Genomic DNA, 112,185 nt, shown 5'->3' on the forward strand with positions numbered 1-112,185 from the left:
TCTCGTCCTCGAGTCCCGGCTGGCTGGCTGGCTGGCCGGCGAGCAGGCGGATTTCCGCTTCTGGCTCGACTCCCCACCACGGGTTCGTGGCGAGCGGATCGCCGAGCGCGAAGGGAAAGACCCCAAGCGAGCGACCGAGGAGACGCAGGCCCGCGAAGCCAGCGAGGCGAAACGCTATCAGGAGTACTACGGAATCGATATTCAGGATCTGACGATCTACGATCTCTCGGTGAATACAGCTCGCTGGGAGCCCGATGCCGTCCTCGATATGCTCGTGACCGCCGTTGGAGAGTACGGCGCAGATGGTGACGAAGGACAGACCAACGTTCCGATCACATACGAGTTCTGACTCCGATGGCTAACCACTCTCGTCTCCGTGGTCCACCCGACGAACGGACGCCCGCCGAACTGCTTACCTTCGGTGTCGTCAACCTCGATAAGCCACCTGGCCCATCCTCGCATCAGGTTAGTGGCTGGCTGCGAGATGCCGTTGTCGACACGCTCTCCGAGCGCGGCGCTGACGTCTCGATCGATCAGGCAGCCCACGCAGGCACACTCGATCCGAAGGTCACCGGCTGTCTCCCCGTGATGCTCGGCGAGGCGACCCGGCTCGCGCAGGTCTTTCTCGAGGGTCCCAAAGAGTACGTGGCGGTCCTCGAGTGTCACGCACCGGTTCCGGTCGATGCCGAATCCGTCATCGCCGAGTTCGAAGGGCCGATTTACCAGAAGCCGCCGCGAAAAAGTGCAGTCTCGCGTCGTCTACGCGTGCGTGAGATGTACGACCTCGAGGTTCTCGAAACTGACGACCGACAGATCCTGCTGCGGATTCGGTGTGAGAGTGGCACCTACGTCCGCAAACTCTGCCACGACCTGGGGCTCGCACTCGGCACCGGCGGCCATATGGGACATCTCCGACGGACGGCGACCACGCCGTTCGACGACACTGATCTCCACAGCGCCTCCGAGTTCCTCGACGCGCTCGCGTTCTGGCTCGAGGACGACGACCCCGAACCACTCTACGAGGTCGTCGATCCGGCCGAACGGATCCTCGAGGACATCCCACGCGTTACGATCGCCGAGAACGCCGCCCGCGAGGTCGCAAACGGAGCCCCAGTGTACGCGCCGGGCGTCCTCGGGATCGACGACGGCGTCGCCACTGGCGACCTGCTCGCCTGTCATACGCCGAACGGGGCTGCGGTCTGTCTCGGAACGCTGGTCGGTGATCCGAAGGCCGACCAGGGGACTGTGGTCTCACTCGAGCGCGTTTTGGTCTGAGACGGTCTGCTCTGTCACTGTCCTTTCGCCTGCAGGACGGTCGCCGACACACCGGCACTGACGGATTGGAGCCCGTCTGAATCGAGCAACGGGATCGCATTCGATACGCGATATCGTCACGCACTCACTGTGAAACGACACGCTTAAACAGCAGACAGCCGTCGGATGAAACACGGGACCGTGGGGTAGTGGTATCCTCTGCGGATGGGGTCCGTAGGACCCGAGTTCAATTCTCGGCGGTCCCATATTTTGCGTCGCAAAGTTGGGAGTACGAGGTGCCGCGAAGCGGTACCTCGGCAGTCCCACTCAATATTATCTAGATGTTCAACTCCTGGGGTTTCAACCCTCTGAGCCTGCCGAAAATCCAATTCTCGCTTTCGGCATAATTCAACCTTCTCAACAGGTTCTCCAGGGGTGGTCTGCGTGACGATCTCGCTCCGATCGTCGACCGCTGACTCGAGCTGTCGGCACGGTGGTGTCGACGGCGATGCGCTCGAGGCCGAGGCCAAGTTCGGTACAAGCATCACTGTATTGGTTACTCACGAAACAGTCCCCAGCCACGAACCTCTCTGAACGAAACCGGTGCCGGGTTGAACAGTACCGACACAGCGACAGTGGGAGCACCGGCCTCCACCGATCGGCGGTTTTAGGTTCCAGCCACGCCGACCACCGAGCAATGACGGTCGTTCTCGCTGGTGTCGGTGCCGACAGCACGAACCTCGGGGCACTTGCCCCACTGTACGATGATGGGCGCTTCGAGTACGTGCCGATCCCTGAGAAGGCACACGCAACAGACGAAACCGCAACCCTCGGCTCGTGGGACCTGCGTGCAAGCGAGGGTACCGCAGCGTCGCTCACAAACCGAATCACACCCCAGCCGATCGGCGATGCCGACAGAACTGTCGCCGGTGACGAACTCGAGTCCTGGCCACTCCATCGCGATCCGAACTTTGAGGCCCTGACCTACGGCGAACACCGAACCAGCGGCTACGTCTCGAGGCTTCGGGCGCTCGAGCCGGGCGATGTCGTCGGCTTCTATGCTGGCCTGCGCCGTCCCGATGGCGACCGCGCCCATCGCTATCTGATCGGCTACATGACCGTCGATCGCGTCGACGTCGTCACACCCGAGATGCCCCAAGCCGAGCGCGAAGCGATCCTCGAGGCCCACCCCGAGAACGCCCACACGAAACGTGCCAGCGATGGCGAGTGCTATCTGGGCAAACCGGTCGTGCTCATCGACGGCCGCGAGCCCGGCGGGCTGTTCGATCGGTATCCGATCCAACTCTCGGAGTACTACGTCAAGTCGGGCAACGAACGCGCACAGTACTATCTGCGCGAGGAGATCGCAAACGCGTGGGACGTTCGTGCCGGCGGTGAGAACATGATGTACAAACCGGCCTATCGCTGTGCAGTCTCGAGCGATGCCTTTCGACAGCAGGTCGGACGCTGTCGAGAGCGGACGGCAGATGACGCAGTGATCGAGTCGGCATAGACTGGCTGTCAGAGAGTCGTGTGTGAAGATGTCTGCCCTCGACTCGTGCTCTCGCGCGTTGACATGGTCGGTTTCATGTAGTGATAGGTCGTATTCCTCGACAGTGACTGACGAGAACACATCCCGTCACGACCGCATTCGCCGGCATCCGACACCAGGGCCGGGCAACTCGTTGTCCGGGTGGCCGACCGCTCGTAGTCCCGCTCGAGTCGCGATTTCGTATCTCGTCATCTGGCTTGTCCGGATCTCGCCGAGTCTCCGGCTCAAGCGCTGGCTGTTGCGTCAGCTGGGCGTCACTGTTGGACCTGGGGTTTCGTGGGGACTCGAGGCCACGCCGGACGTCTTCTGGCCGGAACTGATCACGATCGAAGCGGAGGCGCTGGTCGGCTACGACGCGACGATTCTCTGTCACGAGTTTCTGCAAGACGAGTATCGGACGGGCGAGGTTCGGATCGGAGAGCGGGCGATGATCGGTGCCGGGGCGATCGTTCTGCCGGGCGTCGAAATCGGTGCCGATGCACGCGTCGCGGCGAACTCACTCGTGACACGTGACGTCCCGCCGAATACGACTGTTGCGGGTGTCCCAGCCGAGCCGATGGGGACAGACGACACTGACGAGGAGCCGCAATCGGAGTCATAAGCGCACGACGAGCGCCAGCCCGGAGAAAGCGAGCGCTCGGCATGAGCAGTTAGAAAAGCAAGATAGAAACGATGCTTCTCGAGAAGACGCGTCGAAAACGCGTTCTGCTCGAGCAATCGGAGCTGGTGGGGACGTCGCGAAACTACAGCGACGGCCAGGACTTGCGGGCTTCGTTCCAGGACGTGATGTCTGCGATCCAGCGGGCGGCGATCGCCTTTTTGAGGTTCTTCGCAGCGAAGCCACCGAAGGTATCGACGGGCAACATATCGACGTCGTGGGCGATTGCCTTGTCACCGACGGAGACGACGGTCCCTTTGTCGTCGTGTTCCCAGGTCTTGAGCGGGCGGTTTTCGATGGCTCGAGAGATGTTCTCGCCAGCGACTTCTGCGGCCTGCCAGGCGGCCTGTGCGGTCGGCGGCGCAGGCTGGTCGCCCTGGTCGATGATTGCCGAGTCGCCGATTGCGAAGACGCGTTCGTTGGAGGTCTGGAAGTTGGCCTTCGTGTTGACGCGGTTGTGTTCTTTCTCGAGGTCGACATCGTCGAACGCATCACGACCCGTAATTCCGCCGGTCCAGACGAGCACGTCGTGTTCGAGCGGTTCGCCCTCGTCGAACTCGATGACGTCCTCGGTGGCTTCGGTGATCGGATCGTCCGTATGGATCCGGACGCCAGCGTCCTCGAGCAGATCGCGCAGGGCCTGCTGGCACTCTGGGTCGTTCCCGGGGAAGATCTCGTCAAGTGCTTCGACGAGGTGGATTTCGATCGGTGCACGGTGGTTGTCGCGGAACTCCGCGATCTCACCGGCAGTCTGGATACCCGAGAGCCCAGCGCCGCCGATGACGACCTGCGCGGGCTCGCCGCGGGTGGCGTCCTGGCTGGCCTGCTTGACGGCGTCGTGAATCTCGAGCGCGTCGTCGAGACTTTTGAGCGTCAGCGAGTGTTCCTCGAGGCCGGGGATACCGTAGTAGGCGGTCTGGCTGCCGAGGCCGACGAGGACGTAATCGTACTCGACGTCATCGGAGTCGGCCAGTTCGACAACCTGTTCGTCGACGTCGAGACCGGTGACCTCGTCCTGAATAAAGCGAGTCGATGGGTCCGCGATCTGATCGATCGGGAACGTGATATCAGAGCGGACGCTTGGGTCACGGATCACGCGGTGTGATTCGTGAAGAACCAGGTGATAATCGACGTCCGCAATCCATGTGAGTCGTACGCTGCCTCCAAGCTCCGACTGGAGTTTATTGATCGCACCGGCACCAGCATAGCCAGCTCCGAGCACGACGACGTTCTCAGTCATACCTAGCAAATAGATACACTACGATACAAAGGTGTTGGAACACGAACCAATGAGTGGTATGTTCACAGTTAACATACTTCTAGCGGGTCTGTTCCGTGACGAGCAAGTGAGTCGGGTTACAGAATCCGCTTTCCGAACGTGCTTGCCGCGAGTTCGGCCGCGAGCGTCGCTGTCTCGTTACCCTCATCGAGGATCGGGTTCACTTCGACGACATCCATCGACCGGAGAATACCGCCACTCTCATGTCGCCGAGAGACGGTCTCGAGGGCGGCGTGAGCTTCCCGGTAGGTGACACCGCCGCGAACTGGTGTCCCAACACCGGGTGCTGTTTTGGGGTCGAGCCAGTCGAGGTCGAGACTTACGTGAACGCCGTCGGTGTCGGTGGTCGCAACATCCAACGCAGTCTCGACGACCGACGTCATTCCCTGTTCGTCGATATCGGCCATCGTGAAAGCAGTCATCTCACTGTCCCGGAGGAGTTTGCGTTCGCGATCGTCGATACTCCGAAGGCCGACGTATGCGATCGATCCTTCCCGGACACGCGGTGCGGTGGCCCACGCTTGGTCCTCGAACGTCCCACGGCCAAGCGTCGCCGCAAGCGGCATCCCGTGGACGTTTCCGCTAGGTGAGGTTTCTGGTGTATTGAGATCTGCGTGGGCATCGAACCAGATCGCGCCGAGATCGGCGTCTCTGGACGAGCCCTGCATCGAGCCGATCGCAACCGAGTGATCACCACCCAGAACGAGCGGAAACTCGCCGTCTGCAAGGGTCTGTTCGACGCGGTCGGCCAGCCGTGTACAGACGTCTTCGACCTCCCGGAGAAATTTTGCGTTCCCCCGGCTCGGCTGCTTGGCATCCGGATCGCGCTCCTCTGCCCGTGGGATCGAAAGATCACCCGAATCGGTTGGATCAACACCTGCACGCGACAAGCCATCGGCAAGTCCTGCATATCGGATCGCCGACGGTCCCATATCGACGCCTCGACGATCAGCGCCGTAGTCCATCGGTGCACCGATAATTCTGATACTCTGTCCCATGCGTGTGCTATGACGCGACATGGTTTGATCGTGGCGATCGAGCGAGCGACAGATTTAGGCTTAGATAGGACTAAAAATCCGATACGATGATGCTGAGCGACGTGATGGAAGATTATCTCAAGGCGATCTACCAGCTCCAGCGTGAGACCGACGAACGGATCAAAACGTCGGCCATCGCAGAAGAGCTAGACGTCACGTCGCCGACTGTCACCAGTATGCTCGATAAACTCGAGGACCGTGGACTTGTCGACCGCGAAAAGTACCGCGGCGTCACGTTGACCGACGAGGGTGAAACGGTCGCCCTCGAGGTGATCCGACATCACCGACTGCTCGAGGCCTATCTGACGGAACATCTCGACTACGACTGGGCGGAAGTCCACGAGGAAGCGGACCGACTCGAACACCACATCAGCGAGAACTTCGAGGCCCGCGTGGCGGACGCGCTCGACCAGCCGACGGTCGACCCCCACGGCTCGCCGATCCCCAGCGCCGACCTCGAGCCACCGGAACGGCCAGACGGAGCCTCCGTCACCGAGTTTGCAGAGGGAGATATCGTGGTCGTCGAGGAAGTCGCTGATCACGATGCCGAGGTGCTCTCGTATCTCGCAGAGCACGGCGTCGAGCCGGGGGTCGAACTCGAGATCGTGGAGGTCGCTCCCTTCGGGATGGTTACCGCCCGCTCGAGCGGCCACGACGACACCGTTTCGTTGCCCGAATCTGTCGCACATCATGTTCGTGTGGCTGCGCCGGCAGAAGTCGAACAATAACGGTAGTTCGGACAGATCTGTTCAGGAAATCCGTGAGCTGCTGCGTTTAGAGTCAGTCTAACTGCCGACCATTGGAAAAGCTATAAGTTTAGATGGCTCTAATCATTTGTCAATGATGACTCGATATTTCGGTACTGGTACGGAGGAGCCCTCATGACAGCACGATCGATCAACGATCTCCCGCGATGGGTGCTGGCTGTTGGCCCAGTGGTAGTTCTCGCAGTCGTGTTCGGACTCCTGTATTTCACGTCGCCGTTCAGCGGCCTCGGTTCAGCTGACGAGGCGAGCACCGCCGAAATTGTCTGGATGGTGACGGTCATCGGTGCGATTGCAGGCATCATTCCAGTTGCGATCGGGATGCTCTGGTTTCCCTTTATCCGGAATCTCGAGCCGAAGTATCTCCATGCGTTTATGGCGCTTGCGGCCGGTGTGCTTGCGTTTATTGCCGTCGAGATGACCGAAGAGATCATTGAGTACGGCGCCGAGGTCGACGGCGCGCTCACTGCAGGAACAGTCGCTGTCGTCGGTGTCGGGGGGACGTTTGCTGTGATGTATGCCGCCAGCAAGTGGCGACAGCACAAAATGTCGAGCCAGGACAAAAGTGGGCTCCACATTGCCTACCTCGTCGCGCTCGCGTTGGGACTGCATAGCATTGGTGAGGGGCTCGGGATCGGTGTCGCCTACGTCCAAGGGGATGCGACGCTCGTGATGTTGCTCGTGTTGGCGTTCGTCATGCACAACGTGATGGAAGGGCCGACTGTCGTCGCGGCAGTCGCCCGCGATAGGGACCAGCCACCACTTCGACATTTCGCTGCGATGGGCATTATCGCTGGCGGACCCGTTATCCTCGGCGGCTGGATCGGCAGCTTCGCAAACTCGCCACTGCTTGCCGTTCTCTTCTATGCGATCGCTGTCGGTGCGATTATCCAGGTGCTCATCGAGGTCGCCGAACTCATCCGTTTTGATGCCGAAGCCGTCCTGAGTCGGACGAACACGGCAACGTTCGTCGGCGGCTTCGTTCTCATGTTCTTCCTCGAGGACGTCCTCACCGACCTCGTCCTCGAGGGCTGGCTCGTTCCAGTCTGAGGCTGCCGAGATGGTGACAGCAGTTCTCACACGTCTATCGATCACCGTGTGGTAACAGACGGTATCAGCAAACAGTCTCCTAGAGCGACGCAAACAGACACCAACTCACAGACCGCTCCCGAAGCAAAACGCCTTACTATAGGCGGCTCAAAGATCAAAATCCTAGCGAAACAACCTGACTCACCCGTCGGGTTTAAGGAAATCAACTACGAATATCCCAGTATGTCATCCATCGAACTCACCCCCAGCCAGAAGAAAATCCTCCGGGCACTAACGAATCTTCACAAGGAATCGGAATCCGCGATCAAAGGTGAGGATATCGCCGAACAGGTCGACCGGAACCCCGGCACGATCCGAAACCAGATGCAGAGTCTCAAGGCCCTGCAGTTGGTCGAAGGCGTACCAGGCCCGAAAGGAGGATATAAACCAACCGCAGCAGCGTACGAGGCGCTCGAAATCCAGCAGATGGATGATCCAGCCTCCGTCCCACTCGAGCACGAAGGCCAGCCTGTAGACGACGTCATCGTCGAGGAAATCGACCTCTCGAGTGTTCACCACCCCGAACTCTGCCGTGCTGAGATCCACATCCAGGGAGCGATGGGTGAGATCCACGAGGATGACTCGGTCATCGTCGGACCGACACCACTCTCGAAACTCGTTATCGAAGGGCGTGTCGACGGGAAAGACGACACGAACAATATTCTGATCCTTCGGATCGAGGACATGGTCGCGCCTGCCGAAGAACCAGCACACTGAACGCGCGTTCGGCGCTGGCAGTTCGTCTCGTCTCCGTTCTTATCGACAACTGCTCCTATTGGACAGCCCGGCGTGGAGTCGGTCACACACTCGAGGTCATCGTCCACCGGACACATTTGCAGCCAACTTCGTACTGACTGTGAGTCACGTCCGCCAGCGGTCTGGCGACACCGTTCACCCCACCGCCAACACATCTGGTATCGACTCTCGAGTCAGTTCGAGCTCGCGCACGATCCGATCCCTCTGCTGGTGTCGACTGCGACGCGAAAAAAGGAACGCGGCGCCGTGGTCAGTTCTCGTCGGTGTCGACCGTCGTGACAGCCGGAATCTCGTCGACGCTTGCGACCGCGTCGCCTGCCTCGACATCCATGACGATCACGCCCATCGTATTTCGTCCGACCGTCGAGATGTCGTCGACGCGCGTGCGGACGATCTGGCCGCGCTCGCTCATCATCACGAGTTCGTCGTCGTCGGCAACAGCTTTGACAGCCGTCACCGGCCCGTTTCGGTCGCCCGTTTTGATGTCGATCAGGCCCTTACCGTAGCGTGATTGGGTGCGATACGCCGAGAGGCGAGTGCGTTTGCCGTAGCCGTTTTGAGTGACGGTCAACAGCGCCCGCTCGTCGTCTTCGTCGGTCGCAACCAGTCCGGCGACCGCGTCGCCGTCCTCGAGTTTGATCCCGTTGACACCGCGGGCGTTGCGCCCCATCGAGCGAACTTCACTCTCGTCGAAGCGGATCGTCATCCCGCCTTCGGTTGCGATAACCAGATCCTGCGAGCCGTCGGTGACTTCGACGTCGACGAGTTCGTCACCGTCCTCGAGGTCGGCCGCGATGATCCCGGTCGAACGGATGTTGTCGAACTCCGAACCGGCGGTTCGTTTGACGTAGCCGTTCCGGGTGGCCATCGTCACGAACTCGCCGTCGCCGAAGGCGTCAGTGTCGACGATGGCCGTAATATCCTCGTCGGTGTCGAGGTCGAGGATATTGACTGCCGATTTCCCGCGTGCCGTCCGGCCCATCTCGGGAATCTCGTAGGTCTTGAGCTGGTAGACTTTGCCCTGATTGGTAAAGCACAGCAGGTAGTCATGGGTGTTCGCGCGGAACACCGTCGTGACGCGGTCGCCGTCTTTGACGTCCGCGCCGATGATTCCCTTGCCGCCCCGACCCTGCGGGCTGAACTGGTCGATCGGCATCCGCTTGACGTAGTCGTCTTCGGTCATGACGACGAACACCTCTTCTTCCGGAATGAGGTCCTCGTGAGTGACCGTCCCCTGGTCCTCGATGATCGAGGTCCGGCGGTCGTCGCCGTACTCGGCTTTGATCTCACGGAGTTCGTCTTTGATGACCGCGAGCAGCTCCTGCTCGCTTTCGAGAATCGATGTCAGGCGCTCGATCTCGGCCTGGACGTCCTCGTACTCGTCTTCGATCTCGGCCGTCTCCATCGACGTGAGACTGCCCAGTTGCATCCGGACGATGTGCTCTGCCTGGGCTTGGGAGAACGAATACGCCTCCTGCAGGGCGGCTTTCGCGGCCGACCGATCCTCGCTGTTGCGGATCAGTTCGACGACGTCGTCGGCGTTCTCGACGGCCGTCAGTCGACCCTCGAGGATGTGGGCTCTGTCTTCTGCTTCCTCGAGGTCGTACTCACTGCGTCGGCGGACGACTTCACGGCGGTGGGTGACGTACTCCTCTAAGGTTTCTCGCAGCGAGAGCACCTGCGGCTGGCCGTCGACCAGCGCGAGGTTGATCACGCCGAACGTCTTCTCGAGATGGTTCTCGAGCAGTTTGTTTTTGACGACCTCGACGTTCGCACCGCGTTTGCACTCGACGACGATGCGGACGCCGTCGCGGTCGGACTCGTCACGCAGGTCCGAGATCCCCTCGATCTCGCCGTCGTTGACGTTTTCGGCGATCCGCTCGACCATCCGGGCCTTGTTGGCCTGGTAGGGGAGTTCGGTGATGACGATTCGCTCGCGGCCGTTTTTCCACTCCTCGACTTCGAACTCGGCACGCACGCGGATGCGCCCGCGACCGGTCTTGTACGCCGAGTAGATGGCGTCGCGACCGACGATGTTCGCGCCCGTCGGGAAGTCGGGGCCTTTGACGTGCTCCATCAGATCCTCGACCGTCGCGTCAGGGTTGTCGATGAGTTCGATCGTCGCGTCGATCACCTCACAGAGGTTGTGCGGCGGGATGTTCGTGCTCATCCCGACGGCGATTCCCGAGGAGCCGTTCACGAGGAGATTCGGAAACGCCGCCGGCAGGACGTCGGGTTCCTGTAGGCGGTCGTCGTAGTTCGCCGAGAAGTCGACCGTGTCCTTGGCGATGTCCTCGAGCAGTTCCTCGGAGACGGCGGCCATCCGTGCCTCAGTGTATCGGGGCGCGGCGGCCGGGTCACCGTCCATCGAGCCGAAGTTCCCCTGCCCGTCGACGAGCGGATAGCGCATCGAGAAATCCTGAGCCATCCGGACGAGCGTGTCATAGATTGCGCTGTCGCCGTGAGGGTGGTAGTCACCCATCGTCTCCCCGACGATCGAGGAGGACTTGCGGTGGCTGCTACCGGAAGAGACGCCCATCTCGTGCATCGCATACAGGATACGCCGGTGGACGGGTTTGAGGCCGTCCCGGACGTCCGGAAGGGCACGCCCCGCGATGACGGACATCGCGTAGTCGATATACGACTGCTCCATCTCATCTTCGATGCGGACGTTTTCGATCGCCCGTGCCTCTACGTCAGTCGGTTCGGGTACGTCTGAACTCATATATTACCTCACCACAGTTAGATGTCGATCCATTCGGCTTCGGGCGCGTGTTCTTTGATGAACTGCTTGCGTGGCTCGACGGCGTCGCCCATCAGCACGGAGAACATCTTGTCCGCCGCGGCGGCGTCCTCGATCGTGATCTGTTTGAGAATACGGTTTTCCGGGTTCATCGTCGTCTCCCAGAGCTGTTCGGGGTTCATCTCCCCGAGCCCCTTGAAGCGCTGGACCTGCGTCGGATTGCCGTCGCATTTCTCTTCGACGATCTCGTCGCGTTCAGCGTCGGTCATCGCATCGTACGTCTCGCCCCGGTAGCGGATGCGGTACAGCGGCGGCTGGGTTGCATAAACGTAGCCACCCTCCAGCAGCGGGCGCATATGCCGGTAGAAGAACGTCAGCATGAGCGTCCGGATGTGTGCGCCGTCGACGTCGGCGTCCGTCGCCATGATGATCTTCTTATACCGGACGTCGTCGACATCGAACTCGTCGCCGATTCCCGCACCGATCGCGGTGATCATGTTCCGGATCTCGTCGTTCTCGAGAATCCGATCGAGTCGGTGTTTCTCGACGTTCAAGATCTTCCCTTTGATCGGAAGCACGGCCTGGAACTCGGGGTTTCGGGCCTGTTTTGCGCTGCCGCCTGCGGAGTCACCCTCCGCGATGAACAGTTCGGCCTTCTCGGGGTCTTTGGTCTGACAGTCGGCGAGTTTGCCGGGCAACGAGGTCGAATCGAGAGCGGATTTACGGCGGGTTAGCTCTTCGGCTTTCTGGGCGGCCTTGCGCGCTTTGGCAGCCTCGACAGCCTTCGTGATGATCGCTTCTGCGGTGTCGGGATGCTCTTCGAAGTAGGTGCCGAGTCCTTCGTGCATCGCGCTTTCGACGATCCCTCGAACCTCGGAGTTGCCGAGTTTCGTCTTCGTCTGCCCTTCGAACTGCGGGTCGGGGTGTTTGATCGAGATGACTGCAGTGAGTCCCTCGCGAATGTCTTCGCCTTTGAGGTTCTCGTCGAGATCGTTCAGTAGATCGTTCTCGCCGGCGTAATCGTTGACACAGCGTGTGAGCGCGGTTTTGAAGCCGGTGAGGTGGGTGCCACCCTCGCGCGTGTTGATGTTGTTTGCGAAGGCATGAATCGAGCCCTGTAGCTCCTCGGTGGCCTGCATCGCCACCTCGACTTCGATGTTCTGGTCGTCGTCCTCGAAGTAGATAATGTCCTCGTGCATCGCCGAGCGCGTCTCGTTGAGATACTCGACGAACTCGCGGATGCCGCCCTGGTACTCGTAGGTTTCCTTGGCCGGGCCGTCCTCGTCGCGTTCATCACGCAACGTGATGCGAACGCCCGAGTTGAGGAAGGCAAGTTCGCGAAGCCGATTCGAGAGCGTCGAGAAGGCGAAGTCGTCGCCCTCGAAGATGTCGGTGTCGGGCCAGAACCGAATCGCCGTGCCTGTCCCCTCATCCGGGTCCATATCGCGGACCCGTTCCATATCGCCGACGGGTTCGCCCGCCTCGAAAGCGTGTTCGAAGACGCCGCCGTCGCGTTTGACCTCGACCTCGAGTCGACTCGAGAGGGCGTTGACGACCGAGACGCCGACGCCGTGGAGGCCACCGGAGACCTGGTAGGACTTGTTGTCGAACTTCCCGCCAGCGTGGAGAACAGTGAGAATCACCTCGAGGGCCGGCCGATCGTACTCGTCGTGTGTATCGACGGGGATACCACGGCCGTCGTCTGCGACGCTCACAGAGCCGTCGTCGTGGATGGAGACGGTAATGTCGTCACAGTGACCTGCCAGTGCCTCGTCAATCGAGTTGTCCACCACTTCATAGACGAGATGGTGGAGCCCTCGAGAATCGGTAGAGCCGATGTACATTGCCGGTCGCTTTCGCACAGCCTCCAGGCCTTCTAAGACCTGAATCTGTCCGGCGCCGTACTCGCTTTCCTGGGACATGTAAAACCTGCTTTCGGGTAGTGGTCCCCACCTAATAAAAGTCACGTGTACGCGCTCGCGCGCGAAGCCACCGTAGCCGTTGCTCGGCTGGCTCTCAGGATGGGATATCTGGTCGTGAAGGGGTGTTCAAGCTCCTCATACCCCAGGTGTTTCTGGTGGTTACGTGGTTTCACGACGCTTGATCGCCTCGAGTCACACACCCTGCTGGAGTCCCGTGATCGCTCTCAAAAAGCCGTGTCAGTGCCCGGGGTGTCGTTGACGGTCTTCGCTCCTGTATGGGAGATGAAATACAACCGCTGTATCTGGCCGTCGGGATCGTTGTGCTCGTCGCCGTGGTCGTCGACATTCTCTGGACGACACTCTGGGTCGACGGCGGGGCTGGTCCGCTTTCCGGACGGCTGACGACCTGGATCTGGCGTGGCCTGCGGACGGCAAGCAACGACCACCCGCGCGCGCTGAGTCTCGCCGGGCCGCTGATCCTCGCGTTCACGCTTGCGATGTGGATCGCACTGTTGTGGCTCGGCTGGACGATGGTTTTCGCTGGCGACGAGACGGCCCTCGTCAGCGCCCATACCGGCGCGCAGGCCGACTGGTCCGGACGATTCTACTACGTCGCCTACACGATGTTCACGAACGGAAACGGCGATTACACGCCGACGACGAGTGGCTGGGAGATCGCCAGTTCGTTCACGACCGCGACTGGAATGGCCTTCGTCACGCTGGGCGTCTCCTACGTCCTCGGCGCAGTGTCGGAAAAGCGCTCATTTGCCAGCGACGTCACCGGTCTGGGCGAACGCAGTGAAGCATTCGTCCGTACGGGCTGGACCACTGAAGACGAGTTTCGCGGCCTCGAGCACCCACTCGAGTCACTCGCTACGCAACTGTCCATGCTCGCAGACCAGCACAAGGCCTATCCGATTCTTCACTACTACCACAGCGAACAGGCCGCTCGAGCGTCGGCGATGGCCGTTCCCGTCTTCGACGAGGCACTGACGGTCGTTCGCCACGGCGTCTCGGACGATGCACAGCTAAATCCAACACTGGTCGAAGATGCCCGTTCGAGTGTCGAAGCTATCTCGACACGCTCGGGACGGCGTTTATCGATCCTGCCGACGAACTCCCACCTCGGCCGGAACTCGATCGACTCCGGAGCGAGGAGATTCCGACCGTCCAGAACGACGCGTTCACTGACGACGTCACGGCACTGTCCGACCGTCGCCGGAAGCTACTGGGTATCGCACGTGCCGATGCGAGGGAGTGGCCGCCGCTCGAGGAGTGAGAACGTCGGTTTGAGTCTGTTCCGGTGCGACCACGATGGCCGGTCAGATTACCGGCAAACCGTTGTAACCGGCAGTGTGTGGCTCGTTTACAGCCGCCTCAAACCGCCGGTTCACTTTCACTCCGGTAACACACACCTTTTAGCCCCGCCGCTAGTATGGGGGGACAATGACGTCGTTTCAGTCGACACTCGAGGACGAGGTGGGGATCGCCGAGGAGCTGGCCGAGAGCCAGCAGGCGATTTCGATCGCCGAGTTCTTCGAGAAGAACAAGCATATGCTCGGCTTCGACAGCGGCGCTCGAGGCCTCGTCACGGCTGTCAAAGAAGCCGTCGACAACGCCCTAGACGCCGCCGAAGAAGCAGGCATTGCCCCGGATATCTACGTCGAGATCGAGGAAGCCGGCGACTACTACCGGCTGATCGTCGAGGACAACGGCCCGGGTCTGACGAAAGACTCCCTCCCCAAAGTCTTCGGAAAACTGCTCTACGGTTCGCGGTTCCACGCGCGCGAACAGTCTCGTGGTCAGCAGGGGATCGGGATCTCCGCTGCTGTTCTGTATGCCCAGCTAACGAGCGGGAAACCCGCGAAGATCACCAGTCGAACCCAGGGTGCAAGCGAAGCCCAGTACTTCGAACTCATCGTCGACACTGACGCGAACGAACCCGAAATCAGCGTCGAGGAAACGACTTCGTGGGACCGCCCCCACGGCACGCGCATCGAACTCGAGATGGAGGCAAACATGCGCGCCCGCGGGCAGCTTCACGACTACATCAAACACACCGCGGTCGTCAACCCCCACGCCCGCCTCGAGTTGCGCGAGCCCAAGAACCACTTCAAGTTCGAACGCGCGACGGACCAGCTGCCCGAAGAGACCGAAGAGATCCGCCCACATCCCCACGGCGTCGAACTCGGCACCGTGATGAAGATGCTGTCGGCGACGGATTCACAGACGGTCTCGGGGTTCCTCCAGGAGGAGTTCACCCGCGTCGGCAAGAAGACCGCCGAGTCGATCATCGACGAGTTCCGCGACCGCTACTACGGGCGCGAGATGCGCTGGCGGCCACCCACGGCACGCGATGACGTCGACATTGGCGCTGCAGTGTCGGCTGCCACCGCGAACAAGGGAGCCGATGCGACGGCCGCCTTCGCCGACGCCATCGCCGACTCGGTCGCCGACCACGACCGAATCGCTCACCACGAACTCGTTGCTGCCGTCGACGCGGCTGCCGACGACGTCGAAGCCGACCACGGAACGACGTTCGGCGACACCGTCCGCGAAAACGCCGTCGAGGCCGTCTGGCTCGAGGTCATCGATGCTGCGGACGGCGCGGAAACAGACAGCGAGTCAGATGGGACGGCAGCGTCACGCCTCGTCGCCGATCTGTACACCCTCGCCGACGAGGCGACGAGCACCCGAAAGGACGACGAGATCATCCACGCCTTCGCCGAGCGCCTCGCAGCCACGTTCGACGACGAATTCGAGGCCGACAACGTCCGCCATCGACTCACCCGGACGCAACTCCGCGAGTTCGTCAATCGGGCCGCAGCGCTAACTGAGGAGTACGACGACGTCTCCTTCGGAGAGACAGCACGCGAGAACGTCACCGACGCCGTCTGGGACGTTATGGCGACGGTTCCCGACGACCCACCGCTGGTTCGCGAACTCGACAGCGACCGGGATGCCGCCAGCAACCTCGTCGACGGCATGCGTGCGGCCGACATCATGGCCCCACCGACGCGATGTCTCTCGCCGATCACGGAGGAGTTGATCACGGCCGGCCTCAAAAAGGAGTTCGACGCCGATTTCTACGCTTCTGCGACTCGAGACGCCGACGTTCACGGCGGCGATCCGTTCATCGTCGAGGCCGGCATCGCCTACGGCGGCGAGATTCGAGCCGAGGGCAGTGCCGACGTCATGCGGTTTGCAAATCGGGTGCCGCTGGTCTACCAGCGCGGCGCGTGTGCGACGACCGACGTGGTCAAATCGATCGGCTGGCGCAACTACGGGCTCGACCAGCCTGGCGGGTCCGGCCTCCCGAACGGTCCGGCCGTGATCATGATCCACGTCGCCTCCACGAACGTCCCGTTTACGAGCGAGTCCAAAGACGCCGTCGCAAACGTGCCGGCGATCGAAGACGAGATCGAACTTGCGATCCGTGAGGCCGCCCGCGAACTCAAAAGCTATCTCAACAAGCGCCGCTCGATGCAACAGCGCCGGAAGAAACAGAACGTCCTTGGGAAGATCCTCCCCGAGATGGCCGCCAAAGTCGCCGAGGTGACCGACCGCGAGGAGCCCGATATCAACGACGCCGTCGCACGCATCATGAACAACGTGCTCGTCGAACGCAGCGTCAAAGAAAACGGCGACGGCCAGGCAGTCTCAGTCACCGTCGAGAACAACTCGGGTACGGCCGAATCGCTCGAGATCACCGACATCGTCACCGCCGAACCGACGAACCTCTCCGAGGAGGCCACCGTCGTCGAGATGGACGGCGAGTGGTTCGTCAAGTGGGATGTCGACGTCTCGAGCGACGACGAGGCCGCCCTCGAGTACGTGGTGCCCAACGATGCGGCGTTCGATCTGGACGTCAAGGGTGTCGAAAGCGAGAAACTCACGGTGTCAGCATGAGCGTGCGACCGGGTGCTCGGACGGAACGAAGTGAACTTACGGTGAAACAATGAGCGCAGACAACGACCAGCAGGCACGAGAACAGTTGATCGACCTCGCGGCACAGTTTTACGACCAGTTCGAACTGGGCGAGATCCCCCACATGTCCGTGCCGACGCGGACGAAAAACAACATCGAGTACGACGAAGACAAAGACGTCTGGGTGTACGGCGACCGAGAGTCGACACGCTCTGCGAACTCCGTCCGCGGTGCGCGAAAGCTGCTGAAGGCCGTCTACACGATCGAGTTCCTCGCGAACCAACTCGAGGAAGACCGCTCCTCGACCCTGCGTGAGTTGTACTACCTTTCGGAAAGCTGGGACAACAACGAGGCACAGTTTTCGGATCAGGACGAATCCAACGGCCTGATCGAGGATCTGGAGATCGTTTCGGGTGTGACCCGCGAGGACTTCCACATGCGCCCGGAGGAGTCGGGCGCAACCATCATGGGGCCGCTGCACCTGCGCGAACAGACCCGTCGCGGCGAACGCGATATCCACTGTCAGGAAGACGTCGGCGAAGGTGGCTACCAGATTCCGAACAACCCTGACACGATCGAGTTTCTCGACTGCGATGCCGACTTCATCCTCGCCGTCGAGACCGGTGGGATGCGGGACCGACTCGTCGAGAACGGCTTCGATGACGAGTACAACGCCTTGATCGTCCACCTCAAGGGCCAGCCCGCACGGGCGACTCGACGGATCATCAAGCGACTCCACGACGAACTCGACCTCCCGGTGACGGTCTTCGCCGACGGCGACCCGTGGTCGTACCGAATCTACGGCTCGGTCGCTTACGGCTCGATCAAGTCGGCCCACCTCTCGGAGTATCTCGCGACGCCAGCTGCCCAGTATATCGGCATCCAGCCGGCCGACATCGTCGAGTACGATCTGCCGACCGACCCGCTCAGCGACTCGGACATCAACGCCTTAGAGAGCGAACTCGAGGACCCGCGCTTCCAGACCGACTACTGGGAAGAACAGATCGAACTCCAACTCGAGATCGGCAAGAAGTCCGAACAGCAGTCGCTTGCAGCCCGTGGATTGGATTTCGTGACGGAGACGTATCTCCCCGAGCGTCTCAGCGAGATGGGCGTCATCTAGACGCACCTCGAGCCGAGGGTCGGGGAGAGTGATCGAGCGTCTCAGCGAGATGGGCGTCATCTAGACGCACCTCGAGCCGCGTTCGACCAGCACCAACGCTGTTACAGACTGTTTGTAGCACTGGCTGATCGTAGAGACGATAGAAATCGGATGGCTCGGGGTCGTGTTATCCGATGAAGCCGAGTCGAAGTGCAGCCCCCATCGCACCGAAGATGAGGACGAACACGAGGCTGACGACGTAGTAGGCGTGCCAGGCTCGAGACGGGCGGAACGGCTCGGGAAGGTGTTTCTCGACGACGTACCAGTTGGCTGGGTAGAAGAAAATCTCCGTGACCGCGAGGATGGCGGCGACGTAGAGCAACAGCGTCACGGGGACGTTCCCGAGCGCGAGCACCATCGCGCTGCTGACGACGACGACGCCGGCGACGACGAGCTTTCGGATGCGCTCGCTGTCGATACTCTCGTCCTCGAGCGCCATCGGGAGGATGTCACCGGTTGCACGGGCAGCCCCGTCGAGAAGCGTGATAACGGTCGAGTAGAGGGCTGCGAACGCGCCGATCAGCATGGCGTAGTACGACCATTCGCCGAAGGAATCGCTCAGGATGTTGCCGATCGCGAACGCGAGGTTGGCGTCCGTCGGCGGGTCCGGGTAGAGGACGTTCGTCGCCAGAATGACCATTGCGGCAATCAGAACGAAACTGAACACGTAGCCGACGTTGAAGTCCCGGCGGCCGGTTTTGATCCACGCACGGATGTAGTCGTGGTGGGCCGGGTTGTTCGGATCGAGCCCCTTCTGTCGCAGCTCACCAGCCCCTTCGCCTTTGGCCATACTCCAGCTGCCGATCAGAATACTCGTACTGAAGCCGGTCGGTGCGAACCCGGCGGCCGCGGCAAACAGCGCGACGAAGGCGGGTCCGGTGAGGTCGGGGATCGCGAACGTCGTTTCGGCGATCCGTTCGGGCGATGGCGGCCCAACGAGAGCGCCGAGCATGACGAGCACACCGACGGCGACGGTGAAACCGATCAACGCCTTCTCGAGGACGGAGTAGCGAGACGTGATCACGAGCGCGCCGGCGGCGCCGACGAAGAGGACGTACGCCCACGCTGCGGTGAGCCAGCCAGGAGTCAACGCGGCGATGAACGCGGCCGTGCTCATGCCGACGCTAGCCGTAATGAACGTGTACATGACGGTGAAGACGAGGATCGTCACCCAGAGCGCCCAGTTTTTCGGCCCGGGGAGATCACCGTAGGCTTCGATCGGGTTTGCCCCGACGCCGTAGTTATAGCGAATGCCCAGTTCCCAGGCACCGTACTTGGCGACGTAGATGAGGCCGAACATCCAGATTGCGACGAGTCCGAACGTTCCACCGAGCGTCGGTGCGAGAACGATATGACTTCCACCGATGCTGATCAGCGCCCAGAGCATCGACGGTCCGAAGTGGTTCTTGAAGAACCCCTTCCAGCCGGCCGACGGATAGGTAAGCTCGGGCTGGGACGTCTCGAGCCCGTCTTCGGTCTTACTCGCCACGGTGCTCACCGGTGTATGGAGCCATGACGATGGGTTTCAGGCAGGTATCCACTCGAACCCACCAAGAACGTGTATGCGTGCCAACAGTATACATAGGAAGTATGAGTGACTAGGCGATCCGTGACTTATGTCCACGGATTCGTCACCGGGCGCTACTGCTCGTCGAGCACCACTGGAACCGCGCGGTTCGCGACGTCGACGACGAACGCATCAGCGTCGGTCTCGAGCGCCTCGAACGTGTCGTAGTGGATCGGCAACACGAGCTCGGGGCGAATTCGTTCCGCGAGCGCGGCGGCCTCGTGGCGATCCATCGTAAACGCGCCGCCGATCGGGGGGAGAAACAGGTCGATACCCAGTTCGTCGTGGAGCGGGAGGACATCGGTGTCGCCGGGCCAGAACGCCGAGACGCCGTCGACTGTGACGGCAAAGCCACAGCCTTCGCCCTCGGGATGATACGGGTCGCCGTGCTCGTCGACATGTGGGCCCGCGGGGTCGTTGTACGCGGGCGTGGTGAACAGGTCCAGCGGGCCGAGGACAAACGATTCATCCGCACGGACACGCTCGACCTCGTAGGGCAGGTCTTCGGGCTGTTCATCGACCCGGTCGATCTCGCTGGCGTCGATCGATTCGTGAACGACGACGATCGCGTCCTCGTGAGCCACCCGGCGAATGCCGTCGGGATCGTAGTGGTGGGCGTGTGTCACCAGTACGAGGTCGCCATCGCGCGCATCGTATCCATCGAGCACCCCGTACCGACCGGGATCCATGTAGATGACAGCCCCCGTCTCGCCCTCGAGGCGAACGGTCGCGTAGCCGAGCCAGTCGATGGTCACTGCACCGAAACGAACGGTCATACTCGCCCGTACGCTCGAGCAGGTCGAAAAAGGTTCGCCTCGCAGTTACTTCGACTCCGGTCTACGGCCGTCGGATCGAGTGTGCGAGTGTGCCGACGCCCTCGATTTCGATCTCGACCTCGTCGCCATCGGACAGTGGACCGACGCCTTCCGGCGTCCCGGTCGCGATCACGTCACCTGGCTCTAAGGTCATGTAGGCCGTGATCTCGGCGATCAGTTCTGGAATGGGGAACATGAGTTGTTCGCGCGAGCCGTCCTGTTTCAGCTCGCCGTTGACGCGGGACTGAACAGATGCGTCGGCCGGCACTTCATCGGGCGTTGCGAGCAGTGGCCCAAGGGGCGCAGCGCCGTCGAACGCCTTCCCGCGGATCCAGTTCTGTTCTTTCTCCTGGTCGTCGCGGTTCGAGATATCGTTGACGCACGTAAAGCCCTCGACGACGTCCATCGCCTCGGAGACGGGGACGTGACGGCATTGCTCGCCGATAACGACGCCCAGTTCGGCCTCGTAGTCGATGCGCTCTTTCCCGGCCGGTGCGGTGACGGTGTCGCCGTGGCTTGCAATCGTGTTCGGCGGCTTCAGGAAGATCAGCGGGCGGTCCGGAACGTCAGAGCCCATCTCGTCTGCGTGGTCGGCGTAGTTACGGCCGATACAGACGATCTTCGACGGCTCACACGGTGGGAGGACGTCGATCTCGTCGGACTCGAGTGCGTAGCTCTCGTTCCCGAAGTGGACGTGGCCGTTCTCGAACTCGCCGCGGCGGACAGCACCGGCAGGGTCGCGGAATCGGACGTATTTCATGCGCGATGGGTTGTGGTGTATATTCAAAAGCGTTGAGATGCCGGCGGCACTCGCCCACCAAAGCGCGTAGCCAACCGCTCGAGTAGTGACGAACCGACAGCACCTGGCCGTACCTCGGCGTCGATCTGGGGTCGAAATGACAGCGTCCTAACTACGTTAGTAGCTGCCATTACGGACGCAGAACGGAACGCTTTTTACTAGGCCCCCGCAATCGACTAATGCGTTCGAGGCACGCTGGGTTGGATCGCCAACCGAGGCGAGACGCAGTGTGAGAACGCAATGATCGCTCCGTTGGTGTAGTCCGGCCAATCATTTCGGCCTTTCGAGCCGATGACCAGGGTTCAAATCCCTGACGGAGCATTCTTCCGCGAAACAACGTACCGAAGACAGAGCGTGTTCGCTGGCGTTTGACGCATTCTCCCGACGATCATGTTCCTGAGCCGTGTGTCTGAGTCACAGATCGGCACCGGCTCGAAACCACATGCCAGTCGTTGTGGCCCCGAGCAGGGGCTCGTGTGCCGGTTTGAGTGAACTCGAGAGCAGCCAGTTTGCCTCGAGAGCTGTCAGTGATCGATCCCGGGTCGCTGAAACGTGGTCTCGGCTGCCGTCGACTCCGCGAGTGCTGACTCGAGTTCCGGTGCCGAAAGAACGTCGTTGCGATCGGGTTCGTCCGGCCGTCTGAAATAGTACGTGTCGGCACAGCCGGCGACCATCTCGGTAAGCGACTGTTCTTCGTCGTGGACGACCGAGACGAGATCTCCCGTAACTGCGATCAACACTGCATCGGCTGGCTTCCGCAAGGCCGTTCGAAGCTCGTCAGCGGTACAGTCGTTGGGCAACTCGAGGTATACGCCGTCGACAGTCGCCCATCGTGTCTCCATACACCTCCGTTGGGGGCGTCCACTCTATACAGTTGGGCTCGCAGCTTCAGGCCACATTCTACTCGAGGGCGGTGGCCACACACTGTTGCTTGCAGTTTGGCCACCCGTTGATATGCGCATCGGGTTGCTTTCTGCAGTGTTGACATCGCCAGCCGCATCGAACGTCGGTCCAAAACCGAATAGATCGGATCACCCCACTGCTGTCAGCTGGTGCCGATGGAATTACCCGCTGGCTCGCCCAACACTGCCTATGGACGATCACACGCGTGATCCCACCGTCTCGCCACCAGCTGGATCCGAGACGCCGACGGGCTGGCTCGTTGCCGACGACCGCTGGGAACACGGGACGCTTCGGCGGGCGGTGGTTCACGGCGTTCGTCTCTACAACTCCGGCGCGTTCCACGAATCGCATGACTGCTTCGAGTTAGAATGGTACAATTACGGGCGTGGAACCACCGAAAGCGCGTTCGCCCACGGAATGGTCCAAGTCGCAGCGGGCGCGTACAAGCACGTTGATTTCGAGAACGACGACGGAATGCGGAGCCTCTTCGAGACGGCACTCCAGTATCTTCACGGCGTTCCGCGGGATTACTACGGCGTTGATCTGCTCGAGGTCCGAACCACGCTGACGAACGCCATCGATGATCCAGACCTGATCGACGACTGGCAGATCCCACTCGATGGCGAGCGACCGACTGCTCGAGCAGTCGATTTCGAGTATGTTGAGACACTCGAGGAGTGACCGTTCGGCCTCGGTCGACGTGCTGGCGAGCGGGGCAGTGTCAGACGGGATCATGGTCTGTGCTATCATGGCTATTTTCCGAACCCTCTGTATTGGTGAGAGACCGAATCGCCTTTGGAGTCAGAGCCCATCTATCCGGTGATGAGAGTTGCACAGCTCGGGTCGGGAACGCCGGAACTCGCAGTCGTTGCAGGCATCCATGGCGATGAACCCTGTGGCGTCCGGGCCGTCGAGCGATTGCTCGACGAACGCCCGACCGTCGAACGGCCCGTCAAGCTCATTGTCGCCAACGAGGCGGCCCTCGAGCGACGCGTGCGGTTCGTCGACGAGGACCTGAATCGAACGTTCCCCGGCCATCCGAACGCGAAAACGCATGAAGCTCAGCTCGCCCATCGACTCGTCGAAGAACTCGAGGGCTGTCTCACGTTCTCGATGCATTCGACACAGAGTCATGCAGACCCCTTTGCGATCGTCAACGGCGTGAGCGAGACCGCAAAAGAGCTGGTGCCACAGCTGCCGGTGGCAGCGATGGTCGAAACCAGTCAGTTCGCAGAGGGGCGGCTCTTCTCGAAGATCAACACGATCGAAGTCGAGTGTGGGCTGCAAGGGTCGGAGACAGCCGCCCAGAACGCTGACCGGCTGACGCGAACGTTCCTGACGGCCGTTGGAGCGTTGCCCGGCGATACGGTGTGTCGCGAGCTGCCTGTCTACCAGTTGACCGATGTTATCAACAAACAGCAGGCAGACACCTACGAGGTCTTCGTCGATAACTTCACTCGAGTCGACGCTGGTGACCCGTTTGCAGCTGCCGACGGCGATACACAGGTCGCCAATGAGCCGTTCTATCCGGTTCTCATGTCCCCGAACGGCTACCGCGACGTCTTTGGCTATGCGGCTGACAAACTCGATATCTTGACGACGCCGCCAGCCGCGGACTGAGACTGGCAGCCGAGGGGTGTTCGGCTGTCATAGATGGGCACAATTTTCCCCGCGTGGGGAGCTTTGATACGCTGCCGTCCCCTTCCGCTGCGTATGACTGCAACGTTTCTTGTCGCTATGCTGGCAGAACTGTTCCCAAACGGGATCAGTCACTACGCCATCGGTGGCCTGTTCGTCGGTCTCGGGGTTGCCGTAATCTATCTCGGGACCGGCATCACCGCCGGCGCGAGCACGTTCCTCGAGTCGACACTCTCGTACGCCTCGACTCTCTCGCGATTCCAGCAGTATCGTCCCTCGCGTGACTGGCGTGTCGTGTTCACACTGGGAATCGTCGCCGGTGCAGCAGTCTACGCGCTCGCCTTTCAGGACGGGATCTGGACGACTGACGTCCAGTGGTGGCGGCTCCTGCTCGGTGGCATCCTCGTCGGAATCGGAACTCGTGTCGGGAAAGGCTGTACCTCGGGTCACGGCGTCTGTGGCGTCGGCTCAGTCTCGGGGACGTCGTTCGTCGGCGTCGCGACGTTCCTGCTCGTCGCGATCGGTGTGGCACAGCTGGTACAGGCTGCGGGGGTGAGCCCATGAGCGCCGACCACGAACAACATCCGTTGTTCATGCCACTAATCTTCGTCGGCGGCCTGCTCTTTGGCTTCGGCCTTGGCTTTAGCCACATGGCCCAGCCCGAGGTCGTCCTGAGCTTCCTGCAGTTCGAGGACTTCGGGCTGCTATTCGTGATGTTCGGGGCCGCGATCGTGACCGGAATCACCTTTTTCGGCATCAAGCAGCTACGCACGACGGCTCCACTGACGGGAGATACATACACCCGACGGCTGAAGAGCCTCGACAAGAACGTCGTCATCGGCGGCGGCATCTTCGGCGTTGGCTGGGGGCTCTCGGGGATCTGTCCCGGCGCTGCCTACGCCAGCCTCGGAATCGGCAACTACGCCATCCTCTGGGGATCCTCGGGATGTTCATCGGCGCGTACGTCCAGGGTTTCTGGCGCTCGACACGCGCCGAACAGCAATCTCCCGCTGCAACTGCGGACTGACCGCCGAACGGTCTCGAGCACGCCGAAGCACACTCCTGTTGTCGTCCCGTTCAATCAGCTATGGGCTCTCCGACACGGCGACACATCCTCGCGGCGGCCGGCAGTTCGATCGCCCTCGCTGGCTGTTTGACAGGCTCCGGCGCAGACGTCCAGGAGCTTACAACACCCGAGGCGACCCCCGACGACGACTGGACTGAACCCGAGTGGCGACCAGCTGACGGCACACCATCCGAAGATGACGTGACCGCGACGACAGTAGTCGCCGGCCTCGAGGTCCCCTGGGATCTCGTCTTCGCCGCGGACGATGCGTTCCTCACCGAGCGCACTGGCGGTGTCCGTCGATTCGATGCGACCGCACTGGCGACGGACGCCGACCTGTCTCCCGACGACGGCGAACTGCTCCTCGAGGCTGACGCCTTGCCGGATCGGGCGGCCCCTGGCGAGGGTGGCACGCTTGGTGTTGCGATCCATCCGGAGTACCCGGACCGGGCCGAACTGTTCGTCTACTACACGGTCGATGACGGCGCGGTCGGGAACCGGGTCGTCAGCTACGACCTCGAGTCAGAGACACTCGAGACAGTCCTCGATGGAATCCCAGGAGCGACGACACACAACGGTGGTCGGATCACGTTCGGCCCCGAGGAATATCTCTGGGTGCTGACCGGCGACGCCGAGGAGCCCGCGCTCACGCAGGATCCCGGCGCCCGTGCGGGTGCAGTGCTCCGTCTCACGCCGGATGGTGAGCCAGCCCCTGAGAACCCAGACTGGGGTGCAGACGGCGACCAACGAACCTACACGCTGGGCCATCGCAACCCACAGGGGATCGCCTTCACTCCACAGGGAACACCCATGGTGGCCGAACACGGTCCAGCGGCTCGAGACGAGGTGTCGATCCTCCGGCCGGGCGGCAACTACGGCTGGGATCTCGTCCGCGGCGGCCCGGACGACCCGGAGTACGGTAGCTACGACGAGTACGACGATGCCACGCCACCAGTCGTCAACACCGGCCCCGAGACGACGTGGGCACCCTCCGGAATGGCCTTCTATGATGGTGAGTCGATCACGCCGTGGGAAAATCGCATGTTCGTCTGCGGGCTCGCGTCAAACGCGCTGTATGCCGTGTCACTCCACCCCGAAAACGGGGGGCTCGAGGATGGGGCAGAGTCGGAAGACGGGACTGGCGTTCAAAACGACGCGACGTGGCTCGACGATCGATTCACCGCAACGATTCACACGCTGTTCGAGGGCGAATACGGCCGCCTCCGGCATATCGAACGCGGTCCCGACGGCTCGCTGTATCTGCTCACCTCGAACCGAGACGGTCGGGCAAGCGGCGCGTTTCCAGCGGCAGACGACGACCGAATCGTGAGACTCGATCCCGCGTAGTTCTGTGCCACGGATCGATTCGGGATCTCAATCTCTGAACGGTAGGATCTGGCAGTGGCGGTGAGACACTACAAAACGGTTCTAGAGGCGTCATCGCCCGAAAAGCGCCTCATCAGAAACTGAATGACGTAAGGCCTATCCCCCTTCGCCGACATATGATGGATATGGACTTCCCACCGAACCAGGGTCTCGATCAGGACGAAGTCAACGAACAGGTCGAGGAACTACTCGAGGAAAACGAGATCGTCCTCTTCATGAAGGGGACCGAGCTGATGCCCCAGTGTGGGTACTCTCGCAAGGCGATCGGGCTCATCAGCCAGTATCGTGACGACTATGAGTGTGTCGACGTCCTCGACTCACTCGGCGAGTACCGCAACGCACTCGAGTCCCACAGCGGCTGGGAGACGATTCCACAGACGTTCGTCAACGGCGAGTTTGTCGGTGGCTCGGACATCCTCGAGGAGCTAGACGAACGCGACGAGCTGGCCGAGACGCTCAACGCTGAGTAAGCCGCCCGCTCGAGGAGATATTCATCCGATTGAATTCCCCTCGTATTCAATAGCAGGTCATATAAGTCACGCGCTCGTACTAGGAACCCAGCGACTGTCGCCGCACACCTTCCCACTATGTCAACAGAGGAATCCAGACACGTATATCGGCTGCACTCAACCCTTGAACTGCCCCTCGAAGACCTTCGCACGCACATCGACGAGGCGACGTTTCCGGATGGCGTCACCGACGTAGAGATAACGCGGCGAAACAACACACTCATCCTCAAAGCCGTCGCCGAGGACGAGACGGTCAGCAAGTACACGCCGACGGCCCAACTCAAAGCCAGCATCACCGAAAACCGGGTCTACGAGGAAGACCCCGACGAGCGACGGAGTTCGTTCCGCTGGGACGAAGACGAAGAAGACGAGATCGAATCCGAACTCGTCGAGTTCGCGGCGTTTAAAGGCGACCGCGAAACCGTCCTCCAGAACTCGTTGCTCCAGTACCAGATGTTCCTCGTACTCTGTGGCATCGCCGAAGCCGCCGAAAAAGGAACGTTGACCGCAATCTCGGAACGCGACGGCGACCTCGAGGCAACCCGGATCGTCGAAGGCGAGCCGCGACCGGCTGATATCGAAGTCGTCGAAGGGCCTCGAGACCGCAACTCCGGCCAGGGTGGTGTTAACTGGCGGGACAACAAGTTCATTAGCGACTGACGGAACCACCGATTTTCACACCGAGTTGCCACAAAGAGAGTGGCAACTCACACGATCTCCCCGATTGGCGCCATAGATCGCCCGTCACCGACAGTGGGCTCGTGACGGCCGGTATTCTGCAGTTTTGCTCGCTTGAGGAGAACGGAACGAGAACGGAGCGTCGCTCGCCGAACGTGACAGTACTGTCGGCGGGTGCAACGACAGCTGGCTGCGTGTTGCATTGCTTGCAAGCCCAGTACACTTAGCTGTCGTTGCCGTACCCCCAGGGACTCGGGTTTCAGTCCCGACAATCACTCCGTTCAGACAGAGCACTGTGATGATCAGTCAGAGACATCCGCGGGTAGCTGTGATCAGTTACGTTCAACAGAGTACCCAATGACTCAATCAGATCGCAGGGGTAGCGACGAAGGCTTCTTTGAGGAACTCGACACTGTTGTCTTCGGTGTCGGGTTCGCAATCGCCGTCGCCGCGGTGGTTGCATTCGTCGTTACACCAGAAGCGGCGACAGCGTATATGGATCGCGTGAACAGCGTTATTTGGACTGGGTTCGGCTGGTGGTACCTGATCGTGATGTTCTTTCTCGTCGCGTTCGTTATTTTCTTGATTTTTGGGCCCTGGGGCAATATCAAACTCGGCGAGGAGGATGAGGAACCGGAGTTCGCCTTCCCCTCGTACTTTGCGATGTTGTATTCAGCGGGAATCGCCGCTGGAATCGTCTTCTGAGGACCGGCAGAAGCCGTTTCACACTACGACGATGTCTCACCCTTTGTCGGTGCACAGTCACAGTCCTCGGAGGCGGCCGTCAGTGCGATCCAGTACACGTTCTTTCACTGGGGTGTTTCTGCGTGGACAGCGTCCGTCGTCGTCGCCCTCCCGATTGCCTACTGTGCGTATCGCTACGATGCGCCGATGCGTATCTCGACGGTACTCGCACCGTGGATCGGTATCGACAATCTCGACAGTCCGATCGCCAAAACTGTCGACATTCTGGCGGTGTTCGCGACGATTGGCGGGGTTGCGACGACACTGGGGTTAGTCGGCAGTCAGTTTCTGGTTGGTCTCGGGTGGACGATGGGCATCTCGGTCGGTGACCTGGGGACGGTCCTCATTATTACCGGCATGACTGTCGCGTTCACAGCATCGGTCGCACTCGGAGTCGAGAAGGGCATACGCCGGATTTCCTACGTCAATCTGTCCCTGTTTGCGGCGTTGACACTCATCACCTTCCTGCTCGGGCCAACGAATTATATTACGGCGATCGGAACCGAAGCACTCGGAACCTACATCAGCCAGTTCATCCCGATGAGTTTCTACACTGGCACTGCTGAGACCGGAAGTGGCGGCGTCTCGGATTGGGTTGGCGACTGGACGGTCTTTTATTGGGCCTAGTGGTTCTCCTGGACGCCGTTTGTTGGGCTGTTCATCGCGCGAATTTCACGCGGCCGCACTGCCCGTCAGGTGGCCGTAACTGGTGTTCTGGCATCGACCGGCATTACGATTCCGTGGTTCGCAACGATGGGAGGGACAGCGATCTACCTGCAAAATGACGGGCAAGCTGATGTTCTCTCCGCGATCCAGACGCACAACGAAGCAGGTGCGGGGTATCCGCTCTTCGAGGCACTGCCATTCGGTTGGCTGTTGACGGCGCTGTTTCTCCTGCTCGTCCTCCTTTTTCTCATCACGTCTGCGGATTCGTCGACGCTCGCACTTGGGACGCTCACGACAGGCGGGACACAGCGCCCGTCGACGATCAACCGAGTTATCTGGGGCTTTCTCATCGGTGCACTTGCCTCGTTGTTGATCGTTACGGGCGGTGTCGACGCACTGCAGGCGGCAGCGATCATTACTGGCGGCCCCTTTTCGCTCATCACGTTGGTCGCTGTCGCTTCAATGGCGCTCGCCTTTGGCACGCAACGATCGCTGTTCTTGCGAGATGAAGACGACGTCGAAGTGCCGAGTTCCAGTGCGGTCGCCTCCGATGGCCCCGAATCCGGTCCAGAAACCGACGACGACTGACTCTCGTCGCGGTCGACACTGAACAGGAGACGACGTCCGATGCCGTTCAAAAGGGGGGTGGGGACGTCCCAGCGAGGCCGGGCAACCGATGGCACGAGTGTCGACACAGACCGCCAACGCGAGTGGGGGCAACTCGAGTGAGCGGGCGTGTCGGCCGGAAATCGCGGGGAGTACCGATCGAAGGGTGGATCACAACCTGTTTTTCCACCCGTCTGTTGGTACAGCCACGCTTTTAATAAATTGTTTGGTTCAACTATTAAAACGGCCGAACTGCTACTGCAGACGTTGTTCAACAGCTCCCGTCACCGACCCGTGCTGGGACTCGAGAGCGGATCCGTTCCGCAAGCCGACATCCAGACGCTTCTCCCACACGATTACGACGACTGTCGAACTATCGAACGACAATATCATATACCCTCGGCAATATTCAGTAGCTATGACAGCAGTCGGTATCGACGCCATCGAGATCTGGACCGGGAATCTCAAACTCGACTTGCCGGGAACGTTCGCGCCCGAGAAGGGCGAGGACCCCGAAAAGTACACGAAAGGGCTCGGTCTCAACGCGAGTTCGTTCCCCGACAGCTACGAAGACATCGTCACGATGGGCGCAAACGCTGCCCACCGACTGATGGAGCGCAAGGGTCTCGAGCCCGACGATATCGGCCGTATCGACGTCGCGACCGAGAGCGCCTTCGACAACTCGAAGCCGGTTTCGACGTACGTCGCTGGCTGCTTAGAGCAGGTGTACGACGGCGACTTCCACCACGCGAACAAAGGCGAACGGAAGTTCGCCTGTATCGCGGGCACACAGAGTCTCGACGACGCCTACAACTGGATCCGTGCGGGCCGAAATCGTGGCCGCGGCGCGCTCGTGATCGCAACCGACACGGCGCTGTACGCCCGCGGTGACGCCGGCGAGGCGACCCAGGGTGCCGGTGCCGTCGCGATGTACATCTCCGAAGATCCTGATCTCGTCGAACTCTCGACCGATCAGGGGTATGGGTCGGCTGACGAGACTGACTTCCTCAAACCAAACCAGCAGTTCCCTTCCGTCGACGGCAAACGCTCGGTACAGGTGTATCTCGCTCGCATGCGCGAAGCGCTCGAGGACTACGAGAGCGTCGCCGGCGACGTCCACCCCGACGACTTCGCGTTCGCGCCGTTCCACACCCCGTTCCCGGGAATGGTCCGAAAGGCGGCGATGCTCGCGTACCGACACGTCACGCGTGACACCGCGATCGAGGAGGAACTCGCCAAGGAAATCGGCCGCCAGCCCCGTGCCGAGGCGTTCGACGACAAAGAGTCGTTCCACGACGCCGTCCGCGAGTACATGGACGCGCTCAAAGAAACCGATCGGTATCAGGAGTGGTACGCCGAGACCATCGACCCAACGCTGACGCTCTCTCGCGAGGTCGGCAACTGGTACACCGGCTCCGTCCACATCGCCCGTGTGAGCGCGATGAAGTACGCCCTCCAGAACGGCCAGGATCTTGCTGGCGAGACGATGCTCGTCGGCTCCTACGGTAGCGGTGCCCAGGCCGAGATCCACGCCGAAACCGTCCAAGACACCTGGGAAAAAGAGATCGAGGCGTTGAACGTCGACGCCCAGCTCGAAGCGCGCTATGACCTCTCTTGGGAGGACTACGAGGAGATCCACGACGTCCACAACCACGACATGGACGTCGACGTCGAGGAGTTCACGACGCCCGAAGCGGAGTTCGTCTTCGACGGTTGGGGCCGAATGGGCGAACGGAAGTACCGGTACGTCGAATAACGACGGCGACACACACGCGATTCGAGATCCGGCTCTTTTCGACGCGGATGCGGCTATCGTGCCGAGGCGAAACCGATTACCTCCTCGAGTTGCTAGTTTGAACAACGACACGCGTTCGATACACGACTACGTATGGATCCACTCACACTCCTCGGCGTCGATGTGCTGTTGTTTCTCGTAATCGGTCTGTTGGCCGGTGCCCACTGTATCGGGATGTGTGGGCCACTCGTGACTGTCTATGCAGGACAGATGGACAGCGGTAACAGCAGCCAGCGGGGCCATCTCACGACCTACGAAGTGCGCCAGCATGCGCTGTTCAATATCGGTCGGACAGCGAGTTACACGCTGTTGGGTGCGGCGTTTGGCACCCTCGGAAGCCTGTTGCTCATCACGACGGCTGAACTCTCGCCGATCGTCGACTTCGCCCGAGGCGGTGTTGGGCTCGTCATCGGCGGCTTCGTTATCGCCACTGGCGTCTACTACTTGCTCGGACGAACGACTGGTGGTGTCAACGTTCCCGGCCTCGAGCGGGTCGTCGGCTGGCTGACGGCACGGGTTCACCGGCTGGCGAACGGTCCCGGAATCGTTGGGCTGGGCGCGTTACACGGCCTCTTGCCCTGTCCAATCCTCTACCCGGCGTTTCTGTACGCGTTTGCGACCGGCTCGCCGACGGGTGGTGCACTCGCGCTGGCTGCACTCGGAATCGGGACGATTCCGGCCGTCTTCGCTTACGGGACGTTCATCGACTCCGTCGATATCGTCCACCGACGGCGCGTTCACCGGCTGCTCGGCGTCGCGTTCGTCGTGCTTGGCTACATCCTGTTTGCCCATGGACTGATGAGCCTCGGGTTCCACGTCCCACATCCGGAGCTCCCGTTCTACGAAGGACTCGACACGCCGGGCGCACACGACCATCACTGACGCGGCACACACTCCCAGATCACGATGACGAACGACCACGACCAACCAAACGAGACTGGCTGCACGCTGTGTGACCTCCCTGTCGAGGGCAGCGGCGTGACAGACGACGGTAACGACTTCTGCTGTGTGGGCTGTCGAGATGTCTATCAGACACTCGGCGACCTCGAGGTCGACGTCGATGCCGACGATGTTCGTCGTGCTCGAGCGACTGCCGACGACCAGCGCCACACACGAGAGGTGCCTGCTGACCACGAGGCGACGTTTCTCGAGGTTGACGGGATGCATTGTGCGACCTGTGAGGCGTTTATCGAGTCAGTGTCGCGCGATACAGACGGTGTCAGCGACGCGAGTGCGAGTTACGTCACCGACACAGTGCGAATCGACCACGATCCGGAGACGGTCTCACAGGAAGCGCTACAGGACGCGATCAGCGGCCTCGGATACAGCGCCTACGACCGCGAAGACGCGTTCAGCCGCCGAAAAGCCGACAACTGGGCGATGGGGCGGGTCGTCGTCGGTGCGCTCATGGGCATGATGGTGATGTTGCAGTATATCGTGCTCATCTACCCGATCTACTTCGGCGGGCTGTTCTACGACGATCGGACGACGGAGTTCCTCGAGGCGACGCTTGCGAGCTCGCTTGCGACGCCGTTCTATCTCGTTATCGCCGCCCTCACGACGATCGTGTTGGCCGTTACAGGAAAGCCGATCTTGCAGGGAGCGTACGTCAGTGCCCGAACCAGATCGCCGAACATGGATCTGCTCGTTGCGATCGCGGCCGTCAGCGCGTATCTCTACAGTACGCTCTCGGTCGTCGTCAGCGGCCCCCACATCTACTACGACGTCACCGTGGCGATCATCGTCATCGTCTCCGTCGGGAACTACTACGAGACGACGATCAAACAGCAAGCGACCGAGCGCCTCTCGGATCTCACCTCGATTCAGGTCGACGAAGCCCGTCGGGTTCGCGACGACGGAAGCCACGACGACGTCGCTGTTGCCGATCTCGAGGCGGACGATCACGTGCTGGTTCGGGCCGGTGAGCGGATCCCTGTCGACGGCGACGTCGTCGACGGCGAGGCCGCGGTCGACGAGGCAGTTATCACGGGCGAGTCACTGCCGGTCGGGAAGACCCCCGGCGACGCCGTCGTCGGTGGCTCGATGGTCGCCGACGGTGCGGTCACCGTCCGCGTCGGGGAGAACGCGACCAGCAGTCTCGATCGCATCACCGAACTCGTCTGGGATCTTCAGAGTGGCACCCACGGCATCCAGAAACTCGCGGACAAGCTGGCGACGATTTTCGTCCCGCTTGTGCTCGTGCTTTCGATCGTTGTCACAACGCTGTATCTTGCCGTTGGCTACGGGGTGGCCGCTGCGTTGCTCATCGGTCTGACGGTGTTGATCGTCTCCTGTCCGTGTGCACTCGGGCTGGCGACGCCGCTTGCGGTCGCAGCTGGCGTTCGAGATGCCTTGGAGCGCTCGATCGTCGTCTTCGACGACAGCGTCTTCGAGCGCATCCGTACCGCGGACACCGTCGTCTTCGACAAGACGGGGACGCTGACGACCGGCGAGATGACCGTCGTCGAGACCGACTGTGAGGACGACCTCAAGGCGCAGGCGGCGCTGCTCGAGGCCCAGTCCGCCCATCCGGTCGGGCAGGCGATCGCCGCCGATCGACCGGTCACCGACGGGGGCTCGCTCGAGGAGACAGCGACGGAGTCGGAGTCGGCGTCAGCGTCGACCACAGAGAACGACCGCGTGACGGCGTTTGAGTCCCACCGAAACGGCGTCAGCGGCATCGTCGACGGCGAGGAGCTCATCGTCGGCCATCCGGACCTCTTCACCGATCGTGGCTGGACAGTGCCCGACGAGATTGCCACACAGATCGACGACGGTCGACAGACCGGGCAGGTTCCGGTCGCCGTCGGTCGGAACGGGACTGCGGAGGGCGTCATCGTCGTCGGTGACGAACTCCGCGGAGAGTGGGCGGAGACGCTGACAGCGATTTCGGAGACCGACACCGACGTCGTCATCCTCACTGGTGACGACGCGAAAGCTGCGAGTCGCTTCCGTGAGCACCCATCCGTCGATCAGGTGTTTGCGGGTGTGCCACCGGAGGGGAAAGCCGAGACTGTTGAGCGACTCAAAGAACGCGGCCAGACGGTCATGATCGGCGACGGGACCAACGACGCGCCAGCGCTCGCGGCCGCCGACCTCGGAATCGCGCTCGGCGGTGGCACCGCGATGGCCGCCGACGCAGCCGACGTCGCCCTCGTCGACGACAACCTGGGCTCGGTCGACACCGTTTTCGAACTCGCTCGAGCCACTGATCGACGCGTCAAAGGCAACATCGGCTGGGCGTTCTGCTACAACGCGATTGCGATCCCACTCGCCGTGACGGGACTGCTCAATCCGTTGTTCGCGGCCCTCGCGATGGGGGCGAGCAGCCTCCTGGTCGTCACGAACTCCTCGCGGCCGTTGCTCGACGACTGACGTGGATCGTCCATCTCGTGTGCTCGCCGAACAGCGTCCTTGGTCGGGTCGACGAACTGCAACCAGTCAGTGGACTAATGCGTTAGCACAGCCATAGTGTCGGATATGTCCGACCGGGCCGATGCGTCGGGGTGGCTTTCCGAGGGGCGGGCGTTGACCGTCCTTGCGCTGGTCAGCGTCGCACTCGCCGCCGTTATCATCTTGCCCTATCTCCAGTACGTCCTCCTCGGAGTCGTCCTCGCGTACATTCTGGAACCGGCACAGCGACGCCTCGAGCGCGTCGTCAGACCGATGACTGCTGCGCTCACGCTCGTCGTCGTCGCCATCCTTGCGATCCTCCTACCGGTTGCGTACGTACTCGCAATCGCGCTCCGGCAGGCCCTCGAACTCGTCGGCGCGGTACAGGATGGGAGATTAAACATCGACGACATCGAGGCGCAACTCGAGGAAACGGGTGTCGACGTCGATCTGGTAGAGATGTACGGCATCTATCAGGAGCCGATCGCAGCCGGGTTACAGGGGCTTGCGACCAGTGGAATCGAGTTCGTCAGTGGGCTCCCGGGCATTCTTATCGGGATTACGGTGACGCTGTTCGTGCTCTTTGCGCTGTTGCGAGACGGCAATCGGCTCGTCGCATGGAGCCATACGGTCGTCCCGATCGACGACGAGATTCAACAGGAACTGCTCGCGGAACTGGACCAGCTTATGTGGGCCTCCGTGATCGGTAACGTCGGTGTCGCAGCCATTCAGGCGGTGTTGCTTGGCGTCGGGCTGGCTGTTCTTGGCGTCCCCGCCGTTGTCTTGCTCACCGTTGGGACGTTCGTCTTCGCGTTGCTCCCACTGATCGGTGCGTTCGGAATCTGGCTCCCGGTTACGGTCTACTTGCTTGCCGTCGGCGAGTTCATCCCCGCGGCGGCGCTCGTCGTCTACGGCTCGTTGGTCAGTGCCTCCGACACCTATCTGCGGCCCGCGCTGATCGGCCGAACCAGTGCGTTCAACTCCGCAATCATCGTTGTCGGAATCTTCGGCGGCCTCATCGTCTTCGGCGCAGTCGGGCTATTCATTGGCCCCGTCGTCCTCGGCGGCGCGAAAGTCACCCTCGACGTGGTCGCTCGAGAACGAGCCCAGAAAGATCCTGTCTCAGCGGCGGACAGTTCGGCCGACGACGCTGCTGTCGACACTGACACAGAAACCGGCGTTCGAGAAGCACCAGATCGAGAGGCAGACACAGGGGCTGACGACGGGCGAGCGCCATCCCCCGACGCGACCGAGGAGGAGACAGCTGAAAAAGCGGTGTCCGAGCCGAACGGGGAGACAGATGCTGAGACCGAAACCGATTCCGACACCGACACTCCGTCGTAGCCACCGTGTGTCGGTCAGCAGCTCGATACGACCGCCGCCGAAGGGGTGCGTTCATTACCCTATGACCACTACGCACACGTATCATGCCTCGACTCGACTCGAGCAGGCGGCACAGATGTCTCTCGTCTGGTTCGGTCGGTCGGGGCCAGTACTACTATGCACGGATCTGACGCCACCGGGAGTCCATACGCTCCCCACACTACCGAGGAACGCTCACGGATGCTCGAGGCCATCGGCGTCGAGACGGTCGACGACCTCTTCGACATTCCGACAGCTGTCGAGTTCGACGATGCGTTCGGTATCGATTCCCGATCAGAACAGGAGACGAGACGACTGGTACGCTCGATCCTGGGGCGCAACGACACGTTGACGGAGCTGTTGGGTCGTGGCCACTACGGCTACTACATTCCGTCGCTGGTCAACCATCTCGCGGATCGCTCGGAGTTTTTGACCTCCTATACGCAGTATCAGCCCGAAGTCTCGCAGGGCTTCCTGCAGGTTCTCTTCGAGTACCAGTCGCTGCTAGTCGAGTTGACCGGTCTCGAGATTGCCAACTGCTCGATGTACGACGCGGCGACGGCACTCGGCGAAGCCGCAACCCTTGCCGAGCGCGTTCGGGAGACAAGCGGCCACCGCGTGCTCGTTCCCGACCGCCTGCTCGAGGGCCGGCGCTCGACGCTCGAGAACTACGTCGCCGGAACGGATCTCGTCGTCGAGGAGTACCCCCTCGATGACGGTGTTGTCGACCTCGAGGGTCTCGAGGGGATGGTCGACGAGGACGTCGTCATGCTCTACGCCGAGAACCCGACGGTCCGCGGGACGATCGAGGAGGGACTCGAGTCGATCGGCGACCTCGCGACGGCCCACGACGCGCTGTACGTTCTCGGTTCGGACCCGATTGCACTCTCGTTGCTCCAGCGGCCGGCGGATGTCGGTGCCGATGTCGTCGTTGGCGACGCGAGTGTGCTCGGGCTGCCGACCAGCTACGGGATGGGGCTCGGCCTGTTCGCGACGCGCGAGGACTTCCTCCGGCAGGTCCCCGGCCGACTGGTCGGGGCCAGCGAGGACGCGACCGACCGGCGTGCGTACACGCTCACCTTACAGACCCGCGAACAGCACATTCGCCGAGAGCGGGCAACGAGTAACATCTGTACGAATCAGGCGTGGGTTGCGCTCCGAACCGCGATTCACGCCGCGTCGCTCGGGCCACACGGTATGGTCGACCTCGCAAAACGTGGCGTGACCCGCGCCGAGGATCTTGCAGAGCGACTCGACGAGTTGACCGGTGTCACGGCCCCAGTCCACGACCGGCGTCACTTCCGCGAGTTCGTCGCCCACGTCGACCAGCCCGCAGCCCCGATCGCCGAAGACCTCGAGCACCGTGGCTTTGCGGTCCACGTCGTCGGTGAACACGAGATTCAGATGTGTGTCGCTGGCGTGTCGGATGCGAAACTCGAGCGGTTTGTTGCCGCGTTCAAAGAGGTGGTACAATGACCAACAACGCAGAAACGCCCGAAGACGGATCGGTTCGCTACGACCAGGCTCGCTACGTCGAGAACGGCCAGTACGAGCCGTTGCTCGCCGAGAAGGATCTCACCCGCGTCGAGATCGGCGACGATGACGACTCGCCGCTTCCTGACGACCTTACACGTGATCGCCTCGAGTTGCCCGACCTCTCCGAACCCGAGCTGGCGCGCCACTACACGCGCCTCTCCCAGATGATCTACGGGATCGACAGCGGCCCCTACCCGCTTGGCTCGTGTACGATGAAGTACAATCCCAAGTTCACCGAGGACGTGGCGGCGCTGCCGAGTGTGGCCGTCCACCCGGACCGCTCGGAGCGCTCGACGCAGGGGAGCCTCGAGCTCATGTACCGCCTGCAGGACTATCTGGGCCGAATCGGCGGGATGGATGCCGTCACGCTCCAGCCACCTGCTGGTGCGGCCGGCGAGTTCGTCGGTATCCGTGTCGCCGCGGCCTACCACGAGCACAACGGCGAGGGCCATCGCGACGAGGTCATCATCCCCGACAGCGCTCATGGGACGAACTTCGCGACCGCCGCACTCGGCGGCTACGACGTCGTCTCCTTGCCAAGCGACGACGAGGGACGGGTCGATCTCGAGGCGCTCGAGGCTGCCCTCTCGGAGAAGACGGCTGCGTTGATGCTGACGAATCCGAACACGCTCGGCCTGTTCGAACGCGACATCACCGAAATCGCCGAGATGGTCCACGACGTCGGCGGGTTGCTCTACTACGACGGCGCGAATCTGAATGCCCTGCTCGGCCGTGCCCGGCCGGGAGATATGGGCTTCGACGTGATGCACTACAACGTCCACAAGACGTTCGCGACGCCCCACGGCGGCGGCGGCCCCGGTGCCGGCCCAGTCGGTGTCGTCTCCGAACTCGCCCCGTTCCTGCCGTCACCCCGGGTGCGCGAAAGCGAGAGCGGCACAAGCGAGCCAACCTACGAACTGTTCGAGCCCGACCACACCATCGGTAAGGTGCACGGATTCCAGGGCAACTGGCTCGTCCTCGTCAAGACCTTCGCCTACATCGCGCGACTGGGCGACGACGGACTCACTGACGCCAGCGCGAAAGCCGTCCTGAACGCGAACTATCTCGCGAGTCAACTCGAGTACGACGTTCCCTACGAGCCGTTCCACCACGAGTTCGTCGCCAGCGCCGGTGACCAGGACGCCGCCGACGTCGCCAAACGCATGCTCGATTACGGCGTCCACCCACCGACGACCAAGTGGCCCGAAATCGTCCCTGAGGCGCTGATGACCGAGCCGACGGAAGTCGAAAGCAAGGCCACGCTGGATCGCCTCGCCGCCGCGTTCAACGCCGTCGCCGACGAAGACGACGAGGCGCTCGAGGCTGCCCCTGGCCGAACGACCGCGCGCCGGATCGACCAGACCAGTGCCGCCCGCAACCCGCGGCTGTCCTGGCACGCGCTCGAGGACGAGTAATCGCGCCGCTGGACTCGATCTGCTCCCCGGAGTCTTTGGTTTCAGCCTGTTGGATCGTTCGACGGTGATCCGGAGCCGTTTTTCAGGTCGTCACTTCGCTGGCGTCGTGAGCCCGTCTTCTAAATGCTCGAGCAAGGCGGGATGGAGCGAGCCGTTCGAACCGAGCAGCGCCCGTCGCTCGTCAGTCTCGAGGGTGAACTCGAAGGGGGCACCCGATTCATCTGTGATCGTCGCGCCGGCGGCACGGGCGATGATGAGGCCGGCCGCGATGTCCCAGGGATGTGTGTCGTGTTCCCAGATCGCATCAGCGCTGCCGCTGGCGAGATAACAGAGGTTGAGCGCGGCCGAGCCGAGCCGTCGGACGCCGCGTGACTCCTGGTAAAAATGCGAGAGGAAGATGCCGTCGGGGTCGTAGCCCGAAATGAGCATGCTTTCGTCGAGTCGCTCCCGGTCGGTGGTCCGGATCGGATCGCCGTCGCGCCAGGCACCCTCGCCCGCGATTGCGGTGAACAACTCGTCGGTCTCGGGGACGTAGACGACCCCCATCACCGGCTCGTCGTCTTCGATCAGTGCGACCGAAATCGAGTAGTTGGGGTTGCCGTGTGCGAAGTTCCCGGTGCCGTCGAGTGGATCGATGACCCACAGATAGTCCGCATCCTCGCCGGTCTGGCGGGTGCTCTCTTCGGAGAAGATCGCATGGTCTGGAAACTCGTTGCCAACGGCGGTCGTGATGATCCGGTCGGCCTGGTGGTCGGCCTCGGTGACGATGTCTGATTTGTTGCTTTTGACATCGACCGATTCGACCTGCCCGTGGAGTTCTCGTAGCGGCTCGCCGGCAGCTCTGGCGGCTTCCGTGGCGACCGTGAGCGCATGTTTGACGGTGTCCGTCTCGCTGTCCGCTGCAGTCGGTTTCGGGGATGACGTTGTCTCGAGTTTCTTCTCGGGTGGCACCGCTGCTTCCCGGAGATTCCAGCCCAGTTTCTTCGTGATCGCTGTAAAGAAGTGGTCGTCGTAACTCGTTCGAACGACGTGGGCGCGTTTTGCAGCACCTGTGATCGTCATCTCGTCGTCCTCGCTCAAGATCGTGTGGGCGCGGCCGCCGTCAACCAGCAGACTGGCCTGTCCTCTCGTGATAATTCGCAGTTCCGTCTCGGGAGAGACGACGATCGGTCTGACGCCGAGATTGTGCGTATGCAGCGGGACGATCTGGAGGGTGTGATTGTTCACCGGGTAGTGGACCGGGCCGTTCGCCGACAGCGAGATCCCCGTCGAGCCAGTCGGCGTCGAGACGGCAAGCCCCGTTCCCTCGAACTCACCGATATACTCGTTGTCCGCATAGACGTCGAGTCGCGCCACCTTCCGGTCGATGGGGTTCTCCGGGGGCACCTGCTGGATCATGACATCGTTGATTCCCGTCGCGTCCACGCCGGGCGCAGTGACGTGGACCTGCTGGCGGCTGTCGACTGCGGCTCGCCCGCACAACACCTCCTCGAGGGCGTCCTCGAGGTCTTCGGGCTCGACACGAGCCAGAAACGCAAGCGTTCCCGTGTTGACGCCCAGCTGTGGAATATTCCGCGGCGCGAACGTTTTGACACCCTCCAGAAAGGTCCCGTCACCGCCGAGGGTTACGCCAAGCGTGGCACGGTTTTCGTTGTACACCCTTCCAACATCGTCGCCGACGTCGACGCTCGAGAGGCCGATATCGTGCTTGGCGGTCCAGTCAGTGAGTGTCTCGAGCGCCCCCTCACTGTCGGGGCTGACGATCGCGATGATTTCGTCCGTCGTTGCCAGTCTGCGCCCTTGCATACGTAGTTTCCTAGCAGTCGTATCTGTTTATGCGTTCGCCGTGGTTCGACGCGTGAAGACGCTGGTGTTCAACCGTGAGCAGGGCAGTTCTCATCGCCACTGACCGTTACTGCACACCTGCTCGAGACCGGCTATACGATGGGCATGTCCATTCAGTCGTTTCTCTACCCCCACGAGACTCCGGACTAAAGCGGCTCGAGTCGAGCGTTAAACGCGGTACTGCAGCCCTGGAACCAGGGGAACACTTGTGTCGCTGAGCGATGAGATGTGCGTATGGCCGTCATCGATATCGCTCGTGGGACTGTCGTTACTGTCGAACCGGACGCGACGCTTTCGGATGTGGTCCAGACGATGCGAACCGAGCAGGTCGGGAGCGTGATCGTTGTCTCGGCGGACGAACCGCTCGGCCTCGTCTCCGATCGAGACCTCGCGTTCGAGGTCCTCGCTGAGAACGGGGCCACGAGAGAGACGCCAGTCGCCGAAATCGTCTCCGAGGATTTCCTGACGGTGCCCGCCGACGCGGGCGTCTACGATCTCGTCGACCTCATGTCCACCAAAGGCGTTCGTCGACTCCCCGTGGTCGACGACGGCGACCTCGTCGGCATCGTATCGCTTTCCGATGTCGTCGTCTTGCTCGGTATGGAGCTCCAACACGTCGCAAACACGATCCGTGCAGTCTCGCCAGCCTACGAACGGTCCACGATGGATCGGTAGTGTGCGTGTCGACTCGAGAGCTCGACTCTGTACCTCTCGCTCGAGTCGACGAGAAGAATGGGTGCAGTCGCAGTCCGTTACGCGCTCGAGTCGACGAGAAGAATGGGTGCAGTCGCAGTCCGTTACGCGCTCGAGTCGACGAGAAGAATGGGTGCAGTCGCAGTCCGTTACGCGCTCGAGTCGACGGCCGTCCCGTTGTCGCTGATCTGAACGAAGCCGTAGTCACACTCTGGACAGTGCCATTTGACCTTCTCGCCGAGGTGCAACGTCGTGCTCGCGGCGCGGTAGAACGTTGCCTCAGTCTCACAGTCCGGACAGTAGTGCTCGAGTTCCATAGCCATGGTCGGGTGTTGCGTACGGTGTGTGTTGAAGATACTGATTCCGGCATCCGTTGTCGGACCACTGATGAGGCAGCGATCACACAACCCGCCTGACAGAAGTTAAGTACTCTCCGTCCGTCGAACTGGGTATGTCGATCTACACAGGTCGTGGCGACGAGGGGAAGACTGATCTCCGAGATATGACCCGGGTCTCGAAATCGAGCGCCCGCATCGAAGCGTACGGTACCGTCGACGAACTCAACGCCCTCATCGGCACAATTCGACCGACCGACCACGACGACATCAACGAGCGACTGCGGACGATCCAGAATCAGCTCCACGTCGTCCTGGCGGATTTTGCCAACCCCGACCCCGACGAAGACGACCCCGTCGTCCGCGCCGAACACGTCGACACCATCGAGGCGTGGATCGACGAGTACGACGAGGAACTCGAGCCACTGACCTCGTTTATTCTGCCGACTGGCAGCGAACACGGCGCGAAAATCCACCACGCACGGACGGTCTGCCGACGCGCCGAACGGCGGGCAGTCTCGTTGGCCAACGAGGAACCGATCAACGAACAAGCCGTCCAGTACTTGAACCGTCTCTCTGACGGCCTGTTCACCCTCGCTCGTGTCGTGAACAAACGCGACGGCGAACGCGAAGAACAGCCACAGTACTGAGACGAACCGCTGTTATCCACGTCTTTTGTCTGCGGTCCTCGAGGCCGACCGATAACGGTTCAGCCACCGGTCTGCGTGTCGAAGCCGTCCCGAGCCGCTTTCTGTCGTCTGCGAAAGGGCTATATTCGCTGGTCGCCTCCAGACTGTCTGAGAGTCATGAACAAACACTTCCACGACAGCCTCTACTACGCCAAGCGAGCCGGCAAACACGCAACACTCGGCGTCCGTGAAACCCTTCGACCCCACCTGACCGCGCTTCGAGTTCGGCTGGGACGGGAGCCAGCCCCCGAGCCGGATCGTCTCGAGCGGGTGCAAACGGGTCTCGAGCGGCTCGAGCAGACCACCGAACGACGCGTACGCAGCGTTGGCAGCGTGCTCGAGCGCCGAGTTCGGTAATGGGGTCGGACGGGGCTGTCGACGACCGATGAAAGGAAGTCTTAAGTCGAACGCCCGGGAATCATTTCGTGCGGGTTGGTGATCTAGTCCGGTTATGATACCTCCTTCACACGGAGGAAGTCGGCAGTTCAAATCTGCCCCAACCCATTTCTGACGACACAACGACGAGGAGCGTAGCGACGAGTCCGTGTCGTCAGAAATGGAGATGGCAATTTGAACCAGACGAGTCGCGCACAGCGAACGGACGTGAGCGAGCACGTCTCGGCGTGGTTCAAATCTGTCCCAACCCACCGCTTTTGTACCGAACCGTTTCACAAGATCTGAGTGCTGTGGTAACCGACCTGGATTCGTCTACGGAGTTGGAGAGAGCAGCGATTCCGACTGCTTATTTGTAACTGGTGTTCCAACCGCTGGTGCACATGAACACAGACGAGGTGGCGGAGTACGTCGAGCAGTCACAGCAACTGCTCGAGGCATCCCCGCAAATGAACGAGCAGAATACAAAAGTGCGGCTCGTTCAGCCGCTGCTCGAACTGCTCGGCTGGGACCTGTACTCGACTGAAGTCGACCTCGAATACACGGTTCCGATGGGGTCCGGAAGTACGTACGTCGACTATGCCCTTCTCGTCGGAGATTCGCCGGTGGTTTTTGTCGAAGCGAAAGCGGCCAATTCAACGCTCAGTTCGAAGCATGTCGAGCAGCTACAGAGCTACATGCGACAAGAACTTGATGTGGACTGGGGAATTCTCACAAACGGAACGGAATTCGAGGTGCTCGCGAAAGACCACAGCAGTAATGGAGCAGAAGTGTCGGTTGTGCAGTTCAATCTTGACGATCTCGCTGGGAATCCGAGCGTGCTGGAACTGCTTTCCAAGGAGGCGATCCGCTCCGGAAAGGCGGGTGAGATCGCTGCACAGGTGGCACAGACGAACGAGGCAATTCGGTATCTCAACCGAAACGAGGACGAAGTAACAGAGAGGGTTAGTGACGCAGTTGAAAACGAACTCGGAACTGTGCCGTTGGATCTGAACGAGCAGGCTCGAGAGTTCGTCCAGCGGCTGGTTTCGGCGCTTCGGGACCAGCGCCAGTTCGTCAACGAAGCGTCTGCAACCGGTACTGGTGAATCGCCAGTCGATCCACCAGCGGAAACAGAACCGAATGAGGACGAGTCCCAACAGTCACAACGGAGCAAGCTCGTCGGAACGGTCCCACGAGCCGCCCTCGAGGGTGACGAAGATGCAACGGTCGCTGTCTACCCGACCCAAGAGTCCGGCCTCGAGTTCCTGCGAGAGAACGCAGCATGGGGATTCGTTAGAGTGGGACGAGAGTTCGACTACATTGCGATGTACGTTTCCGGAGCGAATCGTGAAATCCGGTTCTTTGCGGAAGTCGACGACATCGTGGAACCGCACGAGGCAGACATCGAACGTGGGTTGGATAACTACGATGTTGGAGCGGGCGAGAAAGTAATTCGATTCGAGCGAGAGTCATTCTACGAGTTGGAAGACCCGATACCGTTCGAATCCAAGTATCCACAATCCCGTCGCGATACGACGCTCGGAAAGCTGCGAGCTGCAGAGACGACGGACGACCTCTTTTAGTCCAGCCGATTTCTCTGCTCGAGACGACTGTCATCAAATTGTATCCGAGAGTATTCAGTCCCTTGGTGCCAAATACCAACCATGGCGACGGCATCGGAAGAACGGCCGGTACTGGTTGCAATCTCGAACCCCGAGCACGCCGAGCAGTTGGCTCGGACGGCCGGTGATCTCGCTCGAGCAACCGATGGCGTCGTGCAGATCGTCTCGGTGGTGGTCAAGTCCCACGAATCGCCGTTTTCGGTGTACACTGACGACGCGATCATCGAGCAGTACTCGGGCGACGCACAGGAGACGCTGGATCGAGCAACCAGCGTCGCGCCCGAGGACGTGACGGTCACCGGCGAGTTGGTGGTCGGCAACTCGGTGTCCGATGGCCTCCTGACAGCGATCGAACGAACTGACGCGCGGGCGCTCGTGGTCGGCTGGCAGGAGCGCCGTAGGCGGACCGACGCGGTGCTCGGGACGACCGTGGATCGGCTGCTCGAGCGAGCGTCCTGTGATCTCTACGTCGAACGGATCGGCAGCGAGGCAAACGGCGTCGACTCGGTCCTGCTGCCGGTCGCTGGCGGCCCACACGTTCGTCCGGCAGCCACCATCGCAAAGGCGATCGCCGCTCGCAACGACGCCACGGTGACCGTCGTCTCCGTTGCTGGCGCCGACGTCAGTACTGACGTCGCACAGGAGTCGACCGTCGACGTACAGTTGACCCTCGAGGAGACCCCAGGGCCGAGTGTCAACGTGCAGATACGGCTCCACGACAGCGACGACATTGTCGGGACGCTCGTCGACGAAGTGGCCGACCATGACGTCCTGGTGTTCGGTGCGACACGCCAGGGGGCATTGCACCGACGACTCGTTGGGTCGATCCCGAGGGCTGTCATCAAACGAACCGATCGGACGGTGATCCTTGCTCGAGCCGGTGATGCTGTCGGCGGACCAGTGCTTCGACAACTGCAGCGGCTCAGAAACCTCCCGTAACTGTGTCTGTCAAAGCACAAGCAAGTCCAGTACTGGTGGGCTGTACACCGAGACAGATTTCACGATCGAGATGAACGATTAAGGATTATCCCGACCACTGGGTGAGTATCTACGATCTACAGGAAGCCTGAATCCGGATACCACCACGCTGCCGTCGGGTTTCGCCGTCCATAGACTCTTGTTCGCGTGCGACACAGTTGTAACAGATGCAGTACTACGAAGACATCGAAATCGGCGCTGTTGACGAGTTCGGTGAGTATCACGTCACAAAAGACGAACTCGTCGAGTTCGCCGAGCAGTACGACCCACAGCCGTTTCACGTCAACGAAGAGGCTGCCACTGACTCCGCGTTCGGTGAACTCATCGCGTCCGGGTGGCATACCGCATCGATCTGCATGCGGTTGCTCGTCGATGGTGCGCTCAACGAACAGGCCGGCATGGGCGCCCGTGGCGTCGACGAACTCCGCTGGAAACAGCCCGTCACGCCGGGCGATACGCTGTCGGTTCGGACAGAAGTCGTCGACAAACGCGTCTCCGAGAGCGATCCCAAGCGGGGGTACGTCGACACCCGTCTCGAGGGCATCAATCAGGACGGAGACGTCGTCATTTCGTGGCTCGCACACGGCATGATCGAGCGACGCAATCCTGCCGAGTAGCTCACGGCGGTGTGGGCAGCCAAGTGACTCGAGTGGTCGACAGAGCGGCAGTCGACTCGAGAGCTATACAGTTGTCTCCACATCGAGCGCTGCGGCGAGAATCGCGGTCTGAACCGTCCGCAGGTCGGTTTCCTGAATAGTTGCGGCGGCCCGGAAGCGCTCGCGAACCTCGGTCACGGTCTGCGGGGTGGCAGCGAGATGGACGAGGGTGAACGCATCAGGCGCGACGGCTGCAGCGGACTCGAAGTCGGCTTGGTCGTAGAGGTCGGTAAACGACGCGCGGATGTCCGCGACGAGTGCAGCTGTCACCTCGCCACCGGGGTCACCGGCAGGCACTGAATCCATACTGTCATCGAAGTACGTTTCGGGGTCGACGACGCCCGCTTCGTCGTAGAGTGTGTCAGCGAGTGCGTCGGCGACTGGCCCCGAAACGTACACGCCGAACAGTTTGTATTGATCGCCGCCAGTCATACCCGACAGTTTGAGGCCGACATATAAAAAAAGGACGAGCGGCGTCTGGGGTCTTTGCGACGTCGTGTTCGCCAGACGTCGCTCACACTGCCTGACAACCGTCAGTAACCGCCCGATCGCGTCTCACGGCTCGTCACGTCCGCGACGAGCGTTCGCGTGCGATCGGTGCGTGAATAGTTTGGCAGTATCAGAAACGCCGCCGAAGTTCCTCGAGCAGCCTCGGTGGAAGATCCAGACTCGCCAGAACCTCGTTTCGCTGGGTTGGTGTTCCGTGGCCAGCGACGAACCCATTGAGTCGGGCTACGACTGTCGAATCAACGAACGCGTCGCCGTACTGTGCCGCGAGTTCGTCGCCGACGACCGGTGTCGAGCGAAGTTCGTACTTCTGGTGATAGTCTTCCGCGAGGAACAGTTGATCGAACGGTTCAATCGCGGTTTCGACCGACTGGCCGGTTCGCTCCTCGAGTGTGGCTCGCTGGTTCGTGGCCACCTCGTGCTGGTGGTCGTCGTGGGTGAGAACGACGCCGCGATACTGTCGTTTGGGTGCTCTCGACGCCCAGTCGTGGTTCGCCCAACACACCTCGAGCAACTCGTCGTAGGTGACGGTCTCGGGATCGTACACGACGTGTACGACTTCGGTGTGATCACCGAGAGCGTGATATCGTGGCGTCGGGGTCGTCCCGCCAGCGTAGCCGACGCGTGTTCGAACGACGCCCTCCATCGCACCGAACCGGGCGTCCGGTCCCCAGAAACAGCCCATTCCGAACGTCGCCGCCCCCATCTCACTCGGTGAGACAGCGGTGCCGTCCTGCTCGAGGGGTGGCGACTCCGTCACGGCTGGGTCTGGCTCGTCCATACCGAATCGACGGGGCCGGAGAGTTTTAGACTAGTGGCTCAAGGCAGGCGCTGATGGGAGCGAGGAGACACAGTGATCGGCAGAGAGTATCGGACGAACCGAACGACAGGTGGTCGATCAGCCGGACAGCCGCTTTCTATGTCCGTCTACCCGGCTCAAAACTCGTAGTGAGCGATCTCTCTCGATCGACAGGTCGGACACTCCTCGCGGTCGGAGTCGAACTTCTCGCCGCAGTTCCGACATTCGTACAGCTCCCCACTGGTACTGGCGAACCGTCGGAGTCGAGTCATGACACTCATCCCACCAACACGTTAGGCGGACAACAGTATTAGTAAAGGTGCAAGCATTGTGCGCGACCGAACAGCTTCAGCGGGTGTTCGGGATCCAGAACGATCATCGAACACGTCACGCTCGAGGAGCACAGTCCAGTGAAGCGATGTGTCGGCGGCGCTGGTGCCTATGGGAGCCGTCTCGAGGCCCGTGACGGCCGATCAGCTGTCGACCGAGGCCGTTGCCGTCCCCGTCAGTAACGTCCGACCGTATTGGTTCGTCGCCTCGAGAGCGACCTCGACGACTCCGTCGTCGGGGTGGCTGTCGACGAGTTTGCTGCTCGCAATAATCGTCTCGCCGGGAACGACCGGGGACTGAAATCGGACGCCAAACGCAGACACCGACTCGAGGCCGACCCAGTCGGTGACGACCCGTGAGGCGATCCCAGCCGTGAACATTCCTTGCCCGAAGACGCTTTCATTGCCGGCCGCGCGGGCGTAGGACTCGTCGTAGTGGATCGGGTTGAAATCGCCGCTCGCGCCCGCGTACTTCACGAACTGCTGGCGTGTGACGTCTTCGACGACGATCCTTGGCCCAGCATCGCCGACGGCGAGTTCGTCGAGAGCCGTGACCGCAGGACCGTCCTCGACAGCCGATTCGAACCCGGTCGTCGGTGACGCCGTTTCGCTGTCGACATCGTTCGAGTCAGCCGCTGTCTCGCCGCGTTCTGCGGTGTCCTGTACCGCATCCTTGGTTTCGATCACGGTCGCCTGCTCCGTGAGGACGAGCTCGGCGGCGTCGTCCCGGTATGCCGTCTCGAGGACGGCGAACGTCATCGTTCCGGCGCGACCGCCGTCGCGCTGGTAGACCTCTGTGAGCGTCGTCGTCCCCGTCAGAACGTCGCCGACCTGGAGCGGTCGTTCGTACTCGTAGGCCTGCTCGCCGTGGAGAACGTATTCGGGTTCGAATCCGAGGTCGAAGCCGTGGCCCTCGACGCCGTCAGCCCGATACCGCGGAAATGCGCTGACGCGGGCGTACGTCAGCGGGGCCGGAAGACGGTCGTAGCCACGCTCGCGGGCAACGGCTCCGTCCCGAAACACCGGATTTGGATCCGTGATCGCCCGTGCGAACTCCTCGACTTTCCCCCGTTCGATCCGGAACTCCTCGACGGTGACCCGCGAGTCGCCGACCATCGCCTCGAGGTCAGCCATCGATTTACTGGGCACGGATGTCACCTTGAGCGACTGAGCGAATCTGTGGGTCGTTCGGACGAGTCGTCGTCCGCGGCTGCGATGCGCTCTCGATCCGTGTTCGATCCATTTTCTGGTGGTTGGATAACACGTCTGATAAGCGTATCCCCCCACGCTCGAAACACGATCAGCAGCAGGCGCCGTTGTCAGCACTCGAAACGCCGACTGACTAGCGGTTCAGTCGGCAGAGCGTGTCGGCTCTCGGGCAGAACGTCTATGCCGAACGGCACAATAGTGCTATGAGAATACATGAACACCGCAGTCATCGTCGATGCCGTTCGGACTCCGTTTGGCAAACGGGATGGTTCGTTTCGGGACACACATCCGCAGGATCTGGCGGCAAAGCCGCTCGAGGCGCTCGCCGAGCGCAACGGGTTCGAGCCCGAAACGATCGAGGACGTCATCTACGGCTGTGTCACGCCGATTGACGAGCAGGGGCTCAACATCGGCCGGCTCGCGCCGATGGTCGCCGGCTGGGGTGACGTCGTCCCCGGCGTCCAACTCAATCGGATGTGTGGCTCCGGCCAGCAGGCAGTCAACTTCGCGGCGGCGAACGTCATGGCGGGCCAACACGACGTGTTGATCGCCGGCGGCGTCGAGCATATGACTCGCGTGCCGCTTGGGTCAGACGGCGCTGACGGCGTCTCCGGCGGTGGTGCCGTCACAGATACCTACTTCGAGCACTTCGACGAACTGACCCATCAGGGTGAAGGGGCCGAACGGATCGCCGAGGAGTACGGCTTCACGCGCGAGGAACTGGACGAACTCGCCGTCGACTCACAGCGGCGCTGGGGCGAAGCTTGGGAGGCGGGCCGGTACGACGATCAGGTCGTGCCTGTCGAGACCGAACTCGAGGTGGAAAGCGAGTCACGAAGCGACTCGGAGAATCGAACGGGGAGTGAAACAACTCGTGAGACCGTCACCGTCGACCGGGACGAACATCCGCGACCCGAAACGGATCTCGAAACCCTCTCGAAACTGCCCCTATCGTTCCGCGAAGACGGCGACGGTGTCCACCATCCAGGCAACTCCTCGGGGATCGTCGACGGCGCCTCGGCACTGTTGGTCACGAGCGAGGACGCAGCCAAAGCACACGGCTGGGAGCCGATGGCCCGCATCACCCAGACCGAGGTCGTCGGCGTCGACCCCGTAACGATGCTCACCGGACCGATTCCGGCGACCGAAGGAGTGCTCGAGAAAGCCGGCATGACGATCGGCGACATCGACTGCTTCGAGGTCAACGAGGCGTTCGCCTCGGTCGTCGCTGCCTGGCTCGAGGAAACCGGCGCGTCGTGGGACGACGTCAACGTCAACGGCGGCGCGATTGCCCACGGCCACCCACTCGGGGCGACCGGCGCAGCGTTGCTGACGAAGCTGGTACACGAACTCGAACGAACCGGACAGGACACCGCGCTCTCGACGATGTGTATCGGCTTCGGACAGGGTATCGCGACGATTATCGAACGCGTTTAGACCGCGACTCGAGCGGTCGACTCGCCGTCACTCGTCGAGGGCATCGATACGCAGCTCCTCGTCGAACTGGAGAGCGTGTTCGACCTCTTCGTCGGCGATGTCGTCGAACGCCCAGCGAGCGATCGAGCGGCGGTGGACCTCGTCGGCCCCGTCGACGATCCGGAACGCACGGACGTCCTCGTAGAAGTGGGCGATCGGAAGGTCTTTTCCGATGCCGTTGCCGCCACAACACTGGAGCGCGAGGTCGATCGCTTCGTTGGTGACGTTCGCGGTGAACACCTTCGACATCGCGACCTCGATGCGGGCGTCGCTGCGATCGAGTTCGCGCGCGGCGTGGCGGACCATCGTTCGGGCGGCATGTAACTGCGTTTCGGCGTCGGCGATGCGGTGTCGAAGCGCCTGTTTCTCGTCTAAGGTCGTGCCAAACGCCTCGCGCTCGCTGAGATACGCCTTCGCGATATTGAGCGAGCGCTCGGCCATCCCGGAGTAGCGCATACAGTGGGTGAGTCGCCCACCGCCAAGACGCATCTGGGCGACCTGAAAGCCCTGGCCTTCCTCGCCGACGGTGTTCTCGACAGGGACGCGAACGTTATTGAATTTCATTTCGGCGTGACCGCCCTCGAGTTCGGTGATGTCGTGACCCCCGAGATGGGGGATATTCCGGACGACTTCGACGCCGTCGGCGTCGGCGGGGACGAGGATGATCGATGTTCCCTCATAGGGGTGAGCGTCCAGATCCGTCCGGGCCATCACGAGATAGAAGTCCGCGTCGAGGCCATCGGTCGTCCACCATTTGTGCGCGTTGACGACCCACTCGTCGCCGTCTTTGATGGCGGTGCTCTGGAGCATCTTCGGGTCCGAGCCGCCACCCTGTTTGGGCTCGGTCATCGCAAAGGCCGATGAGATCTCACCTTGAACGAGTGGGCGCAGCCACTTCGCTTTCTGTTCGTCCGTCCCGACCATCTCTAAGGTGTGCATGTTCCCCTCCTGTGGGGCGTTCGCGCGAATCGCGTGGGCACCGATCAGCGAGCGCCCGACCTGTTCGAACGAGGGAAGCATATCACTGAAATCCAGGCCCTGCCCACCGTACTTCTCGGGCATCTGCGGGGCGAACAGGTCCCGCTCTTTAGCCTGCTCCCAGAGGCTCTCGAGTTCGGCCCGGGTAATCGGTTCGCCAGTCGCGAGTGCCTCACGCTCTCGAGGGAGGACGACATCGTCCATGAACTCCGCGACGCGCCCTGCGACCGCCTTTGCTTTCTCAGAGTCGTGGTACTCCATACCGAGGTATGCACATACAACATTGTAAATACACAACAAACCGGTTAGAAACAACGTTCAGACAACTGCCAGGAGCGACGCGTCAGAACTGAGCCATCGATCGCGGCCTGGACAGCGAGCGAAAGCGATGCGTACTGAGCAGTCGTCTCCGTATTCTACCCGTGCCTCGAGTCGCTCTCTATCGTTCGGGTGGCGCGGTCCGTTCGCGAGGACAGTGACGGGAAACGGCCGGTTCGTTAAATCGCTGGATGGAGCTATCGACGAGAAGTGACGACTGCGCTGGTTCCTGACTCGTCGGTGACAGGGTCAGCGACTCGAGACGAGTCAGGACCGTAAACCTGGACGGGGGCGGGAGCCCGCCCTGGCGTGAGAGACATGAGCTAACTCGAAGCGGGGGCGAGTCCACTTCCGAGCGATCCGGGCACGAACGCACGCAATCGGCTGGTCAGCGCGTCGTGGTCCGTTGGAGCGTGTACCCGGCGGGGTTGTTCTTCCCCGCACCCGGATCGATGGGCGTGTCACCCATTGTTATGCAGGCACTTGGCTCACAATGCTCCAGACGGCCCGTTGACAGGCACCGAATAACTCGCCTACAGCATCAGGTTGAGAACCGGTTGGACGCCCCTTCGAACCGATAAGCGGCAGCTACGCGGCCCGCTTTGAGACGAGTCGTCTGCCAAACGATGCTCGAGTGTGGTGGCTTGCTTGCGACACCCGTAGAAAAATACGGCTGTAGCCTGTGTCTCGGTCCATGCACGCGGATGGTCTCGAGCATCCAGTTCAGATCGGTATCGTTGGACTCGGATATATCGGCACGACCGTTGGCGAACAGTTTCACCACCATCCAGACGCAACTGTTCGGGCCCTCTGTGATCTCGATTCGGATCGACTCGAGACATGCGGGAGCGAGTTCGAGGTCCCGGCTGATGGGCGATACGTCGAGTATCCGACGATGCTGGCGGATGAATCCCTCGATGCCGTGCTCATCGGGACGCCCCACACCCTCCATTACGAACAGGTGCACAGCGCATTCGAACACGACTGTCACATCTACTGTGATAAGCCCCTCGCGACCGATCTCGAGCACGCACGCGAGCTCACAGCACGCGCCGAACAGAGCCAGCAGACGCTGATGGTCGGCTACCAGCGCCATCTCCAGACGGCGTTTCGAACCGCCAGAGAGCGCTTTACCGATCGGTCGCCACGCTGGCTGACGGCGTCGATAACACAGGATTGGATCGACGACTCGAGGGGGACCTGGCGTCTCAATCCGTCGCTCTCCGGTGGCGGCTTTCTCTACGATACGGGTAGTCACGTACTCGATGGCGTGCTCTGGACGACCGGGCTCGAGCCGGAATCCGTCACAGCGAGTATGGATTTTCACGACGACGCAGCGCAGATCGACCGACGAGCACATCTCGACGTCAGATTTGCGAACGGGGCGACCGGGACGTTCTCGTTTCACGGTGACGCGCCCTCGGTTCGCGAGCACATCCACTGCTGGGACGACGACGGTGCGGTCTACCTCGAGGGCCGCCAGTGGGGTCCGCGTGAGGTCCGCGAGATCGATGCCGACGCCAACGAGTACGACCCCTACATCGATTTCCGTACCGAACAGACGCGAGCCGACGCCTTTCTCGAGAGCGTCCGAACGGGCACCGATCCGCCGGCGACGGCCCGAGACGCGCTTCGAGTGACGGCGCTGACGGAAGCGGCCTACGAGGCAGCACGAACCGGGGACAGCGTACAGGTGTCTCCCATGGAGTGACACCGACCACGATCAATGCTCCACGGGTGTGAAACGAAGTCACAGTACTCACACAAGGAGTCTGCACTTCCGGGTTCGAACTGATATTCTCGAGCCGAGAAGCACTCGGATAACTAGGTGGAATGAGATCTCCGGGACGGTTTAACAGCGACTACTCTGTGTCTTTCTCTGCGAAAGGATCCGGCTTCAGTCGTGCGGTTATGAACTCTTTACTCGAGTTCCAGACGACGCCAGTGAACGGGGACTGTCAGCGTTGTAACTAGATTGTCGGCCCCCGATCGGATCACGAGTACAAAATGTATAGTCTGCTATTGCTTTCGGTTACAAGCCGGATAACTACAACCGGTCACGGCTACCGACCGAGTATGATCACCTGCAGTAACTGCGAGACGCCCCAATTCCTGCAGATTACCCAGAGCCGCGTCTACTTCGAGGATGGGGAGATGATAAACGAGATCTCCGAAACCTACGAGTGCACGCTCTGTGGAAGCACCGGCCAGTACGTCTACGACGAGGACCGGGACAAAGAGACCGTCACCGGTGACGTCGAACTCACGACAGAACGGCCGAAGTTCGCCTGAGTCGTCGCGACACTGCGTCGATCAGGGACTCGAGGAGACACTGGTTCCCAGTCGATCGTGGGCTGCAGCATCTCGAGATGAAGGCATCCGGGATTGGTGGCGTCAGTTGGAGGGGACATTCAATCGTCTCTGTCTTGTTGTGAACTCCCGACCGTGGGTCGATCGTCGTCGGCCACATCGGTGTTTCGATCGCGCCGGTGCTGACGACGGGTGATCGCTGACCGACGTCGTTCGACGTCCCACTCCTCGAAGAGGCCGTACTCGTTCATCGTCTCCATTCCTGCGATGGCTGCCGTGAGTTTAATTCCGACGAGTGGGATCTCTGCGACCGAGACGATCACGTCCGCCCGCAGGATGACGCCGTCTCTCAACAGGACGTCGAGAACGTCGACGAGTGCCTCCTCGTCTTTGCGCGGTCTCATGCGTGAGTGTGGGTTTCTGTCGGCTCGTCGTTGTCGCCCAGTTCCGGCGCGAACGTGTACGGTGGCCACGGTCCGGTGAACCTGACTTCGAGCCCGTCGTTTGCTGCGACGTCATCTAAGATCGAGCCGATCGCTCCTTCATCGTCTTCGTGAGCAAGCAGCGTGAGTCGACAGCACGTCTCACCGTCGCTTCCGTCGCCGCCAGCGCTCTTACTCACGTCGTCTGCCAGCGATGCCGTTGGCGAGCGCTCGAGCGTGTGGACCTCCCGTGCGTGCTCGTCGAGTCGTCGCTTGAGATCGGTCGTCACCGACTCGCGACGGGCCGCCCGCAGTTCGGTGAGTCGCTGGTCGAACTGCTTCTCGAGCAGGTACGCCGTCCCTTCTTCGGCGTCATCGATCTTCGACGCGAGTTCCCGGAGCCGGGCGTCGTGGTCGCACAATGCATCGTCACTGATCGGATCGGTTTCAACGACCTCGACACGGTACTCCCAGTGGCCTGCCAGCGCTGACAGTGCCTGCTCGAGGGTGGCTGCCTCCTCGCGGAGCCACTCGCGGACGCCGTCGTCGTCCCCGCGAAGGATCGTATCGAACTGGAACGGAATCGGCGTCCCGAAGGCCTCACCAGCCTCGTCGACGACCGTCTGGTGGCGGACGAGCCAGCGTCGAACCTGAGTGAGATCCGCCGAGTCGTAGATGCCGTCACAAGCGTGGACGACCGCGCCGATGCCGTCCTCGGTGACGACCGAGACAGGTTCGCCGTCGACGCCAGTCGTCTCAAGTGAGTCGCCTTCATTGGCGCGGACGATACAGTATAAATATCGTCCTTCGTCGATCTCGGGGAGCAGTTCGTCATCAACAGCTGTCTCAACGTCCGCCGTTCGGTCCGACTGGTCGGCGGTCACTGATCGTCACCTCCGAACACGGAGTAGCCAGGTGCGGGAGTGAGCTCCGGCTCGTCGTGGAGCTGTTCGATCGCGTCGTTGACCAGTCCGTTCAGATCGTCGCGGAGGTCCTCGACGCTGTCTTCGATCTCCTCGTCGCGTTTGAGCTGTTCGATCTCGGCTTCGATCGTCGCAAGCTGGCTCCCAAGGCGCTCGATCTCGTCGTCCGAGAGCGTTCCCGACTCCATGCGACGGACCGCTTCGCGCTCTAAGGCATCGATCAGGATTTCGATGACAGTGACGACGAGACTCACCAGACCTTGCCGTGCGTCCGCACCGTCGCCGACGTCGATCTGAGTCATTCGTTCTCACCCTCCGTGTGTGTCGTCGGTTCGTCGTCCTCACCCTCGTCACTGAGCAGATCGAACCCGCCGCTTGTCGGCTGGTCCGGATCCGGCCGCGCACCGATATGCTCGCTTCCGCGATCGGGCTGTTCGTCGCGCTCGTCGCTGTCATCATCGTCACTCGAGTCGCTCCCCGAACTCTCGTCCGAATCCGCGGTCCGCGTCTCGTCTGCGTACCGTTCGTCGGGGGTGACATTAACGCCACGCGTCGGATCGATCGGCGGTTTCGGCCGGTCCATCTCGGCGAGTTCGGGCTCGCCGACCGCTGCGGCGACCCGACGCATGTCGGTTCCTTCGGGGAACTCGAGGCCGTACTTCGCCGCCGTCTCGAAGGAGGCGATAGCAGCCCGGACCTGGACGCCCAACAGCTGCGTGTCGCCGATCGAGACGGCGATATCGGCGTTGATGACGATTCCCTTGTCCAGCAGCATCTCGACGACCTCCGCGAGGTCGGTTTTCTGTCGACTCGGCTGGAAATCATTGACCACGCCGCTCACCTCGGAATCGAGCCGCTGGGGTCGTGGGTTCGAGGGCGGTACTCGTCGTCTTGTGTCGTCTCCGGGACGGTATGAGTGGGTCAGTCATTGGTGGATCTCCGTTTTTCCCGTTCGATCTCGAACCGGCGGCCGTAAATCCGCGTTCGGCTGGGTGCCGTCGAGAGTTTGACGTCTCGTGGGACGGTCGCATAGCGTGCCCCACCGCCGAGGTCGCGGCGATCGGTCGGGATCGTCGACGCCGCGGTCGGGTTCCGCGAGTTCGTGCTGGTATCCTGCTGGCGCATCTGCTCGCGGTTTTTTTCGTAGAGTTGTTCGAACTTCTCGTGGGTCTCGAGCAGCGCCCAGCGGAAGGAGTCGATCCCCTTCATCGCCTGCTGCTGGATGGCGACCTGGTAGGCCTCCGGATCCTCCTCGACGTCGATGTCGCCGAGTGCCTCCTTTGCCGCGGTCATCGAATCCATGTCCGTCTCAATGAGGTCGTCCTCGTCATCGCCGAGGAGCTGCCCGCCATCATCGTCGGCGATGCCCGACACCGCCTTCTCGACCACTCCGGCGTCGTCGCCGTCCTCGAGGTCGTCGACCGCGCCGTCAAGTTCGCGTTTCTCCTCCCAGATGGCGGCCAGATCCGCGGCGTTCCAGGCGTTCAGCAGGTCGATCGCATCGACCAGTGCCGCGAAGTCGACGAGTTCGCTGACGCCCTTGTCCTCGTTTGCCAGCACGTCGGGGATCTCGCCCAGTTCGATCGCCTCGAGGAGTTTGTCTCCGTCGACCGCCTCCGGCAACTCGCGCAGATCTATCGCCTCGAGCAGGTCCCCGACTTCGGTTGCCACCCGCGCGAGGGTGTCGACGTCGCCGATCGCCGTCTCGATGATCTCGTCGTCGAGTGCGTCGAGCGCCTCCGCGTCGCCGAGCGTCGATTCGAGCCGCTGGAGGCTCTCCGTGGCGTCCTCGAGCAGTGCTTCGAAACCCTCATCTGTGTTGTCGGGGCTCATTCGTCACCCTCCTGCTCGTCGATTCCAGCCTCCGTCGGTTCCGGCCTGACCCGGACGGTGAGCACGCCGTTCGTGATCACCGCGTCGGCCGTCCAATCGCGCCAGGGGACCTCGAGACGGCCGAGTTCCCGATCCGAGACGGCGACGACGAGCGTCGCGTCGTCGCCAAAGCCGACGGTGACGTCGTCCGGATCAGCACCGGCCACGTCGGCGATCACGAGCAGTTCGTCCTCGAACTCTCGCGTCGTCAAGTGATGATCGCTCGAGGGTGTCGACGAGGGTGCATCCGAGCGGTCGCGTCGCGTTCGTGGTCGACTGTGCTCTGGCTCCTGCCCTCGGTCGGACTCCTCGCGGGAGAACGGTCGTCGTTCGAACCGTGGGCCGTCGTCGGACGATACCCCTGTTCGAATCGAAACGTCGTAATCGAATCTCGTTCGGTCGCTGTGTCGTCGTCCCGACGTCGAGTCGTCGAGCCACTGCAACGCCGTGAGCAGATTCGAGAGCCAGTGGCGCTCGTCGTCCGACTCATCCGGGGTTTCGTCTCGTTCGGGATCGTCTCGTGACATTACGATTTTACCTCCACACGACCGCTCGTGAGCCGTTCGTGCACGTCACGAGCGATCTCGAGTTCGGCCTCGAGTTCGTCTTTCCGGCGCTGGTACTCCGTCTCGGACCGTTCGCCCAGTTCGTACAGCAACTGATTTTCCTTGAGTTCGTCCTCGAGCGCGTCGATGTCGTACATCTCGCTGAGTGCCATCGTGTGGAGTGTGTCCACGATGCCGACGAACGGCCGAAAGAGGAGATCGTCGAGGATGAACATGGTTAGCGCTGGGCTCCGATTTTGACGTCGACGAAGCTGTACGGTGCAAACGGCCCCGTGTACCGAACGATGAGGTCGTCGTGCTCGTCCTCGAATCGGGCGACTGCCTCGTCGAATCGCTCTCGGTCGTCGCGCTCGACGAGATAGGAGCGGTTGAACACGAGCCGATCACTGAACAGGTCGTTTGGAACCGACTGGGCAGCGATGGGCTCGAGTTCGTCTTCGACGGCCTCCTCGATCGCATCCGTATCGACATCGGCGTTTTCTTCGCGGACGAGCTTGAGGCCGAGTTCGATCCGCCCCTCGATATCGTTGATCGCGCGCCGAAACGCCGGTCTGGCGCCACGAAGGACGTTTTTCAGCGCTCGGTCGCTCTCGAAGGCCATCCCGAACTGCATTGGGACGATCGTCCGACCGCCGTCACGATCCATGACCTCCCGGAGAACGTCGTCGTGACGTTGGGCATCTTCGTCGGTCTCTTCGGGAGCTGTGGTGTCGATGTTGGAGACGACGGCACTGAGACGTCGGTGTGAGACCGTGTAGACGTGATCTGCACCACCGACAGCATCGGTTTCGAACTCGACAGGGTCGTCGGCCATGACGCCGTAGACGTATCGGTTCGTCATCGAGCGCTCACCCGGCCAGTGTGTTGCGTTCGGTCGTGAGCTGACGCTGCTCGTGCCCGCAGACGCGGGCTCGGTTCGCCGTCGGCTTCGAGTGGACTCGTTCGGGCAGAGATCATGGGAACTGATTATCGACCACCCGAGGTGACACAGCCGACTCGCGACTCGAGGGCTCTCACCCGCGGGTGGTCGAGGAACTCGCCCGAAAGTACACCACCGCGACGGGTTACCGTGGTGCTTGCAGTCGCAGCCTTCGGTGCACCGGCCGATTATGACAGACCGGCTTGCAGTCGCAGCGCAAGCCGTGTTACGAATCCCGGATGTACTTCGCGGTGAGTATGGCACAACCACAACGAAGACCCGACTCCTCGAGTCTCGCGGAGGTACTGGATCGCATCCTCGACAAAGGCGTCGTCATCGACGTCTGGGCTCGCGTCTCGGTCGTCGGGATCGAGTTGCTGACCATCGAGGCCCGCGTCGTCGTCGCCTCCGTCGACACCTTCCTGCACTACGCGGAGGAGATTGCAAAAATTGAGCAAGCGACGGCAGAGGGCGACCTCGAAGAACTCGAGGAACTCGAGGTCGAACAACGTCCAGAATCGTCACCAAAGTCCGCCACCGAATAACTCGTCATGGCCGACGATGCTTCGCGCAAGCGAAAGGTCCGTGGCCGGAAGATCAGGAGCGACCGCTCACAGAAAGAAGGACGGCGTGCCAAGAAGGAACTCGCCCGAAAAGCGTCGAACGCGGGCAAGAAAAACGGCGACAGTCCCCTCACCGATCCAGCAGCTATCACCCCCGAACCGTTCGTCGAGACGGATGCCGTCACCGCGTTGCGCGAACGGATCAACGGCTGGCTCAAAGCGGAGCAGCCGGTTCATCTGATCGGGCCGACGGGCTGTGGAAAGACCGCACTTGCGCTGTCGGCGGCTGCCGAGCGTGGCCGCCCAGTCGTCTGGCTCAACGGCGACGAGGCCGTTGACACGGCCGCGCTCGTCGGTGACCACGCCGGCGGGGAGCGATACAAAGAAGACGACCGGTTCGTCAGTGGCGTGAGCAAACGGACGGAGATCGTTCGTGAACGCTGGGTCGACAACCCACTCTCGGTTGCTGTTCGAGAGGGTGCGACGCTCGTCTACAACGAGTTCTCGCGCAGCGATCCGGCGGCACACAACGTCTTGCTTTCAGTCTTCGAAGAGGGCGTCTTGGAGCGGCCGGGAAAACGCGGTGAGGATCGATCCATCAACGTCCACCCCGAGTTCCGAGCAATCTTGACCTCGAACGACGCCGAGTACGCGGGTGTCCACAAGCAACAGGATGCGCTGCTCGACCGGTTCGTCGGCGTCTACGTCAACTACTACGACGCCGAAACTGAGCGTGAGATCGTTCGATCCCACGTCGATCTTCCGGACGATACGATCGAGACAGTCGTCGACACGACACGCACACTCCGGGATGCCCTCGAGATCGTCGTCGGGACGCGGGCAGCGGTCACGGCCGCGAAGGGGCTCTCCGTTTTCGAGAACCCCGAAACCGATGCCAGCGAGAACGGTGCGTTCGACGACGACCTGCTGACAGCGGTCTTCGTGGACGTGCTTGCGCCGAAGATTGCTGGTCAAGGCCCCGAAGACATCGCACAGCTTCGAACACAGATCGCCGACTCGATCTGACGTGACCGAGCGGGCCACCACCCACACCCACAAGACACCACACGACAGCCAGACACGAAACGACGACAACCAATGGCCGACGCCGATACACACCAATCAACGGAGCAGTGCACGGCGCTTACCGAAGACGGAGAGCGCTGTTCGCGGCCAGCCCAGGACGACGGATTTTGCTACCAACATGATGAGAGTGATCCAACCGTGAGCGATAGCCAGACAGTCGACGACGAACAGACACAGGACGAACAGCAAGCACAAGAGACCGACGAAACCGACGAGAGCCAGCCACAGAGTCGGGATCTGACGGTCGACATGACCGCCGAGGAGAAGACTGATCCCGAAACAGTCGATGCCGACGTCGAGACCGACCACGACGAGATTGCTGGCGTCCTTGCCGTTCGTCGAACGGTCCAGTCGACGGCGGGCGAACTTATCGGTCGAGAGTTCGACGCCGTCAGCGAAATCGTCCCCACCGACGACGGCTGGCGTGCAGTCGTCGAGGTCGTCGAACGACGAGCGGTCCCCGACACCCAGGACATCATTGGCCGGTACGAAATCGAACTCGACGACGGTGCGACTGTCCATGGCTACCGCCGTCTGGACCGCTACCGGCGTGGCGACACGGGGGCGTTCGAGTAGCACACCGGCTCTCCGAACTCTCGCTTTTAACATGGGTCGGGAGCTATGCGTAGCTATGACTCACTCTCCCTCGAGAGCTCGCGACGCGGCGTTCCGATTCGAGTACGAGCCAGCGACGATCAGGTTCGGTTCCGGCTGTGTTGACGCCCTCGAGGCCGAACTCGAGCGCCAGAGCCTCGAGCGTGCACTGATCGTCTGTGGCTCGACGGTCGGTTCCACGCCCGATGTGATCGACCCGATCACGGCGGGGCTCGGGGATCGACTCGCGGGGGTGTTCGCCGAGACGACGTCAAAAAAGCGGCTCGGAACGGCCGTCGACGGACTCGAGCGACTCGAGGACGAAGACGTCGACGTGCTCGTCAGCCTCGGCGGTGGAAGCAGCCTCGACGTCGCGAAAGTCATCAGCGTCCTCGCTGCGAGCGACCGCGAACCGGCGGCGATCGGCGACGAGTTCGCCGAGACAGGCACGATCACCGTCCCGAACGAGGGACTGGTTCCGATCGTCGCAGTTCCGACGACGCTCGCCGGTGCCGACCTCTCACAGGTCGCAGGCGTCACCGCCGCACCCGAGTCGGGGTTGGTCGAAACAGAAGTGGGCGGCGGCATCTCAGGACCGGGGCTGATGCCCGCCGCGGCCGTCTACGATCCCGATATCGTGGCGACGACGCCGGAATCGATCCTCACAGGCTCGGCGATGAACGGCTTCGACAAGGGCCTCGAGGCGATCTACGCGGCCAACGCGACGCCGGTGACCGACGCGACGGCGATGCGTGGTCTCGGCAAACTCGAGACCGGCCTTCGCGCGTTCGGCCGTGGTGTGCGTGACACCGAGACGTTCGCAACGATCCTCGAGGGGATCGTCCTGGTCCAGTACGGCATCTCCCGGCCCGACGAGACGATGCTCTCGATCGTTCACGCCTTCGGCCACGGGCTCACGCGCACGGACGACGTCCAGCAGGGGACAGCACACGCCGTCGTCGTTCCACACGTGCTCGCGTACCTGTTCGATCAAGTCGATGCCAGAGTGGACGTACTAGCCGATGCGCTGGGTGTTGCCGACGCGGACGATCCAGCACGGGCGGTCGTCGACAGGGTGGCCGACGTGCGCGACGCACTCGAGCTACCGACGCGGCTGCGCGACGTCGACGGCCCCGAACCGGACGAGTTCACTGCCGTCGCGGAGGCGATCCTCGCCGACTCGTTCATGGCGAACGCGCCGCCGGGGCTGGAGGCTTCTGTTGAAGACATCGAACGTATTCTCGAGCAGGCGTGGTAGGACCGAAACCGCGACTTACCCGTCGACGTACGACGGCCGCTCGGCGTAGGCGATTGGGTCCCGAACGCCGATGTTCTGGAACGCCTGCAGGCGGAACGCACACGCATCACAGGTCCCGCAGGCGGGTTCGTTCTCGCGGTAACAGCTCCAGGTGTGTTCGTAAGGTACCTCGAGGTCGACCCCTCGCTCGGCGATGTCGGTTTTCGACCACTCGACGAACGGGGCCTCGATCGAGATCTCAGTCTCGGGTTTCGTGCCGACGTCGACGACCTGCTCGAAGGCCTCGAAGAACGCGGGCCGGCAGTCCGGATAGCCCGAGAAATCCTCGCTGTGGGCGCCGATGAAGACCGCCTCGCAGTCGTTTGCTTCGGCATACGAGACGGCCATTGCGAGCAGGTTCGCGTTCCGGAAGGGGACGTAGGAGGTGGGGATCTCGTCGCTCTCTAAGTCGGCGTCTGCGACGTCGAGGTCGTCGTCGGTCAGACTCGAGGCCCCGATCGCCGCGAGATGACCGGTTTCGATCTGCAGGAACTCCGCTGCGTCGAGTTCGTCGGCGAGTTGGCGAGCACACTCGAGTTCGCGATCCTCGGTTCGCTGGCCGTAGGACGTATGCAGGGCGTAGATATCATAGCCCCGGTCGCGAGCCTCGTAGGCAGCGGTGGCGCTGTCCATGCCGCCCGAGAGGAGGACGACGGCGCGTTTGGGAGTCGGTTCGTCGGTCGTGGACGGAGTGTCGTCAGTCATTGGCATCAGTCTCAAATATCAGGTTTCGGGCGCGTCGTTCCAGAGATCGACGTGGAGGCGGGGCGTGTATCGGAAGCCGTGGTCCATCGCCAGCTGTGCAACCCGGGCTCGAGTGTCCTCGAGTCGGTCTCGTGTTGCCCCTTCTGGCATCAACAGGACGTCGGTGTCCCGAATCGGAACGGCAGCGACCTCGCGAAGATCCTCGAGCAAGGCGAGGATTTCGGGCATATCGCTCTCGTCGGTGACGACGAACTTGAGCTGAAACGCATCGTCCTCGATCAGACGGGCCAGTGCCTCGAGGTCGATCCGGTCGCGCTCGTGGCGGGCTTCCCACTCCCCCTCGCCTTTGGGGTCGCGCTCAGGTGTGGGCGTGCTGCTCTCGAGTTTCGGGCTGATCGAAGCGAGGTCGATCGGCGCGTCGCGGTAGATCGTCCCGTTGGTCTCGACGGTGGTGTGATAGCCGCGTTCGTCGAGCGCCTCGAGGAGGTCGACACTCGCCTCATGAAGCAGGGGCTCGCCGCCGGTGAGGACGACGTGGTCCGCGTTGTCGTAGGATTCGACCGTCGCGAGAATCTCGTCGATATCCTGCCAGGCGTGGGTGGGTTCCCAGGAAGTGTGATAGGAATCACAGAACCAACAGCGGAGGTTACAGCCGCTCGTCCGGACGAACACCGAGGGGACACCGGCGAGCGTCCCCTCTCCTTGCAGCGAGTAGAACAGTTCGTTGATCGGGAGGCTGTCCGCTGGCGCGTCCTCGGCAGCGACCCCCTCCCGATCGATCGAGTCGGAAACCGGCATCTCAGAACCGACCGCCACCACAGAGTTCGCTCGTCTCGTTGACCTGTACGGCGACGTGGGAAACAGTGTCAGGCAGCGCTGCCTCGAGTTTCCGTTCTAGTAACACGCTCATCACTTCGGCCGTCGGTGGCTCCTCGAGGACGATGACTGCGTCGTCGTCACCCGCGGTTTCGAAGGCATCGATCAGGGGGTCGCCAGCCTCGAGTAAGAACATATGATCCCACTCATCGATTACTGCAGTAATATCTCCTTTATCAGCAACCCAGCCTTCCTCGGTCAGTTTGCCAGTAACTCGGACAGAGACCTCGTAGTTGTGACCGTGTGGCCGCGAGCACTTGCCGTCGTGATGGAGGAGACGGTGGCCAGTACTGATTCTGATTGGGCGATCGCGGCCAACGTAGAGAACGCGTTCGGTTCCGGTGACCACATCACCACTGCCGTCGGCGGCGATCGTCGTCTGACGATCATCGCATCCTGCTCGTTCAGTCATATCACAGTATTCTCTTGGGATTACTTAAACGTGACCGACTGGCGCGAGTCGCAACCGCCGCGGCCGACACAGACGAGCGAACGGCTGTCACAGCCGACGAAAAGCCCACTTCAGTCCTCGAGTTGGTCCTGAATCCTGTTTTTCGCTTCGGTTCGGCGTTTACGCGAAAACTGCGGGTGGTCGTCCGAGAAGTCGACCTCGATTTCGTCGAGTGTTCGCCGGTAGATGTTCGTTCGTCGTCCCTCTTCGGAGAGCTGTCGCCCTTCACAGGTCAACAGTCCAGCATCGACGAGGTCCTGAATTCGGCGATAACAGGTGGCGATCGGAATCTCGATATCGTTGCTCAACGCTTGGGCCGATTTCGGGGTGCCCGCCGCACAAAGAATTTCTGCACTGTACTTACTCCCAAGTGCCGAGAGAATCGTCGTTGACTTCGACTCGGTCTGTTCCGTCCGACTCTGAGACATCGTTCATCCTATACTGAATTATCAGAATTGAATCTTGTGGTTAGTCGAATTACATGGGAGTAACAATGGATAAATATCTCCGCCGTATACGGGGTGAACTGAGTTTTCATCAACTGTTTGCAACGTTATTAGAGTGGTTTCCTGTCAGCTGCTATGAGTGATTGGAGCCGTGGATTCGACGGCGAATGCCGATGTCGAGGTATGGCTGACAGTGTCATGCACCCAGTCTCGATACTCGTTTCAATCCGCGCGACAAACGACAGCTATGAACGTCGCAATCGTCACCGTCGGGGACGAACTACTCGCTGGACGGACGACAAATACCAACGCGACATGGCTCTCCGAACAGCTGACCGAACGGGGTGTCTCCGTCGAGCGCGTAACCACGGTGCCAGACCGGATCAGCGACATCGCTCGCGTCGTCAACGAGTATCGTGCCGAGTACGATGCTGTGATCGTCACCGGCGGGCTCGGTCCGACACACGACGACGTCACGATGGAGGGTGTCGCCGCCGCACTGGGGTGTTCACTCGAGACACACGATGGGGCGCTTGCCTGGCTCGAGGAAGACGGGTACTCGCGGGCCGACCTGACGGCTGGCACAGCCGACTTGCCGGTCGGTGCACGCCCACTCCACAACGAAACCGGCGTCGCACCCGGTGCAGTCATCGAGAGTGTGTACGTTCTCCCCGGCGTTCCCGCAGAGATGCGGACGATGTTCGACTCGGTTGCCGACGAGTTTTCAGGCACACAGACCTACCGAGAAGTCGTCGTTGCCGACGAGCCAGAAAGCGCGCTTCTCGACCGTATCACGGCGGTTCGAGAGCGGTTCGAGGTCTCTGTCGGGAGCTATCCAGGCGACTCTGTTCGACTCTCACTCGAGGGGACGGACGAAGAAACTGTTTTGACGGCTGCGGCGTGGCTTCGCGACCACGTCGAGCGAACCGAGTAGCGGCCGCAGCCGATCGGCCGACTATCGGTAGAGGTAGGCGAGCCAGACGACTGTCACGAGAAGGCCAAGGATCAGGGCACCCCAGCCGGTCAGTGCCATCGGTAGTTCCGGTTCTGCTTCGAGAACGGCGAAAGCGAGTGCGTTCATATGCTGCGATCAGTTCTCATCCCTCTTAATCTTTCAGAAAACTCGCGCGTCGGCTGTGTCGCGTGTGCCACTCTCGTGGAAAACACCACACGGCTTTTGGATCGGCTCTCCATACGTCGGCTATGGAGTCTCTCGGTGTCGTCGTGAATCCGATCGCGGGGATGGGCGGTCGAGTCGGACTGAAGGGAACCGATGGCAAACTCGAGGAGGCACGCAGCTTGGGGGCCGAGCCGCGAGCGCCAGGTCGGGCCCGCGAAGCACTCACTGCATTGCACCGACGAGCGCCCGAGCTGACGGTGTATACGGCAGCGGGTGTGCTGGGTGAGGACGCCGTTCGGGATGCTGGCTACGAACCAGTCGTCGTCTACGACCCGGCAACGAGTGACGGCACAGCAGTCACGGCCCATCCAGACGATCCCGCAGACGCCGAAACGACCGCCGCCGATACGCGCGCGGCCGTTCGCGAGTTTCTCGAGCACGACGTCGATCTGATCTGTTTCGTCGGCGGCGACGGCACCGCCGTCGACGTCGCGGAAGTCATCGAAAGCGACGGCACACCGATGCTCGGCGTCCCGGCCGGCGTCAAAATCTACTCGTCGGTCTTTGCCGTGACACCGGCCGATGCCAGCCGGATCATCGCTGCGTTCGACCGCGTCACGTCCCGTGAAGTCAACGACATCGACGAGGATGCGTATCGCGAGGGGGAGGTCCGAACAACGCTCAAAGCCGTCGTCCCGGTCCCCGTCGCGCCCGACGTCCAGTCGGGCAAACAGGTTTCGAGTGGCAGCGTCGACGCGCTGGCAGCAGGCGTCGCCCGTGAGCTCGATCCGGATCGAACCTATGTCTTTGGTCCCGGGGGACCGTCGGCGCGATTGAGGCCGAACTGGGGATCGACGCCTCACCGCTCGGTGTCGACGTCTGGCGTGATGGGGAGGTACTCGCCACGGACGCATCCGAACGCGAGATCCTCGAGGTGCTCGAAACGCCAGTGACGATCGTCGTCTCACCGATCGGCGGCCAGGGCTTCATCTTCGGGCGGGGGAACCACCAGATCTCACCCGACGTGATCACGCAAGCCGACGAGATCGAGGTCGTCGCCTCGGGGGAGAAACTCGACGGGATCGACGCCTTGCGCGTTGACACCGACGACGCGACGGTCGACGAGGAGCTACGGGGCTGGCGACAGGTCCGAACAGGGCGGTTTACGACCCGCCTCGTCAAGGTTGTATAAGGTGTAGGGTATCTTTATCGCTGGAATCAAGGATATAACGACTTCTCGTTCATGTAATGACTATATAGTCAGGATTAAGGCCGACTCTCGCCTAGGGTGGCACATGGAAACGCGGAAAGTGCAACGATTGGGTCCATCGACGCTTGCGATGACCCTCCCCGCAGAATGGGCGTCCGAACACGGTGTCGAGAAGGGAGACGAAGTCTCCCTGCGGACCAGCGGCAAGGGCACGCTGACTGTCATGCCCGAGTCGGCCAACACCGAAGAGACGGAAGCGATCATCCACGCCGACAATCTCGATGCCGATGCCGTCGAGCGAGCGATCGTCGCCCAGTACGTGCTGGGCCGGCGTGTCATCCGCATCGATACCGAAGACGGCGCCCTCGAGTCCGACCACATCAACGCGGTCTATCAGGCTGAAACGCAGCTGATGGGGCTGGGCGTCATCGAAGAGACTCCCGAGAGCATCTCGATTCGTTGTTCGGTCGATCCGGAGGACTTCACCCTCGACAATCTCTTAGAGCGCCTCGAGCGAACGGGACAGACGATGCGTGGGGAGGGGATCAAGGCGCTGGCACACGGTAACCCTGATCTGGCCCAGCGCGCCCTGAACCGCGAACGTCAGGCGAACAAGATCTTCGTGCTTCTGCTGCGCCTGATTTTCACGGCCTACCAGAACCCGAACCTCGCCCGCGCGGTCGGCCTGAACAGTGGCTTCCCGCTGATCGGCTACCGATCGATCGCGAAAAACCTCGAGCTGACGGCGGACAACGCCGAAGACATCGCCGAAATCGTCATCGAGACCGAGGGCCACAGTCTGAACGTCGACAGCTCAGTGATGCGTGACATCCGCGAGCTGAACGAACAGGTCGACGAGATCACCTCGCTTGCAGTTGAGGCAGCCGTCGAGCGCGACTACGACAAGTCGAATCGGGTTCGAGCGCTCTTCCACGAGGTTTCCGACCGCGAGAAAGAGATCCTCGACGAGCTACCGGAGATGTCCAACGAGGATCTCCTCCGAGTCCGTGAAGTGCTCGTCAGTCTCCAGCAGACGGCCCAGTATGCGATGCGAAACGCCGAAATCGCGGCGAACCTCGCGTTGAACGAGGAGTCAGAACACACGACGATCAACTGATCGACTCCTCGTCGCTTTGCGCCTGCAGTGTCGCTGTTCGATCGGCTGATCACCCACCGAGTCGAAACAGTAATCCGATCTGGCGACACACATCTGTCCGATGCGGTCTCTCCTTCGGCGGGTTCTTGCACAGTTCGCCGTCGATCGGCGAGTCCTCGCACTGGCGTTTGCTCGGATGGCTGACGGCATCGGGAACTCGTTTCTGATCATCGTTATCCCGCTGTACGTGGCCAGCGCCACCGTCGACGGGCGGACGTTCGGCCTCGAGGAGGCGATGATTATTGGCATCATCCTCTCGCTGTTTGGCTTTCTCAACAGTAGTTTTCAGCCGTTTACTGGCCGTCTTTCCGACCGCGTTGGCAAGCGAAAACCGTTCATCCTGATCGGGCTTGGTGGCCTCGCGATGACGAACGTCGCATACATCTTCGCGGAGACGTATCTTTCTCTCGTCGTTATTCGTGGTCTGCAGGGGGTCAGCGTGGCGTTTATTATCCCGGCATCGATCGCGTTGGTTAACGAACTCGCAACGGCACAGGACCGCGGCGGAAACATGGGTGTCTACAACACGTTTCGGCTGGTCGGCTTCGGTGCCGGCCCGATCGTCGCTGGCGCGGTTGTCAATCTCGGCCCGTACACGCTGCCCGCTGGCCCAACGATCAGCGGCTTCGACGCCGCGTTTTCGATTGCTGCGATTACGGCGGTGGCCAGCTATCTGCTGGTCACCGTCCTGATCTCAGATCCCGATGCGACGAGAGCGAACGCCAGTGCCGACCTCTCGATCTCGATCCGAGACCAGTCGGGGTCGCACCTGCTCGATCCGATCTTCACGCTCGGCATCGCCTCGCTGTTTATGGCGACGTCGATCGCACTGTTCGCGACGATTCAGCCACAGGTCAACGCCCGTCTCGATCAGGGCTCGACCTGGTTTGGGCTCCAGTTTGCGGCCTTTATTCTGGCACAGGTTCTCTTACAGACGCCGATCGGCCGAGCCTGTGATCGGTACGGCCGCCGCCCGTTCATCGTCGGCGGAATGCTCTTGTTGCTCCCGACAACGCTCGTCCAGGGGTTCGTCACGACCTCGGAGCTGATGTTCGTCGCTCGCTTGCTTCAGGGCATTGCAGGTGCGATGGTGTTTGCGCCGGGGCTTGCCCTCGCTGGCGATCTCGCGGGTGAGGGCGAGTCCGGTTCGAAGCTCGCTGTGCTCACGATGGCGTTTGGCTTCGGGATCGCCATCGGCCCACTTTCGTCGGGCGCGCTGGTCGGCTACGGCTTTGCGATGCCGTTCGTTTTCGGCACGGCACTCGCCGCCATCGGCACACTCCTCGTCTATACGCAGATCGAGGAGACACTCGAGACGACACAGCCGCTCCCAGTTCTCAGCAACGACTGACCCACACTGCTCTCGAGTGGCTGACAGGTCAGACCAGCGTGGCACACCGGAACTGACTGCCAGCAGTCCACCTCAGGGCCGCAGTTGTGAGAATCCGGCAGCGTTGGCCGAGAAACGATGGGACGCAACGCAAAAGTAGCGGATCCGCATACGATTCGACGATGACGCTCTCGGAGGAGGCCACGGAACGCTTGGCAGACGTCGTGGAGCTACAACCGACGAAAAACGCGGAGTTACAGGACCGGTGGGGGATGGACAGCGGCAGCGAAGTCCATCAGTATCTCGAGAACGAACTCGGTGATTACTACTTCCGTGATGACAACAGCCTGATTCGGGCGACGAGCGAGGCGGCAGACCTCGTCGACGTCGAACCCGGTATCGAGAGTGATCCAGACGACGAAGGGCCGCCATCCAGGATCCGCGTCCCGGAGCTGCAGTCACAGATCGTCGCGGTGCTGGCCGGGCCCGACGAGGAGTCCGAGAGCGTCGTGTCGGTCCTGCACAAACTCCGCGAGGAGTTCGACGTCGACCCCGAGGCCGAGGACGTCCGCTCGGGACTGCAGAGTCTCCGCCGCAAGGACGTCGTCGAGGTCGAGTACCGAACCGTTCCGACGTTCCGGCTGGCCGTCGAACGTGAGGATCTCGAGGTCGGCGTCTCCGACTGAAAAACGGCGCAAGCGCAGTTACAGCCCCGGTCGCCGTCGTCGACGTCGATCCTCGAGCAGTTGTCGACAGCGTGTTCCTGGGCCACCCTCGATCGGCCAGCCTCGCGTTCGCCACCCCGGCGGCTCCGGCTCGAACTCGGGACAGCTCCCAGAACACTCCGCAGCCGTCTGACACCGTCCTTTCGCCGAACAGTGTGGGCGGAGTTGTGTGCCGTCTCGAGCACGCAACTGGAAGCCCCGACAGTCAGGACGCATGGTATCGACGAACGAGCGCCAGCCACGTTCGTAGGCCCGCTCGGCGATCGCGAGTCGTGTTTCGGCTTTCGTCTCGGGATCGACGTATTCGAAACGGGCTGCCGAGCCATCTCGAGCGCCGCCGTCGGGTCGCTCGAGGATGCGCGTGCCGGGTTCGGCGACGGGAAGTGTCCGAGGATACCACTCGACTGTCGCGGTCAGGGCCGCAGGCTCGAGCGCGAGGATGCCGGCTTCGATCGGGACCCCCTCGAACAGCGCGGGTTCGACAGCGTTGCCCGTCGCCCGCGTCGCGACCCAGACCTCGTCGGCCAGCGAGACGGCGACGTCGTACTCGAGTTGCGAGCCGAGCACGCGGGCCGCGCTGGCGTCTAAGTCGGGTTTGTTCTCGATCGCGATGATTCGGTCGACCCAGTCGGGATAGGGCCATTTCCGACGGATCTGGATACGATTACCCGACTTGCGGGTCTCGAGGATGTCTCGATCGTCGGCTCGATGAATCGCCTCGCGGACGTAGCGCCACGGGTAGCCGGGGTCGGGGAGACAGTCGCGATAGTACGTCCACTCCGTGGGCGCGTTGCGAACGAGATGCAAAAGGTCGCTGTCGAGGCGCTCTGGGCCGAACGCTGCCCGCTCGCGAAGCGCCGCTGGGTCACACTCGAGAACGATGGTGTCCCAGCGGCGGCGTTTCGTTCCGAGCTGACGGGCAACGATCACGTGATTGCCACTGGTTGCCTCGGTCGGCGGCCAGGCGCGTTCGGCCCAGCGACAGCTTCGGAGTTCGAACTCGAACTCGGTCGTATGCCGGTCCACACTGGCTATTCGAGCCACGTGCGCAAAAGCGCTGCCTGATCGGCGTGGGAAGGTGACTCACGGCGATGGATCTCGAGCGGGTGGCCACTGTGATGTCGGTGGGCGACTCGAGATTGCCGTGACCTTACTCTTCGTCCTCCTCCTCGCGGTCGTCAAGGAACTCGTGGGCCTGTTCTAAGATTTCGCGTGGCCCGTCCTGTGTGACGGTGTTGACTGCCTGCTCGTAGTCGCGCCACTGGAGGTCCCGATGTTCGTTTGATAGCTCCGCACTGGCCTCGAACGATTTCGCAATAAAGAGGTGAACGGTCTTGTGGATCGTCGTGCCGTTTGCCTCGAAGACGTAGTTGTAGTCCTCACGAAAGCCGTCGAGAAGCCGGAACTGCTCGATACCTGCCTCTTCCTTTACTTCGCGGATCGCCGTCTGCTGTAGCTCTTCATCTCCTTCGACACCGCCCTTGGGAAACTCCCAATCGCCTGGGCGGCTCTTGAGTAGAAGATACTCGCGCCGGCCCCGCGTATCGCGGAAGAGGATCGCGCCTGCGCTCGTAGCTTCGACTGCCATTATCTGGAATAATAGGTGCGACGTTAAGAGAATATCGGACTGTTCGTCCAACGGATATCCCGATCAGTGGAACGATGTCTACGAGTTTTCGGCCGACGTGTCTGAATTTGTCCACCGCTCTGTGAATGAACTGGGCGTATCTCAGCAAGTTTTTACGCACCGGCCGTTGACAAATGGACAGCACAACTATGACCTTCGTTACCCGCCTCACGCTCCAGAGCGGCGATCGAGCCGCTCTGGATGGGATCGTCGAAGACATCAAATCTACCGCCGAGCGCAAGGGAGCTGCTCTGAAAGGGCCCCACTCCCATCCGCCCGAGAAATTTTCCGTGCCCCAGCGGTGTCGGCTCCACGCCGACGACGATCGGCAGTTCTCTTCGTGGCAGTATACGGTGTTCACCCGCGAGCTCGAGATTCACGGCCACGACAACCTCGCGCGCAATATTGCCGAGCAGAACTTCCCGGATTCGGTCCACATCGAGGCGGAAGTCGAGCACGTTCGTGGCGTCGGCCGTGGCAACTAACGCCTGAGACGCGACCCCTCTTACGTTGGCTTGTTGCTTTTATCCGCTCGAGCCAAACAGTCGGGCAATGTATACGGGCAAGACCGAGAAGCCCTGCTGTCTCTGTGAAACCGGTGATATCGACCACCGAATCGATCTGCCGCCGCGAGTGATTCAACAGCTAAAACACGGCGAAGCCATCGCCTGGCAGGACGTCGTCGGTGAGGTATCACTGTACTTTTGTGACCGAGACTGGGAGACGGTCTGTGATCTCGTCCTCGAGACCGGAATGACGCCGTTGCCTCGGTGTAACGCCGCCCGTGCCTCCTTCGATCTCCGAGAGGACTTCGAGGCGTTCACCAACCGAACGAAAGACGTGCCCGACCACCAGCCCATCGAAGAGCGATTCTGGACCGACAGCCAGCAGATTCTCGCGGGCGACACCGAGTATCCCCCATCTGACCGGGAGCTCGTCCAAGCCCGGGTCGTCACGTGGGCGCTCGAAGACCTCGAGGCCCCCATCGCGCGGGGGGAGCCCGGGACCGCACAGCAAGAGTAAGCGGAGCGCGCGGCTGCCGGACACTGATTTTCAGTGGTAACTATAGGATCTGTCGTCTAACGAGTGGGTATGGCACTCACCGAATCGGACCGCATCTCGCTGCGCCGGGACCTCCACCGCCGGCCCGAACCCGCCTGGTGTGAGTTTTATACCACTGCACGACTCGCCGAGGAACTCAAGTCACAACTCGACCTCGACGCGCTCCACGTCGGCCCCGACGCCATCGCGGGCGACCACCGGATGGCCGTCCCCGACGAGGCCGAACTGGCCTACTGGTACGACCGCGCCCGCGAGGCCGGCGTCGACGAGGCGGTTCTCGAGTCGCTCGAAGGCGGCTACACGGGCCTCGTCGCCGTCCTCGAGCGCGGCGAGGGACCCACTGTGGGTCTCCGGGTCGACATCGACGGGCTGCCGGTCGAGGAATCCGACGACGCGGCCCACGAACCCGCTGCGGAGGGGTTCCGATCCGAGTACGAGGGGGCGATGCACGCCTGCGGCCACGACGCCCACGCGACGATCGGCGTCGGCGTCCTCGAGCGAATCGCCGAGAGCGGTGAGTTTTCTGGCACGCTGAAGGTCTTTTTCCAGCCCGCTGAAGAGGTCGTCGGCGGCGGGAAGTCGATGGCCAAAAGCGACCACATTCAGGACGTCGACCACCTGCTGGCGCTCCATATCGGCCTCGATCATCCCACTGGCGAAATCGTCGCTGGTATCGACGGCTTTCTCGCCGTTCGCCACCTCGAGGCCGAGTTCACCGGCGAGTCGTCTCACGCTGGCGGCCATCCCGAGCAGGGGCGAAACGCCGTGCAGGCGATGGCGACAGCCGTCCAGAACCTCTACGGCATCCCCCGACACAACGACGGCAAAACGCGAGTCAACGCGGGCGTCGTCGAGGGCGGGACGGCCGCCAACGTCATCCCGGAGGAGGCACGGATCCTCGCCGAAGTTCGCGGCGAGACGACTGAGCTGATGGAGTACATGCACAGCAAGGCACGCCACGTGGTCCGCAGCGCGGCCGAGATGCACGAGTGTACGGTCGACTTCGCTATCGGCGCGGAAGCTCCGAGCGCGACGAGCGATCAGGAACTCGTCGACATCGTCGCCGACGTCGCGGGACGGACCGAGGGCGTCGAGCGCGTGCTCGAGCGCGACGAACTCGGCGGCAGCGAGGACGCGACGTTCCTGATGCAAGCGGTCCAGGAAAACGGCGGTACCGCCTGTTATGTTGGCATCGGCACGGACCACCCCGGCGGTCACCACACCCCGACGTTCGATGTCGACGAGGCGAGTGTCGCCCATGGTGTCGACGTGATCGCCGGCACGATCGAGCGGATCGGCCAAAGAGGGTTCTAAGCGGCAGCGCATCGGGACGTGGGGTTCGGAAAAAAGCGAATCAGTTGTCGTCGGCTGGCAACCGGCGGTCCGAGGTGGCCTGTCGATCAGTACCCGTCGTCGTCATCATCGTGACCATCGTCATCGTCGTGACCGTCGTCATCGTCGTAGCCATCGTCGTCGTCGTGACCGTCGTCATCGTCGTGATGTTCAGCATCGACCACGACCTCGAGGTCGAACGGTTCGTCTGCCGGCGCAGCCTCGGGCTCTAAGTAACCGACAGCAAAGGCCGAGTAGACGGTGCCGGCCATCGGTTCGACGTCGAAGGTTGCGACGACGTCGCCGTCGTTGTCCTCGGTCGCGGGTCGGACCTCGAGGGTGTACATGTCAGGGGGGACCTCGACGGCTGCAGCGTCGCCGAAGGCAGCGTCCTCGAACAGTACCGTCTCGCCGTCGCCGGCCGTGACATCGACGGCGGGCGCATCTGGCGAGGCGTGGACGAGTCTGATGCGGGCGTCCTCACCGGGGTCGCTCAGGTCATCCTCGAGTACTGCGGGTGCAAACGGCTGATTCTCATCCTCTGCGAGTTCGCCGAGGGCGGCGATCGTGTAGTCGCCGTCACCGACCTCAACGTCGTCATCGAAGACGACGGTGTCGGGGTCGCCTGCGGCCGTGATCATGACCCCGTACGTCTCGGGGGCGAGCTCGAGATAGTCGCTGACGGCCCGATAGGGGACGTCCTCGAGGACGGCGTCGCCGTCGACATAGACGTCGACGTTTGGCGCATCAGGCGAGAGGTGAGCAACGCGGACGCCTGCGTCATGGTCGTCCATCGCTCCGTTCTCGGCGTCGTCATCGTGGTCGTCAGCCATCCCATCATCGTCCGTTCCATCGTCGCCACCCAGACAGCCCGCGAGGCCGATGACCCCAGTGGCTCCGATCAGTGACAGTGCGCGTCGGCGTGTGTGTTGTTGTACCATCGAGACAGTGTAGCCTACCAACAAGAATAACCAGAGTCCCTAACAGAGTAGGTTTTTGGCCAGTTAGTATTTATATCATGTCGCCATTAACGTCTGTGTGTCGAGCTGTTGTATCGCTGGTGACACGACAGTTCGCTCGAAATTCCCGGTCAAAAAGGGGTGAGATGTGGGGACAAAAACGGTACCCAGCAAACCGACTGTGAGGTCAGTACTTGGGATCAGCGCCAGTCGTCTCGTACACCTGTTCCATCAGGTCGTCGCGGCGTTCCTGCCAGTGCTCGAGGGCGGCGGGATGGTGAGGATAGGCCTCGTAGAGTTCGAGCAGGTCGTCGGCCCGGCGCTTGGTCTGGAAGAAGTTCCAGATCGTGCCCCAGTGGCCACGGCTGTTGTACAGGCTTTCTGCGGCAAGTTTCGGGCCGATGCTCGTACTCCCCGAGTACAGCGCCTCCGCGAGTTTCTCGCCGGGCATCGCGGCGAGCAGCCCCATCAGGTCGTCGACGTCGATGGCCGTCGAGAGGATGTTGTAGACGTCCAAGGCGGCATACCGTGCGCCGAAGTGGTCCATGACGCGCTCGTTGTACTCCCAGAGGGTTTTCTCGCCGACGTCGCCGGTCTCGAGACCCTTGATCGCGGCTTCGGCGGCGTACTTGCCGGCGTAGGCAGCGCCGGCGATGCCACCGCCAGTCGTCGGGTTGACGTGGCCGGCAGCGTCGCCAACGGCCATGTAGCCCGGATGGACCGCGGAGTCGTACGGTCGCCGGGTCGGGAGGGCCGCGCCGAGTTTGTCCTCGACTTCCGCGCCAGCGAACTCCGGCCGGTTCTCGAGGTCACGTTTGAGGTCGTCGACGAGTTTCATCGGCTCTTCGGTCATCTGGAAGCCCAGTCCGGCGTTGATTTCGGTGTCGGTGCGGGGAAAATACCAGAGATAGCCCGCCGCGCGTTCGGTTGGCTTGAAGACGAGGGCGTCGTCCCACTCGACGGGTTCGTCGACGTGGACGATTTCGCGGTAGGCCGAACAGAAGTGGCTGTAGTTGACGTTCGTATCGAACGTCGACTCCGAGAAGTCGACGTGATCTTGGAGGACCGAGAGCGAGCCGGCGGCGTCGATGACGACCGCTGCCTCGTATGTTCGGGGCTCACCCTTCCGGATCGCTTCGACACCCGTCACGCGGCCGTCATCAGTCTGCGTGACGTTGTTGACGACCGTATCGTAGTGAAAGTCGACACCGACGGCTTCGGCTCCCTCGATGATGCGGCGGCCGTACTCCCAGCGATCGATAACGGCCAGTTCGCCGGGAATCGGAATCTCGAGGACGGTATCCTCCTGTGGGATTTCGAACCGGCCGTGGTCGACGCCCGTGTTCGTAAACGCGGGCTCGAGTTTCGATTTGGGGATCGCCTCGGGGAAGGAATCAGCGCCTTTCAGTGCGTCGCCACAGGCGATGTGGCCTGCTTCGTCCTCGGTTTTGCGCTCGAGGATGACGACGTCGTAGTCTGCTCGTGCGATAGTCGCGGCGGCATAACAGCCCGCCGTTCCGGCACCGACGACGACCACGTCCGGCGACTGGGTCTGTGTCGTGGCGGCGGCCGACTGCTCCTGCGTACTCATATCAACAGTGTGCACACCGCGGTAAGAAAACGTTTTATGGTCGGTTCGTCGGATTGTCGGTCGCTATTTCACGATCCGGGGTGGGTCGACGCGTCGTCGACCGGACGGCGACGCCGTCGGTCGGCTCCGAAACGCTCGTCTCGCTACGGTGAAATAAAGAGTTTTAGTGAGGTCGGCCGTACCGAGCGGTATGACCGAGTACACGATCGAGTTCGTCGGGACGGGGGAGACCATTACCTGTTCGGACAAAGAGACGATTCTGAGTCGCTGTCTCGAGGCGGGGATCGCCCAGGAGTACTCCTGCCGTGTTGGGATGTGTCTGGCCTGTTCAGCCGAGATCCTTGAGGGAGAGGTCACCCAGCCCGCAGCGCGCGGTCTGACAGACGAAGAGGCCGAACGCTATGCGCTGACCTGTATGGCACGGCCCCAGTCGGATCTGAAACTCGATCGTGGCACGTACCCACCGAGTATCGAGGGTGACCTCGAGGCCGGCGAGTCGAGCGACGCGGCGCCCGCAGACGACTAACTGCCATCCGTCCCGGAACCAGCCCGGCGACACTCGCTTTTTTCGATGAGATACGCGGCAACGTGGCAAAGCCGTGACGGGTACGGCTTCAGCGTGAGGGTGGCCCGCCCGGTCATCCGTGAGACCGCCGTGTTTCGGTCCGGCCAGACCAGCAACCGACTTCGGAACGGACTGCAGTCGGTCGTTACTGGGCCAAGAACGCGGCCGTCGCTGACTGACGTTTCGACGGTCGGTTTCGGAGCCGGACATTGCACTACTAGAAACGTCTATACGTTGTACGCCAGTAACCCACCGACCACGTATGCAACTCGGCGAAGCCGAAGCGGACGAACGCCCCGACTCGAGGGCGGCGCGGTACTTCCAACACGCGACGAGCGGTCACTGGGATCCATATGCGATCGACATCGAACAGGACCGCGAGACGCTGGTCGACCTCGGCCGACGCCCGTTCACCCAGTTTCGCGCGACGGTCGCAATGTTCGGGGCCGGCGAGGAGGCCGTCGTCGACGATCTGCTCCCGCTTGCGACGGTGCTCGAGGCCGACGACGACCAGCGGTTCGTCGCCAGCCACCTCTACGAAGAGGCCAGACACGCGGCCTTCTTCGATCGCTACTGGACGGACGTAATCAATCCCGTCGAGGAGATCCGCGGCCTCGAGCCGACCGACCCCACCGCCGATCGCTGGTTTCCAGACGCCTACGTGGAGATTTTCGATCGGACGGAGACCGCGATGGGGAGACTCCTCGAGGCCGACACGCCCGAAAACCGCGCGGTGGCGTACGCACACTATCACCTGACGATCGAAGGCGTGTTCGCCCAGGTCGGGTTCCGTGCCATTCGGGAGACGTTCGGCCCCGAAACCGACGGGCCGACGGTACACGGACTCACCGAGGGGTTCGAGCACATCCGGCGTGACGAGGGTCGACACGTCGGCTTCGGCCTCGCGAAACTCGAGGCGCTGCTTGCCTCGGGCGCGGTCGATCGGGAGCGGATCGAAGACGTCGTCTCGACGCTGGCCCCGCTGATCGACGACATCGCCGGACAGATGGGGTGGAAACGACTACCGGGGCCGTCGGGAGAGGAACTCGTGACTGACGCGGCCGAGCAACGAGCGAAGCGACTTGAGCAACTGACGACGGAGACAGCACGGGAGCCTGAAAGTGATTCCGCGGATCGAAATGGGGGACGATAGGATGGACGCTATCGAGATCACCGAGTACGGGGACAGCGACGTGCTCACGCTCACGGAACGGGAGCCACCCGCGGCCAGCGACGGCGAGATCCGCATCGACGTCGGCGCTGCCGGCGTGAACTTCGCCGACATCGAACAGCGTCGTGGGACCTATCCCGACGGGCCGTCTCCGTCGTTCGTCCCCGGCCTCGAGGTCGCCGGAACGGTCGCGGCGGCTCCGGAGGAAGCAGCCGTTGACGTCGGCGACCGTGTCGCGGCACTGGCCTCGAGCGGCGGATACGCCGAGGTGGCGACCGCGCCGGTCGAGCGAACAGTTCCAGTGCCGGACTCGTTGTCGCTCCGCGAGGCGGTCGCGATCCCAGTCCAGGGACTGACCGCGCACAACGCCCTCCACGAGTGGGGCGGGCTGGAGACCGGTGAGTGCGTGCTGATCCACGCCGCCGCGGGCGGGGTCGGCTCGCTCGCCGTCCAGTTGGCCGCCGTCGCGGACGCGGAGGTCTTCGCTACTGCGAGCACCGACGCGAAACGCGACCTCGCGCGAGAGCTCGGCGCCGATCACGCGATCGACTACACCGAAACCGACGTCGCGGCGGCAATCGACGACCGGACCGACGGCGACGGCGTCGATCTCGTCCTCGACGGCGTCGGTGGTGACGCCTTCGCCGCGAGCCTCGAGGCGCTCGCTCCCGCCGGACGGATCGTCTCCTTTGGCATGGCCAGCAGCTCGGTACCGACAGTGGCGACGCCGCGGCTGTTCTTCGAGAACCAGTCGGTCATCGGCTATCACCTCGAGCACGCACTCGAACACGTCCCCGACCGCGTCCACACGGCGCTACCGGAACTGACCGAGCACCTCGCTGCCGGTCGGATCGAGGCCGTCGTCGACGAGACGTTCCCCCTGTCGGCGGCGGCGCGGGCTCACGACGCGCTGGCAGATCGTGAGACCGTCGGGAAGGTCGTGCTCGAGCCGTGACCTCGGCAGGACTGCGGCTCGTAAACGGATCGATTTTTCACGGTTGACGAGAAAGCAAGCGGACATGTCCAACGCGACCGAGATAGCGAACCAACTCGAGGAGATCATCGCCGACAGACTTCGCGTCGACCGGGACGCGTTCGACGAGACGACCGAGTTCGAGGACGAACCGCTCGACGCAGAGTCGCTCGACATGGTCGAACTCGCTGAAGCGATCGAGGCGGAGGTCGGCGTCCACATCCCCGATGACGACCTCGCGGAGATCGAGACGGTCGGCGACCTCCGAACGTACGTCACGGCACGCGTCTGAATGGGACGAGACGTCGTCGTAACCGGCGTGGGGTTGGTGACGCCGCTGGGCGAAACCGCCGACGAAACCTGGAGGGAACTCCGCTCTGGAGTCACTACTGCAGGTCCGATCACGCGATTCGATCCCGACGGGGCGGGGATCCGATCGCGGATCGCGTGTAAAATCGGGGGCGACCCAGTGGCGACGGGAGACGAGTGGATCGACGAGCGAACGATGGGCCGCTACGCCGAACTCGCCGTCGCCGCGGCCGCGGAGGCGATCGAAGACGCTGGCTTCGATCCCGACGACCCCGACTGGCGGCCCGAGCGAGCCGCGACCAGTATCGCGTCGGCCTTCGCCGGCCTGCCGGAGCTCGAGTCGGCAGCCGGCAGCCGTCCGTCGCCGCGGTTTCTCATCACCGCGCTCGCGAATCTGGCGGCCGGTCACGTCAGCATGTCGTTCGATCTGCAAGGCCCGAACCGCTCGCCCGCGACGGCCTGTGCGGCTGGCACGCACGCGATCGCTGACGCGGTCACGGACATCCGAACCGGCCGTGCCGACGTCGCGGTCGCCGGCGGAACCGACGCACCGATCTCCCCGCTCGGCGTCGGGAGCTTCGACGCGATGCGGGCGCTTAGCACCCGCAACGACGAGCCCGAGCGGGCGAGCCGCCCGTTCGACGCCGACCGGGACGGGTTCGTCCTCGCCGAGGGCAGTGGGATTCTCCTCCTCGAGGCCAGAGATCACGCCGCCGAACGCGGGGCGAGGCCGTACGCCGCGGTCACGGGAACCGGGCTGACCGGCGACGCACACCATCCGACACGGCCGGCCGAGGGCGGTCGGGGTCTCCGGCGATGTCTCGAGCGCGCGCTCACCGACGCCGGGTGCGAGCCGGCCGCCGTTGATCACGTCAACGCCCACGGGACGAGCACACCGACGGGTGACGCTCGCGAGGCCGACGCGCTCCGGACGCTCTTCGATACGGTGCCACCGGTCACGAGCACCAAGGGGTCACTCGGCCACACTCTCGGCGGTGCCGGAGCGATAGAGAGTGCGATCCTCGCGCGTTCGATCGCCGAGGGAACGATTCCGCCGACGGCGAACTACGAGACGCCGGATCCGGCGTGTGACATCCCGATCGTGGCCGAGACCCGCGAGACGACTCTCGAGGTCGCTGTGACCACATCGGCGGGTTTTGGCGGGACCAACGGCGCGCTCGTCTTCGAACGCGTGTGACAATGAATGGAACCGACAGCGACGACGAACCGGACGACGAATCCGCCGCGGCTCTCGACGACACCGGTACGTTGGCGGCCGTCGCCGCACTCGAGTCCCACGGTGTCGAAGCCGGTGGTTCCGCTCCCGTCGTCCGACACGGCATCGACATCGTCTCGATCGGCCGCATCGCCGATCTCCTCGCGGAGTTCGGGGCGTCGTTTCGCAGTCGGGCGTTTACCGATGCGGAGCGAGCCTACTGCGAGGGCAAGGGCGAGCCAGCACAACACTACGCCGCCCGGTGGGCGGCCAAGGAGGCCTTCTGTAAGGTCCTCGCCGAGGAATCGCCGGCGATCTCGCTCGATTCGGTCGAAGTCATTCGCGACGTGACCGGTCCGCGACTCGCGCTCGAGTCGCCCGCCGCCGAGACGCTCGCGGCGTCTCTCGAACAGGAGGGGATCGATCCCGGCGCCGTGGCGATCGACGTCTCGCTCAGCCACGACCGGAGCGTCGGCTACGCCGTCGGTTCGGTGACCGTCGTCGGGATCGAGAACGGATTCCGATGCGATCGACCTACTGATGGAACTACTGATATATGACAGAGACGGACGAAACGACGACGCTTACGGACACGGCGTTTGTCTTCCCCGGCCAGGGGAGCCAACGCCCCGGAATGGCACAGCCCTTCTACGACGCGTGGCCGGAGACACGAGCCGCGTTCGACGCCCTCGATTCGGCCCTCGAGATCGATCTCTCCGATCGGTGTTTTCGCGACGGACTCGAGGAACTCACGCGACCGCAAAACGCACAGCCAGCGCTGCTGGCGGCCGGATACGCGACGTCTGTCGGCATCGCTTCTCGGTTCGGCGTCGAGCCGGCGTACGTCGCCGGCCACAGCCTGGGCCAGTTCACGTCGCTTGCGGTCGCGGGCGCGGCGTCGCCGACCGACCTCGTCGACGTCGTTCGCCGGCGCGGCACGTTCATGGAACGGGCCGAACGCGACGCAGGTCCCGGGACGATGATGGCGGTCCTGCTCGTCGACCGAGCGACCGTCGCCGACGTCTGTCGCGACCGCGACGACGTCGGCGTCGCGCTGTACAACAGCCCACGACAGACCGTGATCAGCGGGACGATCGACGGAGTCGACGCCGTTCGGAACGCCCTCGACGACACCGCCGCGCGATTTCGCGAACTTGAGGTCGGCGCGGCGTTTCACTCGCCGGTGATGGTATCGGCAGTCGAGCCCGTCGAAGACGTGATGGCGTCGCTGTCGATGTGCGAGGCGTCGATTCCGATCGTCTCGGACGTCTCGAACGAGGTCTACACCGACCCGGCCGTCGCCCGTCGGGATCTCACGACACAGATCACCGCGCCCGTCGACTGGGTCGGTGTCGTCGAGACGCTGAAACGCCGCGGCGTCGACCGGTACGTCGGGTTCCCGCCGACCGGCGTCCTCTCGAGTCTCGTCGAACGAATCCATCCGGACGCGGAGTGTGACGCACTCGAGACGCCCGCCGACGCGCGAGAGGTGTTCGCCTGATGGCCGCGTTCCGTGACGAGGTGGCCATCGTCACCGGCGGCACCCGTGGGATCGGTCGCGCCGTCGCGGAGCGCTTTGCCGACGGCGGTGGGACGGTGATCGCCACCTACCACGCCGACGACGAGGCGGCCGACCGAACGCGCGACGCGCTGGCGGCGTATCCGACCGAGACCGCGGTCGAACGGTGCGATGTGACCGACTTCGACGCGGTCGCGGCGATGTTCGAGACGGTTACCGAGCGGTACGGGCCGCCGACGATCCTCGTGAACAACGCCGGGGTGATGGACAACGGCCTGCTAGTTCGGATGACCCCCGAGCAGTGGCGACGCGTTCTCGAGACGAACCTCTTCGGGCCGTTCTACTGTACACGCGAGGCGGCGCGGTCGATGCTTCGAAACGGCGGCGGGCGGGTCGTCAACGTCGCGAGTGTCGCGGCACGACGTGGTTGGGCGGGGCAGGCCAACTACGCCGCGAGCAAGGCTGGACTCATCGGACTGACTCGCGCCGCCGCGCGAGAACTCGGTGGGAAAGACATCCGCGTCAACGCCGTCGCGCCGGGGTACACCGACACCGGTTTGCTGGAAGACGTCGCCGACTACGAGACGCTCGTCGAGGACCGAACCGCGAGCGGACGGGTTGGAACCCCAGAAGAAATCGCCGACGCGATTGCGTTCCTGGCCAGCGACGCCGCGTCGTACGTCAACGGCGAGGTGCTCAGAGTCGACGACGGACTGCTCGGCTGAGACGAGTCAGAGTCAAGCGACGCGGCGCAACCACCGGATGCGGACGACTGGCGGAACGAGATCAACACTCGAGAACGATCCCACAGCGACGAGCGTCGAATCACTTCAGCTGACGAGCAACGCGCGGGTTTTCCGCTGTCGATACCCCAGCATTCCGCAACCGCACAATGAAACGAGTCGTGACGAGTTGTGAACTAATGGACTCCCGCTCGAGTTGGATCTCTCGTGTCGTTTTGAGAGTACCGATCAGTCGACGAAGTCGATGTCGTCGCCGCCTGCACCGGCTGGCTGGACGGCCTCGCCGTCGTGCTGGCCGTAGATCTGTGGTGATTCGACGCCCGTGACGACGATCATCGTTCGCATGCTGCCTTCGAGACTTTCGTCGATGGAGGTCCCCCAGATGATCCGCGCGTCGGGATCGATCCGGTCGTAGATCTCTTCGACGACGCCTTCGGCTTCCTCGATGGCCATGTCGTTGCCACCGGTGACGTTGACGAGCGCGGAACTCGCGCCGGAGATGTCGACGTCGAGCAGCGGCGAGCGAAGCGCAGTTTTGACCGAGTCCTGGGCTTTGGCTTCGGAGTCGGACTCGCCGAGGCCGATCATGGCGACACCGCCGCGTTCCATCACCGTTCGAACGTCGGCGAAGTCCAGGTTGACCAGGCCGGGTTTCGTGATGAGTTCCGTGATCCCTTTGACCGAGCGCATCAGCACCTCATCAGAGACTTTGAACGCCTGCCGGACGGGCAGTTTGCCGACCGAATCCAGCAGACGGTCGTTGGGGACGACGATGACGGTGTCGGAGACATCACGCAGCCGCTCTAAGCCAGCTTCAGCGTTCGTTCGGCGGACCTCTCCCTCAGCAGTAAACGGGGTCGTGACGATCGAAATCGTCAGTGCGCCGGCCTCGCGGGCCGCTTTGGCGACGACTGGTGCGGAGCCGGTTCCCGTCCCGCCACCGAGTCCTGCCGTAACGAAGACCATATCGGAGCCGTCGATCGCGTCGTAGATGTCCTGTTGACTCTCGAGAGCGGCTTCCTCGCCGACCTGTGGGAGCGAGCCGGCACCACGGCCGCCGGTTTTCTCTTCGCCCATCAGGATCTTCGTGTCGGCTTCGATCTCCACGAGGTGTTGCACGTCGGTGTTGGCGGCGACAAGCTTCGCACCGTGGATACCCTCTTCTTCCATGCGGTTGACGGTGTTACCACCGGCACCGCCACAGCCGACAACCGTAATGTCTGTCTGGAGGTCCTTGAGGACGTCCTCGAGCTGGTCGTCGGTCATCGTTCCTGTCCGCTGGGTGTTCGATTCGCTTCCGTTCGGCGACTGCCCGTCCTGTACAGTGTTGTCTTCGTGGGCCGTCGCCGACTCCCCGTCTTCGGCCTCGTCGATGGCGTCGTCGATGATGGAGTCCATTCTTGGCCCAATCTAAAAGATGGAGCATAATTACCTTTCCCCTACACGTCAGACGACTGTCTGACGCAGTCCGTCGAGCAACCACACCGAGCAGGTCGGTTCCGGATCCCGCTTCACGGCGGAGTAGACCGTGATTACCGTGTTGTTTGGGAGCCACTAAATCGGAAATCGGTCCGTCTGCTGGCTGCGAACTGTCTCGGGGCTGATCGTTTCGCCATCGACGGCGACGGCGTCACCGTTCGCGAGCGCGCCGAATTTCGGCCCCTCAGGAACGCCGATCTCGCGAGCGAGCGCCGGATCGAAACTCGTCCGTTCAGCGACGACGGCGTCGTCTTCGAGCGTGACCGTTTCGTATTTGTCCTCGAGGACACCCGCCAGTGCCTCGATGATGGCTCCTCTGGCAGTCGTTTCGCTCTCAGCCGCGATGGTCTGCGTAGCTGTCGTGTCTCCCGTGTTCGACGACTCTCCGTTGGAACTGGGAACCGCGACCTGCGAGCCAACCCGGATCCCGCCGTTTTCGGTCGTAAACGCGACGGTGGTCGCCTCGACGACCGTTCGTACCGCCTCCGGGTCGAGTCCCTCCGCAGCGTCGAGCAGTGCTGCCGGGAGTTCGACGACGGCAACCGACTCGGCAGCACAGTCGCCAAAGCGGACGCCGTCGTCGACGGCCCCAAGAGAAGATTCGACGGCATCGACGAGTTCGAGTGGTCGATCACCCACCTCGCGGAGCCAGGTCTCGCTGACGATCCGAACGCCAAGCTCCTCGAGCGTTTCCTCGAGCACCGGCCACTCGCCATCGAGAACGGCCATGTCGGTGTGGCTCGCGTCGAACGCCGCCTCGAGGACGTCACGGTGGGAAGAAGGATGACCCATCGCATCGAGCGCCCAGTCGGCTGCGATGTGGCCCACAGCCCACGGCGTTTCGCGGACGATGCGAGTAAAGCGAGGGGCGTAGTGGTTGCCGCCAAAGCCGACGACCTGTCGACACGGACTTGCGTCGCGACTCTCATGGCTCGAGCGCGAAGCGCTCTCGAGGCGGTCGCAGTGTGGGGAGACAGCTCGAAGCTCGAGAATCGCGCGGGCGACGGCCGCGGCACCGTTGGGGTCGTCCCACTGCTCGTCGCCACTGCCGAGTTCCGCAAACAGCGACGGACAGCCGACGTTGGTGGGGCCGTGGTGGGTACACTCCATCCCGACATCGTACTGCTCAGGGGCGTACTCGTCGAACGCGTCGAGGAGGTGTGCGAGTGCGTTCGGACACGCCTCGGCGACAGCATTGGCCTCGCCGCCGAACTCGGCTGGACCGAAGTTACCCGTGAAATGCCCTGTCAGCAGCGGCCCCGTATCGCCCGAATGGCGCGAGGCAAAGACGAGCACATCGGGGTCGCAGTCGAACGCTTCGACCGGGTGCTCGAGTTCGAGGTGAAAGTCGTCGAACGAGCGTAACTCGGCACCAGCGGTTCGGTAGTACGTGCCACCACCATCGGCTGCGGGCCGTGTGTCGTCGTCGACGACCTCCCAGTCGGCGAGTTCGCGGAGCTGGTCACAGATATGGACCGATGCGCGGTCGGCTCGACTCTCGACGATCGCGAGCGCAGTCATACTCGAGTGGGCGGTCTGGGGCCCAGTAACGCCGTCGGTTCTCGTTGCCGACTCGTCGAGCTGGCCGGAAATATCATACAGGCTATATGAAACCACCGTCGGTTTTTCAGTCGTGCGAATGGTAGCCGGGAGTACGAACAACCAGCGATGAACGTAGTTGACCACCCATGACCGATCCAGCACCGGATACGAGCAACGGCTCGGACGAGACGAGTGCAGCGTCGGCTGCGCTCGACTTTCCATCGGCGTTCAGCCTCGACGTTCAGCAGCTGACCGCGCTCATCAGTGCGTACGCCGTCTCCGTGCTCGATCCCGACGGACGTGTCGTGCGGTGGAACGAGGATGCCGTCCGGCTCACAGGGTATAACGAAGACGAGGTCACAGACACTCACTACCGGCTCTTCTTTCCACCGGAGAAACGCGAGGATGGCCGTCCAGAACGCCTTCTCGAGCAAGCGCGCACCGACGGACAGGCCACAGATGAAGGCTGGCGGCTTCGAAACGACGGAAGCCGGTTCTGGGTTCGTGAGGTGCTGGCACCCATCCGGGAGCGCGAGGGGAGTCTGACCGTTGGAGACGGCGGCGACTCTCAGACCGCCCCCCTTCGGGGGTACGTACGGATCGTCCACGATCGGACCGACGAGTACAGACGCGAACTGGAACTCCGCGAGGAGAAGGCGCTTACAGAGAGCATCTTCGAGGCCCAGCCGGACTTGCTCTATGCGTTCGATACGGACGGCAATCTCGTCCAGTGGAACGAACGGTTCGAGCAGGTCACCGGCTACGACCCCGACAAACTCGAGGGAATGAACGCCCTCGAGTTTGTCGTCCCGGAAGACCACGACCAGATCGGAGCGGCAATCGAGCGGGTGCTGGTCGATGGTGACCGTGTCGCCGCCGAAGCGCGAGTGCTGACAAACGACGGCGACGAGATTCCCGTCGAATTCAACAGCGCTCAGGTCGCCGGCACGGACGGGATCGTCTTCGGATTCACCGGTGTTGGCCGTGACATCAGTGATCGCAAAGCTCGTGAACGAGAACTCGAGCGCCTCGAGCGTCTCAACACCACGATACGGACGATCGACGAGACGATGGTCACGGCAGACACACAAGCGGCGGTCGAAACGGCAGTTGTCGAAGCGTTCGCAGCTGCTACACTCTATCAGTTTGCCGTCATCGGACAGGACGAGCCCGCGACGGGCGGCCAGCAGCCGGGCGAGCCGCGCTCGTGGGCAGGCGTCGACGCGACTGGTGCTGCTGACGTTCTCTCGCGGGTTCTCGACCCACCGGCCGACGGGCCGGAAGCGTCACCGATCGAAACCGAGAGCGTCCAGTGTTATCACTCGCTCCGTGAGAGTGCAGTCGATGCCTGGCGAGCCGATGCTCGAGAACGCGACTACGGCTCACTCGCAGCCGTTCCGATCACCGCAAGTGGCCGGACGTTCGGCGTGCTCGTTGTCGCTGCCACAGACGCGACGGCGTTCACCGACCGGGAACGAGAGGTGCTTCAGGAATTCGGCGCCACGGTCGGTCACGCGTTCAACGCAATGGCGGTTCGTCGCCTCCTCTATCTCGACACCGTCGTCGAACTCGAGTTCGAATCATCCGATCGACAAGATATCTGTATCGACCTCTCCGCCGAACTCGAGAGCGACGTCAGTCTCGATCACGTGCTGCCACTGACTGAGGGGGTGTTCGTCTACTACATCACCGTCACCGGCGTCGAACCGGCGAAGATTCGAGCGTTCGTCGACGATCACCCAAAGTTCGGAGAGCGTCGTCACATCGATACTAGCGGCGACGAGAGCCACTGGGAGTTCGTCGTTTACGGACCGACGATCACCGGCTTGCTGGCGGATTACAGCGCGCGAATACGGACACAGACCGTCGACAACGGTGTGTCGAACGTAGTCGTTCAGGTCAGTCCGGACATTCCCGTTCGCGGACTAGTCGAGGCGGTCACGGAGGCCTACCCCGACACGCAGCTGGTTTCGAAACGCACCGTCGAGCGGCCGATAGAAACGCGTGGTGGCTTTCGACGGCGCGTCCAAGAGAAGCTGACCGATAAACAACAGGCCGCTCTCGAGGCGGCCTACTACGGCGGGTACTTCGAGTGGCCGACGCGAAACAGCAACGCCGGCGAAATCGCTGAGCGGCTCGATATTGCTCGCCAGACGTTCCACCAACATCTCCGGGTTGCACAGGCGAAACTGCTCACGGCCTATTTTGAGGCTGGCGACACCAGTGGCGACGAGCGAGACGATTAAGACGGGCATCTATTTTGACGGACAGCGAAACCGCAAGCCGTCCAGCGACCGTGCCGGAGCTGCTGGACAGGAGTCCGTCTACTTGTCGAGACTCGATGACCGTCTCAACCGGCCATACCAGAGCATGCTGGTACACCCCTTTCCCCCACCCAACGTCTTCATCGATCAATGAGTGCCTGCCTGACTGCCGAGCGAACAACCACTGCGTTCGACATCCTCGTCGACCCTCGCCGGCGATACCTCCTTTCGCTCCTCTACGAACGGGCGGCTGCTGACAGGACACAGCCGACACCACACTCGATCGAGACGCTCGCGACCGACGTCGCCGCCTGTGAACACGGCTGCCCGATCGTCACCAACGAGCAGTGCCGAGAGACACATATCGAACTCGTTCACCACCACGTGCCGCGGCTCAGTGATATCGGACTGGTAACCGATGAGACCCACGGCGACACGCGGACGGTCGCGCTTGCCGACCATCCGATTCTCGACCTCGAGTGGATGACCCATTTCCTCGAGGACCCGAACGGCGGATCGACCATCGACGAAGCGATGCTCAACCGAACGCTCGAAGCACTCCAGCCTGCGCGGTGCCGGCTTAGCTGTGCCATCCTCGCGAGACAGCGCACCGACCTCGCTGTCGACGATCTGGCAGCACTGATCGCAACCCACGAGGACGACACCCGACTCGTCGACCTCGAGACATCGGACTGGCGGCCCATTTCGACGGCGTTGCGACACGACTACCTCCCCTCGCTTGCAGCGGCCGACCTCGTCGACTACGACCGCTCGAGCGAGACCGTTGCACTCGAGCCCGACGCACCGCAGTGGCGGGCCGACTGGCTGGCTGCGAGTCCGATTCGAGAGGTTGTCATGGCACTCGAGACGCGGCCAGCGCAGGCAGGAACTGACTCGAGGGGAGACACGGCCGCCGACAGCAACTCGGCGAGGACGAGTTCGGGCTGGACGATCGAGGGAACAGCACGCGTCATCGCCAGAAGCCACGAGATCGTCGACAGCGCCGATGAGGAGCTGTTCGTGATGGCGCCCGACGAAACGATGGTCCAGCAGCGCTGTCTCGAGCGCTGGCAAGCCGCTGCGAACCGCGGGGTCGATGTCTACGTCGGATCACGCTCACCGCGCGTTCGAGACACCGTTCGGTCTGCAGTCCCTGAAGCGACGGTCTGTGAGCCACAGTTCGACTGGTTGAACTTCCACGTCGAGAGACACCACCACGGCCGCATCGTTTTTGCTGATCGCGAACGGGTACTGCTCGTGACGGTCGACGACGAGGAGACCGATCCCCAGGCGACTGCGATCACAGGAGACAGCCCGGAAGACGCGCTGGTCAGGCTCGTTCGCGAACACGTCGGCCCGCGGCTGGACCGGTTGCAGTCGCGCTGTGCGAACGGTGACGAGGCGACCGAAGCGGCGACGTCACTGCGCCTGTAAACTGCTGGGCTCGGCTGTTGTACCTGGGTCTGACGTTTCCTCAGACCACGAGCAGGGCAAGAAAAGCAACGTACCCACCGACGAGAACAGCACCATCGAGCCGTGTGAGCCGCCCGCCGTACCCCATCATCGCTACCAACACGATCGTAAAGACGACAAGCGCGGGGAATTCGAGCCGCAACGTGCTCGAGGCGATCTCGATCGGCGTGATCAGGGCGACGATACCGAGCACGGCGAGGATATTGTAGATGTTCGAACCGACGACGTTGCCGATGGCGAACTCGGTCTCGCCGCGGACGGAGCCGACGACCGACGCCGCAAGTTCCGGCAACGAGGTGCCGAGTGCGAGCACCGTCAACCCGATTACCAGATCCGAAACGCCGAGTGCCGACAACAGCCCGGTACCGCCAGAAACGAGCCATCTCGAGCCGAGCACGAGCGCCATCAACCCACCGAGGACGAGCACGACAGCCCGCAGCGTGATCCCGTCGCCAGCGCCAGTTTTGTCACCGCCCACTGCCGGGTTGACGTTGGTAGAAGAGACTAGATAGGCGGTAAAGCCACCGAGTGTCAGCAGAAAAATTGCACCCTCGAGTGTGCCGATCGTCCCGTCTGCACCGAGGACAACGAGCAGGACCGTCGCGAACAGCATAAACGGCACGTGCCGCCGCATAGCGATCTGGCTGATCCGTAACGGTTTGATAAGCGCAGACACCCCAAGGACCAGCCCGATGTTCGCGATATTCGAACCGAGAACGGCACCGAGTCCGATATCGGTCGAGACGTCCAGCGCACCGATGGTCGCGACGAACAGCTCGGGTGCGGTCGTCGCAAAGGCGATCACCGTCACCCCAACGGTTGCGGCCCGGAGCCCGATCCCCAGTGCGAGCCGGCCGGCACCGGCGACGAGTAGTTCGGCACCGGCGTAGAGCGCGACGATGCCGGCTGCAAGCAAGCCGAGGGAGAGGAGCATAGCTGCTGTTGGACTGTCAGGCGTAAGTCAATAAGGGGTTTGTCCGGCCGAAAGCGGACATCCCGTTCAGCGAACGATCGTTACCGGAACGGGTGCTCGCCGGACGACGCGTTCGGCAACACTGCCCAGTAGCACTCGTTTCGCGCCAGAACGCCCGCGACTCCCGATTACGATGTGGTCGACGTCGTGGTCGTCTGCGTACGTGACGATCTCTCGAGCGGGATCTCCAACGACGGTGTCCGTGGTGTACGTCCCGTCGTGGTCGGCGACGAGTTCGGCGACGTCCTCGAACAGGTCCGCCGCGTCCTCCTGTCGTGACTCGAGTACGGATTCGTAGGCGTAGATACCGCCGTCACCGTACTTCGAGACGCTCGGATCGATCGCGTGGATCGCCGTGATCGACGCGTCTGGATGCTCGCGAACGGCGTGCTCGAGCGCCGCCCGAGCGGTGTCCGAATCGTCGATCGGGACCAGAATTTCCATACCCTGTTTTCGGCCGCGTCCCCGATAAGTGGGCGGGGAAAGGCCCGGTCGGTAGCAACGGAATCGGCCGAGTGCAAGCGATATCCTGTCGGGCAGTATATATCCCCGCCGCCTCGAGTGTGCCGTATGGCTATGGACGTCTTCGGGTTGCTCGGCAACCCGGTCGGACACTCGCTGTCACCGCCGATGCACGAAGCGGCCTACGACCAGCTCGGACTCGAGGCTCGATACGTGACCTTCGAACCCGAGCCAGCCGACCTCGAGGCCGCGATCGACGGGGCCGACGCGCTCGGGATCACGGGCCTGAACGTGACGATCCCGTTCAAACAGGACGTCCTCGACTGTGTCGAGGCCGACGAGTTAGCGGCTCGGATCGGCGCGGTCAACACGATCGACTTCACGGGCTCGGGGACGCCAACGGGCCACAACACCGACGCAGTCGGCGCGATGCGTGCCCTGCGCGACCACGACGTCACGCTCGAGGGCGCAGACGCCGTCGTCGTCGGTGCTGGCGGGGCCGGCCGGGCGATCGCGTTCGGCCTCGCGGATGCGGGCGCGACGGTCGAGATCGCCAACCGAACCGAGGCGACGGCCCACGACCTCGCCGAAGCGGTTCCGGGGGCGACGGGCCACGGACTCGAGGCCGACATGCTCGCCGACCTGCTCGAAGACGCCGAGATCCTCGTCAACGCCACGAGCGTCGGCATGGAGTCCGACGAGACGCCGGTGCCCGCCGACGCGCTTCACGGGGAGTTGGCGGTCATGGATGCGGTCTATCAACCCCTCGAGACACGGCTGCTGCGGGACGCGGCCGAGGTCGGGGCGACGACAGTCGATGGCGCCTGGATGTTGCTCTATCAGGGCGTCGAGGCGTTCGAACTGTGGACCGGCGATGAGCCACCGGTCGAGACGATGAACGAGGCCCTTCGCTCACAGCTGTAGTAGTCACGGCCGAACGCTCCATTTTTCGTCACGTCCACGTGGGTATCAGGCGAATTTAAGTGATGGTGCCAACTATATCGGCACAATGGCGCTCCTCCAGAAGCTGAAATCGCTCCTTGGACTCGGCAGATCCGAGCCGGAGCGAGGACAGACTCGAGAGGTCGGGGTGACGGTCGAACGGGAAGGGTCACAGGAGGGTGACGACGACGCCGGATCGACCACGACAGGAACTGAACCACCGGCACCGGCGAGTGCGACAGCCGGGACGGAAGCCGACACGACGGCAAACGCCGGTACCGAAACCGAAACCGAAACCGAATCCGAATCCGAGACGAAGCCCGAAACAGCGGCCGACACCGAAGCGACCGCTGACGAGTCGGCGGCTGCCGGATCGACCGCCTCGAGTTCGACGGACTCGATGATGGCACCGACAGACGAGCCCGAAACAGCAGCCGAGCCGGCAGAGGCAGCGGGCCCCACGACGGAAAACGCGGCGCCGACGGCCGAGAAAACGCCCGACATCACGGACGGCGAACTGCCGGTCGAAGAAGCCGAGCCGGAGGCGGAGGTCGACGACACAGAGACGGCTGAAGCGGATACCGACGGTGACGACGCGGAGACGGCCGAACCAATAAACCAGGAACCCGTTGACTCGATCAAGGGGATCGGGCCGGCCTACGCCGACCGTCTCGCTTCGGCAGGCGTCGAGACCGTCGGTGAGCTCGCTGCCGCAGACGCAGCGGAACTCTCCGAGGGGACCGACATCTCCGAAACGCGAATCCAGGGCTGGATCGACCGCGCCGAAGTCAGATAACGAAACTGGCGTCGCTATCGCGCCGAATCAGCCGTCAAAGTCACGCCCGTCCGCTCTTTTAACACACGATCTGGAAATCGCAAAAGGATTAGGCTCCCACCCCCTCTCGAGGAACATGCGCGATCCGCGCGTCGTCACGCCGCTCGCGTCGTTTCGAGCCGCTGCTCGCGAAGCCCTCGAGCAACACGACACAACGGCAGACGCTGAACCGACGACGCGCACCACCGGACTCCGACTCCCAGTCGAGGTCCAGGTCACCGTCGAAGATCCGTTTCTCGCCTACCGTCGAGCGCGGCCGTCCGACAGCCGTGGAACTGTCTTTCTCGAGACGACCGGTGGCCAGCCCGGCTGGGGCTACTTCGGCATCGACCCCGTCGACCGACTCACGATCTCACCCGATGCGGTCATGCGAGCGCGAACGGATGACGGCGCGCCGACACTCGCAGCGCTCGAGGGCCTCCTCGAGCGAGACGATCTGATTCGTGGCGACTGTGACGTCCCCTACCCCTGTGGGGCGATCGGGTGGCTCTCCTACGACATTGCCCGCGAACTCGAGGCGCTCCCCGAGTCGGCCGTCGACGACCGCGGTCTACCCCGACTCGAGGCCGGCGTCTACGACCGGCTTGCTGCCTGGGAGGCGCCCACCGACGGCGACGTGACGCTGCGAGTGACGGCCTGTCCGCGACTCGAACTCGAGGCGGGTGACGACGGCGTTTCCGACGACACGCTCGAGGCTGTTTACGACCGGGGCCGCAAGCGAGCACTCGGGCTCGCACGGGCATCTCTCGAGGGCGATCCAGCCGTCGGCGAGCCACCGGCAGCAACGACTGAAGCGACGTTCGAAAGCGACTGCGGGCGTGTGGCCTTTGCCGAGCGCGTCAGTCAGGCGAAATCGTACATCCGCGACGGCGAGACGTTTCAGGCGAACCTCTCCCAGCGACTGGTCGCCCCGGCAGCGGTTCATCCCGTCGCGGCCTACGACGCTCTCCGGCGGGTCAACCCCGCGCCGTACTCGTGTCTGCTCGAGTTCCCCAGTACCGATCTGGTGAGTGCCAGCCCCGAGTTGCTCCTCGAACGCGAGCCACGTGGCGTCTCGGCGCTGTCGGACACCGCCAATCGTGACCGAGACGGTGACTTCGTCCGGACGGAACCGATCGCGGGGACGCGGCCCCGTGGCGCGACACCAGAAGCAGACGCGACACTCGAGGACGACCTCCGAACCGACGAGAAAGAACGCGCCGAACATGCGATGTTGGTCGACCTCGAGCGAAACGACCTCGGGAAAGTCTGTGAATACGGCTCCGTCGAGGTCGAGGAGTACCGTCGGATCGACCGCTATGCGGAGGTGATGCATCTCGTCTCGAACGTCACGGGCCGGCTTCGGGATGGCGAGACGCTGGCCGACGCGATCGCCGCGGTGTTCCCAGGTGGAACGATCACGGGCGCGCCGAAACCCCGGACGATGTCGATTATCGACGAACTCGAGGCGACCCAGCGAGGCCCCTACACGGGGAGTGTCGGGATCTTCGGCTACGACGGCCGGGCGACGCTCAACATCGTCATTCGAACACTGGTTCGCCACGCCGACGAGTATCACCTCCGCGTGGGAGCGGGGATCGTCCACGACTCCGATCCCGAACGCGAGTACGACGAAACGCTTGATAAGGCCCGTGCGCTGATCACGGCCGTCGACGACGCGCTCGGCGAGCGAGCCGCAATGGCCCTCGAGGCCGAGAGCGGAGATGATCAACGTGAGTGACAAAGATAGCACCCGTGAGCGAGTGGATACGAGCGAGCGGCCCAACGACCGACCGGAGGGAGGGAGGCAGGGTTTTCATCAACGTTTTGCCAGGGAACGAGCGTCAGCGAGTGACCGCAGCAAAAGGTTGCTGGTCATCGACAACTACGACTCCTTTGCGTACAACCTCGTCCAGTACGTCGGCGAGCTCGCTGATGAGGTGATCGTCCGGCGCAACGACGACATCGATCTCGCGGACGTCGATGACATCGATCCAACTGGGATCATCGTCTCACCGGGGCCGGGAACCCCACAGGAGGCCGGCATCTCGATCCCGCTGTTCGCCGAGACCGAGTACCCGATTCTCGGCGTCTGTCTCGGGCATCAGGCGCTGTGTGCAGCCAACGGCGCGCCGGTCGTCCACGCCCCCCACGTCGTCCACGGCAAACCCTCGACGGTCAGCCACGACGGCGAGGGCCTCTTCGATGACCTCCCCTCCACGTTTCAGGTCGGCCGGTATCACTCACTTGCCGTCGAACGCGAGGCACTCCCCGACTCGCTTGCCGAGACCGCACGGACGACCGACGAACGCGGCGTGTTGATGGCGGTTCGCCACCGCGAACGCCCGCATATCGGTGTGCAGTTCCACCCCGAGAGCATTCTCACGCGCCGCCACGAGGACGTCGACGACGGTGATGGAATCTCGCTTGCGGTCGGCAAACAGATGATCGCAAACTTCTGTCGACTCGCCGCGGAAGCCGACGACCAATCCGAGACAGCCCACGAATGAACGACGATCCGATCTATCACGTCGACGGGAAACTGGTCCCCGCATCTGCGGCCACAGTCAGCGTCGACGACCGCGGCTTTCGGTACGGCGACGCTGCGTTCGAGACGATGCGCGTCTACGGCGGCACGATCTTCGCGTGGGATGCCCATATGGCGCGCCTCGAGCGAACCTGTGAGGCCCTGTCGTTGGCTCACGGCATCGCGGCTGACGACCTCCGGACGCGGATCGATGAGACGCTGGCGGCGAACGATCTCGAGGACGCCTACGTCCGGCTCTCGATCACACGCGGCGTCCAGCCAGGAAAACTCACACCCCGGCCCAACGTCGATCCGACGGTCGTCGTGTACGTGAAGCCGTTGCCTCGTGGGGGCGTCGACGGCAGGTCCGTCTGGGACGAGCCGGCGACCGTCCAGACGGTCGACACACGTCGAATACCCTCCGACGCGATTCCGACCGCAGCGAAGACGCACAACTATCTCAACGGAATTCTCGCTCGAGCGGAGCTTCGGGACGACGACGGCCAGCCCACCGCGGACGAGGCGCTCATGTTCGACTGCGAGGATCACGTTGCCGAAGGTGCGACGAGCAATCTCTGGTTCGTCCGCGATGGGGAGCTCTGTACGCCGACGACCGACGGCCCCGTGTTGCCGGGAATTACGCGGGCGATCGTCCTCGAGCTCGCCGCCGAGGCCGGAATTTCGTTCCAGGAGGGTCGATACGATCTCGCGGACGTGCTCGAGGCCGACGAGGCGTTTCTGACGAACCGAACGCGGGAACTGCGCCCGATCGCGACGGTCGACGGCCACGAGATCGGCGGCGGTCCGGTGACGGATCGACTCTCGAGGCTGTACGACGAGCGCGTCGAGCGAGCCTGTTATTGAGCGTAAATCTGGGGTCTCCGGCGTCTGCGATGGGTGTTGGCATTACCGTTTCCAGCGCTCGAGGCCGAGAATCGCACTACCGAGCCCGAACAGTCCAGCGGCGATCGTGACGATCGGCGTATCACACCGATTGACGCCCCCGTCTGGTGAGTACCCGAGCCAGCCCAGGTAGAACTCGTAGTACACGAAGCCACCGGGAGGCTCGTCACCGGTGTACCCGACATCGGTGCACGACGAGAGCGGCAGTTCAGGAAACGAAACCGCGATCAACGCCGCGACGAGGCCAGCGCTCAGGAGCATCCCGGCCCCGACGAGTGTCCAGCGCCTCGACATGGGCAGTTATTCTAACTCGAACAACATATTCGTTGGTGCGAGCTGTGTCAGCCGTTCCAGACAACAAAAAGCCCCCGTCGATGTCACCGGCTGGTGTTCATGTCCGCACGGCATGCGCACTGAGTTGATTACGAACACTCGAGTCGCAGTGAAACCGCCTTATCAGTCGTCCGATCCGACCGCCGACCGATTGAATCCGTCGGTCTCGGCCGTCGTCTCGAGCAGTTCGCGCGTCGTCCCCTCGAGGTCGAGGACGAACTCGCTGCCGAACGCTGTCGACGGCGTCTGGAAGCCAGCCGGGAGACGCGGTTCGGACCGATTTTGGCCGTCGATGACGCGCTCGGCGGCGCTGACAGCGGCGTCAACCGTCAGTGTGTAGGGGTTCGGCGTACGCATTCGAGCGCGGACGCGGTGACCGGTCGAGTCGTCGACGGCTTCCCCCCAGATGACCGCGGTGTCACGAGCCCGTTCTCGTGCACTGGGGCCGTCGACGCGCGCGTCGATCACCCGCTTCAGCAGGGTTTCGACCGGGCGTCGCTCGAGCAGCCAGCCAAGCGAGTCGACGGCGGCCATCGCCCGGGTCGCCCACGGCGGCACCGCTGCGTAGACTTCGATCGAATCGATTCCCGTGCTATGGGCAGCGGTGGTGACGTCTCCCCACGGAACCGTGACGACGTGTTCGGGGCCGGTTCCGAAATCGATCGCTCGCGTCCGAAACGTCGCTGGAACCTTTATCAGCCGTCCGTTCCGGCGGACGACCCCATCGGAACCGAGCTGCTCGACGAACGTCCGGGCGGTCCCACGCGAAAGCGGGCCATTGCCTTTGACGCCGAGTGTGAGTTCGGTCGCTGATGGCAGCTGTTCGTGGAGAAACGCGGCCAGACAGTCCGATGGAACGACTTCGAAGCCGACGCCCGGGAGCAGTGTGACGTCTGCCTCTCGAGCCGCGTCATCTCGCTGGCGCAGCCGTTCGAACACCCGAAACTCGCCCGTGATATCGAGGTAGTCCGTCCCAGTCTCGAGACAGGCGTCGACGAGCGGGTTGACCGTCTTCACGAACGGCCCAGCACAGTTCAATACGGCATCGAACCGGTTGAGCTGGGCAGGAACGTCGTCACTGAGATCGAACGTCCGTCCTTCGACACCGAGTTCGTCGGCCTGCCGTCGTACTGCACCGCGGTCACGGCCGGCGACGACCGGCGACCCTCCTCGAGAGACGGCTTCGCGAGCGATCAGCCGGCCGGTGTAGCCATACGAGCCGTAGATGAGAAGGGAGTCCATAGCCGTCGTTTGCCGCTCAGCGTGTTAAAACTGCGTCAGACATCTGCGAGACCGCAACGTTCACGACGACAGATTACCAACCGAGATGGCGATGGACGCGTCTCAGCGGATCACTGCACTCGATGCGGTGTCAACGGACTCGACGACGCTCTTTCGTGTGACGAACGGTTCGGGTGACGAACAGGAAGCCCTTCTCGTCGCGACGGAATCGACCGACGACGAGCGAACGATTTCGTGCTGGTTGAACTACTGCCAGCATCTCACTCATATCAAAATCGACAAAGGCACGGGGGCACCGATGCGAGACGGCGAACTCGTCTGTGCAAATCACGGCGCATACTTCGACGCCGACTCCGGGGTGTGTACGTACGGACCCTGCGAGGGTGCCTATCTCACCGACCTCGAGGTGACCGTCGCGGATGGCGACGTCTACCTGACCGACGACGAGTTTACGTACGTCGGTGCCGGACCGATCGATGACGACGACGATCTGACGTCGACCTCGAACGTCGAGTTCTAGCCACGAGTGCCGACGGCGAGACTGAGACGTAACGAGCCTACCGGAGTGCAGCCGGTGAGACCATGTCGCGCTCCTGGTTGTACTCGAGAAGCCCGGCGTCAGTCAGCCGTGGCAGATGATCGTGGTACAGCGAAAGATAGACTTCGTGGACACGCTCGGCCGAAATATTTGGCATCTGACGCCCGGTTTCACGGACGGCAACCTCCTCAGCGGCGTCCGGGAGTGTCAGCGATTCTCCATACGTGCGCATCACCTGAAGCAGTAGCCGTCGGCGCTGGTCGGCGAGCAGTCCGAACGCGTTGTCGATCGTTTCGGCCGATGCCTCGCACGTATCGAGGTTCTCGAGCACCGACAGGACGAACTCGACACAGTCGGACTCGGGGTGGGGCGTGGCAGTCATTCGTATTCTCCATGGGCCTCCCGAAACGAACGGAAACCTGTCGAATGGAGACGAAAGACGATGACAGGCATCAGTGAGACATCTCACCGAACGTTCGCTCGAGAGTTCGTACCGATTTCTCGGTACCACAGTAAATATTAGTATCGAATCTGTTTCAGGTTGTCAGGGAACGTTGACAGTTTCAGCGACTGATAGCTCTTACTCGATCGTCAGCGTCGGCTCCGAGACGGACTCGCTCTTACAGTTTGGACACCGCGAAGGGAGATTTAGCAAATCGTCGAAATCATCGAACCCACAGTCTCGACATGTCGGCGGTGCAACAAGCACCTGTTCGTCCGTCTCCGTCCCGGCAACCGAACGGGAGACGTGTTCGGCGTGTCGGAGCACCGACTCGGGAGTTAGATCGAGTTGCACTGCGAGCTCGCTGGGTGTTGCAGGTTCGATACGGAGCGCGTCAGCGAGTCGCTGTCGCGTCGTTTCGTCGGCCTCGCGCATACCTCGACAGACGGGCGTCGGGGTTTTATACTGTTTGACGACGGCCAACCCGCCCGAGTTGGGTCCAGCAGCCGTTGTGCATCTGGCAGCGCCAGGATTGCTGAAAGGACAACTGACTTACCACAGGCTAGTGAACGCCGAATCATGAAAGCCGTCGTCCTTGCCGGCGGGTACGCGACTCGAATGTGGCCGATCACGAAACATCGGCCCAAGATGTTCCTCCCGATCGGCGACTCGACCGTCGTCGACCGCATCTTCGAAGCGCTCGAGGCTGACGATCGGATCGACGAGGTCTACGTCAGCACGAACGAGCGGTTCGCCGCCGACTTCGAGGCCCACCTCGAGGAGAGCACGTTCGAAAAACCGCAGCTCTCGATCGAGGAGACCACCGAGGAAGACGACAAGTTCGGCGTCGTTGGCGCGCTCGCACAGCTGATCGACCGCGAGAACGTCGACGACGACCTGCTGATCATCGCCGGTGATAACCTGATCAGCTTCGATGTCGCGGCGTTTCTGGACTACTTCGAGGAACGGGCTGCCCCGACGCTTGCCGCCTACGACGTTGGCTCCCGTGAGAAGGCCAAATCCTACGGGCTCGTCGAACTCGAGGACGACCGTGTCGTCGACTTCCAGGAGAAACCCGACGAGCCCAACAGCACGCTCGTCTCGATCGCCTGCTATGCGTTTCCCGCCGAGTCGCTGTCGCTGCTGTCGACCTATCTCGAGGACGGCAACAACCCAGACGAGCCCGGCTGGTTCGTTCAGTGGCTCCAGAACCGCGAGCCGACGTACGCCTACACCTTCGAGGGCGCGTGGTTCGACATCGGCACTCCCGAGAGCTACCTCGATGCCGTCGCCTGGCATCTCGACGGCGAATCACTCGTCGCCGAATCGGCGACGGTCGAGAACGCATCGATCGGCGACAACGTCCACGTGATGGATAATGTTACCCTCGAGAACACGACCCTCGATCACGCGGTGATCTTCCCGGAGGCAACGGTGCGCAACGCCGACATTCGCCGGTCGATAATCGACGAAGGGACTCATCTCGATGACCTCGACCTCGCAGGCGCGCTGATCGGCGCCCACACGACGATCAAAAACGGCTCCTGACGGTCTCAGGCCGGAAGCTCCTGAATTCGTTCGATACCGCTCTCTGTTTTAGTCTGCTCGAGCGGAGCGACGACCTCATCGGGCAGATCCATGCGATCGGCAAGCGTCAACAACGTCTCGAGTTTCGTGAGGTCGAGGCGTTCGATCGCACGCCCGAGTTCGGCCTCGACGAGGTCGCCGAGCACCGGATCCTGAAGGTCCGCAACACGATCGTCGCGTTCTGTTCGGAGCCCCGACAGTGGCGCGCTCTCGATTGCTCCGGGTTCGACGCCGAGCCCCGCAAACAGCGGCTCGAGCCGCTCGAGCTGTTCAGCTGTCGCCTCGCTGTGGGCCATATAGTACGACTCGAGGGCCTCGTCAGTCGAATGAAACGTTACTCGAGGTGAGCGTCCGTGATCCGCACCCGTCCGCGGGTGCCGTCCCACTCCGTGTCGTACTCGAGGTTGATGCGACGGTCCATATGTGGGCCGTCTACGACCAGCGTTTCGAACTCGCCACCCTCACCCAAGATGTGGACGCCGTACGCTTCGTTGAGCTGTTCCAGTTCCGCAAGCGCCTCGTGATCGAGGGTTCGGCCGAGCCACGACTCATCCAGCCCGTGGGCGGCGACCTGAATAATCGTAATTTCGAAGCCGGCCTCGAGCATCGCGTCAGCGAGTGCTCGCGGGTCTTCCTGCCACAACGGCGCGAACAACTCACAGCCCAGGCGGTCGCACATCCCCTGAATGCGACTTGTCTGGTACTCACTCTCGACGGCTCCCGCCGTGACCCCCGCGATACCGCCCTCGAGTCGATCGTCGAGGTCGACAAGCGCCGCCTCGAGCGGCTCGAGTTCGTCGTCACCCTGCACACTCGAGTCGGCTGCTTCGGCCGCCTCGAAATCGTCAGGGTTGACATCGACAAGCGGAATGCCGGTGCTTTCTGCGGCCAGTGCAGCGAGATCCGTCGCAGGGACGTGATACATGTAGGAGTCCCCGTCCGGGTGGACGGTAACGAGATGCGAGACCTCGAGGCCCGCTTCGAGAGCCTGGTACAGCGCCCACGCCGAGTCTTTGCCGCCCGAAAAGAGGCTTACCCACGTCCCGTCTGCATCGCTCATAGTCGTCACTGAGCGCACAGGGGTAAATGGATACCGAGTCGGCTGGTGTGGCTTACTCGTCAGCGCCGTCCGAGCCGTCGGCGTCGGCGGTCGACCCCGTCGGCCCACCGTCGGTGAGTTCAGATTGCGGACTCGAGTCAGTGTTCGAGTCCGAGTCGACGTCGGCGTCGACAAGGGCTGTCTCGGGTTCGCTCTCGCTGAAATACGACGCGAGCCGCGCACCGACGAGACTGATCACGATCGCCGTTACGACGAACAGGGCCAGCCGTTCGCCCGCAGTCACCGCGAAGCTCTCGTTCGAGAGGGCACCGAACTCGTAGGCCGGGACCACGAACGGTTCGATGACGCGCTGTTGCTCGAGGAAGTATGCCGAAAAACCGCGGATGACCAGCCCGACCGAGACGACAATAAAGGGCAGACTGAGGTAGGAACGACGGATCGGCTCGTCACTGATCGCCTCGTCAAGCAGCCGACCAGCACTCGCCGTGAGCGCGGCCATCACGAGCCACGGCACGCTGTCGAAGGCAAACTGCATCGCCGGAATCACCACTCCAGGAGGATCGTCCAGACTCGAGACACCGAGTGCGCCCGCAAAGAGCCCGACAAACGTCAGGCCGGCCGCAACGACGTAGGTGACGACCGAGACCTGTCCGGAGTACAGCGACTCACGCGCCTGATGGGCGAGTCCGGTAACGAGTTCGTCGATGTTGAAGCCCTTATACAGGAGAAAGACACCGATAACGGTCGTGATCGCCGCGGCACCCTCAGCAGGGCCAACGACAGTCGCGAGCATCGGGAAGACCAACAGCGTGAGCCCGATCGGAACGAGCACGGTCTGGCGGAGCTCCTCGTCGGCGAGAAACTGCTTGAGCAGGTAGTACGTCGATTCGATATCTCGAGCCTGTCGGACGACGACACGGTCGACCGAGTCGACCTGCATCCGGCTCTCGACGATCGGCACCAGCCGCTCGTCTTCTGCGCTGTCGATGACGACGACAGCTGAGTCGGGATCGTACTCGGCAACGAGTTCGTCGAGCTGATGGGCGACTGCTCGATCGGCCGAGACCATCGACTCTCGGTCCCCCGAGACGACCGCGACGACGACGTCTTCGTTCTCGTCGCGTAAGTCCTGGGCGACGCGTAGTGTCTCGAGCAGCGAATTCACTCCCGAGTCCTCCGGATCCGCCAGTCCGACGTCAGTTACCAGCGCGCGGACTGCTTCCCAGCCGACAACGGGCGACCGAAGGCCGGTCTTGCGCCCCACGTCGTCGGTCCGGTCGAGGCAGACGACCAGCGTTGTCACGGTAGCCGTTCCATGCTGTGTGACGATAAAACCACTTACTCGTTCGACGCGTCGACAGCGTTGGCAGATGGGTTAGATCCGCAGTCGAAACTCTCGATCCTCCGCGATACCGGCGATACCGGCGCCGAAGGCGTAGGCCAGTTGCTGGGTGCCAGTGCCAACGCGAGCCATCAACGGCCGCTCCGGCTCGAACTCTTCGACCGCGACGTCGTCTCTATCGAGCCGATCCGCCAGCTCGGTCTCGAGTTCCCGACGCGTGCCGAGGTGGTCGACCAGCTCCATCTCGTACGCTTCTTCGCCGAGGTAGATCCGAGCCTCGGTGTCACGGACGAACTCGGGTTCGAGGTCACGTCCATCGCTGACTCGCTCGACAAACGTCTCGTAGTAGTCGTCGATCAACCCCTGGAGATACTCGCGTTCGTCGTCCTCGAGTTCCTTCAGGGGCGTGCCGGCGTCTTTGTACTCGCCCGCAGCGAGTCGTTCATACGAGAGGCCGACTTTCTCGGCGAGATCGTTCGCGTTCACGCGCGACCCGATGACGCCGATCGAACCGACGATACTGCCGTCGCGAGCCCAGAGCTCGTCACAGCCGCTTGCAATCCAGTAGCCACCGCTCGCACAGACGTCAGTCGTGTAGGCGATCGTCGGGCCGTCGAACCGCTCGGCAGCGAGTCGAATATCATCGCTCGGCACGATTTCGCCACCCGGCGTGTTCAGCTTCAGCAGTAATGCGTCGACGTTGTCGTCCTCATCAGCCCGGTCGATCTGGTCGACGATGTCGTCGGCCGGCGTCCCCCGTGGACTCGAGGGCAGGCGTCCCCCGCCACCGTCGCGAGTAATCGGCCCCTCGACGGCGACCTCGGCGACGTCGTAGCCCGGAAACAGTGAGCCGGCAACGTTTCCGGCGATCCGGATCCCGGCAACGACAACGACGAGCGCCACGAGGACGCCGGCCAGATCGGCAAGCGACTCCGGATAGACGACGAACAACGAGACCCCAATCGCAGCAAACACCGCGGTCCCAACCGCGACGATCAACAGACGTGCGATCCCACGACCGCTAGCCATCGGCAACACCTCGTGTCATGGCAGCACCTGTGGCTGCCGTCGAGTTAAGCGTACGTGTTCAGACGCAGTCAGCTCGCAGCCATGGCTGGCGCCTACAGCCTCAAAAACATCCGCAGAAAGACACAGGTGGACGAACCGCGTTAGAGCAGCCCCGTCTTCTGGAGCTTCATCAGGTCCTCGGTGTCGAGGGTTTCGCCTTCCTTGAACTTCTGATAGATCTCTTCGGCCTCTTCTTTGGCCGCTTCTTTCTTTTTGTCGCGCTGGGATTTGCGCTGTTCTTCTTCTTTCTTGTCCAGTTCGCGCAGGCGCTTCTGGACGCGGACGAAGTCCTCGTGGTGGCGGTCGGCGGCCTCCTGGGCCTCGACGAAGGACTCGTGCATCTCGTCGGCCTCGTCACGGACGTCGTCGGCTTCGCGGTAGGCCTCGATCATCTGGTTGTGATGTTCCTGGGCCTTGTCCGCAAGCTCCGTGACCTTCTGGTGGTGTTTCGAGGCTTCCGAACGCACTTCTTCGGCTTCCTCGACGAGCTCCTCGAGATCCTCGTTCTGGTCGAGTTTCTGCTTGCGCTCTTCGTACTCCTCGCGCTTGGACTCGATCTTCTCGATGAGCTCTTTCTCGTCTTCACTCGAGAGGACTTCGGTCTGCTGTTTGAACTCGAGTTGCTCGATTTCCTCTTTGAGCTCCTCGAGGTCCTTGCCCTCGTCGAGTTCCATGTCGGACTTGAGCTTCTCGACCTTGTCGAACAGCTTGTTGGCCTCGGCGTTGAGCTCGTTACGGCTGTCCTTGTGTTCCTGGACCTGCTCGTTGAGCTCGTCACGCTTTTCGCGGTGTTCCTGGGCTTTGTCGACCTTTTCGCGCGTCTTGGCGTTCAGGTCGTCGCGCTTGGATGCGCGCTCGGAGGCCATCTGATTCAGATCGTTTCGCCGATCTCGGAGCTGCCCGGCCATCTTGATAAGCTGGCCTTTCGATTTGTTTTCTAGGTCGTCCTCTGTAAGTTCGATGTTCTGTGATTCGTCTACCATGTGTTAGTCAAACCTCTGTGCCATACCCGCACCGGGGGCGATCGGCGTCTCGAACGGAGCCGACACCCGTCGCTCGGGGGTCAGTCCAGCAGTGGGAGACGCGACTGTGTGCAGCGTTCGCTCACAATCTGCGAAACCTCGGTGAATAAGATTTCCTGTCATCGATCGTCGAGCGATACGCGCCCCGGTGGCGTTCTGGTATCAGATTCTACTGTCGCCTTCAATTTAAATGTACCGGTCGTAAAACCCCTGAAAACAGTTGACACGGCCGTCCTCGGCTGTGTTGGGCCGTGACACGGGTGTTGCGACAGTATATAAACGGTCGCGGTCGATCACCCCGCTCGATGGAACTCTATCCGGGATGCCCTCCGGTGGTTCACTCGACTCAGTTCGTCCCTCAAGCAGGCATCGCGCTCACCGGTCGTGTCTGCCGGGCTGCCGTCGCTATGGTAACACCTGAACCGATGTCCACACAGATCGCATAGCCGTCAGGCGATCTGGTGTGCAGTGACGTCCAGTGGCTGCGATAGTGGCACCGCACGCCTGACCTGCAGGGTCGAATCGATCTGTACCGCCAGGTTCGACCCTGCAGTCGACGCTTGGGAGGGGACTAGTTCAGAGACCGCGGGTTCGTCAGAACAGATTCTCGAGTCGGTCGTCGGTGAACTGGTCGGCGTGATCCGCCTGTTCTGTCTCCTGTTTTCGCTTTGCCTCGCGTGCGCGCTCCATGAACTCCTGAATCCGGTCGGAGCGTTCCACACCGCCGAGTAAGACGAGCGCGCCGAGCCGGTCGCTCTCGAGCGGGAAGTCGCCGCCGCGAACCTGCATGCTGCCAGTTTCGTCCTCGAGCCAGCGCCGCGCTCGCTCGACGCCTTTCCGAGGGATCCGGTCGGGGTCGCCGGCGATAACCAGCAGGGCCGAGTCGGCTGTCGTCGCCTCCGGCAGACTCGTCCCCGTCAGCAGCGCCTGTCGCGAGACGCTCATCGCGGTTCGAATGTTCTCGGCGCTGTCCTCGCTTGCGATTTCGGTCGCATATCCGAGGGCGGCGATCCCGCCCGCCCGCAGCGTGTTGATAACCTCGCTCGAGTCGACGACGCTTTCGCCGACGCCCTCGACGGCCTCGCCGGAGGCAAACAGCAGGCCAACGCGCTTGGCGATCCGTTCGTTGATCGTTTCGAACGCCCCTTCGACGCTTTCGCCCTGTGCGTGCCAGGCGTCGTTGTCGACGAGCAGCGTCGAGTCGGCCTCCCGGATAATCGTCTTCAGCGAGCGGCCAGCGTTGGCCTGGTACAACGCCCCCTCGTTTCGTCCCGGCAGGATGCCAAGCGCATAGACGGGGACGTCGTGGACCTGCTGGAGGTGATGGACGAGCACTGGTGCGCCGCCGCTGCCGGTGCCACCACCGAGGCCGGCGACGACGAAGATCGCCTCAGCACTCGAGGTAACACGACCGTCGAGCGCGCCCAGTACCTGTTGGATGTCCGACTGCATGACTTCCGTGCCGAGTTCGTTGTCACCGCCGACGCCATGTCCGTTGACGCGGTCTGCGCCGATCAACTGGGTGTCGACGTACTCGAGCGACTGGAGGTCGGCTTTCGCGGAGTTGACGGCCAGCGCGCCTTGAACGGCTCCAAAACCCATGTTCGCATCGAATCGGGCGAGTCGTTCAGTGACTTTACCGCCGGCCTGCCCAACACCGATCAGGGCAACTTTCATGTCACGTGTATGCAACGGTGTCCTGTTGAACGTTCCGGTAAAACTGTTAGTCAGCTTAAAAAGACGGTCGCTGGCTGGAAGCTGCCTGTATAGCAATGCCTTTCTGCCCGATACCCGTTCGTTCTGCCATGTTCTACGAACAGCGGATGACCGTTCCCGACTCGCCCGCTGCTCTCCGCACAGCGTACGAGGCCGATCTCAGATCGGTTATCGACCAGTACGGCCCCGACGAAATCGCCAACCGGACCGAGATCGACGCCGAAACCGCCAGCGCGCTTCTCGAGGGAGAGTCACCCGAACTCACACTCGAGGCGGTGGCCCAGATTCAGGCACTCGAAGACGGCGAACCCGACGCAGACGAGCTAGTGATGATCGCCTGTGAGCATCTCCTGTTGGGGATGTCGACGGCTGTCCTCGATGTCGACGCCATCGAAACCGAACTCGAACTCGATCTCGATGCCAAAGAGATCCAACAGAAGATCGAACGGCGCGCGCCGATGTCTTTCGAGGAGTTCGTCCACATCCAGTACGTGATCGCCGACGGCGCGCCCTGAGCCTCGAGGGTCAGTGGCAGCCAGTATCGCTGCGAGCAGGGGGGTTATGGTGGTTCATACCCGACTGTGGACATGGACGTTGCAATTTTAGGCTGTGGCCACGTCGGCCTCGAGCTGGGCCGACAGCTCACCGACCGCGGTCACGATGCGATCGGAGTGCGTCGATCCGACGAGGGTATCGAGGCGATCACCGAGGCCGGCTTCGAGGCCGTACAAGCGGATCTAACCGACCGGGAGGCCCTCGAGGCCGTGCCGGACGTCGACGCGATCGTCTTCGCCGCCAGCAGCGGTGGGCGTGGTGCAGACACAGCCCGCGAGGTGTACGTCGGAGGACTCCGAACGGCAATCGAAGCGTTCGGCGAACGTGACGCGAGCCCCGAACGGCTGGTGTACACCTCTTCGACGGGTGTCCTTGGCGACCACGACGGCGACTGGGTCGACGAGGAGACGCCGCTCGAGCCGACGACCGAGAAAACCGAGGTGCTCGCCGAGGCCGAGCGAGTCGCCCGCGAGTTGCCACCCGAGTATGGGTTCGATGGCACGGTCGCCCGCTACGCCGGCCTCTACGGTCCCGGCCGCTATCGTCTCGAGCGCTATCTCGAGGGGCCGGTCACTGAAGGCTACCTGAACATGGTTCATCGCGACGATGCTGCAGGAGCCGTCCGGTATCTGCTCGAGGAGGATCTCGCTCGCGGGGAGGTCGTCCAGGTCGTCGACGACGAACCCGTCGACAAATGGACGTTCGCCGACTGGCTCGCTGCGGCCTGTGACGTCGCCCAGCCACCGAAACGGACGAAAGCCGACCGACTCGAGGAGACGGACCTTTCAGAGGCCGCTCGGCGACGAATTCTGACGAGCAAACGCTGTTCCAACGAGAAACTGCGAGAGTTGGGCTATGCGTTCGCCTATCCCACGTATCGAGAGGGGTATCGCGACGCGATCGACGGCTACCTGAAAGAAACACACGACAACTGACGAGCAGCCGTCAGTCGCGGGGGAAAATTCTTGAGGATTCGATATAATTGTGTGATATGCTAAACCAGTCCATCTCGAGACGCAGTGCGTTCCTCGAGATGGACGTGTTGGTTCTCGAGCCGATCGTCGACACGGCACGATCTCTCGAGCCGCTGGTACTCTCGTTGCTCGTGGTGGCGACCGTTGGAGTCGTCCTCAGTGGCTGGTGGGTCGTTCGCTGGTTCCGGCGGCCGCCCGGTGTCCATCTCCAGCGACTGCTGGCCAACTACGACGACATTGCCGTGTTGATGCACCCGAACCCGGATCCAGACGCGATGTCGTGTGCAATGGCTATCGACGAGATCGCGGCGTCTGTCGGCACCGACGCGACATTACAGTACACTGGCGAAATCCGCCATCAGGAAAACCGAGCGTTTCGAACCGTCCTCGATGTCGACCTCGAGGCGATCGAATCGAGTTCACAGCTCGCTGCTGACGCCGTCGTCCTCGTCGATCACAACACACCACGTGGCTTTGCGGGTTCACAGACCGTCGAGCCGATCGCAGTTATCGATCACCATCCCGGAAATGGGACCGGAACAGAGTTTACCGACGTCCGCACGGAGTACGGCGCTGCGTCGACGATTCTCGTCGAGTATCTCGACGAACTCGATGCGTCGATCGGTCCCAGAGACACGGGTCGATTCGACGTCACTGAAGCGCTCGTTACCGGGTTGCTCTACGGGATTTTGTCCGATACGAACCACCTGACGAACGGCTGCTCGCGAGCGGAGTTCGACGCTTGTGGCGTGCTCTTTCCGAGCATCGACGAGGATCTCCTGGATCGGATCGCCAACCCACAGGTCAGCGACGACGTGTTGCAGGTCAAGGCGACGGCGATCACCGAAAAACGCGTCGAAGGGCCGTTTGCCGTCTGTGATGTCGGCGAACTCTCGAACGTCGACGCGATTCCCCAGGCCGCAGACGAACTCATGCAGCTCGAGGGTGTCACGGCGGTCATCGTCTACGGCGAAAACGACGGTACAATCCACCTTTCGGGGCGCTCTCGAGATGACCGGGTTCATATGGGAGAGACACTTCGCCACGCAACCAGCGATGTGCCGATGGCCAATGCGGGTGGCCACGCACGGATGGGAGGTGGGCAGGTATCCGTCGATCACATGGAGGGGATCGGTCCTTCCGATGGGATCACCAGGGCTGAGTTCGAAGACCGGCTCTTTTCAGCGCTGGCCGGGGAGCGATAGCGTGGTCGACGTCCACGTCCTATTCGGCGTCGGCTGCGTCGGCAACGAGCGCGCGGGTATCCTCGAACAGCGCGTCCGCTCGCTCTGGATCACGCGCTTCGGCAGTCACACGGATCACGGGTTCAGTCCCACTCGGACGGACGAGCGTCCAGCCGTCGCCGTGGTCGATCCGGATACCATCTAACGCATCGATCGCTAACTCGCGCTCGCGGACTGTCGCTTCGATGCGATCCATGACGGCTGTTTTATTCTCGACCTCGAGCGACGTTCGCCGGATCGGATACGTCTCGAGGTCGTCGACCGCGTCGCCGAGCGGGCCGTCTCGAGCGACCATCGCTGCGAGTGTACAGGCCGCCAGTGGCCCGTCTGGACAGAGCGTTTCGTCGGGCCAGATCCAGGCACCGCTGGGTTCGCCACCGAAGACGACCCCAGGCTCGGTCGCCCGTTCTGCGACGTAGACATCACCGACGGCTGTCCGCGTCACGCTGGCTCCGACAGCCGCAAGCGCGTCGTCGACGGCGAGACTCGTATCCACCGGAGCAGCGACTCGGTCCCCATCACTCGCTGCTTCGCGGGCGAACAGCGCGAGGAGGAGATCCTTCGGGACGAACTCGCCACGCTCGTCGACGGCCATCATCCGGTCGCCGTCACCGTCGTGGGCAACGCCGAGATCGGCGTCCGTCGCGCCGACCAACTGTTGGAGATCCGTTAGCGTCTCCGCATTGGGTTCGCTGGGCCGACCCGGGAATCGCCCGTCCTGCTGGGCGTTGAGCGTCCGAACCTCACAGCCCAGTTCGAGCAGCGCATCCGCCGTCACGCTGCCGGCACCATTGCCGACGTCGACGACCACCTCGAGGCCGTCGACCTCGCCAACACTGTCGACAACCGTCTCGACGTGGCGCTCGAGCACACCGTCGTGGTGGCTCCGGTCGCCGAGACCGGTCCAGTCCTCGAGGTCGTAGCGCTCGTTCTCGACGCGATCCGTAATTGCCGCCCGGCGCTCAGTGTCGAACGCTTGCCCGCTTGGCGACCAGAGTTTGATCCCGTTGTCTTTAGCCGGGTTGTGTGAGGCCGTAACGACGACGCCCGCATCGGCCTCGAGCCAGTCGACAGCGCGGGCGACGGTTGGCGTTGGCGCGACACCGACCTCGATGACGTCGCCGCCACACTCTCGGACGCCGGCAGTGAGTGCGTCGACCAGTATCGTTCCGCTCTCGCGGATATCACGGCCAACGACGACGCGTTCATACCCCTCTGAGGGCAGCGCACGACCGACGGCAAGCGCCAGTTCGGCCGTGACTTCGTCGCCGACCTCGCCGCGAATACCGCTCGTTCCAAACATGCTCGAGGGATAGCACGAGCGGGTACATAAACATCCAAACTCCGTCCGGCATTCTGAGAGGAAACCGGTTCGAACGGAGGCCGTCCTGAGTGGTGCGCCGCTCGCACAGCAGACGGTGAACGCAAGACCGCGTTGTGTGGCTCGATGCCCCGGAAACGAGCGGTCGTGTTCGACCAGCCCATCTGTGGTGCTTGCGGACACGAACTGAATCGTCGCGCCCGTGGTAAACGCGCCGCTTAAGTTACTTGGCCGATGTAGCCCGGATAACGATGGAATTCTGTGACGAATGCGGTTCGATGATGAAAGCCAACGACGGCATCTGGGAATGCGGGAGCTGTGGCTATACGAAACCGAAAGGCGACGCGTCCAAATACACCGTCACGGACGATCAGGAAGCAAGCGAGGTTATCGAATCCTCTGGGGAGACGTCGCTGCCGGAGACCGACGCCCACTGTCCCGAGTGTGGGAACGACCGCGCCCACTGGTATATGCAACAGATCCGGTCGGCTGACGAATCCGAGACGCGCTTTTTCATCTGTACCGAGTGCGAATACAAGTGGCGCGAAGACGATAACTGAGCGACTGACGGCGCCAGACGTGCAGTTTCGGGCGGGTGAGCCGATCGCGGCTGCGAAAAATACCAGAACAGTTAGTTATGTCTGACGTACGTTTATGTTGCCGGACGGACCGCTAGGAGATATGTCGAAAAATCGCGTCGAGCAACTCGAAGCGACAGTTGCAGAACTCGAGTCGACGGTCGAGGGCCTGACGGACGAACTCGTCGAATCGAAAGAACGAATCCGGGTTCTCGAGGCCGAACTGGACACCGAGACGCCGACCCGCGTACCCGAGCGACGTGTCCGTACGGAAGAGACGGCAAGCGAAGACGACACCCAGGAGGCTGCACCCGAC

At 62.4% G+C, this 112,185-nt stretch carries 110 protein-coding genes, 3 tRNA genes and 4 pseudogenes (2 of these 117 cut by a window edge); 70 read left to right on the plus strand and 47 right to left on the minus strand.

What is annotated here, in order from left to right:
- The 5 genes from cmk to DV706_RS00585 all read left to right on the plus strand — a co-directional run.
- Positions 1-349, plus strand: partial view of a (d)CMP kinase gene (cmk, locus tag DV706_RS00565; protein ID WP_006067787.1) — the 3' portion only. It extends 227 nt beyond the left edge of the window; 349 of the gene's 576 nt are visible here — the last part of the coding sequence; its start codon lies off the left edge, out of view; the stop codon is at positions 347-349.
- 5 nt (positions 350-354) lie between these two features.
- The gene (locus tag DV706_RS00570; RefSeq protein WP_006067788.1) at positions 355-1,275 is read left to right on the plus strand and encodes an RNA-guided pseudouridylation complex pseudouridine synthase subunit Cbf5; all 921 of its coding nucleotides are present in this window, start codon (positions 355-357) and stop codon (positions 1,273-1,275) included.
- Between the two features lie 174 nt (positions 1,276-1,449).
- Positions 1,450-1,520, plus strand: a tRNA-Pro gene (locus tag DV706_RS00575).
- Between the two features lie 431 nt (positions 1,521-1,951).
- Positions 1,952-2,767, plus strand: coding sequence for an Nmad3 family putative nucleotide modification protein (locus DV706_RS00580; RefSeq protein ID WP_006067789.1), 816 nt, complete (start codon positions 1,952-1,954; stop codon positions 2,765-2,767).
- 103 nt (positions 2,768-2,870) lie between these two features.
- Positions 2,871-3,407: an acyltransferase gene (locus DV706_RS00585; RefSeq protein ID WP_006067790.1), complete on the plus strand. Its 537-nt coding sequence runs from the start codon at positions 2,871-2,873 to the stop codon at positions 3,405-3,407.
- A 142-nt stretch (positions 3,408-3,549) separates the two neighbouring features.
- On the opposite strand, the gene DV706_RS00590 is transcribed toward DV706_RS00585, so the two are convergent.
- Positions 3,550-4,704, minus strand: coding sequence for an NAD(P)/FAD-dependent oxidoreductase (locus DV706_RS00590; protein WP_006067791.1), 1,155 nt, complete (start codon positions 4,702-4,704; stop codon positions 3,550-3,552).
- Positions 4,705-4,820: 116 nt separating this feature from the next.
- On the minus strand, positions 4,821-5,741 hold the full coding sequence (gene rocF / locus DV706_RS00595) for an arginase (RefSeq protein WP_006067792.1): 921 nt from the start codon (positions 5,739-5,741) through the stop codon (positions 4,821-4,823).
- An 86-nt stretch (positions 5,742-5,827) separates the two neighbouring features.
- Between rocF and DV706_RS00600 the strand changes: the two genes are divergently transcribed.
- From DV706_RS00600 to DV706_RS00610, 3 genes are all read left to right on the plus strand, one after another.
- Positions 5,828-6,508 carry a metal-dependent transcriptional regulator gene (locus tag DV706_RS00600; RefSeq protein ID WP_006067793.1) on the plus strand — a complete coding sequence of 227 codons (681 nt, stop codon included), beginning with the start codon at positions 5,828-5,830 and terminating at the stop codon, positions 6,506-6,508.
- 153 nt (positions 6,509-6,661) lie between these two features.
- Positions 6,662-7,594, plus strand: coding sequence for a ZIP family metal transporter (locus DV706_RS00605; RefSeq protein ID WP_006067794.1), 933 nt, complete (start codon positions 6,662-6,664; stop codon positions 7,592-7,594).
- A 222-nt stretch (positions 7,595-7,816) separates the two neighbouring features.
- Positions 7,817-8,350 carry an Rrf2 family transcriptional regulator gene (locus DV706_RS00610; RefSeq protein WP_006067795.1) on the plus strand — a complete coding sequence of 178 codons (534 nt, stop codon included), beginning with the start codon at positions 7,817-7,819 and terminating at the stop codon, positions 8,348-8,350.
- A gap of 289 nt (positions 8,351-8,639) precedes the next feature.
- On the opposite strand, the gene gyrA is transcribed toward DV706_RS00610, so the two are convergent.
- Both gyrA and gyrB read right to left on the minus strand, forming a co-directional pair.
- Positions 8,640-11,114: a DNA gyrase subunit A gene (gene gyrA / locus DV706_RS00615; protein WP_006067796.1), complete on the minus strand. Its 2,475-nt coding sequence runs from the start codon at positions 11,112-11,114 to the stop codon at positions 8,640-8,642.
- Between the two features lie 17 nt (positions 11,115-11,131).
- Positions 11,132-13,054 (minus strand): DNA topoisomerase (ATP-hydrolyzing) subunit B, encoded by a 1,923-nt coding sequence (gene gyrB, locus DV706_RS00620; RefSeq protein WP_006067797.1) that lies wholly within the window; start codon positions 13,052-13,054, stop codon positions 11,132-11,134.
- Between the two features lie 287 nt (positions 13,055-13,341).
- Here gyrB and DV706_RS00625 point away from each other — a divergent pair.
- The 3 genes and pseudogenes from DV706_RS00625 to DV706_RS00635 all read left to right on the plus strand — a co-directional run bounded on the left by DV706_RS00625 (position 13,342) and on the right by DV706_RS00635 (position 18,104).
- Positions 13,342-14,333, plus strand: a pseudogene (locus DV706_RS00625) (potassium channel family protein).
- A 167-nt stretch (positions 14,334-14,500) separates the two neighbouring features.
- The gene (locus DV706_RS00630; RefSeq protein ID WP_006067799.1) at positions 14,501-16,963 is read left to right on the plus strand and encodes a DNA topoisomerase VI subunit B; all 2,463 of its coding nucleotides are present in this window, start codon (positions 14,501-14,503) and stop codon (positions 16,961-16,963) included.
- A 49-nt stretch (positions 16,964-17,012) separates the two neighbouring features.
- A complete protein-coding gene (locus tag DV706_RS00635) occupies positions 17,013-18,104 on the plus strand; it encodes a DNA topoisomerase IV subunit A (protein WP_006067800.1) in 1,092 nt (363 codons plus the stop codon).
- 166 nt (positions 18,105-18,270) lie between these two features.
- Here DV706_RS00635 and DV706_RS00640 read toward each other — a convergent pair whose 3' ends face one another.
- The 3 genes from DV706_RS00640 to DV706_RS00650 all read right to left on the minus strand — a co-directional run bounded on the left by DV706_RS00640 (position 18,271) and on the right by DV706_RS00650 (position 21,285).
- Positions 18,271-19,641: an Nramp family divalent metal transporter gene (locus DV706_RS00640; protein WP_006067801.1), complete on the minus strand. Its 1,371-nt coding sequence runs from the start codon at positions 19,639-19,641 to the stop codon at positions 18,271-18,273.
- Between the two features lie 143 nt (positions 19,642-19,784).
- Positions 19,785-20,486, minus strand: a complete 702-nt coding sequence (locus tag DV706_RS00645; RefSeq protein WP_136350755.1) for an MBL fold metallo-hydrolase — start codon at positions 20,484-20,486, stop codon at positions 19,785-19,787.
- A gap of 61 nt (positions 20,487-20,547) precedes the next feature.
- A complete protein-coding gene (locus DV706_RS00650) occupies positions 20,548-21,285 on the minus strand; it encodes a fumarylacetoacetate hydrolase family protein (RefSeq protein ID WP_006067803.1) in 738 nt (245 codons plus the stop codon).
- 285 nt (positions 21,286-21,570) lie between these two features.
- Between DV706_RS00650 and DV706_RS00655 the strand changes: the two genes are divergently transcribed.
- Positions 21,571-21,645, plus strand: a tRNA-Glu gene (locus tag DV706_RS00655).
- Between the two features lie 203 nt (positions 21,646-21,848).
- On the opposite strand, the gene DV706_RS00660 is transcribed toward DV706_RS00655, so the two are convergent.
- Entirely contained in the window at positions 21,849-22,166 is a 318-nt protein-coding gene (locus DV706_RS00660) for a hypothetical protein (protein WP_006067804.1), read from the minus strand.
- A gap of 250 nt (positions 22,167-22,416) precedes the next feature.
- On the opposite strand from DV706_RS00660, the gene DV706_RS00665 reads away from it, so the two are divergent.
- The 14 genes and pseudogenes from DV706_RS00665 to gcvPB all read left to right on the plus strand — a co-directional run bounded on the left by DV706_RS00665 (position 22,417) and on the right by gcvPB (position 39,021).
- Positions 22,417-22,908, plus strand: coding sequence for a DUF309 domain-containing protein (locus DV706_RS00665; RefSeq protein ID WP_006067805.1), 492 nt, complete (start codon positions 22,417-22,419; stop codon positions 22,906-22,908).
- Between the two features lie 141 nt (positions 22,909-23,049).
- Positions 23,050-23,847, plus strand: a complete 798-nt coding sequence (locus DV706_RS00670) for a M14 family metallopeptidase (RefSeq protein ID WP_049889996.1) — start codon at positions 23,050-23,052, stop codon at positions 23,845-23,847.
- 93 nt (positions 23,848-23,940) lie between these two features.
- Entirely contained in the window at positions 23,941-24,429 is a 489-nt protein-coding gene (locus tag DV706_RS00675) for a YeeE/YedE family protein (protein WP_006067807.1), read from the plus strand.
- Positions 24,426-24,892, plus strand: a pseudogene (locus DV706_RS00680) (DUF6691 family protein). The gene DV706_RS00675 and the pseudogene DV706_RS00680 overlap by 4 nt, the downstream one beginning before the upstream one ends.
- A gap of 60 nt (positions 24,893-24,952) precedes the next feature.
- Entirely contained in the window at positions 24,953-26,278 is a 1,326-nt protein-coding gene (locus DV706_RS00685) for a PQQ-dependent sugar dehydrogenase (protein WP_006067809.1), read from the plus strand.
- A 164-nt stretch (positions 26,279-26,442) separates the two neighbouring features.
- Positions 26,443-26,787 carry a glutaredoxin family protein gene (locus tag DV706_RS00690; RefSeq protein WP_006067810.1) on the plus strand — a complete coding sequence of 115 codons (345 nt, stop codon included), beginning with the start codon at positions 26,443-26,445 and terminating at the stop codon, positions 26,785-26,787.
- A gap of 117 nt (positions 26,788-26,904) precedes the next feature.
- Positions 26,905-27,486 carry a DUF7110 family protein gene (locus tag DV706_RS00695; protein ID WP_006067811.1) on the plus strand — a complete coding sequence of 194 codons (582 nt, stop codon included), beginning with the start codon at positions 26,905-26,907 and terminating at the stop codon, positions 27,484-27,486.
- Between the two features lie 375 nt (positions 27,487-27,861).
- A pseudogene (locus tag DV706_RS00700) lies at positions 27,862-29,502 on the plus strand (BCCT family transporter).
- A gap of 436 nt (positions 29,503-29,938) precedes the next feature.
- The gene (gene hmgB, locus DV706_RS00705) at positions 29,939-31,276 is read left to right on the plus strand and encodes a hydroxymethylglutaryl-CoA synthase (protein WP_006067812.1); all 1,338 of its coding nucleotides are present in this window, start codon (positions 29,939-29,941) and stop codon (positions 31,274-31,276) included.
- A 132-nt stretch (positions 31,277-31,408) separates the two neighbouring features.
- Positions 31,409-32,197, plus strand: a complete 789-nt coding sequence (locus DV706_RS00710; protein ID WP_006067813.1) for a sulfite exporter TauE/SafE family protein — start codon at positions 31,409-31,411, stop codon at positions 32,195-32,197.
- A gap of 24 nt (positions 32,198-32,221) precedes the next feature.
- Positions 32,222-34,690, plus strand: coding sequence for a heavy metal translocating P-type ATPase (locus DV706_RS00715; protein ID WP_006067814.1), 2,469 nt, complete (start codon positions 32,222-32,224; stop codon positions 34,688-34,690).
- Positions 34,691-34,795: 105 nt separating this feature from the next.
- Positions 34,796-36,052 (plus strand): AI-2E family transporter, encoded by a 1,257-nt coding sequence (locus tag DV706_RS00720; RefSeq protein WP_006067815.1) that lies wholly within the window; start codon positions 34,796-34,798, stop codon positions 36,050-36,052.
- Between the two features lie 156 nt (positions 36,053-36,208).
- The gene (gene gcvPA / locus DV706_RS00725; RefSeq protein WP_049889997.1) at positions 36,209-37,546 is read left to right on the plus strand and encodes an aminomethyl-transferring glycine dehydrogenase subunit GcvPA; all 1,338 of its coding nucleotides are present in this window, start codon (positions 36,209-36,211) and stop codon (positions 37,544-37,546) included.
- A complete protein-coding gene (gene gcvPB, locus DV706_RS00730; RefSeq protein WP_006067817.1) occupies positions 37,543-39,021 on the plus strand; it encodes an aminomethyl-transferring glycine dehydrogenase subunit GcvPB in 1,479 nt (492 codons plus the stop codon). The genes gcvPA and gcvPB overlap by 4 nt, the downstream gene beginning before the upstream one ends.
- 90 nt (positions 39,022-39,111) lie before the next feature.
- Here the strand turns inward: gcvPB and DV706_RS00735 are convergent, their stop codons facing one another.
- Positions 39,112-40,827, minus strand: coding sequence for an NAD(+)/NADH kinase (locus tag DV706_RS00735; protein WP_006067818.1), 1,716 nt, complete (start codon positions 40,825-40,827; stop codon positions 39,112-39,114).
- A 273-nt stretch (positions 40,828-41,100) separates the two neighbouring features.
- Between DV706_RS00735 and DV706_RS00740 the strand changes: the two genes are divergently transcribed.
- On the plus strand, positions 41,101-41,541 hold the full coding sequence (locus DV706_RS00740; protein ID WP_006067819.1) for a CBS domain-containing protein: 441 nt from the start codon (positions 41,101-41,103) through the stop codon (positions 41,539-41,541).
- A 167-nt stretch (positions 41,542-41,708) separates the two neighbouring features.
- On the opposite strand, the gene DV706_RS21605 is transcribed toward DV706_RS00740, so the two are convergent.
- On the minus strand, positions 41,709-41,882 hold the full coding sequence (locus tag DV706_RS21605; RefSeq protein WP_169331124.1) for a DUF7838 family putative zinc beta-ribbon protein: 174 nt from the start codon (positions 41,880-41,882) through the stop codon (positions 41,709-41,711).
- Between the two features lie 128 nt (positions 41,883-42,010).
- Here DV706_RS21605 and DV706_RS00745 point away from each other — a divergent pair, with 128 nt between their 5' ends.
- The 6 genes from DV706_RS00745 (at position 42,011) to DV706_RS00770 (ending at position 46,175) form a co-directional block, all read left to right on the plus strand.
- Entirely contained in the window at positions 42,011-42,544 is a 534-nt protein-coding gene (locus DV706_RS00745; protein ID WP_006067821.1) for a cob(I)yrinic acid a,c-diamide adenosyltransferase, read from the plus strand.
- 156 nt (positions 42,545-42,700) lie between these two features.
- Positions 42,701-42,940, plus strand: coding sequence for a DUF7553 family protein (locus tag DV706_RS00750; protein WP_006067822.1), 240 nt, complete (start codon positions 42,701-42,703; stop codon positions 42,938-42,940).
- A gap of 72 nt (positions 42,941-43,012) precedes the next feature.
- Positions 43,013-43,087 (plus strand) — tRNA-Val (locus tag DV706_RS00755).
- 272 nt (positions 43,088-43,359) lie between these two features.
- On the plus strand, positions 43,360-44,541 hold the full coding sequence (locus tag DV706_RS00760; protein ID WP_006067823.1) for a type I restriction enzyme HsdR N-terminal domain-containing protein: 1,182 nt from the start codon (positions 43,360-43,362) through the stop codon (positions 44,539-44,541).
- A gap of 81 nt (positions 44,542-44,622) precedes the next feature.
- A complete protein-coding gene (locus DV706_RS00765; RefSeq protein ID WP_006067824.1) occupies positions 44,623-45,519 on the plus strand; it encodes a universal stress protein in 897 nt (298 codons plus the stop codon).
- A gap of 206 nt (positions 45,520-45,725) precedes the next feature.
- Complete coding sequence (locus DV706_RS00770; protein ID WP_006067825.1) at positions 45,726-46,175, plus strand: MaoC family dehydratase; 450 nt, start codon at positions 45,726-45,728, stop codon at positions 46,173-46,175.
- Positions 46,176-46,238: 63 nt separating this feature from the next.
- On the opposite strand, the gene DV706_RS00775 is transcribed toward DV706_RS00770, so the two are convergent.
- The 4 genes from DV706_RS00775 to DV706_RS00785 form a co-directional block, all read right to left on the minus strand.
- Entirely contained in the window at positions 46,239-46,646 is a 408-nt protein-coding gene (locus DV706_RS00775) for a hypothetical protein (RefSeq protein ID WP_006067826.1), read from the minus strand.
- 187 nt (positions 46,647-46,833) lie between these two features.
- Complete coding sequence (msrA, locus tag DV706_RS00780; protein WP_006067827.1) at positions 46,834-47,502, minus strand: peptide-methionine (S)-S-oxide reductase MsrA; 669 nt, start codon at positions 47,500-47,502, stop codon at positions 46,834-46,836.
- A 155-nt stretch (positions 47,503-47,657) separates the two neighbouring features.
- Positions 47,658-47,792 carry a hypothetical protein gene (locus tag DV706_RS22255; protein ID WP_006067828.1) on the minus strand — a complete coding sequence of 45 codons (135 nt, stop codon included), beginning with the start codon at positions 47,790-47,792 and terminating at the stop codon, positions 47,658-47,660.
- 201 nt (positions 47,793-47,993) lie between these two features.
- The gene (locus tag DV706_RS00785) at positions 47,994-48,983 is read right to left on the minus strand and encodes an FAS1-like dehydratase domain-containing protein (protein WP_006067829.1); all 990 of its coding nucleotides are present in this window, start codon (positions 48,981-48,983) and stop codon (positions 47,994-47,996) included.
- 288 nt (positions 48,984-49,271) lie between these two features.
- On the opposite strand from DV706_RS00785, the gene DV706_RS00790 reads away from it, so the two are divergent.
- A complete protein-coding gene (locus DV706_RS00790) occupies positions 49,272-50,495 on the plus strand; it encodes a thiolase family protein (RefSeq protein ID WP_006067830.1) in 1,224 nt (407 codons plus the stop codon).
- Positions 50,496-50,522: 27 nt separating this feature from the next.
- On the opposite strand, the gene DV706_RS00795 is transcribed toward DV706_RS00790, so the two are convergent.
- On the minus strand, positions 50,523-51,773 hold the full coding sequence (locus DV706_RS00795) for an acyl-CoA dehydrogenase family protein (protein ID WP_006067831.1): 1,251 nt from the start codon (positions 51,771-51,773) through the stop codon (positions 50,523-50,525).
- A 751-nt stretch (positions 51,774-52,524) separates the two neighbouring features.
- Between DV706_RS00795 and DV706_RS00800 the strand changes: the two genes are divergently transcribed.
- Complete coding sequence (locus DV706_RS00800; protein ID WP_006067832.1) at positions 52,525-53,541, plus strand: Gfo/Idh/MocA family protein; 1,017 nt, start codon at positions 52,525-52,527, stop codon at positions 53,539-53,541.
- Positions 53,542-53,906: 365 nt separating this feature from the next.
- Positions 53,907-54,122: a hypothetical protein gene (locus DV706_RS00805; RefSeq protein ID WP_006067833.1), complete on the plus strand. Its 216-nt coding sequence runs from the start codon at positions 53,907-53,909 to the stop codon at positions 54,120-54,122.
- 119 nt (positions 54,123-54,241) lie between these two features.
- Here DV706_RS00805 and gvpM read toward each other — a convergent pair whose 3' ends face one another.
- The 8 genes from gvpM to DV706_RS00845 form a co-directional block, all read right to left on the minus strand.
- Positions 54,242-54,544 carry a gas vesicle protein GvpM gene (gvpM, locus tag DV706_RS00810; RefSeq protein ID WP_006067834.1) on the minus strand — a complete coding sequence of 101 codons (303 nt, stop codon included), beginning with the start codon at positions 54,542-54,544 and terminating at the stop codon, positions 54,242-54,244.
- Positions 54,541-55,446, minus strand: a complete 906-nt coding sequence (gene gvpL, locus DV706_RS00815; protein ID WP_006067835.1) for a gas vesicle protein GvpL — start codon at positions 55,444-55,446, stop codon at positions 54,541-54,543. Before gvpL ends, gvpM begins: the two co-directional genes overlap by 4 nt.
- Entirely contained in the window at positions 55,443-55,787 is a 345-nt protein-coding gene (locus DV706_RS00820; protein WP_006067836.1) for a gas vesicle protein K, read from the minus strand. Before DV706_RS00820 ends, gvpL begins: the two co-directional genes overlap by 4 nt.
- Positions 55,784-56,317, minus strand: a complete 534-nt coding sequence (gene gvpJ, locus DV706_RS00825) for a gas vesicle protein GvpJ (RefSeq protein ID WP_006067837.1) — start codon at positions 56,315-56,317, stop codon at positions 55,784-55,786. The genes DV706_RS00820 and gvpJ overlap by 4 nt, the downstream gene beginning before the upstream one ends.
- 89 nt (positions 56,318-56,406) lie before the next feature.
- Complete coding sequence (locus DV706_RS00830) at positions 56,407-57,318, minus strand: hypothetical protein (protein ID WP_006067838.1); 912 nt, start codon at positions 57,316-57,318, stop codon at positions 56,407-56,409.
- A complete protein-coding gene (locus tag DV706_RS00835) occupies positions 57,315-57,884 on the minus strand; it encodes a gas vesicle protein GvpH (protein ID WP_006067839.1) in 570 nt (189 codons plus the stop codon). Before DV706_RS00835 ends, DV706_RS00830 begins: the two co-directional genes overlap by 4 nt.
- On the minus strand, positions 57,884-58,138 hold the full coding sequence (gene gvpF / locus DV706_RS00840; protein ID WP_006067840.1) for a gas vesicle protein GvpF: 255 nt from the start codon (positions 58,136-58,138) through the stop codon (positions 57,884-57,886). The genes DV706_RS00835 and gvpF overlap by 1 nt, the downstream gene beginning before the upstream one ends.
- Positions 58,139-58,140: 2 nt before the next feature.
- Positions 58,141-58,764, minus strand: coding sequence for a GvpL/GvpF family gas vesicle protein (locus tag DV706_RS00845; protein ID WP_006067841.1), 624 nt, complete (start codon positions 58,762-58,764; stop codon positions 58,141-58,143).
- Between the two features lie 335 nt (positions 58,765-59,099).
- On the opposite strand from DV706_RS00845, the gene gvpA reads away from it, so the two are divergent.
- The 4 genes from gvpA to DV706_RS00865 all read left to right on the plus strand — a co-directional run bounded on the left by gvpA (position 59,100) and on the right by DV706_RS00865 (position 62,343).
- Positions 59,100-59,387 (plus strand): gas vesicle protein GvpA, encoded by a 288-nt coding sequence (gene gvpA / locus DV706_RS00850; RefSeq protein ID WP_049889998.1) that lies wholly within the window; start codon positions 59,100-59,102, stop codon positions 59,385-59,387.
- Between the two features lie 6 nt (positions 59,388-59,393).
- On the plus strand, positions 59,394-60,431 hold the full coding sequence (gene gvpN / locus DV706_RS00855) for a gas vesicle protein GvpN (protein ID WP_006067843.1): 1,038 nt from the start codon (positions 59,394-59,396) through the stop codon (positions 60,429-60,431).
- Positions 60,432-60,503: 72 nt separating this feature from the next.
- Positions 60,504-61,067, plus strand: coding sequence for a gas vesicle protein GvpO, halophile-type (gvpO, locus tag DV706_RS22260; protein ID WP_006067844.1), 564 nt, complete (start codon positions 60,504-60,506; stop codon positions 61,065-61,067).
- A gap of 55 nt (positions 61,068-61,122) precedes the next feature.
- Positions 61,123-62,343, plus strand: a complete 1,221-nt coding sequence (locus tag DV706_RS00865; RefSeq protein ID WP_006067845.1) for an iron-containing alcohol dehydrogenase family protein — start codon at positions 61,123-61,125, stop codon at positions 62,341-62,343.
- A 15-nt stretch (positions 62,344-62,358) separates the two neighbouring features.
- Here the strand turns inward: DV706_RS00865 and queC are convergent, their stop codons facing one another.
- The 4 genes from queC to DV706_RS00885 all read right to left on the minus strand — a co-directional run bounded on the left by queC (position 62,359) and on the right by DV706_RS00885 (position 64,842).
- Positions 62,359-63,087 (minus strand): 7-cyano-7-deazaguanine synthase QueC, encoded by a 729-nt coding sequence (queC, locus tag DV706_RS00870; protein WP_006067846.1) that lies wholly within the window; start codon positions 63,085-63,087, stop codon positions 62,359-62,361.
- A gap of 18 nt (positions 63,088-63,105) precedes the next feature.
- Positions 63,106-63,885, minus strand: coding sequence for a 7-carboxy-7-deazaguanine synthase QueE (locus tag DV706_RS00875; protein ID WP_006067847.1), 780 nt, complete (start codon positions 63,883-63,885; stop codon positions 63,106-63,108).
- A gap of 1 nt (position 63,886) precedes the next feature.
- Complete coding sequence (locus tag DV706_RS00880; RefSeq protein WP_006067848.1) at positions 63,887-64,375, minus strand: 6-pyruvoyl trahydropterin synthase family protein; 489 nt, start codon at positions 64,373-64,375, stop codon at positions 63,887-63,889.
- Positions 64,376-64,485: 110 nt separating this feature from the next.
- Complete coding sequence (locus DV706_RS00885) at positions 64,486-64,842, minus strand: winged helix-turn-helix domain-containing protein (protein WP_006067849.1); 357 nt, start codon at positions 64,840-64,842, stop codon at positions 64,486-64,488.
- Between the two features lie 265 nt (positions 64,843-65,107).
- Here DV706_RS00885 and DV706_RS00890 point away from each other — a divergent pair, with 265 nt between their 5' ends.
- A complete protein-coding gene (locus tag DV706_RS00890; RefSeq protein ID WP_136350756.1) occupies positions 65,108-65,794 on the plus strand; it encodes a competence/damage-inducible protein A in 687 nt (228 codons plus the stop codon).
- Positions 65,795-65,815: 21 nt separating this feature from the next.
- Here DV706_RS00890 and DV706_RS22265 read toward each other — a convergent pair whose 3' ends face one another.
- Positions 65,816-65,941 carry a hypothetical protein gene (locus DV706_RS22265; protein ID WP_006067851.1) on the minus strand — a complete coding sequence of 42 codons (126 nt, stop codon included), beginning with the start codon at positions 65,939-65,941 and terminating at the stop codon, positions 65,816-65,818.
- Between the two features lie 122 nt (positions 65,942-66,063).
- On the opposite strand from DV706_RS22265, the pseudogene DV706_RS00895 reads away from it, so the two are divergent.
- The 4 genes and pseudogenes from DV706_RS00895 (at position 66,064) to DV706_RS00910 (ending at position 70,362) form a co-directional block, all read left to right on the plus strand.
- Positions 66,064-67,172, plus strand: a pseudogene (locus DV706_RS00895) (ATP-NAD kinase family protein).
- Positions 67,173-67,275: 103 nt separating this feature from the next.
- On the plus strand, positions 67,276-68,307 hold the full coding sequence (locus DV706_RS00900; RefSeq protein ID WP_006067853.1) for a phosphate uptake regulator PhoU: 1,032 nt from the start codon (positions 67,276-67,278) through the stop codon (positions 68,305-68,307).
- Between the two features lie 100 nt (positions 68,308-68,407).
- Positions 68,408-69,697: an MFS transporter gene (locus DV706_RS00905; RefSeq protein WP_006067854.1), complete on the plus strand. Its 1,290-nt coding sequence runs from the start codon at positions 68,408-68,410 to the stop codon at positions 69,695-69,697.
- A gap of 161 nt (positions 69,698-69,858) precedes the next feature.
- Entirely contained in the window at positions 69,859-70,362 is a 504-nt protein-coding gene (locus DV706_RS00910) for a DUF5797 family protein (RefSeq protein ID WP_006067855.1), read from the plus strand.
- 18 nt (positions 70,363-70,380) lie between these two features.
- Here the strand turns inward: DV706_RS00910 and DV706_RS00915 are convergent, their stop codons facing one another.
- Together DV706_RS00915 and DV706_RS00920 are read right to left on the minus strand one after the other, a co-directional pair.
- Positions 70,381-71,427, minus strand: a complete 1,047-nt coding sequence (locus DV706_RS00915) for a DUF5787 family protein (protein WP_006067856.1) — start codon at positions 71,425-71,427, stop codon at positions 70,381-70,383.
- A 124-nt stretch (positions 71,428-71,551) separates the two neighbouring features.
- Positions 71,552-71,989, minus strand: coding sequence for a bis(5'-nucleosyl)-tetraphosphatase (locus DV706_RS00920; protein WP_006067857.1), 438 nt, complete (start codon positions 71,987-71,989; stop codon positions 71,552-71,554).
- 188 nt (positions 71,990-72,177) lie between these two features.
- On the opposite strand from DV706_RS00920, the gene DV706_RS00925 reads away from it, so the two are divergent.
- From DV706_RS00925 to DV706_RS00935, 3 genes are all read left to right on the plus strand, one after another.
- Positions 72,178-72,513 carry an uS10/mL48 family ribosomal protein gene (locus DV706_RS00925; RefSeq protein ID WP_006067858.1) on the plus strand — a complete coding sequence of 112 codons (336 nt, stop codon included), beginning with the start codon at positions 72,178-72,180 and terminating at the stop codon, positions 72,511-72,513.
- Positions 72,514-72,580: 67 nt separating this feature from the next.
- Positions 72,581-73,051 (plus strand): hypothetical protein, encoded by a 471-nt coding sequence (locus tag DV706_RS00930; protein ID WP_006067859.1) that lies wholly within the window; start codon positions 72,581-72,583, stop codon positions 73,049-73,051.
- A 69-nt stretch (positions 73,052-73,120) separates the two neighbouring features.
- A complete protein-coding gene (locus DV706_RS00935; RefSeq protein WP_136350757.1) occupies positions 73,121-74,404 on the plus strand; it encodes an amidohydrolase in 1,284 nt (427 codons plus the stop codon).
- A gap of 86 nt (positions 74,405-74,490) precedes the next feature.
- Here DV706_RS00935 and DV706_RS00940 read toward each other — a convergent pair whose 3' ends face one another.
- The gene (locus DV706_RS00940; protein WP_006067861.1) at positions 74,491-75,363 is read right to left on the minus strand and encodes a DUF4397 domain-containing protein; all 873 of its coding nucleotides are present in this window, start codon (positions 75,361-75,363) and stop codon (positions 74,491-74,493) included.
- A 205-nt stretch (positions 75,364-75,568) separates the two neighbouring features.
- Positions 75,569-76,972 carry a geranylgeranyl reductase family protein gene (locus tag DV706_RS00945; RefSeq protein WP_006067862.1) on the minus strand — a complete coding sequence of 468 codons (1,404 nt, stop codon included), beginning with the start codon at positions 76,970-76,972 and terminating at the stop codon, positions 75,569-75,571.
- A gap of 190 nt (positions 76,973-77,162) precedes the next feature.
- Here DV706_RS00945 and DV706_RS00950 point away from each other — a divergent pair, with 190 nt between their 5' ends.
- From DV706_RS00950 to DV706_RS00985, 8 genes are all read left to right on the plus strand, one after another.
- Entirely contained in the window at positions 77,163-77,498 is a 336-nt protein-coding gene (locus DV706_RS00950) for a 2Fe-2S iron-sulfur cluster-binding protein (protein WP_006067863.1), read from the plus strand.
- Positions 77,499-77,799: 301 nt separating this feature from the next.
- Entirely contained in the window at positions 77,800-78,690 is an 891-nt protein-coding gene (locus DV706_RS00955) for a ferritin family protein (RefSeq protein ID WP_006067864.1), read from the plus strand.
- A gap of 1 nt (position 78,691) precedes the next feature.
- Positions 78,692-79,663, plus strand: a complete 972-nt coding sequence (locus DV706_RS00960) for a quinone oxidoreductase family protein (RefSeq protein ID WP_006067865.1) — start codon at positions 78,692-78,694, stop codon at positions 79,661-79,663.
- A 64-nt stretch (positions 79,664-79,727) separates the two neighbouring features.
- Positions 79,728-79,973: an acyl carrier protein gene (locus DV706_RS00965; protein WP_006067866.1), complete on the plus strand. Its 246-nt coding sequence runs from the start codon at positions 79,728-79,730 to the stop codon at positions 79,971-79,973.
- Positions 79,974-81,188, plus strand: coding sequence for a beta-ketoacyl-[acyl-carrier-protein] synthase family protein (locus DV706_RS00970; protein ID WP_006067867.1), 1,215 nt, complete (start codon positions 79,974-79,976; stop codon positions 81,186-81,188). It begins immediately after the preceding gene.
- 2 nt (positions 81,189-81,190) lie between these two features.
- Positions 81,191-81,766 (plus strand): holo-ACP synthase, encoded by a 576-nt coding sequence (locus DV706_RS00975; RefSeq protein WP_006067868.1) that lies wholly within the window; start codon positions 81,191-81,193, stop codon positions 81,764-81,766.
- A complete protein-coding gene (locus DV706_RS00980; protein ID WP_006067869.1) occupies positions 81,763-82,707 on the plus strand; it encodes an ACP S-malonyltransferase in 945 nt (314 codons plus the stop codon). The genes DV706_RS00975 and DV706_RS00980 overlap by 4 nt, the downstream gene beginning before the upstream one ends.
- Entirely contained in the window at positions 82,707-83,450 is a 744-nt protein-coding gene (locus tag DV706_RS00985) for an SDR family NAD(P)-dependent oxidoreductase (RefSeq protein WP_006067870.1), read from the plus strand. Before DV706_RS00980 ends, DV706_RS00985 begins: the two co-directional genes overlap by 1 nt.
- A 246-nt stretch (positions 83,451-83,696) precedes the next feature.
- Here DV706_RS00985 and ftsZ read toward each other — a convergent pair whose 3' ends face one another.
- Both ftsZ and DV706_RS00995 read right to left on the minus strand, forming a co-directional pair.
- Positions 83,697-84,866, minus strand: a complete 1,170-nt coding sequence (gene ftsZ / locus DV706_RS00990; RefSeq protein ID WP_136350758.1) for a cell division protein FtsZ — start codon at positions 84,864-84,866, stop codon at positions 83,697-83,699.
- Between the two features lie 156 nt (positions 84,867-85,022).
- Positions 85,023-86,468: a D-aminoacyl-tRNA deacylase gene (locus tag DV706_RS00995; protein WP_136350759.1), complete on the minus strand. Its 1,446-nt coding sequence runs from the start codon at positions 86,466-86,468 to the stop codon at positions 85,023-85,025.
- Positions 86,469-86,635: 167 nt separating this feature from the next.
- Between DV706_RS00995 and DV706_RS01000 the strand changes: the two genes are divergently transcribed.
- Together DV706_RS01000 and DV706_RS01005 are read left to right on the plus strand one after the other, a co-directional pair.
- Positions 86,636-88,735, plus strand: coding sequence for a bacterio-opsin activator domain-containing protein (locus tag DV706_RS01000; protein WP_006067873.1), 2,100 nt, complete (start codon positions 86,636-86,638; stop codon positions 88,733-88,735).
- A gap of 168 nt (positions 88,736-88,903) precedes the next feature.
- Entirely contained in the window at positions 88,904-90,187 is a 1,284-nt protein-coding gene (locus DV706_RS01005) for a DUF7344 domain-containing protein (RefSeq protein WP_006067874.1), read from the plus strand.
- Between the two features lie 40 nt (positions 90,188-90,227).
- On the opposite strand, the gene DV706_RS01010 is transcribed toward DV706_RS01005, so the two are convergent.
- Both DV706_RS01010 and DV706_RS01015 read right to left on the minus strand, forming a co-directional pair.
- On the minus strand, positions 90,228-91,160 hold the full coding sequence (locus DV706_RS01010; protein WP_006067875.1) for a calcium/sodium antiporter: 933 nt from the start codon (positions 91,158-91,160) through the stop codon (positions 90,228-90,230).
- A 66-nt stretch (positions 91,161-91,226) separates the two neighbouring features.
- Positions 91,227-91,643, minus strand: a complete 417-nt coding sequence (locus DV706_RS01015; protein ID WP_006067876.1) for a universal stress protein — start codon at positions 91,641-91,643, stop codon at positions 91,227-91,229.
- Between the two features lie 132 nt (positions 91,644-91,775).
- Here DV706_RS01015 and DV706_RS01020 point away from each other — a divergent pair, with 132 nt between their 5' ends.
- The 5 genes from DV706_RS01020 (at position 91,776) to DV706_RS01040 (ending at position 96,808) form a co-directional block, all read left to right on the plus strand.
- Positions 91,776-92,585, plus strand: a complete 810-nt coding sequence (locus DV706_RS01020; RefSeq protein ID WP_006067877.1) for a shikimate dehydrogenase — start codon at positions 91,776-91,778, stop codon at positions 92,583-92,585.
- Positions 92,586-92,670: 85 nt separating this feature from the next.
- Positions 92,671-93,399, plus strand: a complete 729-nt coding sequence (locus DV706_RS01025; protein WP_006067878.1) for a helix-hairpin-helix domain-containing protein — start codon at positions 92,671-92,673, stop codon at positions 93,397-93,399.
- A gap of 115 nt (positions 93,400-93,514) precedes the next feature.
- A complete protein-coding gene (locus tag DV706_RS01030; RefSeq protein ID WP_136350760.1) occupies positions 93,515-95,158 on the plus strand; it encodes an anthranilate synthase component I family protein in 1,644 nt (547 codons plus the stop codon).
- A gap of 127 nt (positions 95,159-95,285) precedes the next feature.
- Positions 95,286-95,927 carry an anthranilate synthase component II gene (locus tag DV706_RS01035; protein WP_006067880.1) on the plus strand — a complete coding sequence of 214 codons (642 nt, stop codon included), beginning with the start codon at positions 95,286-95,288 and terminating at the stop codon, positions 95,925-95,927.
- The gene (locus DV706_RS01040) at positions 95,924-96,808 is read left to right on the plus strand and encodes an aminotransferase class IV (RefSeq protein WP_006067881.1); all 885 of its coding nucleotides are present in this window, start codon (positions 95,924-95,926) and stop codon (positions 96,806-96,808) included. Before DV706_RS01035 ends, DV706_RS01040 begins: the two co-directional genes overlap by 4 nt.
- Before the next feature lie 42 nt (positions 96,809-96,850).
- On the opposite strand, the gene DV706_RS01045 is transcribed toward DV706_RS01040, so the two are convergent.
- Positions 96,851-97,141, minus strand: a complete 291-nt coding sequence (locus tag DV706_RS01045; protein ID WP_006067882.1) for a hypothetical protein — start codon at positions 97,139-97,141, stop codon at positions 96,851-96,853.
- Positions 97,142-97,303: 162 nt separating this feature from the next.
- Positions 97,304-98,422 carry a saccharopine dehydrogenase family protein gene (locus tag DV706_RS01050; protein ID WP_006067883.1) on the minus strand — a complete coding sequence of 373 codons (1,119 nt, stop codon included), beginning with the start codon at positions 98,420-98,422 and terminating at the stop codon, positions 97,304-97,306.
- A gap of 91 nt (positions 98,423-98,513) precedes the next feature.
- Between DV706_RS01050 and DV706_RS01055 the strand changes: the two genes are divergently transcribed.
- A complete protein-coding gene (locus DV706_RS01055) occupies positions 98,514-98,942 on the plus strand; it encodes a Rieske (2Fe-2S) protein (protein WP_049890000.1) in 429 nt (142 codons plus the stop codon).
- A 37-nt stretch (positions 98,943-98,979) separates the two neighbouring features.
- Here the strand turns inward: DV706_RS01055 and DV706_RS01060 are convergent, their stop codons facing one another.
- Together DV706_RS01060 and DV706_RS01065 are read right to left on the minus strand one after the other, a co-directional pair.
- Entirely contained in the window at positions 98,980-99,342 is a 363-nt protein-coding gene (locus tag DV706_RS01060; protein WP_006067885.1) for a DUF7344 domain-containing protein, read from the minus strand.
- 198 nt (positions 99,343-99,540) lie between these two features.
- Positions 99,541-99,837, minus strand: coding sequence for a transcriptional regulator (locus DV706_RS01065; RefSeq protein WP_006067886.1), 297 nt, complete (start codon positions 99,835-99,837; stop codon positions 99,541-99,543).
- Between the two features lie 144 nt (positions 99,838-99,981).
- On the opposite strand from DV706_RS01065, the gene DV706_RS01070 reads away from it, so the two are divergent.
- On the plus strand, positions 99,982-100,950 hold the full coding sequence (locus DV706_RS01070; protein ID WP_006067887.1) for a sugar phosphate nucleotidyltransferase: 969 nt from the start codon (positions 99,982-99,984) through the stop codon (positions 100,948-100,950).
- Between the two features lie 5 nt (positions 100,951-100,955).
- Here DV706_RS01070 and DV706_RS01075 read toward each other — a convergent pair whose 3' ends face one another.
- The 6 genes from DV706_RS01075 to DV706_RS01100 form a co-directional block, all read right to left on the minus strand.
- Positions 100,956-101,285 carry a DUF892 family protein gene (locus DV706_RS01075; RefSeq protein WP_006067888.1) on the minus strand — a complete coding sequence of 110 codons (330 nt, stop codon included), beginning with the start codon at positions 101,283-101,285 and terminating at the stop codon, positions 100,956-100,958.
- Positions 101,286-101,323: 38 nt separating this feature from the next.
- Positions 101,324-102,049: a diphthine--ammonia ligase gene (locus DV706_RS01080; protein WP_006067889.1), complete on the minus strand. Its 726-nt coding sequence runs from the start codon at positions 102,047-102,049 to the stop codon at positions 101,324-101,326.
- Positions 102,050-102,101: 52 nt separating this feature from the next.
- Positions 102,102-103,352: a DUF373 family protein gene (locus tag DV706_RS01085; protein WP_006067890.1), complete on the minus strand. Its 1,251-nt coding sequence runs from the start codon at positions 103,350-103,352 to the stop codon at positions 102,102-102,104.
- 72 nt (positions 103,353-103,424) lie between these two features.
- Positions 103,425-104,420, minus strand: a complete 996-nt coding sequence (gene sppA / locus DV706_RS01090; RefSeq protein ID WP_006067891.1) for a signal peptide peptidase SppA — start codon at positions 104,418-104,420, stop codon at positions 103,425-103,427.
- Positions 104,421-104,560: 140 nt separating this feature from the next.
- A complete protein-coding gene (locus DV706_RS01095; RefSeq protein WP_006067892.1) occupies positions 104,561-105,442 on the minus strand; it encodes a coiled-coil protein in 882 nt (293 codons plus the stop codon).
- A 633-nt stretch (positions 105,443-106,075) separates the two neighbouring features.
- On the minus strand, positions 106,076-107,158 hold the full coding sequence (locus DV706_RS01100) for a tubulin/FtsZ family protein (RefSeq protein WP_006067893.1): 1,083 nt from the start codon (positions 107,156-107,158) through the stop codon (positions 106,076-106,078).
- Between the two features lie 128 nt (positions 107,159-107,286).
- Between DV706_RS01100 and DV706_RS01105 the strand changes: the two genes are divergently transcribed.
- The 3 genes from DV706_RS01105 (at position 107,287) to DV706_RS01115 (ending at position 109,931) form a co-directional block, all read left to right on the plus strand.
- Positions 107,287-107,712 carry a DUF5791 family protein gene (locus DV706_RS01105; protein WP_136350761.1) on the plus strand — a complete coding sequence of 142 codons (426 nt, stop codon included), beginning with the start codon at positions 107,287-107,289 and terminating at the stop codon, positions 107,710-107,712.
- A 72-nt stretch (positions 107,713-107,784) separates the two neighbouring features.
- Complete coding sequence (locus tag DV706_RS01110) at positions 107,785-108,687, plus strand: SDR family oxidoreductase (RefSeq protein ID WP_006067895.1); 903 nt, start codon at positions 107,785-107,787, stop codon at positions 108,685-108,687.
- A 98-nt stretch (positions 108,688-108,785) separates the two neighbouring features.
- The gene (locus DV706_RS01115) at positions 108,786-109,931 is read left to right on the plus strand and encodes a DHH family phosphoesterase (protein WP_394295358.1); all 1,146 of its coding nucleotides are present in this window, start codon (positions 108,786-108,788) and stop codon (positions 109,929-109,931) included.
- A 19-nt stretch (positions 109,932-109,950) separates the two neighbouring features.
- Here DV706_RS01115 and glmM read toward each other — a convergent pair whose 3' ends face one another.
- On the minus strand, positions 109,951-111,273 hold the full coding sequence (gene glmM, locus DV706_RS01120) for a phosphoglucosamine mutase (RefSeq protein ID WP_006067897.1): 1,323 nt from the start codon (positions 111,271-111,273) through the stop codon (positions 109,951-109,953).
- 269 nt (positions 111,274-111,542) lie between these two features.
- On the opposite strand from glmM, the gene DV706_RS01125 reads away from it, so the two are divergent.
- Positions 111,543-111,851 carry a transcription factor S gene (locus DV706_RS01125; RefSeq protein ID WP_006067898.1) on the plus strand — a complete coding sequence of 103 codons (309 nt, stop codon included), beginning with the start codon at positions 111,543-111,545 and terminating at the stop codon, positions 111,849-111,851.
- A 121-nt stretch (positions 111,852-111,972) separates the two neighbouring features.
- On the plus strand, positions 111,973-112,185 hold the 5' portion of the coding sequence (locus DV706_RS01130) for a DUF7518 family protein (protein ID WP_006067899.1). It continues 96 nt past the right edge of the window; only the first 213 of its 309 coding nucleotides appear in the window; its start codon is at positions 111,973-111,975; the stop codon falls past the right edge of the window.

It is taken from the genome of Natronorubrum bangense (assembly GCF_004799645.1).
GTDB classification, from domain to species: domain Archaea; phylum Halobacteriota; class Halobacteria; order Halobacteriales; family Natrialbaceae; genus Natronorubrum; species Natronorubrum bangense.

Excerpts from the sequence above, each read along its gene's own strand:
- DV706_RS21605 (WP_169331124.1), bottom strand. The coding sequence starts at position 41,882 with ATGGCTATGGAACTCGAGCACTACTGTCCGGACTGTGAGACTGAGGCA.
- DV706_RS01125 (WP_006067898.1), top strand. The coding sequence starts at position 111,543 with ATGGAATTCTGTGACGAATGCGGTTCGATGATGAAAGCCAACGACGGC.
- DV706_RS00995 (WP_136350759.1), bottom strand. The coding sequence starts at position 86,468 with ATGACTGCGCTCGCGATCGTCGAGAGTCGAGCCGACCGCGCATCGGTC.
- DV706_RS00715 (WP_006067814.1), top strand. The coding sequence starts at position 32,222 with ATGACGAACGACCACGACCAACCAAACGAGACTGGCTGCACGCTGTGT.
- gcvPA (WP_049889997.1), top strand. The coding sequence starts at position 36,209 with ATGCACGGATCTGACGCCACCGGGAGTCCATACGCTCCCCACACTACC.
- DV706_RS01005 (WP_006067874.1), top strand. The coding sequence starts at position 88,904 with ATGAGTGCCTGCCTGACTGCCGAGCGAACAACCACTGCGTTCGACATC.
- gvpN (WP_006067843.1), top strand. The coding sequence starts at position 59,394 with ATGGCCGACGATGCTTCGCGCAAGCGAAAGGTCCGTGGCCGGAAGATC.
- DV706_RS01065 (WP_006067886.1), bottom strand. The coding sequence starts at position 99,837 with ATGCGCGAGGCCGACGAAACGACGCGACAGCGACTCGCTGACGCGCTC.
- DV706_RS00635 (WP_006067800.1), top strand. The coding sequence starts at position 17,013 with ATGAGCGCAGACAACGACCAGCAGGCACGAGAACAGTTGATCGACCTC.
- DV706_RS01100 (WP_006067893.1), bottom strand. The coding sequence starts at position 107,158 with ATGAAAGTTGCCCTGATCGGTGTTGGGCAGGCCGGCGGTAAAGTCACT.
- gyrA (WP_006067796.1), bottom strand. The coding sequence starts at position 11,114 with ATGAGTTCAGACGTACCCGAACCGACTGACGTAGAGGCACGGGCGATC.
- DV706_RS00605 (WP_006067794.1), top strand. The coding sequence starts at position 6,662 with ATGACAGCACGATCGATCAACGATCTCCCGCGATGGGTGCTGGCTGTT.
- DV706_RS00590 (WP_006067791.1), bottom strand. The coding sequence starts at position 4,704 with ATGACTGAGAACGTCGTCGTGCTCGGAGCTGGCTATGCTGGTGCCGGT.
- DV706_RS00945 (WP_006067862.1), bottom strand. The coding sequence starts at position 76,972 with ATGAGTACGCAGGAGCAGTCGGCCGCCGCCACGACACAGACCCAGTCG.
- DV706_RS00670 (WP_049889996.1), top strand. The coding sequence starts at position 23,050 with ATGAGAGTTGCACAGCTCGGGTCGGGAACGCCGGAACTCGCAGTCGTT.
- DV706_RS00940 (WP_006067861.1), bottom strand. The coding sequence starts at position 75,363 with ATGGTACAACAACACACACGCCGACGCGCACTGTCACTGATCGGAGCC.
- DV706_RS01010 (WP_006067875.1), bottom strand. The coding sequence starts at position 91,160 with ATGCTCCTCTCCCTCGGCTTGCTTGCAGCCGGCATCGTCGCGCTCTAC.
- ftsZ (WP_136350758.1), bottom strand. The coding sequence starts at position 84,866 with ATGGACTCCATCATCGACGACGCCATCGACGAGGCCGAAGACGGGGAG.
- gvpO (WP_006067844.1), top strand. The coding sequence starts at position 60,504 with ATGGCCGACGCCGATACACACCAATCAACGGAGCAGTGCACGGCGCTT.
- glmM (WP_006067897.1), bottom strand. The coding sequence starts at position 111,273 with ATGTTTGGAACGAGCGGTATTCGCGGCGAGGTCGGCGACGAAGTCACG.
- DV706_RS01095 (WP_006067892.1), bottom strand. The coding sequence starts at position 105,442 with ATGGTAGACGAATCACAGAACATCGAACTTACAGAGGACGACCTAGAA.
- DV706_RS01055 (WP_049890000.1), top strand. The coding sequence starts at position 98,514 with ATGGACGCGTCTCAGCGGATCACTGCACTCGATGCGGTGTCAACGGAC.
- DV706_RS00845 (WP_006067841.1), bottom strand. The coding sequence starts at position 58,764 with ATGACGAACCGATACGTCTACGGCGTCATGGCCGACGACCCTGTCGAG.
- DV706_RS00865 (WP_006067845.1), top strand. The coding sequence starts at position 61,123 with ATGACTCACTCTCCCTCGAGAGCTCGCGACGCGGCGTTCCGATTCGAG.
- DV706_RS01050 (WP_006067883.1), bottom strand. The coding sequence starts at position 98,422 with ATGGACTCCCTTCTCATCTACGGCTCGTATGGCTACACCGGCCGGCTG.
- DV706_RS00735 (WP_006067818.1), bottom strand. The coding sequence starts at position 40,827 with ATGCAAGGGCGCAGACTGGCAACGACGGACGAAATCATCGCGATCGTC.
- DV706_RS00570 (WP_006067788.1), top strand. The coding sequence starts at position 355 with ATGGCTAACCACTCTCGTCTCCGTGGTCCACCCGACGAACGGACGCCC.
- gvpF (WP_006067840.1), bottom strand. The coding sequence starts at position 58,138 with ATGTTCATCCTCGACGATCTCCTCTTTCGGCCGTTCGTCGGCATCGTG.
- DV706_RS00775 (WP_006067826.1), bottom strand. The coding sequence starts at position 46,646 with ATGACTGGCGGCGATCAATACAAACTGTTCGGCGTGTACGTTTCGGGG.
- DV706_RS01045 (WP_006067882.1), bottom strand. The coding sequence starts at position 97,141 with ATGTCGAGGCGCTGGACACTCGTCGGGGCCGGGATGCTCCTGAGCGCT.
- DV706_RS00770 (WP_006067825.1), top strand. The coding sequence starts at position 45,726 with ATGCAGTACTACGAAGACATCGAAATCGGCGCTGTTGACGAGTTCGGT.
- DV706_RS00750 (WP_006067822.1), top strand. The coding sequence starts at position 42,701 with ATGAACAAACACTTCCACGACAGCCTCTACTACGCCAAGCGAGCCGGC.
- DV706_RS00875 (WP_006067847.1), bottom strand. The coding sequence starts at position 63,885 with ATGCCGGTTTCCGACTCGATCGATCGGGAGGGGGTCGCTGCCGAGGAC.
- DV706_RS01110 (WP_006067895.1), top strand. The coding sequence starts at position 107,785 with ATGGACGTTGCAATTTTAGGCTGTGGCCACGTCGGCCTCGAGCTGGGC.
- DV706_RS00820 (WP_006067836.1), bottom strand. The coding sequence starts at position 55,787 with ATGACTCAGATCGACGTCGGCGACGGTGCGGACGCACGGCAAGGTCTG.
- DV706_RS01105 (WP_136350761.1), top strand. The coding sequence starts at position 107,287 with ATGTTCTACGAACAGCGGATGACCGTTCCCGACTCGCCCGCTGCTCTC.
- DV706_RS00690 (WP_006067810.1), top strand. The coding sequence starts at position 26,443 with ATGGACTTCCCACCGAACCAGGGTCTCGATCAGGACGAAGTCAACGAA.
- DV706_RS00910 (WP_006067855.1), top strand. The coding sequence starts at position 69,859 with ATGACGCTCTCGGAGGAGGCCACGGAACGCTTGGCAGACGTCGTGGAG.
- DV706_RS00980 (WP_006067869.1), top strand. The coding sequence starts at position 81,763 with ATGACAGAGACGGACGAAACGACGACGCTTACGGACACGGCGTTTGTC.
- DV706_RS00745 (WP_006067821.1), top strand. The coding sequence starts at position 42,011 with ATGTCGATCTACACAGGTCGTGGCGACGAGGGGAAGACTGATCTCCGA.
- DV706_RS00580 (WP_006067789.1), top strand. The coding sequence starts at position 1,952 with ATGACGGTCGTTCTCGCTGGTGTCGGTGCCGACAGCACGAACCTCGGG.
- DV706_RS01080 (WP_006067889.1), bottom strand. The coding sequence starts at position 102,049 with ATGAGCGATGCAGACGGGACGTGGGTAAGCCTCTTTTCGGGCGGCAAA.
- DV706_RS00685 (WP_006067809.1), top strand. The coding sequence starts at position 24,953 with ATGGGCTCTCCGACACGGCGACACATCCTCGCGGCGGCCGGCAGTTCG.
- DV706_RS00740 (WP_006067819.1), top strand. The coding sequence starts at position 41,101 with ATGGCCGTCATCGATATCGCTCGTGGGACTGTCGTTACTGTCGAACCG.
- DV706_RS00985 (WP_006067870.1), top strand. The coding sequence starts at position 82,707 with ATGGCCGCGTTCCGTGACGAGGTGGCCATCGTCACCGGCGGCACCCGT.
- DV706_RS00930 (WP_006067859.1), top strand. The coding sequence starts at position 72,581 with ATGTATACGGGCAAGACCGAGAAGCCCTGCTGTCTCTGTGAAACCGGT.
- DV706_RS00610 (WP_006067795.1), top strand. The coding sequence starts at position 7,817 with ATGTCATCCATCGAACTCACCCCCAGCCAGAAGAAAATCCTCCGGGCA.
- sppA (WP_006067891.1), bottom strand. The coding sequence starts at position 104,420 with ATGGCTAGCGGTCGTGGGATCGCACGTCTGTTGATCGTCGCGGTTGGG.
- rocF (WP_006067792.1), bottom strand. The coding sequence starts at position 5,741 with ATGGGACAGAGTATCAGAATTATCGGTGCACCGATGGACTACGGCGCT.
- DV706_RS00790 (WP_006067830.1), top strand. The coding sequence starts at position 49,272 with ATGAACACCGCAGTCATCGTCGATGCCGTTCGGACTCCGTTTGGCAAA.
- DV706_RS00960 (WP_006067865.1), top strand. The coding sequence starts at position 78,692 with ATGGACGCTATCGAGATCACCGAGTACGGGGACAGCGACGTGCTCACG.
- DV706_RS00905 (WP_006067854.1), top strand. The coding sequence starts at position 68,408 with ATGCGGTCTCTCCTTCGGCGGGTTCTTGCACAGTTCGCCGTCGATCGG.
- DV706_RS00920 (WP_006067857.1), bottom strand. The coding sequence starts at position 71,989 with ATGGCAGTCGAAGCTACGAGCGCAGGCGCGATCCTCTTCCGCGATACG.
- DV706_RS01060 (WP_006067885.1), bottom strand. The coding sequence starts at position 99,342 with ATGACTGCCACGCCCCACCCCGAGTCCGACTGTGTCGAGTTCGTCCTG.
- DV706_RS00955 (WP_006067864.1), top strand. The coding sequence starts at position 77,800 with ATGCAACTCGGCGAAGCCGAAGCGGACGAACGCCCCGACTCGAGGGCG.
- DV706_RS00760 (WP_006067823.1), top strand. The coding sequence starts at position 43,360 with ATGAACACAGACGAGGTGGCGGAGTACGTCGAGCAGTCACAGCAACTG.
- DV706_RS00950 (WP_006067863.1), top strand. The coding sequence starts at position 77,163 with ATGACCGAGTACACGATCGAGTTCGTCGGGACGGGGGAGACCATTACC.
- DV706_RS00650 (WP_006067803.1), bottom strand. The coding sequence starts at position 21,285 with ATGAAATACGTCCGATTCCGCGACCCTGCCGGTGCTGTCCGCCGCGGC.
- gcvPB (WP_006067817.1), top strand. The coding sequence starts at position 37,543 with ATGACCAACAACGCAGAAACGCCCGAAGACGGATCGGTTCGCTACGAC.
- DV706_RS00805 (WP_006067833.1), top strand. The coding sequence starts at position 53,907 with ATGATCACCTGCAGTAACTGCGAGACGCCCCAATTCCTGCAGATTACC.
- msrA (WP_006067827.1), bottom strand. The coding sequence starts at position 47,502 with ATGGACGAGCCAGACCCAGCCGTGACGGAGTCGCCACCCCTCGAGCAG.
- gvpM (WP_006067834.1), bottom strand. The coding sequence starts at position 54,544 with ATGAGACCGCGCAAAGACGAGGAGGCACTCGTCGACGTTCTCGACGTC.
- DV706_RS00935 (WP_136350757.1), top strand. The coding sequence starts at position 73,121 with ATGGCACTCACCGAATCGGACCGCATCTCGCTGCGCCGGGACCTCCAC.
- DV706_RS01020 (WP_006067877.1), top strand. The coding sequence starts at position 91,776 with ATGGACGTCTTCGGGTTGCTCGGCAACCCGGTCGGACACTCGCTGTCA.
- DV706_RS22265 (WP_006067851.1), bottom strand. The coding sequence starts at position 65,941 with ATGAACGCACTCGCTTTCGCCGTTCTCGAAGCAGAACCGGAACTACCG.
- DV706_RS22255 (WP_006067828.1), bottom strand. The coding sequence starts at position 47,792 with ATGACTCGACTCCGACGGTTCGCCAGTACCAGTGGGGAGCTGTACGAA.
- DV706_RS00665 (WP_006067805.1), top strand. The coding sequence starts at position 22,417 with ATGGACGATCACACGCGTGATCCCACCGTCTCGCCACCAGCTGGATCC.
- gyrB (WP_006067797.1), bottom strand. The coding sequence starts at position 13,054 with ATGTCCCAGGAAAGCGAGTACGGCGCCGGACAGATTCAGGTCTTAGAA.
- DV706_RS01025 (WP_006067878.1), top strand. The coding sequence starts at position 92,671 with ATGGCGCTCCTCCAGAAGCTGAAATCGCTCCTTGGACTCGGCAGATCC.
- gvpA (WP_049889998.1), top strand. The coding sequence starts at position 59,100 with ATGGCACAACCACAACGAAGACCCGACTCCTCGAGTCTCGCGGAGGTA.
- DV706_RS00710 (WP_006067813.1), top strand. The coding sequence starts at position 31,409 with ATGGATCCACTCACACTCCTCGGCGTCGATGTGCTGTTGTTTCTCGTA.
- DV706_RS00880 (WP_006067848.1), bottom strand. The coding sequence starts at position 64,375 with ATGACTGAACGAGCAGGATGCGATGATCGTCAGACGACGATCGCCGCC.
- DV706_RS00835 (WP_006067839.1), bottom strand. The coding sequence starts at position 57,884 with ATGTCACGAGACGATCCCGAACGAGACGAAACCCCGGATGAGTCGGAC.
- DV706_RS00630 (WP_006067799.1), top strand. The coding sequence starts at position 14,501 with ATGACGTCGTTTCAGTCGACACTCGAGGACGAGGTGGGGATCGCCGAG.
- DV706_RS00695 (WP_006067811.1), top strand. The coding sequence starts at position 26,905 with ATGTCAACAGAGGAATCCAGACACGTATATCGGCTGCACTCAACCCTT.
- DV706_RS00795 (WP_006067831.1), bottom strand. The coding sequence starts at position 51,773 with ATGGAGTACCACGACTCTGAGAAAGCAAAGGCGGTCGCAGGGCGCGTC.
- DV706_RS01115 (WP_394295358.1), top strand. The coding sequence starts at position 108,786 with ATGGACGTGTTGGTTCTCGAGCCGATCGTCGACACGGCACGATCTCTC.
- DV706_RS00830 (WP_006067838.1), bottom strand. The coding sequence starts at position 57,318 with ATGAGCCCCGACAACACAGATGAGGGTTTCGAAGCACTGCTCGAGGAC.
- DV706_RS01015 (WP_006067876.1), bottom strand. The coding sequence starts at position 91,643 with ATGGAAATTCTGGTCCCGATCGACGATTCGGACACCGCTCGGGCGGCG.
- DV706_RS00885 (WP_006067849.1), bottom strand. The coding sequence starts at position 64,842 with ATGTCTCAGAGTCGGACGGAACAGACCGAGTCGAAGTCAACGACGATT.
- DV706_RS00900 (WP_006067853.1), top strand. The coding sequence starts at position 67,276 with ATGGAAACGCGGAAAGTGCAACGATTGGGTCCATCGACGCTTGCGATG.
- DV706_RS00800 (WP_006067832.1), top strand. The coding sequence starts at position 52,525 with ATGCACGCGGATGGTCTCGAGCATCCAGTTCAGATCGGTATCGTTGGA.
- hmgB (WP_006067812.1), top strand. The coding sequence starts at position 29,939 with ATGACAGCAGTCGGTATCGACGCCATCGAGATCTGGACCGGGAATCTC.
- DV706_RS00765 (WP_006067824.1), top strand. The coding sequence starts at position 44,623 with ATGGCGACGGCATCGGAAGAACGGCCGGTACTGGTTGCAATCTCGAAC.
- queC (WP_006067846.1), bottom strand. The coding sequence starts at position 63,087 with ATGACTGACGACACTCCGTCCACGACCGACGAACCGACTCCCAAACGC.
- DV706_RS01000 (WP_006067873.1), top strand. The coding sequence starts at position 86,636 with ATGACCGATCCAGCACCGGATACGAGCAACGGCTCGGACGAGACGAGT.
- DV706_RS00720 (WP_006067815.1), top strand. The coding sequence starts at position 34,796 with ATGTCCGACCGGGCCGATGCGTCGGGGTGGCTTTCCGAGGGGCGGGCG.
- DV706_RS00975 (WP_006067868.1), top strand. The coding sequence starts at position 81,191 with ATGAATGGAACCGACAGCGACGACGAACCGGACGACGAATCCGCCGCG.
- DV706_RS01070 (WP_006067887.1), top strand. The coding sequence starts at position 99,982 with ATGAAAGCCGTCGTCCTTGCCGGCGGGTACGCGACTCGAATGTGGCCG.
- DV706_RS00785 (WP_006067829.1), bottom strand. The coding sequence starts at position 48,983 with ATGGCTGACCTCGAGGCGATGGTCGGCGACTCGCGGGTCACCGTCGAG.
- DV706_RS01075 (WP_006067888.1), bottom strand. The coding sequence starts at position 101,285 with ATGGCCCACAGCGAGGCGACAGCTGAACAGCTCGAGCGGCTCGAGCCG.
- DV706_RS00890 (WP_136350756.1), top strand. The coding sequence starts at position 65,108 with ATGAACGTCGCAATCGTCACCGTCGGGGACGAACTACTCGCTGGACGG.
- DV706_RS00675 (WP_006067807.1), top strand. The coding sequence starts at position 23,941 with ATGACTGCAACGTTTCTTGTCGCTATGCTGGCAGAACTGTTCCCAAAC.
- DV706_RS00645 (WP_136350755.1), bottom strand. The coding sequence starts at position 20,486 with ATGACCGTTCGTTTCGGTGCAGTGACCATCGACTGGCTCGGCTACGCG.
- DV706_RS00600 (WP_006067793.1), top strand. The coding sequence starts at position 5,828 with ATGATGCTGAGCGACGTGATGGAAGATTATCTCAAGGCGATCTACCAG.
- DV706_RS00925 (WP_006067858.1), top strand. The coding sequence starts at position 72,178 with ATGACCTTCGTTACCCGCCTCACGCTCCAGAGCGGCGATCGAGCCGCT.
- DV706_RS00965 (WP_006067866.1), top strand. The coding sequence starts at position 79,728 with ATGTCCAACGCGACCGAGATAGCGAACCAACTCGAGGAGATCATCGCC.
- DV706_RS00660 (WP_006067804.1), bottom strand. The coding sequence starts at position 22,166 with ATGGAGACACGATGGGCGACTGTCGACGGCGTATACCTCGAGTTGCCC.
- DV706_RS00970 (WP_006067867.1), top strand. The coding sequence starts at position 79,974 with ATGGGACGAGACGTCGTCGTAACCGGCGTGGGGTTGGTGACGCCGCTG.
- DV706_RS01040 (WP_006067881.1), top strand. The coding sequence starts at position 95,924 with ATGAACGACGATCCGATCTATCACGTCGACGGGAAACTGGTCCCCGCA.
- DV706_RS01030 (WP_136350760.1), top strand. The coding sequence starts at position 93,515 with ATGCGCGATCCGCGCGTCGTCACGCCGCTCGCGTCGTTTCGAGCCGCT.